This is a genomic window from Pseudomonas sp. GL-B-19, assembly GCF_019956415.1.
Taxonomy (GTDB): Bacteria; Pseudomonadota; Gammaproteobacteria; order Pseudomonadales; family Pseudomonadaceae; genus Aquipseudomonas.
The window spans coordinates 57,672-173,014 of the sequence record NZ_JAHBDK010000064.1 but is presented as its reverse complement, the minus strand read 5'-3'; the positions used below and the strand labels follow the sequence as shown (position 1 = coordinate 173,014).

The window sequence follows — 115,343 nt, the reverse complement described above, 5'->3', positions numbered from 1 at the left end:
CTCCAGTCAAGTCAAAGCACCGCTGCATATCCTGATGCTGTTCGCTGGCTGCTACTTGCTGGTGCGCTATCGCAGCGAAATCATTCACCCCCTGCTGTTCGCCGCGGCATTGATCGGACTGGTCGGCACCGTCCATAACCTGTTCGTTTTCGCCCGCATGTACGAGCCGGGTATGCGTTTGATCGGTGGCGGTGCGTTCGACAACCCACTGCTGAGTTCTCACATCTATGGCTTTTATGCTGCCTACTGGCTGAGCATGAGCATGATCTGCAAGCGCCGCCTGATGCTCTGGTTGAGTCTTCCGGCGATGGCAATCATGTTTGCCGCCGTGATCGCCACTGGCTCCAGAACGCCTCTGGCTGCACTGACGATGGCGGGGCTCTGGCTGGGCTTCATTTGCTGGAACCGCCGCTCCGTCATATTGCTGGGCGCATTGGTTGCCAGCGGCGCCGCGCTTTATGTGCTGTTTGCGCGAATGATCATCGAACGCGGCGATTCTTATCGCTTCGAAATTTGGCAACTGGCTATCAATCAAATAGCCGATCACCCATGGATCGGTCATGGTTATAGCGCCAACCTGGCCATCGACCCCGGCGTCGGCGTCAGCTTTCAGGAGCCCCACAGCTTTGTCCTGGGCGTGCTCTTTTACGTCGGTGTTGTGGGATTGCTGCCATGGTTGTTTTTCCAGGCCTGGAGTTTGCTCAGCAGTTGGCGAAATCGCGTGCAACCACTGTTCATCATCGCCTCGACCTGGCTGATATTCGGCATCGGCGCAGGCTTGACCGAGGGCGGCGGCATCATCTCCCGGCCGAAGGAGCACTGGTTTCTGCTCTGGATTCCGCTGGCGCTGATCGCCGCGCTTTGCATTAATCAACGCGCCAGACGCTTGTTGGCGATGCCCATCAAGACACTGACGCCAACGGCCCAGCAACAATTGACCGCCAATGCGCAGGTGATCGAAGAAGATGGCCTGGGCCCCAAAGTCTTGCGCCTGCTCGATGGCAGCTTCCTCAAGCTGTTCCGCTGCCGTCGCTGGTACACTTCAGGCAGTTTCAACCCCTACTCCGAACGCTTTGCCGTCAACAGCGAGCAGCTGCGCAACATGGGGTTTGCGACCCCGCCGATTCTTGACCTTTATCGCCTGGCAGACGGCAGCAGCGCCGTGCACTATTCACCGCTGCCCGGCAATACGCTGCGCCAGGTCTTGCAAGGCATAACCGCACCCGCGGTGCGTGAGGCGCTGGTGGAGCGATTCGGCAAGTTCATGGCTCAACTGCATGAACAGGGCGTCTATTTCCGTTCGCTGCACCTGGGCAACGTTCTGGTGCTTGAAGATGGAGAGTTCGGCTTGATCGATGTGGCCGACCTGCGCATTTACCCTTCTTCGTTGAGCCTGGCCCTGCGTCAGCGCAACCTGCGCCATATGCAGCGTTACACCGTAGACAAGCGCTGGCTGTTCCAGGAACACTTTGAAGCACTGCTTCAGGGCTATGCCATGACGGCATCCAAGTCCGCTGTTGATAACCTGCACAGACTAGTGCTGACCGGGAGCTCCCCGGTCAAGGCTCATTGATGACTGAAACCAATCCTCTCATTGCGCTAGCAGCTTATCTGCTGGCCATTGTGACCGGCGCCCTGCTGTTACGCGCCGTACCGAAAATCGCCCGTCAAATCGAACATTCCAGTGAAAGCCGTTATGCCAGCATTGATGGGCTACGCGGTTATCTGGCGTTCGGCGTGTTCGTACACCATGCGATCATTACCTTGATCTTCCTGCGCACGGGTGTGTTTGATTTTCCGCCGAGCAATTTCTACTCACAACTTGGCCAAGGCAGTGTCGCGCTGTTTTTCATGATCACCGCTTTCCTGTTTTGGAATCGATTACTCACCCAGGGACGTCAACACGACTGGCTGGCTTTTGCAGTATCGCGGCTGTTTCGCCTGTACCCGTTGTACTTGCCGCTGATGCTGATCGTGTTTGTCACGGTGTTCTACCTGCAGAACTGGGAACTCAAGGACTCAGGGATCCAGTTCTTCGGCCAGATCCTGGCCTGGCTGACCTTCGACCGGCCGGACGTCAACCAGTACTACCAAACCGGCGTGCTGATCTCCAACGTCACCTGGACTTTGGGTTACGAGGTATTTTTCTATCTGGCATTGCCCCTCGCCGCCTTGGTGTTTATCTACCGAGGCAGCTGGAAGCAAACGGTGTTGTGCCTGATCGGCATTTACGCACTGTATGAACTGGTCGGCCTGGAGCACTCGCTGAAAAAACATTTTCTCGCGAGCTTTCTCGGCGGCATCGGCGCTGCGTATTGGGTTCGCCAACCGAAACTGGTGGCCTGGGGTCAGACTCGAATGGCGGGGATTATCGCGCTGCTGGCATTGGCAATTGCCTTCACGGCATTCAACCGTGCTTTCAGCCCGAAGCCACTGCTGCTCATGTCGTTGTTTTTCGTGATTGTGGCGTCCGGAAACACCCTGTTCGGTGCGCTGAAACCACGCAGCATCCGTTGGCTCGGCGAAATCAGCTACAGCACCTATTTACTGCACGGCTTTGTGCTGTGGGTGTTCATCCAGCGCCTGCCGCTGGTGCTTGATCTGGATGCGCGTGACATCTGGACCTTTCTGCCGCTGCTGGCCCTGTGCAGCTGCCTGCTGATCATCATCAGCAGCCTGACGTTCCTGTACATTGAGAAACCGGGCATAACGGCCGGCAAGAAGGCCTTGCTGTGGCTGCGCCAAGGCAATCAAGCCAACAGGATTCTGACGGAGAAGATCGCTGGCTGAAGCTGACGCACACCTTGTAGCTGCTGGCGAAGCCTGCGGCTATAAGGCGCATGGAGGCTGGGTCAGTCTTTTTCCAGCGGCGAGAAGTACAGCCGCCCCAGACCGCGCCAGGTCTTCTTGTTCCAGGCCTTGAACGGGATCTGCGCCAGCAGTTCGCGGGCCAGCTTGCGGTCACGGTTGGCGGTCTTGAGGAACATTGAGCTGAGGAACTTGTAGCGAACCTCGTCGTACAGTGGATGGTCGCTGAACAGCGCGTAGGTACGCAGGATGCTGTCGATCATGAAGCGGTGGTTCTTGTAAGAGTTGGTGGCGTGTTTGCGATAGCGCGCCATCAGCACATTCAGGCCATCGATAAAGTAACCGGCATGGGTCACCTTCAGTTCGATCAGCAAATCTTCCAGGCGAATGTTCGGATCGAACCCACCCACCTTATCCAGCGCCTCCCGACGGATCATCAGGGTCGGGGCGGGTGGATAGGGTTTGCGCTCCAGAAACATGTCATCGAAATCCAGACGACGAAACGGCACATCACGACGCTGACGCTTCTCCGGGTACAGATTACCGTCGGCGTCGATCAGCTCGATATTGCCGGCGCAGATACCAACCTCGGGCTTGCCATCCATGTGCTCCACCTGAGTGGCGATGCGCTCTGGCAGCATGATGTCGTCAGAACCGAACGGCACGATCAGACTGCCCTTTGAACGGGCGATGGCACCGTTGAGGGTATTGGTCAGCCCCTGGTTCTGTTGAACCCGGAAATCGAAACCGTGTTGTGCCTGCAAAGCGTTGATCCGTTCAACGCTGTTGTCGCTGGAACCGTCGTCGACCACCAACAATTCGATGTTCTTATACGTCTGGTTGAGGACGCTGAGAATGCTTTCCTCGATGTAGCGAGCGTGGTTATACGACGCAATGATGACCGTGACGAGAGGTTGCGCGGCGCTCATGGTTGTTCCTTGCGGGCCTGTTCCAGGCCGGAGTCAATCAGGCTCAGGTATTCCTGACGGAACACCTCGATGTCGTGTTGTTCCTGCAGATAACGGAAGGCCTGCTCGCCCTTGGCCTTGAGCTCGACATCCGACAGCCCGAGGTAGTTATCCAGCGCTGCGACCAGGCTCGGCACTTCCTTGGGCGTAATCGCCACCCCCCCCGCCCCTTCAATCAGCGGCAGCATGGCAGGCACGTTGGATGCAATCACCGGCAAATGACCGCTCATGCCTTCGAGCAGCGCCAACCCGAGGCCTTCAGCCAGGGACGGCATGGTCCAGATGTCGAAGGCGCGAATGTACTGCAAGGCGATTTCCTTGAAGCCCAGAAGGTGTGCGCGCCCGGTCAGGCCCAAGCGTTCGATCTCGGCATTCAGGCGCGACTCTTCGCGGCCGGCACCAATGATCGCCAACTGTGTGTTCGGGTACTTGTCCTTGAGCGCGGCAAACGCCTGCAACAGATAGGTGTGACCCTTGACCGGTACAAGACGCCCCAGAGCACCAATCAAGCGCACCGACGGATCGATCCCCAACAATTCGCGGGCACGCTCGCGGCTATGTTGCAAACCTTCGGCCTGCTCAATGTCGATGGCGTTGGTGATCGCGTAAGTATTCTGATCGGTAAAACCGCAGTCGCAGTCCAACAGGTACTGTTTGACCGCCGGCGACACGCCGACAAAACGCCAGTGACGATCGATCAGGCGCTGGGTCTGGCGGCGCCGGTAAAACCGGTCGTACTCACCAAAACCGTGAGAAATGCCGATGCACAGCGGCACTTTCAACCAACGGTTAAGCGTCAGCATCATGTTCACGGGCTTGAAGCGGTTACAGATCACCACGTCGAATTTTTCCGCGCGGCAAAACTTGTACAGCGTCCACATCGCCCGCAAGCGCATGCCTTTGAGGGACTTGTCGGAAAACTCGAAGTACACCGAACGGTCCGCCCGGCTTATAGCCTCACCTGGCCCGGGCTTGCCGCGCAGGAACGCCGCCGTCACTTCGTAGCGATCACCGGGCAGCGCCTTGACGATCTGCTCCGCGAGGTCGGCAAAATCATGGGCTTTGACGTTGTAGTCAGGCTGCAATTGCAGAACCTTTAGCCGCTGGCTCATAACTCTCCCCGCTGCGAAGCGTTGATTGGTGTGTGCTTGAGTATCCACAAGAGCTCGTGACGCCGAACGGCCTTGCGAAAGAATTCGTTTTCACCGTAGGCCGGCGGCTTCCGCCTGGCCAGTAGCCGCTGGATTAATCGGCGCAGGCGTCGCTTGAACGGCATCGACGGTTGCAGGTCATGCATCATGCCCAACGCCATGGCTTTGTCGCGCTGAAGGTCCAGCGACAGCGGCAGGCAGCAAGGCTGCATTGGCGTCGCCGCGTCGAAGGCTGGCGGCAACGCGATACCATGACCGGCATCGCCCATTGGCCAGCGGTCGTTGTCGTGCAAATGGTTGGCGTAGCCGAGCAGTGTGGTCGGCTGCCATTCCAGGCCTTTCAAGGCTTCGAGAACCGCTTGTTGGGCACAGATATGATCGGGATGCGGATCGAGGGTCGGGTGCGGCAGTACGATCACGTCAGGGCGCGCACGCAGCAGTACTGCACGCAGATCGGCCAACAGGTTGTTCCAGGTCGGCGCACCGTCGGCATCGCCCGGCAGGGCAAATGGATTCAACTCGCGAAACAGCCGAGTGTCACTCATGTCCGCTTCTCGCGAACCGACCGGTTGCGTCGGCGCGGCCTGCATCGCTGCCAGTTGCAGACAGAAGTAACCCAACTGCACGCAATGAGCCTGCGGCACACCAGCCCAACGCGGTACGGCAATGCTGTCCCAAGCGCGCAAACGGCCCTTGAGCCGCGACGCCTCGACCTTGTTCAGGCCGATCTGTTGGTAGTGTTCGGCTTCGATTTCACCGGCCGTCAGTGTCACGATCCAGGCTTCATCGGCCTGGCTGTACAAACCATAGGCAGCCAGCTCGGCGTCGTCGGCGTGGGGAGCGATCACCATCACCCGTTGCCGGCGGAAGTCGGGTTGTTCCAGTGCCCACAATACCGGCTCGCCGAACAGGCGGCAGTAGCGTCCACGCAGGCGCAACTCACCACGCGACAGCACTTGCGCCTGACCACTGAGGTTCAGGTAACGCAGGCCATTCGCGCCGCGCTCAAAGGTTTGCCGGTCCGGATTGTCACCACCCGACAACTCCACCAACGGGTCGATAAAGCGCCCCAGCCAGGTGCTTTTCACCCGTAGCGCCAACACCAGCGTGGCGTCGTCGACCAGCATCACGCCTTCGTCCAGGCGCAAGCGCTCGCCGTCCAGATGCACCTTGGGTTGTGGGGTGTAGGGCGGGAAGCTGTATCGGTAATCGTCTTTTGGGGAATAAAACAGGTGGTCAGCGAACCAGGCCTCGTGGGCAATCCAGCCCAGCACCGCACACACCAACGGCAACCACCAGGCCACCAGCACGCCGATGGCAATCAACAGCATCAGCGCGATCAACAGGCTGATACGTTTGTTGCGCCGATGGCGCTTGAGCAGTTGCTGTTTGCGGCTCATGGGTTCACTCACACGGTAAAAACCGGCACAGGATTGCACCAGCGGTCCTTGTATTCCCGGTCGGCACGACCGAAGGAAAACCGCAAAGGCTTGTCCAGGGCGCGAGCGTGTTCCCAGGCACTTTGGGTGTTGAGAAAACTCAGCACGCTACCGGGGCTGAACTCGCGGGTTTCAGGATCGACGCCACCGTTGATGTATTCGACGCTGATCCATTCCGGCGCTTCAACGCGGTAGACCAGTTGAATGGCGATCGGGGCATCGTTGAGGAAGATCACCGAGCCGATCAGCAAGTCGCGCAGCAGTTCGACCACCTCGCCCATGCGCTCGGCACCCGTGGCCGGGAAACCCCAACGGCGCTGGAACAGGTCGCAATAAATCGCCGCTAGCTCAGCACTGGAAAACTCGGAGACCGGACGCACAACGCCACCGGCTTCTTCCAGCAGACGCAATTCACGGCGCTGGTTGTAGCGGAATTTTTTCGACAGTTCTTCGGGCGTGCGCGCCATGGCCAGTTGTTCGGCCTGTAGCTTGATATCGGTGAATCGGCCTTCGCTCAGTGCCGACAAATAACGTCCGCGATGGCGCAGCGCAGCTTGTGCATCGGCGGCAGCCGGCAGAATCACCTCGGCATTGCCGAGGTCGAACAAGCCTTTTTTTCCACGGCGCTTGAGCACGTCTTTGGACAGCGCCAGATCGCGCCCCCAGGTCGGGATGGCGGCTTTCACTTCACCTTTCTGCTCCCAGGCCAGGTAACGCACCGGGATCTCGGCCAACTGCGCCAGGCGCTCAACCACCATGGGATGAGTCGCGACGCTACCGCCAAAACGCTGCCAGGCCTGTGCATAAGTCGAGGCGTCGACCAGCGTCCAGCCACGTTCGCGCCAGCCTTGAAATCGGTTGAGCATCAGCCCCTCGGTGCCAGTTCTGTGACGTGTGGCAAATGCCAGAAAGCATCGCGCACCGCGCGGTCGGAGAAGTGCTCACGCAAACGGTCGAGCATCATCTCGGCACATTGATGACGTTGCTGCTCGTCCATCGCGGCCAGATGTTGCAGCCCTTGAGCCAGACGCTCGGCATCGCCCAACGGGAACAGGATGCCGACCCCTTCAACGACTTCCCTCGCGCCACCACAAGCGGTCGCGAGCAACGGCACGCCAGCGGCCATGGCTTCCAGCAGCACCATACCGAAAGGTTCGTGATCGGAGCTCAAGGCAAACACATTGAAGGCACGGAAGTAGCGACGAGCGTCCGGCACTTGGCCGAGGAACAGCACCCGATCACCAATACCCAGTTCGCGGGCCAGTTCCTTGAGGTCCTGTTCCAGCCGACCACTACCTAGAATCACCAGTTGGCTGTTGGCCGGCAATTGCGGCAATGCCAGGGCAAAACCGTGCAGCAGCGTGGTCTGGTCCTTGTCCGGATGCAGCCGCCCGACATTGCCGACAATCCAGGCATCCGCTGACAGACCCAGGGTTTCCCGGGCTTCGCGAGCCGAGACCTGACTGGTCTGCATGGCCGGCACATCGATACGGTTATAGAGCGTCTGAATCCGCCCGGCCGGCCATTTCGGCAGGCAACTGCGCATGTCGTCACGCACCGCATCGGAGACCCCGAGCAGGCTGAGACGCTTACGGAAAATATGGGCGAACAGTTTGCGGGTGCCGCGTTGGTAATCGCCAAACGCGTGATGCACACCGATGACCGGCAGCGAGGTGCCGAGCAAGGCGATGTAGATCGGCTTGAAACGGTGGGCAATGCAGAAACTGAAGTTACGCGAGGCGGCGATCTTGCGCAGATCGCCGATGGCGCCCAGCTTCAGGCCACGAATGGCCTTGGAGCTGTACTCCATGAACAGCACTTCATCGGAAGCGCAGCCCGCAGCGACGTCGCTGTCGGCGGCCCCGGTCAGAAAGACCGTGGTCACTCGATAGCCAGTCCCCGCGAACAGGCTGGCGTACTGCCGGGCACAGTCCAGAAACGGGCCGTCATAGCCGTGACAGAACTGCAACACATGGCGTTCAGCCGAGCGAGTCATATGCGTCCGCGCCCTCTTTAACCACCAGGATGTCTTCCATGATCAAGTACTGTAGATCGGAACCGAAGAACATGTTCAGGGCATCGGTCGGCGAGCAGATCATCGGCTCGCCACGACGGTTCAGCGAGGTGTTCAGCGACACGCCATTGCCAGTCAGCACTTCCAGCGCTTTCATCATGTCGTAGTAGCGCGGGTTGTACTCACGCTTGAGCACCTGGGCGCGGGACGTACCGTCTTCGTGGACGACTTCCGGCACGCGGGTCTTCCACTCTTCAGCCACTTCAAAGGTGAAGGTCATGAACGGTGCCGGGTGATCGATCTTGATCATCTGCGGAGCAACGGTGTCGAGCATCGACGGGCAGAAAGGCCTCCAGCGCTCGCGGAACTTGATCTGGTGGTTGATACGGTCAGCCACGCCGACGGCGCTAGGGCAACCGATGATCGAACGACCACCCAAGGCACGCGGACCGAACTCCATGCGCCCCTGGAACCAGGCGACCGGATTGCCGTCGACCATGATTTTGGCGATGTTTTCCGGCATGTTGTCGAGCTTGCGCCAGACCGGTTTGCTCGGGTGACGGGCGCAGGCAGCGAGCACGTCTTCGTTGGTGTACGACGGGCCGAGGTAGACATGTTCCATTTTCTCGACCGGCACGCCACGGGCGTGAGACACATACGCAGCCGCGCCGACTGCGGTGCCGGCGTCACCGGATGCAGGCTGTACAAACAGCTCTTTGACGTCATCGCGAGCGATGATTTTCTGGTTGAGTTTGACGTTCAACGCACAGCCACCAGCGTAGGCCAGTTTGCCGGTTTCCTTGAGCACGTCGCCCAGGTAGTGGTCGATCATCTGCAACGAGATCTTTTCGAACAGCGCTTGAATGCTCGCAGCGTAGTGGATGTAAGGTTCGTCGGCGATGTCGCCTTCGCGCTTGGGACCCAGCCACTCGATCAGCTTCGGCGAGAAGTAGTAACCTTTGCCCTTCTCTTTGTAACGACGCAGGCCGATCACGTTGGCGTAGTCGGTGTTGATCACCAGCTCGCCGTTTTCGAACGAAGCCAGGCGCGAGAAATCGTATTTGCTGGCGTCGCCGTACGGCGCCATGCCCATGACCTTGAACTCACCGTCGAGCATATCGAAACCGAGGAACTCGGTGATCGCGCCATACAGGCCGCCGAGGGAGTCCGGATCGAAGAATTCCTTGATCTTGTGGATCTTGCCGTTCTCGCCGTAACCGAAGAAGGTCGTGGCGTACTCACCCTTGCCGTCGATCCCCAGGATCGCGGTTTTCTCTTTGAAACCGGAGCAGTGGTAAGCACTGGAGGCGTGAGCCAGGTGGTGTTCGACCGGTTCGATCTTGATTTTCTTCGGATCGAAGCCCAGTTGTTCAAGGCACCAGACAATCTTGTTGCGATAGCGCTTGTAGCGACGGTTGCCCATCAGGATCGCGTCGAGGGCGCGGTCCGGGGCGTACCAGTAACGCTTGGCGTATTGCCAGCGAGCCTTGCCGAACAGGCTGATCGGGGCGAATGGAATCGCGACCACGTCAACGTCGGATGGCTTGATGCCCGCCTGTTCCAGGCAGAACTTCGCCGATTCGTAGGGCATGCGGTTCTTTGCATGTTTATCGCGCACAAAGCGCTCTTCTTCAGCCGCCGCGACCAGCTTGCCGTCGATGTACAAGGCTGCGGAAGGATCATGGCTAAGGGCGCCGGACAGGCCAAGAATCGTCAATGCCACAGGGGTCTAGCCTCTTTAGTCTGCATGCAGGCGACAAGCGCCTCAAAAATTAATGTGCCCTCACAAGCAGCGAGAGACAGCTAAAGGGCGGGATTATAGCTTAAAAGCAGCGGCAAGCCTCTAGCGGGAAGTGGCAAGCCAGTGCGTTGACAGACCAAGGGCCTCGACATAGACTCCTGCGCAAATGGACTGGGGGATCCCGGTCGGCGTTTTGGCCTCGGTGAGTTTCACCGGGGCTTTTCGCTTTCTGAAAGTGGGAAAATTTTCAAACCCCAGTTTTCGAACCCCTCCCCAACATTATTGCGCCCACCGCTGCAGTAGAATTTCCGCTTGAGCACGTCAAAGGCCCGATTTTCTTGCCCGGCACGCAAAACGCTCATACCAATGGGTCTTGCAACAAGATCCGCTAGCTGTAGCCCCGTAGAATTCACTTGTTTGGCTGCAAAGACGATGTCGAACGGCAACTGAATGCCCAATCGGTTCGCGCCATCGCACATGCGACGAAACTCCAGTTCAAGCTCGTTATCCTCCCGCTTCCCTCTTCGCTCGAAAATCACATGAGTCAACGCACTCTGCTGATTCTTTTCCTGTAGAAACTCATAAAGCGTTTCCAGGCAGAAGCCGAGGGCGACGTGATAAGGATTGTGAACAGGACCTTGTTTTTCGCGAAGGGCAGCTTTGTCGATGACGCAACTGATCAAAACGAAATTGCTTGCCTCAATGATGCCCGTCAACTCATCAAGAAAGGCATGTTTGTGTTGCCTGGACGTGAACAGACTGGAGAACGCTCCCTTTTCTTTTCGAATCTCCAATTCATGCAGACCGATCAGGTCATGCCCCATGTGGTTGAATTTAAACTTCTGAAGGGCAGGAATAACCTTCTCGCAATAATGCCTTTTATGAAAAACACAAAATGCCAACACGAACATTGGATAGTTTGCATCTAATGCTTGCATCCCATGATCGCCGCTCTCATCGACATAAATTATGAAATCGCTGTATTTTCCGGATGGAGGTAAACGCTTTTTCGCATCGACATTAGCGTCGAACTCACTTTCGTTTTCAAAAAGAAAAAACTGTTGAGAATACAAAAGAGCTACCCGCGGCCTGCTCGACCGTAAATACCGAGATTTCCTTCGGTAACCTGACGGTAAAAGGTGTAGGGCAGGCAAACAGTGTCGAGGACACCGGACAAGGTCAGGTCCAGCAGTACAAAGGATGCAAGGTAGCCACCGGGTTCAGGCGGGGCATTCAAGTAGCAAAAATCGTAGGCCAGGCCGCTGTAAATGCGCGGAATGGTCTGACAGTAGGTTTTTTGTTTTCTGAGACTGCGCGCTGCGTCTTCGTCAGATTGCAGCACTGTGGCAGCGGTACCGCAGCCGGTTAGCGCGAGTGAGAAAGTACTGATCGCAATAGCCATTTTTATGGTCAAAATCTGCCCTCCGTGAACGTCAGGCAAACTAGCATCGCGGCTATTCAGGGCACAGTTCATGGGCTCTGTAGATCATGTAGGACGATTCATAAAAACTTGTCCTCTAATCTTGGCTGACCCATCGGACCCCATCGCGAGCAGGCTCGCTCCCACACGGGATCTGCGTCGTACACAAACCCCCTGTGGGAGCGAGCCTGCCCGCGAAAGAACCGAAGGTCCGATTCAGGCAGCGCCGGAGATGTCCTTGGGAAGACGCTGATCAATGACCCGATAAAGCGCACTACTCTCAGGCCAGTTACGCATGAACCGCGCCCGATCCCGCGCATACGCCGGAGCAAAGCTGCTCACCGAGGCATGCTGACTCATCGAATCCAGATCAATCAGCGCCCAGCGATCGCCCTGCCAGAACAGGTTGTGGCCCTTGAAGTCACCATGGCTGATGCGCTCGCCGATCAGTTCGGCAAACAGCTGGTCCAGCGCCAGCAGCTCCGCCTCAGGAGCGTCGCCGCTTTCTACGTAAGGCGAGAAGCGCTCGATGATGTCCTGCCCCGGCAAATACTCGGTCACCAGATACGCCCGACTGCGCAGCCAGAGAAAGCGCTTCTCCAGTAACGCCAACGGCTTGGGCGTGGCGATGCCGAGGAACGCCAGGCGATTGCCTTCGTGCCACGAGTGCCAGGCTCGGCTCGGGCGCCAGAAGCGCTTGAGCCAATGTGCAAAACCCTTGATGTTGTAGCGTTTGATCACCAGCGTCCGACCGTCAACCTCGACCTTTCCTACACTCGCGGCGCCGCCAGTCTTGTACAGATGACCTTGATCGAGCAACGCGTCGGCCTGCTCCAGCACCGGCAGCATTGCCGCTTCTTCCTCGCGACGAATCGCGCGCAAGGCAAACGCGCCGCGCTGGACGCTGAACAGTGTGCATTCGCGGCCGACCTTGATCAGGAAGTCCTTCAAGCGCCAGGCGCGAACCTTGTCAATCTGCTTCTGCAAGGCTTCCATCGGCAGGGCGTGCTCGCCGTTGCTCAACAGGTAATACACCAGCAATTCTTCGATGAACGGTTCCAGCGTCTTGGGCAGTTGCGCAAAAAACACGCCGAGGTTTTCCAGGACTTTGTTTCGTGACAGCGGCTGTCCCGGCGTTTCCGCACAGACGCCGCCGCCATCGATCAGGTACAACCGACCGCGCTGGCGCAACAAGTTGTCCAGATGCAGGTCTTCCTGCCAGAGCCCCTTGCGATGCATTTGGCCGATAGCACCCAACGCTTCGGCCAGCACGGCGCCTTGCATATCCGCCAGCACCGGCAAGTGTTCGACTTGTTTCCAGGTATCCCCCAGGCTCTCGGCGCCTTCGAGGAAATCGAACAACAGCCAGCCGCCCTCGCCTTCCTTCAAGCCATCGGCCAGCAATTGCGGCGTGGTCAGGCCTTGATCGGCGAGCAAGCGCACACCGCTCAGTTCACGCTGAAAATGCCGCGCCGCTTTGCTGCCGACCAACAATTTGGCCAGCACCGGCCGGCCGCGCCAGACACCGGCACCGACGTAACGCTGCCCCGGCAGGACCCGCAACAAACTCAGCAGCTGCAAGTCGGCGGGACCCGCGGCATCGGCCAGCGAAATGTTCATCGGCAGGCTCGGGCTGCGGCCGGCGCCTTTCAGTTCGGACAAGCGCATCAACGCTTCTCCTTGTGACTGCGCCGCGCGGTCAGACGCGAAACCCAACTGTCCACCAGCGAACTGTTCTGCGACTGATCGACATAGACCGCCAACAACTCGCGCAACTGCGCTTCGGTCCACTCCGGCGCACGACGCAGTAACGGCTCCAGGTCCTTGACCCGGTCACGTTGACCAAACAGCAGCGGCCGAGTCTTTTCCAGGTCGATCAACTGCGCCTGATAACCGTCGCCCGCCGCTTGCAGAAAAATATGTTTGGGATAGAAGCAGCCATGAACCTGACGCACGCCGTGCAGCCGTCGCGCCAGAACGCCACAGGCTTTGAGAATGGCCGAGTGTTGCACCTTGCTCAGGCTCGACCAGCGCTGCAACAGCGAATCGAGATCATCCCAACCGTCCAGCGCGCGAGTCAGCAGCACCGCGCGGACTTCACCATTGACTTTGCGCTCACCAAAAAACACCGCTTGCAGCGCCGGAATGCCCAGCTTTTGATAACGGCTGATGTTGCGAAACTCACGGGCAAAGCTCGGCTCGCCGAAGGGCGCGTGAAAGGTACGCGTCAGGTAGTTGCTCTGGCGCTTGAGGTAGAAACCACGACCTTCCAGATCCAGTCGAAACACGCTGCTCCAGCCACCGCCGACGGTGTTGGGCTCATCCACGGCGTCGAGCTGTTTGGCCCAGAGCGCATCGAACGTGCCGAGGCCATGGCGCTCAAGCAGTGCACGGTCTTCAGCGGCCAGAAAATCAGTCATTCGCGTCCCTCGAAAAATCTCACTACGTGCCGGATCCGTTTCTTGTCGGCGGCATTAAGCCGGTCACGCTGACGATATTGCAGATAAAAGCGCAGGCGCTGGGTGGCCGACAGGTGGTATTTGGCTACCTTGTCGAGGCAGGCCAGGTCTTTGGTGATCCGGTATTTAAGCCAGAAACCGTGCCAGAAATCACCATTGGGGCAATCGATCAGGAACAGCCGGGCTTGATCGTCGATCAACAGATTGCGCCACTTCAAATCGTTATGCGTGAAACGATGGTCGTGCATGGTCCGGGTATAAGCGGCCAACTGCCGGCTGACCGAGTCGACCCAGACGCGGTCCGACAATTTTGGATCGTGCCGTTCAGCGAGGGCCGACAGGTCTTCAGTCTTCGGCAGTTCGCGCGTGATCATCGCCCCACGATTGTAGGCCGCGCCGCGCCGCTCCAGCCCCCAGGCCACCACTTCAGCGGTGGGAATGCCCCACTTGGCGAAGCGTTTGAGGTTCTGCCATTCGGCCTTCACCCGGGGTTTTCCCAGATAACGGCGCAGGCCTTTGCCGGCGCCGGTGTAGCGTTTGACGTAGTAATTGACGCCGTTGCGATTGACGCGGATGACCTCGGACAACAGGTCGTGAGTCAGTCGCTCACCTTGCAGCGCAAACACCGCCTCAAGGCTGCCGAAATCTTCTGCCAGATCGCTATAAGCGGGCTCCAGTTTCCAACCCGCCATCAGAGTGCATCCCCATATCGCTGTTTTCGGTCATAAAGTTTATTGGCCTTGCCCTCAAGCCAGGCGAGCAGTGAGGCTTCCTCGGCCAGAATCTGGCGCAGCGGCTGCTGGAAGTAACCCTTGAGGAAACGCAATTTGTCGCGCCGGGTCAGGCCAATGTCCAGGGCCGAAAAGTACAGGGCCGCCAGATCTTTGTTGCGCCAGCGTTGAGTGATCGCCGGGCGGGTCTGGGCACGGTGCAGGTCGATCACCGAGAGTTTGAAATCGTCAGCGGTTACCGGTTTGTCGGTGTGCAGCAGGAAGTGGCAAATGTAGCAGTCGCGATGGTTGACCCCGGCGCGGTGCATCATGCCGGTCATGCGCGCGACTTCGGCAATCAGCGCTCGTTTGAGTTTCGGCTCGGGCGGGTTTTTGACCCAATCAATGCTGAAGTCTTCGAGGCTGACAGTCGGTGCCAGTTCTTCGGTGACGATGAATGAGTGCTGGTCCGCCGGATTGCTGCCCTTCTCGCCGTAAGCGACGGCGGTCATGGTCGGCACACCGACTTCTTTCAGGCGCTGAATGGCTTTCCATTCCTGACCCGCGCCGAGGACCGGCAGCTTGGCCGTCAGCAGGTTTTTGAAGATCTCGCCCCAGCCGATGCCACGGTGAATCTTCACAAAAAAACCATTGCCGTTCACTTCAGTGCGCAAGGTCCGGCGCGCTTCCAGTTCACGGTAAACCTCGCCTTCGAGGCCTTCGACTTCGGTGAACGCATCGCGTCCGGCCCAAAGGCTCTTGAACGGTTCAGCCAGCATCAACTTCATTAAGCGTGCTCCGCCAGAATCACATCGGCCGCGTGCTGCGGCATGCTGTAGAGGTCGGCCGTCTCGGCGAAGGCCAGACCGTTGCGGCTCCAGGCCGCCCGTGCTTGAGCGTCGTTCAACATGCCGGTCAGGTACTGGGTCAGTTGTGCCTGATCGAACGGCTCGTCCAACACCAGACCGGCGTCGGCCTCGGCGATGTAATGGGCATAACCGCACACCGCGCTGACCAACACCGGCAGCCCGGCCACCAAGGCTTCGAGCAACACAGTCCCGGTGTTTTCGTTATACGCCGGGTGGATCAACAGATCGGCACCGAGCAGGAAACGCGGGATATCGCTGCGGCCCTTGAGGAACGTCACGTTGTCGCCGAGCCCCAACGTGGCGCTCTGCATCTGGAATAATTTGGGGTCATCCTGGCCAATTACAAACAGCCGAGTGCGTTTCTTCAGATCAGCGGGCAATGCGGCCAGCGCCTTGAGGCTGCGATCCACGCCCTTGGTCTTGAACCCGGAACCGATTTGCACCAGCAGTAACTCATCGTCTTTCAGGTTGAATTCGTCCCGGAATCCGGCACGAATCTCGGCGGCATTGGCCGGCGCGCGACGGTCCTGGGAGATGCCCGGCGGCAGCAAATGAAAACGTTCCAGCGGCGTGTCGTAATGCTTGATGAACAGCGGCTGCTGCACTTCGGAGATCATCAGCACTTCGGTCTTGGCGTCCTTGGCGAACACCGCGCGCTCGTATTCGGCGAAGTGCCGGTAGCGGCCCCAACGGCGGTACAGAGAGTGACGCAGGTTTTGCGCCTTGTCTTCGAAGCAGCCGTCGGCGGCGTAGTAAACGTCCAGGCCCGGCATCTTGTTGAAACCGATCAGGCGATCCACGGGACGCTTGGCCAGATCCGCTTCCATCCACTCGCTGAGCTTTTCATTGCGCCGATGGTTGAAGAACGCCTTGACCGGCGCCACCAGCACTTCGAAACCCGGCGGAACGTCGCCCTCCCAGATCAGCGTGTAGACGCGAATCTGATGGCCGCGTTGCTGGCATTCCAGAGCGATCCGCATGAAGTCACGCTGCAAGCCCCCGAACGGAAAGTATTTGTACAAAACGAATGCCAATTGCATCAGCGCAGCTCCTCAGCCAGTAACAACGTGCTCAGTCGGGTCGCGACACGCTCGGGATTCAGACGCGTGAAGCACAGGGGCCACTCGCGTTTCAGGTCAAACTGACGGGCATCCTGGTCCGTCGGTTGGTACGTACATTTTTTTTGCAGGCACGGTGCACAGGGGAAGTCGCTGGCGATGTGAATCTGCGCTTTACCGTAAGCGCCGGTCAGGCCCGGATTGGTCGGACCGAACAGCGACAACGTCGGGACGTCGAGCGCCGCGGCCAGATGACCGAGGCCCGTGTCCACCGCCACGCAAGCCTGTGCGCCGGCCAATACCTTGCCGACACCGGCCAGGTTCAGCTTGGGCAGCACTTCGACATGGCGCAAACCAGCGGCGATGCGCTCGGCCCGGGCCTTCTCGATTGGATTGCCCCACGGCAGCTTCACAGCAACGCCCAGATAACCGACGCGCTCGGCCAGCTCACGCCAGTAGGCTTCCGGCCAGTGCTTGGTGTCCCACGTGGTGCCATGCAGGAACAGCACATACGGATTCTTGCGCGGCAGTTCCACCAGTCGCTCGACATTCAGGCCGTAATCGCCCAAGCCTTTTGGCAAGTCGTAGCCCAACGCCAGGGCGAACAATTGACGCACCCGCTCTACCGCGTGTTGTCCACGGCCCACCGCCAGGCGACGGGAGTAGAAGCGCGCAGCCATCGGCTCACGCGCCGAATCCTTGTCCAGCCCCGCGACCGGCGCCTTGACGTAGCGCGTCAGCCAGGCACTTTTCAGCAGGCCCTGGGCGTCGATCACCAGATCATATTTTTCAGCGCGAACACTTTGTTTGAAGCGCTTCCACTCGCCACTCTTGATGGTTTGCCAGATGTTCTTGCGCCAGCGGCGGATCGCCACCGGGATCACCTTGCCCACGGCCGGGTGCCAGGTCGGGATCTCGGCAAAGCCTTCTTCCACCACCCAGTCGAACGTGATGCCGGGAATCGCCCGTGCCGCGTCGGTCAGTGCCGGCAGCGCGTGAATCACATCGCCCAGCGAGGAAGTCTTGATCAGCAGAACCCGCAAACTATTTGACCTCGACCACAGTGCCCTGCAACCGCTGCAAGGCTTCGTTCACTGCTTGCGGCATGAGCTGGCGCAAGCAGTTGTAATGACCGAAACGGCACGTGCGATCGAAGCATGGGCTGCATTCGATGCCCAGGCGCACGATTTCGACGTGTTCGGCCAACGGCGGAGTGAAACCCGGCGACGTCGAGCCGTAGACCGCCACCAACGGGCGGTTCAACGCGGCAGCGACGTGCATCAGGCCGGAGTCGTTGGACACCACCGCGTCGGCGCAGGACATCAGATCAATGGCTTCGGCCAGCGAGGTGCCGCCGCTAAGGTTGACCGCCTCTTCACGCAGACCGGGAATCAGTCGCGCGCGAATGTCTTCGCCCACCGCGTGATCGTTTTTCGAGCCGAACAACCAGACTTGCCAGCCTTCGCGAATCTTCGCTTCGGCGACCTTGGCGTAATGCTCGGACGGCCAGCGCTTGGCCTCACCGAACTCCGCGCCGGGGCACAGCGCCAACACTGGACGGTCGAGGGCCAGGCCGAATTTAGCCAGCGCCGCTTCACGGGTGACCGAGTCGATTTGCAAAGTCGGGCGTGGATAAGGTGTCGGCAGTTCGGCACCGGGCTCGTACGCCAGGGCCATGAACCGCTCGATCATCAGCGGATAACGTTCTTTATCCAGCGTGCGCACGTCATTGAGCAGGCCGTAGCGGAACTCGCCACGCCAGCCAGTGCGTTTCGCAATACCGGCGAAGAACGGCACCAGCGCCGACTTCAGCGAATTGGGCAGCAAAATCGCCTGGTCGTACTGGCCGGCCAGGGATTTGCCGATGCGCCGACGGGTCGCCAGCTCCAAAGCACCGTGGCCGAGCGGAAAGCTCAAGGCCTGCCGGACTTCGGGCATGCGCTCCAGGATCGGCCGGCTCCACTCGGGGGCCAGGACGTCGATTTCGCATTGCGGGTGGCGCTGCTTGAGACACTGAAACAGTGTCTGCGCCATCACCATGTCACCGACCCAACTGGGCCCAACGATCAGAATTTTCATGTGGTTTCCAAAAACGAACCGGGGAGGCATACGCCTCCCCGCCTCGATAATTCTACAAAACACTGCAGATCTACTGTGGGAGCGAGCTTGCTCGCGATGAGGCCGTCACTCCAACATTAATGGCGACTGACACTCCGCTATCGCGAGCAAGCTCGCTCCCACAGGGTTTGTGCGCCATGCCTTAAATCTACAATCAACGCCAATCTACTGTAGGAGTGAGCCTGCTCGCGATGAGGCCGTCACATCCAACATTAATGGCGACTGACACTCCGCTATCGCGAGCAAGCTCGCTCCCACATTGGGTATTGAGTGTTGCAACTATCCTGTTTCAGCTTAGCCCCAGCTCACGCCAGATTCGCATGACCTGTCGCCGTTCATCCGCGAACTGGTCGCCTGGTATCACCCCGGCGTCCTTCTGCAAGGCCTGCCGGTGAGCGGCGGAGCGGTAGGCTTTATAGGCCTCACGCAACAGGCTGGCGTCTTCGGCGGGCATCAGCCCTTCTTGTTCCAGCTCTTCCAGAATGCGGAAATTATCAGACCAGCGCAGCAATGACGGGCACCTTTCGGACCACGCCAGGGCCGCGTATTGCACCATAAATTCAATATCGACGATACCTCCGGCGTCCTGCTTGAGATCGAACGGCGCCGTGGCTTCGAAGGCATTTGCCCCGGTCCCGGCCGCTGTACTCTTGGTGCCAAGGTTATCGCGCATCTTCGCGCGCATCTCACTGACCTCCTGGCGCAGGATCGCCAGGTCTCGCTTCTTGCCCAGTATCGCCGCGCGAACCTGCTCGAATGCCCGGCCGACATCCTCGCTGCCCACCAGCACCCGCGCCCGTACCAGCGCCTGATGCTCCCAGGTCCAGGCCTCTCCCTCCTGATAACGGGCAAATGCACCGAGCGAACTCACCAGCAACCCCGATACGCCCGAAGGTCGCAAGCGCATGTCCACTTCATACAGCTGACCGGAGTTGGTCTGGGCCGTGAGCAAGTGAATGATCCGCTGCCCGAGCCGGGTGAAAAATTGCGCGCCATCGATCGGTTTCGGTCCGTCCGTTTCTGCCAGCGGATCGCCATCGTGGATAAACACCAGATCCAGGTCCGAAACATGCCCGAGTTCCAGCCCGCCAACTTTCCCATAACCGACAATGATGAAGCCGGGATCGCACAACTTACCGTCAGTGCGCAACGGCGTGCCGTACTTGGCCACAGTCTGGCGCCAGGCCAGGGCCAACACTTGTTCAAGAATCGCTTCCGCGAGCCAGGTCAGATAATCGCTGACTTTCATCAGCGGCAGGCTGCCGGCAATTTCCGAGGCGGCGACCCGCAAGCGGTGCGCCAATTTGAAATGACGCAGGGCTTCCATCTGCTGTTCGAGGTCGTCCTCGGGAATCCGCATCAGACGTTCGCGTAATTCGGCGGTCAGTTCCGGCGCCAGGGGCGGCTTGAACAGCCGGCCTTCGTTGAGCAATTCGTCGAGCAGCAGCGGAAAACGGGTGATCTGCTCGGCGATCCACGGGCTCGCGGCGCACAAGGTCAATAAACGTCGCAGCGCGCCGGGGTTTTCGGTCAGCAGCACCAGATACGCGGATCGACGGGCCACGGCTTCAACCAGCGGCAGCACGCGCTCCAACACCAGATCGGGATTGGCATGCTCGACGGCCTGCGCCAGCAAGCGCGGAATAAAGGCATCAAGGCGCTCACGCCCCAAACGCTGCATCGCCCGAAGTTGCGGACTGCCGCGCAAACCGGCCAAGGCTTTCAGGGCCTTGGTAGCCTCCTTGAAACCAGCCTCTTCCAACTGACGGCAAGCCGCTTCTTCGTCTTGAGCTTCTTCCCACAGCGGCAACCATTCCCCGCCCACCACCACTTCGCTTTCGGTGCCTTCTTCTTCGTCTGGATCGGCGATCACCTGAGCGAAGTGCCAGGCCACGCGGCCACGCCAATACATCAGCTGCTCATGGAAAGCGTCCCAGTCGGCAAACCCCAACATAAAGGCGATGCGCGCCTGATCTTCTGCGCCATCGGGCAACATCTGGGTCTGGCGATCGGCAATCGCCTGGATCGCATGTTCGGTGTAACGCAGGAATTCGTAGCCTTCGCGCAACTCGCTAATCACCGCTGGCGGCAAGTAACCCTGACCTTCCAGCGTGTTCAGTACTTTTAATAGAGGGCGTTGTTGCAGGCTCAAGTCGCGACCGCCGTGGATCAGCTGAAAAGCCTGGGCGATGAACTCGACCTCACGAATGCCGCCGGAGCCGAGCTTGATGTTGTCGGCCATGCCTTTGCGCCGCACCTCCTGTTGGATCAACTGTTTCATGGTGCGCAGCGCTTCGATTGCCGAGAAGTCCAGGTAACGCCGGTAAACGAACGGGCGCAGCATGTCCTGCAATTGCGCGCCGGCCACTTGATCGCCCGCCACCACCCGCGACTTGATCATCGCGTAGCGTTCCCAGTCGCGGCCCTGATCCTGGTAATACTGCTCCAGCGCATTGAAGCTCAGGACCAATGCACCGGCCGAACCGTAAGGCCGCAAACGCATGTCGACGCGGAACACGAAGCCATCGACGGTCATCGGGTCCAGCGCCTTGATCAGGCGTTGGCCCAGACGAATGAAGAACTCCTGATTATCCAGCGAGCGCTTCACCCCGACGGTTTCGCCGCCCTCGGGATAGGCGAAGATCAGGTCGATGTCCGACGACAGATTGAGCTCCACGGCGCCCAGTTTGCCCATGCCGAGGACGACCATCTGCTGCGGTTCGCCACTGCGCCGGCCAGTCGGCACACCAAACTGCTGACAATGACGCGAGTACAACCACTGATAGGCCTGATCGATACTCGCATCGGCCATGTCCGAGAGGTCGCGGCAGGTCTGGACCAGGTCGGCCTGACGGGTCAAGTCGCGCCAGATGATCCGCACTTGCTGGCGGGTGCGCTGACGACGCAGGGCGCGGCCGAGTTCGTCTTCCGTTTCCGCTGCATTTACTGCCGCCGCAATCTGCCCGCACAACTCGCCGGGGGAGAAACTGCGGTCCAGTTCACCGGACTGCAGCAGCGCCAGCAACATCAAAGGGTCGCGCACACTTTGCTCAGTCACGAAGTCGCTGGCCGCAGTGACGCGGGCAAATTGTGCCCAGCGTTCAGGCGTCCAGGCCGACAGGCCATGATCGTCATCGAGTGCCGCAACGGCGGTACGGAACGACTGCTCGGCGCGGGTGACAGACGGCAGGAGAATGCCGGGCAGTTCGGCAAGCGTAGGGAGGCTCATGGTCTATCCTTGATCGGCGTGGAGACGACTGCATGTAGTGATTTGTGAAAACCCACTACCTGAAGGAGTGTCGAACAAAAGTTAGAAATAGCTGAAAATTCTTTATTTTTGGCAGCGAACATCAAGCTTTTACCTTTTGCGGTTGGTAAAAGACCAACCTTAACGATTATTCTCACAACGCAGCCGGAGGCCACAAGCCATTCATCTGTAGTTTTACTACTCGTATATACATTCGAAAGGCTGAAATGCCCGAAGATTTGTAGTAAAACTACACGCCGCCGGAACAACCTCTCGGCAATCCAAGAATTTATATCGTCTGCCCACAAGGCCAGTCGCAAACTCAGGCAACCGATTCTGGAAGCCTTTCCGCCCTGGAGCAAGCCATGCAAGACCTCGATCCCGTCGAAACCCAGGAATGGCTGGACGCCCTGGAATCGGTTCTCGACAAAGAAGGCGAAGACCGCGCTCACTATCTGATGACCCGTATGGGCGAATTGGCGACCCGCAGCGGCTCGCAACTGCCTTACGCCATCACCACGCCATACCGCAACACCATTCCCGTTACCCACGAAGCACGCATGCCTGGCGACCTGTTCATGGAACGCCGCATTCGCTCGTTGGTACGCTGGAACGCGATGGCCATGGTGATGCGTACGAACCTGAAGGATTCTGACCTGGGCGGTCACATCTCCAGCTTCGCCTCCAGCGCAACCCTGTATGACATTGGCTTCAACTATTTCTTCCAGGCCCCGACCGACGAACACGGCGGCGACCTGATCTACTTCCAGGGCCACACCTCGCCAGGCGTTTACGCCCGTGCATTCATGGAAGGCCGCATCACCGAAGACCAGATGAACAATTTCCGTCAGGAAGTTGATGGCAACGGTCTGTCGTCCTACCCGCACCCGTGGCTGATGCCTGATTTCTGGCAGTTCCCGACCGTATCCATGGGTCTGGGTCCGATCCAGGCGATCTACCAGGCACGTTTCATGAAGTACCTGGAAGCCCGTGGCTTCATTCCTGAAGGCAAGCAAAAAGTCTGGTGCTTCCTGGGCGACGGCGAGTGCGACGAGCCGGAATCCCTGGGCGCGATCTCGCTGGCTGGCCGCGAGAAGCTCGACAACCTGATCTTCGTCATCAACTGCAACCTGCAGCGCCTCGACGGCCCGGTTCGCGGCAACGGCAAGATCATCCAGGAACTCGAAGGCGTGTTCCGTGGTGCTCAGTGGAACGTGACCAAAGTCATCTGGGGCCGTTTCTGGGACCCACTGCTGGCCAAAGACGTCGACGGTATCCTGCAACGTCGCATGGACGAAGTCATCGACGGCGAGTACCAGAACTACAAAGCCAAAGACGGCGCGTTCGTGCGTGAACACTTCTTCAACTCGCCAGAACTCAAGGCGATGGTTGCCGATCTGTCCGACGACGAGATCTGGAAGCTCAACCGTGGCGGCCACGACCCGTACAAGGTCTACGCGGCGTACCACGAAGCGGTCAACCACAAAGAACAACCGACCGTCATCCTGGCCAAGACCATCAAAGGTTATGGCACCGGTGCCGGCGAAGCGAAAAACACTGCGCACAACACCAAGAAAGTCGATGTCGACAGCCTGAAGTTGTTCCGCGATCGTTTCGACATTCCGGTCAAAGACGACGAGCTGGAAAACCTGCCGTTCTTCAAGCCAGAGCCAAACAGCGCCGAAGCCCGCTACCTGAGCGAGCGTCGCACTGCACTGGGCGGTTTCGTGCCACAGCGCCGCGCGCAGAGCTTCGGCATTCCGACGCCGTCGCTGGATACCCTCAAGGCAATCCTCGATGGTTCGGGCGACCGTGAAATTTCCACCACCATGGCCTTCGTGCGAATCCTCGCGCAACTGGTCAAGGACAAGGAAATCGGCCCGCGCATCGTTCCGATCATCCCGGACGAAGCCCGTACCTTCGGTATGGAAGGCATGTTCCGTCAGTTGGGCATCTACTCGTCCGTCGGCCAGCTCTACGAGCCAGTCGATAAAGACCAGGTGATGTTCTACCGCGAAGACAAGAAAGGTCAGATTCTCGAAGAAGGCATCAACGAAGCAGGCGCCATGAGCTCCTTCATCGCCGCCGGTACTTCGTACTCCAGCCACAACCAGCCAATGCTGCCGTTCTACATCTTCTATTCGATGTTCGGCTTCCAGCGTATCGGCGACCTCGCCTGGGCCGCTGGCGACAGCCGTACCCGTGGCTTCCTGATCGGCGGCACCGCCGGCCGGACCACGCTGAACGGCGAAGGCCTGCAACACGAAGACGGTCACAGCCACATGCTGGCTGCCACCATCCCGAACTGCCGCACCTTTGATCCAACCTACGGCTACGAGCTGGCGGTGATCATCCAGGACGGCATGAAGAAGATGACCGAACAGCAGCAGGACGTTTTCTACTACATCACCGTGATGAACGAGTCTTACCAGCAGCCAGCCATGCCGGCCGGTGTGGAAGAAGGCATCATCAAGGGCATGTACCTGCTCGAAGAAGACACCCGCGAAGCGGCGCACCACGTTCAGCTGATGGGCTCCGGCACCATCCTGCGTGAAGTCCGTGAAGCAGCGAAGATTCTGCGTGAAGAGTTCAACGTCGGCGCTGACGTGTGGAGCGTTACCAGCTTCAACGAACTGCGTCGCGATGGCCTGGCCGTCGAGCGCACCAACCGTCTGCACCCGGGCCAGAAGCCTAAACTGAGCTTCGTCGAAGAGTGCCTGAACGGCCGTAAAGGTCCGGTCATTGCTTCTACCGACTACATGAAGTTGTTCGCTGAGCAAATTCGTCAGTGGGTCCCTTCCAAGGAATTCAAAGTCCTGGGCACCGACGGTTTCGGCCGTAGCGACAGCCGCAAGAAACTGCGTCATTTCTTCGAAGTTGACCGTCATTTCGTGGTGTTGGCAGCCCTGGAAGCACTGGCTGACCGTGGTGACATCGAACCTAAGGTCGTGGCTGAAGCCATCACCAAGTTCGGTATCAACCCGGAAAAACTCAACCCACTGGACTGCTGAGGAGAGATTCTGTGAGCGAACTCATTCGCGTACCTGACATCGGCAGCGGTGAAGGTGAAGTAATTGAACTGTTTGTGAAGGTCGGCGACCGTATCGAAGCCGACCAGAGCATCCTGACGCTGGAGTCGGACAAGGCGAGCATGGAAATTCCTGCGCCTAAAGCCGGCATCGTCAAAAGCCTGAAAGTGAAGCTGGGTGATCGCCTGAAAGAAGGCGACGAACTGCTCGAGCTGGAAGTCGAAGGTGCCGCTGCTGCGGCTCCGGCGGCTGCCGCTGCGCCAGCTGCAAAAGCTGAAGCAAAACCGGCTGCCGCACCTGCTGCTGCCGCGCCAGCCGCTGCGCCTGCTGCCGCTTCGGTTCAGAAAGTGCACGTGCCGGACATCGGTTCGTCGGGCAAGGCCCAGATCATCGAGATCCAGGTCAAGGTTGGTGACACCGTCGAGGCTGATCAATCCTTGATCACCCTGGAATCCGACAAGGCCAGCATGGAAATCCCTTCGCCCGCCGCTGGCGTGGTCAAGGCCATCAGCGTCAAGCTCAACGACGAAGTCGGTACCGGCGACCTGATTCTGGATCTGGAAGTGGCAGGTGCTGCTGCACCGGCTGCCGCCCCGGCCCAGGCTGCTGCTCCGGCACCCGCCGCTGCGCCTGCTCCTGCAGCAGCTCCAGCTGCTCCAGCTGCTCCAGCTGCTCCAGTGGCCGACAGCGTTCAGGACATCCACGTTCCGGACATCGGTTCGGCCGGCAAGGCCAAGATCATCGAAGTCCTGGTCAAGGTCGGCGACACCGTTGTAGCCGACCAGTCGCTGATCACCCTGGAATCCGACAAGGCGAGCATGGAAATCCCGTCGCCTGCCGCTGGCGTGGTGGAAAGCGTTTCCATCAAGCTGGATGACGAAGTCGGTACTGGCGACCTGATCCTCAAGCTGAAAGTCAAAGGCGTTGCACCTGCTGCGGCCCCGGCTCCGGCCGCTGCTGCACCGAGCGCTCCTGCCCCAGCCGCAGCGGCGCCTGCTGCTCCGGCAGCTGCCGCACCTGTTGCTGCACCGGCCAAGCCGGGCGCCAAGGTTCACGCTGGTCCGGCAGTACGCCAACTGGCCCGTGAATTCGGCGTCGAGCTGAACGCCGTCGGCGCCAGTGGCCCGCACGGTCGCATCCTCAAAGAAGACGTGCAGGTTTACGTCAAAGCGATGATGCAGAAAGCCAAGGAAGCACCAGCCGCTGCTGCTGGCGTAACCGGCGGCGCGGGCATCCCGCCAATTCCGGTTGTCGACTTCAGCCGCTTCGGTGAAACCGAAGAAGTGCCGATGACTCGCCTGATGCAAATCGGCGCGTCGAGCCTGCATCGCAGCTGGCTGAACATTCCACACGTGACTCAGTTCGATTCGGCTGATATCACCGAGCTGGAAGCGTTCCGCGTTGCTCAGAAAGCCGTTGCAGAGAAGGCTGGCGTCAAGCTGACCATCCTGCCGCTGCTGCTCAAGTCCTGCGCGCACTTGCTCAAGGAACTGCCGGACTTCAACAGTTCGCTGGCACCAAGCGGCAAAGCGATCATCCGCAAGAAGTACGTAAACATCGGCTTCGCCGTCGACACCCCTGAAGGCCTGCTGGTACCGGTCATCAAGAACGTCGACCAGAAAAGCCTGTTGCAACTGGCAGCCGAAGCTGCTGCGCTGGCCGCCAAGGCCCGCGACAAAAAGCTCACCGCTGACGACATGCAAGGCGCCTGCTTCACCATTTCCAGCCTCGGCCACATTGGCGGCACCGGCTTCACGCCGATCGTCAACGCGCCGGAAGTGGCGATCCTCGGTGTTTCCAAGGCAACCATCCAGCCAGTCTGGGACGGCAAAGCCTTCCAGCCGAAGCTGATGCTGCCGCTTTCGCTGTCCTACGATCACCGTGTGATCAACGGCGCCGCTGCTGCACGTTTCACTCAGCGTCTGAGCAGCCTGCTGGCAGACATCCGCACCATCCTGCTGTAACACCGACCGGCCCTCCCTAAACGGAGGGCCGTTCGCGTTCCACGTTTTCCGAGCGCCACGCTCGTACCTCAACCCCGCCAATTTGGCGGGGCTTTTTTTGCCTTGGATAAAACTTCTTCCTACATTCGCGGCTGACATCGGCCACAACTCAAGTCCACTTCCTCCCGATATTTTTTGCGAGCCAATAACTACGCTTAGTCCGACTGATATTTAATAAAACTGCATCAGTCACTTTTTGCTTAGTTAGCACTTACTTCGAATGGATTCGAACATGTTCAAACCGACTGTCGGCCCGATTATTGGCCACACTACAACTAACCACGCGCGCATCTTTCTACGAGGCGAACTTCAAGACAATTCTTTGGTATTTGCAGGTATTCGTTATCGGCGCTTGGGTGAAGAGCGTTGGTCCCGAGGCGCGTTTGTAAAACTGACGGTCTTGCGCGACATGTCCGATGTGATTGTGCTCAATGAGCTGTCCAGCGACACCGAGTACGAATACCAGGCCGGCTGGTTCAGCCCGATGAGCCCGGTGCATACCGTGGAGACGGTGCAGGAACTGCCGCTGCAATGGCCACGGGAGATTTACCGGTTCCGCACCCGTTCCAGCAAGACCACCACGCCACGGGCGTACATAGTCGGTTCGTGCCGCTACCTGCGCATGACGGCAGGCATACCAGCGTCACCGCAACGGGGTGACCGGATTTTTGCTTCGATCTCCGATCTGGCGCAGCAGGCAGACCCGCCTGTCAGCGCGATGCTGATGACCGGTGACCAAATCTATGTCGATGACCTGAACCTCATCGCTCCCGACCGGGAATACAAGGAAATACTCAGCAAATATCGCGCAGCTTTTTCCCAGCCGAACATCACAAAATTAATGTCTAACCTGTCGACTTACATGATCCTCGACGACCATGAAATAGAAGACAACTGGCCAGCCAATGAAAGCAAGGTCGATGCTTATTTATACAAAAACGCCATCGCGGCCTATGAGCTATATCAAGCCAGCCACAGTCCGGCGCATGAACTTCTAGTCAACGGACAAATCAGCAGAAAACTTGAACAGTATTGGTATCAGTTCGCCGAAGGCGATATTGAATGGTTTGTCACCGATAGCCGCACTCGACGCAACCTGTCGGCCAATGATCGCCGCATCCTCGATGAAGAGCAGGAACAGGCACTGCTCAATTGGCTGATCCACAGCGAGGCAAGGGTCAAATTCGTGGTCACCAGCGTGATGTTCTACCCTGACCGCAAACTCCATGGCGATGACGCCTGGAAAGCCTTCCCGGAACAACGCCTACGGTTGCTGGAAACGATTCGAACGCAGCGCATCAAGAATGTTGTCTTCATTTCCGGCGACGTCCACGGCTCCCTGACCAGCCGCCTGACCCACAGCGAAGACCCGGACTTCGAGGTGCACACCATCGTCTCCTCGCCACTGTGCAACAGCAAACTGCTGCCGTATGCCAAGGCCTCCACGTTCGTCCTGGATCAGGCGTTGGCGCAAACGGCTGCGGGGGACTACCGTCATGAACTGACCAGCCAGGTGGTCAGCGAAGACAATTTTGCCCATCTGGTCGTTGATAGGGAGCAAATTCGGGTCAATTACCACGACCGGGGGGGCACGCCATTACAAGCGATCAACATCCCGCTGTACTAAGGCGAAGAAGGCCAAATGCATTGGTTTTTAGCCGGAGCTGGAGAAAACTTCACGCCTGCCGACATATTCTTATAGCACTTGGCCTTCATGTCTCTTGTCAGTCGGGGCCGCAATGATGCAACCTTGCCGCAGACAACAGATAAGAGGGCGAGAGCCCGGCGCGATCAGCACATTCGAAGCGAGTTCCCCTCAATGAAAAGCCAACCCGATGCCGCCAGCCGTATGGTGGCCGAGGTAGTGACGCAGTTGCCTGTGCCCTCGCGGCTCGGCATGCTGCGTTTCGAACGGCTGAATGAACCTAGCTGGGCGCTACTGTTTCTGGATCCTAATTGCGAACGTCATTTCGGTCTGCCGGCCGTAGACCTGTGTGCGCTGGTCGACTCTCCCTACGCCAGCCTGATGGAGCCCGAAGCGCGCTATCAGCTGCATGACGCGGTCCAGCAGCAACTTACCGACAGTCCGAACTACCAGATCCGCTACACCTTGCACACCGCCTCCGGCGCCTTGAACCTGCTGGAACTGGGCGAAGCCTATAAACAGCACAATCGGCACCTATTGCGCGGCTATCTGCTGGTGGTCGACGACCTACTGGAAAGCAATCAGCTATTGCCCGACCTGGAATCCCAGAACTCGCGCCTGCAAATCGCCCTGGAACTCAATCAGCTTGCCCAGCAGGTACAACTGCAGCATCTGGACCGGGTGCGCGCCCAGCAGGACCTGATCTTGTTGCTGACTCGCCAGCGCTACAGCAGCAACAATTCCCTGCAAGAAGCCGCCGAACTGATCACCCGTAGCGCCTGCGATATCTACGAAATTGACTGTGCCAGCCTGTGGAACCTCGAAGGTTCGATGCTGGTGCCGATTTCGGCCTATCACCGCGCCTGCGAGGAATACCGGCTGCCGGAGCCGATCGACGTCAGCAGCTTCCCTGATTACCTCGAAGCCTTGCACAGCAGCCGCGCCATCGACGCCCACAACGCCATGCGTGACCCGCGCACCCGGCACATGGCCGAGAGCCTGCGCCCACGCGATGTGAACGCGATGCTCGACGCCAGCATCCGCGTCGACGGTCAAGTGGTCGGCGTGCTATGCCTGGAACAGACCGGTGCGACCCGCGCCTGGCAGTCGGACGAAATCGCGTTTGCCGGCGAGCTGGCGGATCAGTTCGCCCAGGTCATCAACAACCACAACCGCCGCACCGCCACCAGCGCCCTGCACTTGTTCCAGCGCGCGGTCGAGCAAAGCGCCAACGCCTTTTTGCTGGTCAATTGCGACGGCGTGGTGGAATACGTCAACCCAAGCTTCACCGCGATCACCCAGTACAGCACCGAAGAAGTCCACGGCCAGCGGCTATCGGAACTGCCAGCACTGGAGAACCTCAGCGAACTGCTGTTCGACGCGCCCTCGGCGCTGGCCAAAAGCAACAGCTGGCAGGGCGAGTTCAAGAGCCGACGCAAAAACCTCGAACCCTACTGGGGGCAGCTGTCGATCTCCAAGGTGTACGGCGATAACCGCGAGTTGACGCATTACATCGGCATTTATGAAGACATCACCCAGACCAAACTCGCCCAGCAGCGCATCGAGCGCCTGGCCTACACCGATAACCTGACCAACCTCGGCAACCGCCCGGCGTTCATCCGCAACCTCGACGAACGCTTCGCCCGAGACACAGACACCCCGATCATCTTGCTGCTGGTGGACATCGACAACTTCAAGCGGATCAACGACAGCCTCGGCCACCAGACCGGCGACAAACTGCTGATCAGCCTGGCCCGACGCCTGCGCAACAGCCTGAGTCCGGGCGGCAGCCTGGCACGCTTCGCCAGTAACGAATTCGCCGTGCTGCTGGACAACACTGACCTGCGTACCGGCCAACAGGTCGCCCACCAGTTGTTGATGACCCTCGACAAGCCGATGTTCGTCGACAACCAACTGATCAGCGTCACCGGCTCCGTGGGCCTGGCCTGCGCGCCGCTGCACGGTCGTGATCCGCAAACCTTGATGCGCAACGCCGGTCTGGCGCTGCACAAGGCCAAGGCCAACGGCAAGCATCAGGTCCAGGTGTTCACAGAAGCGTTGAATGCCGAGGCCAGCTACAAGCTGTTCGTCGAGAACAACCTGCGCCGCGCACTTACCCAGAACGAGCTGGACGTGTTCTATCAGCCCAAGCTCTGCCTGCGTAGCGGCCGCCTGCTGGGGATGGAAGCGCTGCTGCGCTGGAACCATCCCGACAAAGGCATGATCCGTCCGGACCAGTTCATCAGCGTCGCCGAAGAAACCGGCCTGATCATCCCCATCGGCAAGTGGATCGCCCGCCAGGCCTGCCGCATGAGCAAAACACTGAGCGCCGCCGGCCTGGGCGATCTTCAAGTCGCGATCAACCTGTCGCCCAAGCAGTTCTCCGATCCGGATCTGGTGTCGTCCATCGCCAACATCCTTAAGGAAGAAGCGCTGCCGGCCCACTTGCTGGAACTTGAACTCACCGAAGGCCTGCTGCTGGAAGCCACCGAAGACACCCACTTGCAGCTCGACCAGCTCAAGCGTCTGGGCCTGACGCTGGCAATGGATGACTTTGGTACCGGTTACTCGTCACTCAGCTATTTGAAAAAATTCCCGATCGACATCATCAAAATCGACCGAAGTTTCATCCACGAAATCCCCGACAATCAGGACGACATGGAAATCACCTCCGCGGTGATCGCCATGGCCCACAACCTGAAACTCAAGGTCGTGGCTGAAGGCATCGAAACGGCCGAGCAGCTTGCGTTCTTGCGGCGCCACCGCTGTGACGTCGGCCAGGGCTACCTGTTCGACCGGCCGATTCCCGGCGCCGAGCTGATCGAAAAGCTCAAGCGCTATCCGCGTGGCCCGTTCGCCTGACAGCACCCCCAAAATTCCTGTGGAACACACTCCCCCCTGTGGGAGCGAGCCTGCTCGCGATAGCGGTGTATCAGTGACGTGGATTTTAACTGACACACCGCTATCGCGAGCAGGCTCACTCCCACAGGGGTAGTGCGTAACCGGGCGGCATTGGGCAAACTGGCGGTCTGATTTCAACATCCCAACCTGACTGAGAGGACTGATCATGGTCTTGCGCTCGGAAATCCTGGTGAACAAAAACGTGCTTCCAACAAAAGAACAAGCTCTGCCTGGCCGCGAAACACCAATGAAGCTGCCGGAAAAACATTTCGTCCACGACTCCCCGCTGCTGGGCCCGTTCCTCACCAATGTCGACTTCGCAATCTTCGGCCTGGGTTGTTTCTGGGGCGCGGAACGCCGCTTCTGGCAGCGTGAAGGCGTGGTCAGCACGGTCGTGGGTTACGCCGGCGGTTTCACACCGAACCCGACCTATGAAGAAGTCTGCTCAGGCCTGACCGGCCACAGCGAAGTGGTGCTCGTGGTCTACGAGCCGGAAAAAGTCAGCTACGACGAGCTGCTGAAGATGTTCTGGGAACTGCACAACCCGACTCAGGGCATGCGCCAGGGCAACGATATCGGTACTCAGTACCGTTCGGTGATCTACGCCACCAGCCCGGAGCAACTGGACGCCGCGCTCAAGAGCAAAGCAGTGTTTCAGGCCGAACTGACCAAGGCCGGCCAAGGCGAAATCACCACCGAAATCGACCAAGCCCCGACGGTCTACTTCGCCGAGGCCTATCACCAGCAGTACCTGGCCAAGAACCCTGAAGGGTATTGCGGGATTGGCGGCACAGGCGTGACCTGCCCGATCTGATTTTTCGGGCCCCTGATCGTTCCCACGCTCTGCGTGGGAATGCCTCAATGGACGCTCCGCGTCCGCTCTTGAAGGGCGTGACGCGGAGCGTCACAGGCTGCATTCCCACGCGGAGCGTGGGAACGATCACCACTCAACTCTCGGCAATCAACCAATCCATCTGCCACCCACCCTGGGTCTGCCCCAACTTCTTGGACAACCACGGCAGCAACTCACGCAATTCCTCTTCCAGCCCCCACGGCGGATTCGCAATCGCCATCCCGGAGCCGTTCAAACTGTTCGGCGTATCCAGCGGATGCACCAGCAACTCCACGCGCAACAACTTCGGCGCGCCCGAGCCCGCCAGGTCCTGATAAAAGCGCCGCAACATGCGCTGGTCCTTCACCGGGTACCAGATCGCCGCCACGGTTTGACGCATCCGGCCAACCGCCTCTTTCAGCGACGCCGCACAGCGCTGCATCTCATCGAGCTGTTCAAACGGCGGATCAATCAACATCACCGCCCGCTTCTCCTGCACCGGCAACATCGCGCGCGGCACATGCCAGCCTTCGCCCAGATGCACCTTCACCCGGCGGTCGCCGGCCATGTTGTCCTTGAGCAGCAAACCGTCTTCCGGATGCTTCTCGTTAAGCATCACCCGATCCTGCGGCCGCGTCAGACGCCGCGCCAGCTCCGGCGACCCCGGGTAATAGCGCAACTGGCCATCCGGGTTCATGTCGTGCAGCACTTTCATGTAATCGGCGGTCAGCGCCGGCAAGTCCGGCTGATCCCACAGACGCGCAATACCTTCCAGGTACTCACCGGTACGGCTCGCCTGATCACCCTGCAGGTCATACAGACCAATGCCGGCGTGAGTATCGAGATAGGCAAACGGCTGCTCCTTGCGCGACATCAGGGCGATGAGGCGGGTCAAAGTCAGGTGTTTGAACACATCGGCGTGATTGCCGGCATGGAAGGCGTGACGATAATTCATGATTGCTCCTGCGAAGGCCGGGAAGTTTACCTTGTACCGAGGCGAACGTCAGGGGTTCGCGGCTGAGCGGGCGTTCGGTCTAGCAATCGCAATCACGCCCCCCGCGTCGGAGTCGCCTCAGTCTGCGATTTTTCGATCTTGCTCATTTGGCGAGCAACATCAAGTCACACTTTGCCAAAGACCTGCCATCGTGAAGCTTACACATGAGTGCGAAGATCGGACCGACCTGACACCCGTAAAATGGAGATTTACATGGGACGGAAAATGATTGGTATCGGTGCGCCAACCTCAACCGGCAGCTCCGTACTGGAAGGGAATGTCGGTATCAACATCGATTGCGCTGTAAGCACCTCATCCATTGGACACTTGGCAAGTTGCCCAGTCTGCAGCCAAGGAAAAGGCCCCATCGTCGCGGTCGGCCCCAGAACCATTACGTTACCGGCCGGATTGGTTGCCCTGGAAGGTGACTACGTTGCCTGCGGCTGCCCTCCACAATCCAACAAGGTGATTTCCGCTCAGTCATCTGTATATGGCGGAGCAGAACACAACAAAGCAGATTTTTCAGGCATCACTACCCTGCTCAATCGTCCCAAGTCCATCACCGATATTTCCTTGTCCTATGGCGATGAGCAGGTTGCTGTTGAGTCAGTATCCCGGTTTTACACTGACTTGAATATTCATGTGAAAACCTCAGGTTATTTGCCCGGCGAGACGGTTACCGTCAACATTAGCGGGCCCACCGAAAAAGCGTTGACAGGGATAGTCGGGGCCAAAGGCGTAGCCATCATTCCAAACGCATTCGGAAGCGAAATCATTGACATGGAAGGGGAAGCATAATGGCTCAAGTTGTCATCAATGCCGGCGGAGTGTCTTCCAGCATTTCGGTTAAAAGGCCCCGCTTCAGCACTCTATGGAGCGCATATGCAGAAGTAGGTCATAAAGGCTCAGTCGAGGTTTACGGACTTGTCGGAGGCGGAGTCGAAGCGGCAAGAGCGGAAAAGCCTGATGCTTATGCGAATGCCTGCGCATTGAGGCTAAGCAGAGCGTTTAATTACGGCGGATATAAAATCCCCAAAGGCACGATCATACAAAACCAGCCCATCTATCGACTGAGTGGAACGGACCAACTTCCCTACATAATGAAGGTGGTAGATTTCCTCGCTTTTCTTTGACATAACTGGGGCGAGCCCGACCATACGCTGACGCAAACCAATTCAAATTTTATAAATGGAAAAAAGGCGTCATCGTGATGGAAATCACCGGGTGGAGCGACGCGTCAGGCCACGCAACCCTTTGGAACGGGAGCGTGACCGGTGACGGCAGTGACTACCACAAGCAAGACAGCCATACCTATGACAATCCAAGGGTAAAGCTGGATAAAATAAACTTTTGGGAGTTGAAGGGATGACGCACTCGCCTCTAATTGTGCTGGCACTCCTACTCGTTTCAGGGCAAGCCATATCTGCTGAAATCAATATAGATAAGGCGCGAGAAACGCTGAAAAATTATGGATTGGCCAATTGTATTTCCAGCCAATTCAAGAACGAGTCAGAAATCAAATCTGATATTGGACTTGCGATTGGCGCCTACTCGTCGATGAGCAAGGGGCAGCATCTAATTATTCAAAACGAGGACACCCTCGAAGTCACATACGACCCTTACGCAGAAACCGAGAAGTACATGCGTAACGCCTATGCACACACCTCGTCCCTCAGCAAGCATTCTAATAAAAAAATGGTTTTTTATGGTTGCCTCGAAGTTTACAACTCCAGGGAGTTCGACGCATTTATTCAGTCTCAGGATCAATTCCTGCCAAAGTAGATTATCAAAATGAGTAAGGACGATCCTTCCTACAATCAATCAGGAAGGATCACTCTTTATTCAGATACTACGGCAGAGCCCGCAACCGCCGGCCAATCACATCCAGCACATCACACCCATCGCGCAACGGAATGGCACAGAGCAAGGCAAAGTCGCTGAGGATGAAGGGTTCGCACTCGATGGAACCGCGCATCGACATGTTTTCCAGCACCTGTGTCACGGCGCGAATTCTATAGTTGGCCGCCTCATACAACACATCGAGCGGCGCGTGGGTATCGACGAACAGGGTGGGCATGTCGGTGCAGTTGCTGGTGAGGGCCATGAAGCGGTTTTTTGGATGGGGGATTGGTTTTTCGTAGGGTGGATCGGGGTGAAGATTTTTCATTTTCAAGTTCCAGAGGCAGTAAATAGGAACTGCTATCAGCCTTCCTACAGGCTGGGGTGGCAGTTATGCGCGGGGTAGGAATATCGAGGCCTTTGGAAAACTCGACCACGCCGAAGCGTGCCCGCGCACAACCGCCGCAACTGATCTTACGGACGCACGTTAACGGCCGCAAACCTAGCTTCGACGCCAATACATTTCCAACGACTTTGAAGGGCTCCTACACCCCGCCACTGAATTTTCAGTGACCACCAGAGACTATCGTTGGAATTCATTTCAAACCAGTTCATGGAAACCGTTACAACTTGAAGGAAACTTCCGACGACTTCGCCCGGAAATTTCGCATTGCCTCTAGTTCAGCTCCTCCATCAAGTACTCCAACAGCTCGGCTTTCGGCACTGAAGGAAGGTCAGGCCGGGCAAGAAACGTCTCGACCTTGCGGCGCAACACGCCCGCCGAAAACGCCTCCAACAGGTTCGGATGCTCTTCACTCAACCACTGCATCAGATTGTTGATAGAGGTCGAAGTATCTACAGCACCAAGGTGTTGCAGCAGGGAATCAGACACCTCCCACCACGGGAAAACCCTGGAGGTTTTCAGCGCACTACCACCGATTTCGAGCGACTGACCGTTGATCAAACAACGGTGGATCACAGGCATTAACTGCGTGGCATTCACTTCGCCGGACTGAAGAATCGGCAGCACAAAACGCCCGTCCCAGAAACGGAAAAACACCGCATGACCGTTGGGCAAAAGAACCTGGGTAAGGCTGCGCAGATGCTCGACCAGCACTTCTTGAGATGCAGCAGAAACCGCTAACCAACCCCAATCGCGAGACTCGGTGGCAGCGACCCATTCCAGAAACTCACTCTCCGCCGCGATAATTCCGACATAGGGCATCACCGGTTCCCACTCGGCATACGCGGTACCTGCCCAGACAGGACTCGGCGCCTGTGCAGTGGTCGAGCATTGCCAGGCTTTAAACGCCCGAGCAGAACTGGCGTTACTAAAGACCGCGAACACCTGTTCGGTGGGTTTCAGCGGCTGCCGGTCCAGCCAGTCGCGAGGCGTCAAATGATCAAGCTGCACAGACACCATCCTTGCAGCGCTCGCATTCCTCACAAAACGGCGCATCGCTTTTCAGACTCATGATCTGCGCAGCGCTCAACATCGCTGCCGGCGCAGCGGCGAGTTTCAAAGGCGTATTCGGCGACGCCGGTGCGGCAGCCATCGCCGGCATCAATGCCCCGCCCACCTGAATCGGCACGCTGCTGAAAATCCCGCCAGGACCAATGTTGATCCACTGCCCCCCCGCCTGAATCGTCGCGCTGGCACCGCCATCGATGACCACTTGCTGGCCGGCGCTGACGTGGAATTGCTGGCTCGCGCTGAGCACCTGACTGGTCACACGGATGTGCCGATCGCCCACCACCACCAAGTGATCGTCGCGCTTCACTTCAGCCTGACGCTGACCGTGGGTGATGCGCTGCTCATCAGCCTTCAACTCATGGCGAGCGGTGCCGGTAACGACGATGCTGCGCTGGTTATCGACCTGTACCTGTTGATCATTCAACACGTGCAGGGTCCAGTTTCGCTGGGCGCGCAGGTAGATTTCCTCGGCGCCTTTGCGATCCTCGATGCGCAGTTCGTTGTATCCCCCGCCTCCCGGACTGCTCTGGCTGCGGAAAATGCTGCGGGTTTTGTCCGCCGGCAGGTCCAGCGGAACGGGGGTCGCCGCATTAGGCAGACAGCCCATCACCAATGGATTGTCGGCATCGGCGTCGATGAACCCGACCAGCACTTCCATGCCGACGCGCGGGATCAGCACGCTGCCATACCGGTCATGCGCCCAACCCGTGGCAACGCGCAGCCAGCAACTGGAGTGCTCGTTGAGTTGACCATCGCGGTCCCACGCGAGCTGAACCTTGACCCGACCGTACTCGTCGCAATGGATTTCGCTGTCAACCGGGCCGGTGACCACGGCGGGTTGATAGCCGAGCATCCGAGGCTTTTGCGGCCCCAGCGGCGGGCGAAACGAAACGTCCCACGGCGTCGCCAGAAACGTATTGCGATAGCCCTGAAAATCATCCGGGTCATCGCTGGTGGCCGACTCTTCCAGCACCTGCGGTTGGCGGCCGCGATGTTCGACTTCAGTGATCAGCCACAGGTCATTCCACGCCTGACGGGGATGCTCGGCGAGATGGAGGAAATGCCCGCTGACCAGCGCACAGTCATCACCACGACCTTCGGCCTGACGGAAGTCAGCGTTGTGGCGTTCGAGTGTGCGTTGAGCTAACTGTTTGCCGTGTTCGCGATCAGTGAATTGGCCGGGAAAGTGGTAGTCCTCCAGCACCGGGCGCAGCTCGCTGTCGAGACTGTTTTCGAGTTGCAGGCGAGGTTTTTGAAAGTCGTAATCGCGACGGGTGACAGCGGTAGTGCGGGTTTCCAGACGCACGTTGAAGCGTTTGATGGCTGGCGCATCCGCCGCCATTCCGCTACCGGGCAGGTACAGCGTTGACTCGGGCAGACGAGGAAAAACGGTCTGGTCATCGCCGAACACCAGCAAATGCCCGTCGGGGCTGTGCTGGAAGTGGTAGTGAACGCCGATCTCGGCACACAGCCGCTGGATAAACGCCAGATCGCTTTCGGCGTATTGCACGCAGTACTCGCGAGCCGCGTAGTCGCTGCCAAGTTGAAATTCGAACGCATCGCGCTGAATGCCATGATCCTTGAGCACCTGCGCGATGATCGCCGGTACGTTTTTGTGCTGGAAGATCCGCTGATTGATGCGCTGACCGAGGTAAGCCAGTCGCGGTACGAGGCTGATTTGGTAGCCCGTCAGACGTTTCCCGGAGTCGCTTTGGCCGACGCGAAAAATCTGACCGTGAATACCGGCCCCTTGTGCATCGAAACTCAGAAAGGCCTGACGGTGCAGCAGGCTTTCCAGTTCTATGTCCGGCCGATCGCTGACCAGTTCCAGGTCAAAACGGTAGGGTTGGCTAATGGCTTCCGTGCCCGTGAACTCAAGGACCTTGAGCTCATTCTGGACGCCGTCGAGGGTCAACGTGAAACGCGGTTGATTGGCAGGCGCGAACATCCGATGTGTCTCTGCAGAATGAAGGCGGGCGATTCTGCATGAGCGATAAGGGGTGTTGAGGGAGGGACAAGGAAATCAGATTTTCCCTACTTTCTCTGAAGATTTCTCCTTCAGAAAACAGTTGTTTTGGCTACAGACATTCCCTTCAAGACCACCACCCTCCCCTTGTAGGAGTGAGCCTGCTCGCGATAGCGCCGGGTCAGTCGACATCAACGTTGAATGATTAACCGCTATCGCGAGCAGGCTCACTCCTACAGGGGTACGCACAGGGATTCGAAAATTGCACAGGCAAAAAAAACGGCCCGCCTCCAAATGGAAGCGGGCCGTTTTCATGTGCGGCGAAAGGTCAGAGCCGAAGCTCCCCCATCACTTGTTCAGGCGGAAATCGGCTTCGGCCGCAGCAAAACGCTGAAGCATGCCGTGAGTCGGCGCACCCAGTTTGCTGACGATGTAGATGGCCAGGCTGGCGAAGATGAAACCAGGGATGATTTCGTACAGGCCCAGCAGTTCGAAGTGTTTCCAAACGATCACGGTGATCGCGCCAACCAGGATGCCGGCCAGTGCGCCGTTGCGGGTCATGTCTTTCCAGATCACGGAGATCAGCACCACCGGACCGAACGCAGCACCGAAACCGGCCCAGGCGTAGCTGACCAGACCCAGCACGCGGTTTTCCGGGTTAGCAGCCATCGCGATGGCGATCAGGGCAACCACCAGGACCATGGCGCGGCCGACCCAGACCAGTTCGACCTGGGAAGCGGATTTACGCAGGAAGGTTTTGTAGAAGTCTTCGGTCAGGGCGCTCGAGCACACCAGCAATTGGCAGCTCAGGGTGCTCATTACGGCAGCCAGAATGGCCGACAGCAAGATACCGGCAACCCATGGGTTGAAGAGAATTTTCGCCAGTTCAATGAACACGCGCTCGTGGTTCTCGCTCACCGGCATTGCAACAGCTGGGTTGGCCGAGAAGTAAGCGATACCGAAGAAGCCCACCGCCACGGTGCCGCCCAGGCACAGGATCATCCAGGTCATGGAGATGCGACGGGCGTTGGCGATCGACTTGACCGAATCCGCCGCCATGAAACGCGCGAGGATGTGCGGCTGGCCGAAGTAACCCAGGCCCCAGCCCATCAGCGAGATGATGCCGATGAAGGTGGTGTTTTTCAGCATGTCGAAGTTGCTTGGGTCCTGTGCCTCGATAGCCAGGAATGTGGTGTCGACGCCGCCGGTCGCCAGCAGCACGATGATCGGCGTCAGCAACAGGGCGAAGATCATCAGCGTGGCTTGTACGGTATCGGTCCAGCTCACGGCCAGGAAACCGCCGACGAAGGTGTAGGCAATCGTCGCCGCAGCGCCGGCCCACAGCGCTGTCTCGTAGGACATGCCAAAGGTGCTTTCGAACAGACGGGCACCAGCGACAATGCCGGATGCGCAGTAAATGGTGAAGAACACCAGAATCACCACCGCAGAAATGATCCGCAGCAGGCCGCTTTTGTCTTCGAAACGGCTAGAGAAATAATCCGGCAGGGTCAGGGCATCGCCGTTGTGCTCGGTCTGCACACGCAGACGGCCAGCGACGAACAGCCAGTTCAGGTAAGCACCGATGATCAGGCCAATGGCGATCCAGCTTTCGGACAGGCCGGACATGTAGATGGCGCCCGGCAGACCCATCAACAACCAGCCGCTCATGTCGGAGGCGCCAGCGGACAAAGCCGTCACGACACTACCCAGGCTGCGACCGCCCAGAATGTAGTCAGAAAGGTTGTTGGTGGAGCGATAGGCCATGAAGCCGATCAGCACCATTGCTGCGATGTAGATCACAAACGTGATCAGGGTTGGATTGCTTACGCTCATTAAGTGATGCCCTGGCTTTGTTTTTATGTAGCGCCAGCGTGTGAAACCGCCGACAAACGACAATGTTTGTTCAGATGATTTCGAAGCCTGCGCATTTAAGACTGATGTTTCCCCAGGAAAGCCATCAGCCGGCGCACCGGTTTTTCATCCGGTTGCACCTTGGGGCGCGAATCCTATTCAACAACACAAATAAGGTGCAACCCATTTTGTGAGAATAAGTTGCACCCAGTCGGAAATATAATTAAAAACCACGTTTTTGCTCCTTTTCGAAGCAAGCGCGAATGCCGACCGCTCTAAAAAGCACCCACCCGATGCAGCACTGCCGTACCAGAATTTATTTCCTGACGAGCTGCCTGTTATTCCGACAAAAAAAGGGTTGCACCCGGTTGCACCTCAACAGTTGCACGGCTAATCTTGCCGCCAGCTGATGCCACGCAATCGTGGCAAACATGAGGATAAAAAATGGCTACCACCACCCTTGGGGTCAAACTTGACGACCCGACCCGCGAGCGCCTCAAGGCTGCCGCGACCTCGATTGATCGCACGCCGCACTGGCTGATCAAGCAGGCAATTTTCAATTACCTGGAAAAACTCGAGGGTGGTGCAACCCTGTCCGAGCTGAGTGGTTTGATCAGCAAAGACGCTGACGACGCCGGTGAAGTCCATGCCGACCACGCGCACCAGTGCTTCCTGGAGTTCGCCGAAAGCATCCTGCCGCAATCGGTGCTGCGCGCTTCGATCACCGCCGCCTACCGTCGCCCTGAGCCGGAAGTGGTGCCGATGCTGATCGAACAGGCTCGCCTGCCGGTCGCCATGGCCGAAGCCACGAATAAGCTCGCCGCATCGATTGCCGAAAAACTGCGCAATCAGAAAAGCGCCGGTGGCCGTGCCGGGATTGTTCAGGGTCTGCTGCAGGAATTTTCTCTGTCTTCTCAGGAAGGCGTAGCACTGATGTGCCTGGCCGAAGCGCTGCTGCGCATCCCGGACAAAGGCACCCGTGACGCGCTGATCCGCGACAAGATCAGCACCGGCAACTGGCATCCACACTTGGGCAACAGCCCGTCACTGTTCGTCAACGCCGCCACTTGGGGCCTGCTGCTGACCGGCAAACTGGTCGCCACGCATAACGAAGCGGGTTTGACTTCATCCCTGAGCCGCATCATCGGCAAAAGCGGCGAGCCGATGATCCGCAAGGGCGTCGACATGGCCATGCGCCTGATGGGCGAGCAGTTCGTCACCGGCGAAACCATCGCCGAAGCCTTGGCCAATGCGAGCAAGTTCGAAGCCAAAGGTTTCCGCTACTCCTACGACATGCTCGGTGAAGCGGCACTGACCGAGCACGATGCGCAGAAGTACCTGGCCTCGTACGAACAAGCCATTCACTCGATCGGCAAAGCGTCCCACGGTCGTGGGATTTATGAAGGCCCAGGCATCTCCATCAAGTTGTCGGCACTGCACCCGCGTTACAGCCGCGCGCAGTACGAGCGCGTGATGGACGAGCTGTACCCGCGCCTGCTGTCACTGACCTTGCTGGCCAAGCAGTACGACATCGGCCTGAACATCGACGCCGAAGAAGCTGACCGTCTCGAACTGTCGCTGGATCTGCTGGAACGCCTGTGCTTCGAGCCGCAACTGACCGGCTGGAACGGCATCGGCTTCGTGATTCAGGCATATCAAAAGCGTTGCCCGTATGTGATCGACTACGTGATCGACCTGGCTCGCCGCAGCCGTCATCGCTTGATGATCCGCCTGGTGAAAGGCGCGTACTGGGACAGCGAAATCAAGCGCGCCCAGGTCGAAGGCCTGGAAGGCTATCCGGTCTACACCCGCAAGGTGTACACCGACGTTTCCTACATCGCCTGCGCACGCAAGTTGCTGTCGGTGCCGGAAGTTATCTACCCGCAATTTGCCACGCACAACGCCCACACCTTGTCGGCCATTTATCACATCGCCGGTCAGAACTATTACCCCGGCCAGTACGAGTTCCAGTGCCTGCACGGCATGGGTGAACCGTTGTACGAACAGGTTGTAGGTAAAGTTTCCGAAGGCAAGCTGAACCGTCCGTGCCGTGTGTACGCACCGGTCGGTACTCACGAAACGCTGCTGGCGTACCTGGTGCGTCGCCTACTGGAAAACGGCGCGAACACCTCATTCGTCAACCGGATCGCCGACCAATCCATTTCGATCCAGGAGCTGGTGGCCGATCCAGTGGCCAGCATCGAGCAGATGGCGACGCTGGAAGGCGGCTTCGGCCTGCCGCACCCGCGTATCCCGCTGCCGCGTGATCTTTATGGCGCCGAGCGCGCCAACTCCAGCGGCATCGACATGGCCAACGAACATCGTTTGGCTTCCCTGTCCTGCGCCTTGCTGGCCACTGCTCACAACCACTGGAAAGCCGCGCCGATGCTCGGTTGCGCTTCCAGCACTGAAACCCCTGCGCCGGTGCTGAACCCGTCCGATCTGCGTGACGTGGTCGGCCATGTGCAGGAAGCCACCGTCGAAGACGTCGACAACGCGATCCAGTGCGCCCTGAACGCCGCGCCGATCTGGCAGGCCACCCCGCCCGCCGAACGTGCCGCGATTCTGGAACGCGCCGCCGATTTGATGGAAGGCGAGATCCAGCCGCTGATGGGCCTGTTGGCTCGAGAAGCTGGCAAGACCTTCGCCAACGCCATCGCCGAAGTGCGTGAAGCCGTGGACTTCCTGCGTTATTACGCGGTGCAGGCACGCAACGATTTCACCAACGACGCCCACCGCCCACTGGGCCCGGTTGTCTGCATCAGCCCGTGGAACTTCCCGCTGGCCATTTTCAGTGGCCAGGTGGCTGCGGCGTTGGCCGCCGGTAACCCGGTGCTGGCCAAGCCTGCGGAACAAACCCCGCTGGTAGCCGCTCAAGCCGTGCGCTTGCTGCTCGAAGCCGGGATTCCGGAAGGCGTGCTGCAACTGCTGCCGGGCCGTGGCGAAACCGTCGGTGCCGGTCTGGTCGGCGACGATCGCGTCAAAGGCGTGATGTTCACCGGTTCCACCGAAGTTGCCCGCCTGCTGCAACGCAACATCGCTGGCCGCCTGGATGCCCAGGGCCGTCCAATTCCGCTGATCGCCGAAACCGGTGGCCAGAACGCGATGATCGTCGACTCTTCGGCACTGACCGAACAGGTGGTGATCGACGTGGTGTCATCGGCCTTCGACAGCGCCGGCCAACGTTGCTCGGCACTGCGCGTCTTGTGCTTGCAGGAAGATTCCGCTGACCGTGTCATCGAAATGCTCAAAGGCGCCATGGCTGAATGCCGTCTCGGCAACCCTGAGCGCCTGTCCGTGGACATCGGCCCGGTGATCGACGCCGAAGCCAAGGCGGGCATCGAGAAGCACATCCAGGCCATGCGCGACAAAGGTCGCAACGTGTACCAGGTGGCCATCGCCAACAGCGAAGAAGTCAAACGCGGCACCTTCGTGATGCCGACCCTGATCGAACTGGAAAGCTTCGACGAGCTGCAACGGGAGATCTTCGGTCCAGTGCTGCACGTGGTTCGCTACAAGCGCAAAGACATCGATCTATTGATCGGCCAGATCAACGCTTCCGGCTATGGCCTGACGTTGGGCGTGCATACACGCATCGACGAAACCATCGCCAAGGTGATCGACAACGTCAACGCCGGTAACGTCTACGTGAACCGCAACATTGTTGGCGCCGTGGTTGGCGTACAACCGTTCGGTGGCGAAGGTTTGTCGGGTACTGGTCCGAAAGCCGGTGGTCCGCTGTACCTGTACCGCCTGCTGTCGACGCGTCCTACCGATGCAATCGAACAATCCTTCGCTCGCGGTGACGCCATCGTAGCGCCGGACGTTCGTCTGCGCGACGCCATGAGCAAGCCGCTGACCGCCCTGAAAGCCTGGGCCGACAGCAACAAATTTGCCGACCTGAGCACCCTGTGCGTGCAGTTCACGGCGCAATCGCAAAGCGGGATCACCCGTGTTCTGGCCGGTCCAACCGGCGAGCGCAACAGCTACGCCATCCTGCCGCGCGAACACGTGCTGTGCCTGGCGGAAGTCGAAGGTGATCTGCTGACGCAACTGGCAGCGGTGCTGGCTGTCGGCGGTTCGGCGGTGTGGCCGGACGCTGATTTGACCAAGGCGTTGTTCGCACGCTTGCCGAAGGATGTTCAGGCACGCATCAAGCTGGTGTCCGACTGGAACAAGGATGAAGTGGTGTTTGATGCAGTTCTGCATCATGGCCATTCGGACCAGTTGCGTGCGGTGTGCCAGCAAGTGGCCAAGCGTGCTGGCGCCATTGTCGGTGTTCATGGTTTGTCGCAAGGCGAGACCAATATTGCGCTGGAGCGTTTGGTAATTGAACGTGCGCTGAGCGTCAACACTGCTGCAGCGGGTGGTAATGCCAGTCTGATGACTATCGGCTAATTAGCTATGCGGTCACTGTAAAAATGGGCGCCCTCATCGGCGCCCATTTTTTTTGCCATACCCTGTAGGAGCCGGCTTGCTGGCGAAGGCGGCGCGTCAGGCACACCGCAGTGGGGCATTCGCTGGCAAGCCAGCTCCTACAGGTCGGTGTTTTGCCCTTCTATCACGCTCATCAATCATCCTGTTCACCCCGCCCTCCCCGCGCCTAGACTCGGTCCATTCCAAAAAAAGGTAGGCCGCCATGTCCGAGACGTTGCTCAGTTCCCGCAATCTGGCTTTCGAGCTGTATGAAGTCCTCGATGCCGAGGGCCTGACCCAGCGTGAGCGTTTCGCCGAGCACAATCGCGAGACCTTCGATGCCGCCATCGGCACCGCTCGCAATATCGCCGAAAAATTCTTCGCCCCGCACAACCGCAAGGGTGACGAGAACGAGCCGCGCTATGAGAACGGTCAGGCGATTCTGATCCCGGAAGTGAAACCGGCGGTGGATGCGTTCCTCGAAGCCGGTTTCCTCAATGCCGCGCGCAGTTTCGACGCGGGTGGCATGCAGCTTCCTACCTTATTGTCCCAGGCCTGCTTCGCGCATTTTCAATCCGCCAATGCGGCATCCACTTCGTACCCGTTTTTAACGATGGGCGCGGCGAATCTGATCGAAAGTTTCGGCACCGAGGAGCAGAAACAGCGCTTCCTGCAGCCGATGATCGACGGCCGCTTCTTCGGCACCATGGCCCTGACCGAGCCGCATGCCGGTTCGTCGCTGTCGGATATTCGTACCCGCGCCGAGCTTGCGTCTGACGGCACTTATCGCCTCAAGGGCAACAAGATTTTTATCTCCGGCGGCGACCACCCGCTGTCGGAAAACATCGTGCACATGGTGCTGGCCAAGCTGCCGGACGCACCAGCCGGGGTGAAGGGGATTTCGCTGTTCATCGTGCCCAAGTTTCTGGTCAACGATGACGGCAGCCTCGGCAAGCGCAACGATGTGTTGCTGGCCGGGTTGTTCCACAAAATGGGCTGGCGCGGCACCACGTCCACCGCGCTGAATTTCGGCGATAACGGCGAGTGTGTTGGTTATCTGGTGGGCAAGCCGCACCACGGTTTGAGCTACATGTTCCAGATGATGAACGAGGCGCGGATTGGCGTCGGCATGGGCGCGGTGATGCTCGGTTACGCCGGTTATTTGTACTCGCTGGAATATGCCCGCGAGCGGCCACAGGGTCGCGTGCCGGACAGCAAGGACCCGAACACCGCGCCAGTGGCGATCATTCAACACGCCGACGTTAAACGCATGTTGCTGACCCAGAAGGCGTACGTCGAAGGTTCGTTCGATCTCGGCCTCTATGCGGCGCGATTGTTCGATGACACCACCACGCTTGCGACCGAAGCCGAGCGTAAGCAGGCCCATGAACTGCTGGACTTGCTGACGCCCATCGTCAAATCCTGGCCGTCGGAATTTTGCCTGAAGGCCAACGAACTGGCGATCCAGATTCTCGGCGGCCACGGTTACACCCGTGAATACCCGGTGGAACAGTACTATCGCGACAATCGTCTGAACCCGATTCATGAAGGCACGCACGGGATTCAGTCGTTGGACTTGCTAGGGCGCAAGCTGGCGCAGAACGGTGGTGCCGGGCTCAAGCAATTGATCCGACTGATCGCCGACACCGGCGCGCGGGCGCAGGCATATGAATCCTTGACCGCGCTGCGTGAACCGCTGGAAAAACTGGTGGCACGCCTGCAAACAGTGACCATCGGCCTGCTGACTGATCTGGCTCAAGGCAAGGTCAACAGCAGCCTGGCGAACTCCGCGCTGTACCTGAAAGTGTTCGGGCACACGGTGATTGGCTGGCGCTGGCTGGAACAGGCGATTCGTGCCGAGGAAGGCTTGGCCAAAGGCAATGCGGCGGATGTCAGCTTCTATAAAGGCAAGCTGCAGGCGGCGCGGTATTTCCTGACGTGGGAAGTGCCAGGTTGCCACCATGAGCTGGCGATTCTTGAGGCTCGGGATGATGTTTGTCTTGGGATGCAGGATGAGTGGTTCTGATCCCGAACTTGTGCTGCAGCTGAAATCTATTCGCTGGCAAGCCAGCTCCTACAGGGTTTGGTGTGAACGCACCGGCCATGTAGGAGCTGGCTTGCCAGCGAAGGCGTCAGCATAGCCAACGCACTTTTTCAGCCCAGCTTGAACCCACCCATCTGCCGCGCCAAATCATCAGCCAAGCGCTGCAACGTCTGACAGTCTTCACGACAAGCCCTGACCTCCCCCGCCGTCGCCCGGGCCAAATCCGAAATCCCCTGCACATTGCGGTTGATCTCTTCGGTGACCGCCGACTGCTCTTCCGTCGCCGTCGCCACCTGATGGTTCATGTCACTGATGCGTTCCACCTGCCCTGTAATCGCCGTCAACGACGCCCCGGTACGCTGGCTCGATTCGACACCCGTGCCGGTCGCCGCTTGTCCGCTGTGCATTGATGACACCGCATTCTCCGCCCCCTGCTTGAGGCTGCCGATCATCTGTTGAATCTCATCGGTCGACGACTGCGTGCGTCGCGCCAAGGTGCGCACTTCATCCGCCACCACCGCAAAACCACGGCCCATGTCCCCGGCCCGCGCCGCTTCGATGGCCGCGTTGAGCGCCAGCAAATTGGTCTGCTCGGATATCCCGCGAATCACTGCCAGCACTTGATCAATCGATGCCACCTGATTGGCCAGCTCACCCACGGCACCCGCCGCGATGCCGATTTCGTCGGACATGCTTTCGATATGCCGGATCGAGCCGCCCACCACTTCGCGAGCCTGCATCGCCTCATCGCGAGCATTCTGCGACGCGACCGCCGCGTTGCCAGCGTTCTGGGCGATTTCCTGCACGGTCAGGCCCATCTCATGAACAGCGGTGGCCACCATGTCAGTCATTTCCTGCTGACGACCAGAACGTTCCGCGGTGTTGTCCACCACCTTCGCCACTTGGCCAACTGCGGTGCGCAGTCGTTCGCTGGTGGTCAGTACTTCGCCGATCATCTCGCGCTGACTGTCCAGAAACCGATTGAAGCCGCGCGCCAGATCGCCCAGCTCATCGGCGCGACTGGCATCCAACCGATGGGTCAAATCGCCACCACCGCTACCAATGGCTACCAGCGCCGCTGTTACCTGACGGATCGGACGCACCAAACCACGAGCCAGCAATACCACCAGCAACAGGCACACCAGCGCTACCGCCAGGCCGATGCCGCTGCTCATCCACATCGCGCGGCGGGCTTCGGCATAGATCTGCGACTGCGGCACTTCGGCCACCAGCGTCCAGCCCAAGTCCCGAAGCGGCAGGCTCAAGGCGAGGAAGTCTTCGCCGTCTCTTATAAAGCTGCTGTTGGTGGCGGACGCTGTGGAGTTAGAGAGTTGACCCATGACTGCTTGCGCCGCCGCAGAGCCGATCTGCTCGGTCAAGGTACGTTTGCCGCTGAATTGCGCCTCGGGATGCACCTGGATCAAACCGTCGGAACGCACGAGATAGACCTTTCCGCGCTCACCAAAGCTGAAGTTGTGGATCAGCTCCGACAGCTCTTTCATGCTCAGGCCAAGCCCGGCAACGCCCACGACTTTACCAGCCTGCTCAACCTTGAGGTCGATGAACAGCGCCAATTCTCCGGTCGCGGTGTCATTGTCGATATTGAGGGTGCGCGGCTGATTGCTGTCCAGGAATGAGTAGAACCAGGCGTCTTTGGGGTTGGAACGGCTGAGGGTCCGTTCCAGGCCTTTTTCGGTCAAATAGTGATTCGAAGCCGTGCCGATAATCAGCGCGGTAAAGGCTTTGTGTTCAGCGCGAATGCCTTCCAGGTACCGTACGAACGTCGCCGTCCGGACATCGTCTTCACCCCCGGCCAACCAGTCGCGCACCATGCTATTGCTGGCGATGTCCTTGGCGGCGGTGAGGGGTTGAACGAGGATTCGCTCGATGTCGTTGCGCATCGCTTCGATGCTCGACGGCAGGGCTTGTTCGACCAGATAGCTCTGGGCGAGACGGTTAACCACGAGGGTATAAATGCCCACCACGATCAGAATACTGACCAGCAGGGCGGTGCCCATGCTCAGGATTAACTGCCATTGAATACTGCGTCGCCAAAACTGCATGGAACACCCCCAAAGAATAAGAGGCTGAAACACTGCAACAGCCGTGCCGATTGTATACAACACATATCGACAATTTATTCTTTGGTTGTGCGCAAAGCCGATCAGGCCTGATTGATCGTCTTGGAGATCACTTCAACCGTGGCGCTGACTTGCTCTTGGTAACGGTCGAGTTCCTGCTTGTGCTGCTTTTGCATTTCGATCTGCTGCGAGCACAGATTCATCGCGGCCAGTACCAACAGGCGGTCACCGATCAATGTCGGGTACTTTCTTTTGGTGTCGGCCAAAGCAGCCTTCAACATCATCGCGGCGTCCAGCAGGGTTTGCTCTTCCCCGGCCGGCGCCTTGATCGAATAGTCCTCCCCCAGGATCGAGACGACTTTTACCCCTGCGGCGCCTTGATTCATGCGCTGACCGGACCAGCGCTGACGCGCTCAACCAGGGCCTGAATGCGTGCGGCAGTGGCGCCTTGTTTCTCTTCCTGTTCCATCAGGCTCAGTTGCAGGCTTTCGTTTTCATCCTTGGCCTGAGCCAGTTCTGCACTCAGGGTCTGGTTGCTGCCGAGCAGTGCCTGGTTCTGTTGCACCAAGTCATTTACCAGCTGTTCCAATTGGCTAAGGGATGCTTCCAACATTTTGATTTTCCGAGCATTTTCAAAGGGCGCGTACGATAAAGAAAAGTCACCACGCACGCCAGGGTTATTCCGGGCCAAGGCCTTGGCTTTCCTGGCAGGCAACCTTTCTCGCGAGCAGTAAAGACTGTGATTGGCGGATGGGGTTCCTGCACTTCGTCGCTGGGAGCCCTTGTGCGACAAAAACGCGCAGGGACTCAAGACTCACTCAAACGTCAGCGTGACGCGCCGAACGGGTGCGCAGCAGTCGTCAAATTGTGATTCGCGGTATGTCAGGAAGATCCGGCATGCCGGAATCACGACTGCTGCGTCCGAACGCGGCCCGAGCCGAACGCAGGCTGCGCCAGCTGCTACAGGGGCAGGTCGCGTCTACTGCTGCGATACCACCAAAACCTTTTTGACAGCATCACATTTCAACAGGTTAGAATCGCTGGCACGCAGACTGCATGGTCAGTTTGTGCCCGCCTTTCAGTTTTTTGGAGTAACGCCTTTGAATGCAATCACCATCAACAGCCTGTTTCTGATCGGCGCGTTGCTGGTAGGTGCGAGCATTCTGGTGAGCTCACTTTCGTCACGCCTCGGCATCCCGATTCTGGTGATTATCCTGGCCGTGGGCATGGCCGCCGGTGTCGACGGTGCCGGCATTATTTTCGATAACTACCCCACGGCTTATTTGGTCGGCAACCTCGCGTTGGCGGTAATCCTGCTCGACGGTGGTTTGCGTACCCGGGTCGCGAGTTTCCGCGTTGCACTCTGGCCTGCACTGTCGCTGGCCACGGTCGGGGTGTTAATAACGACCGCATTGACTGGCATGGTGGCCGCCTGGCTGTTTAACCTGAGCATCATTCAGGGCTTGTTGATCGGCGCGATTGTCGGCTCTACCGACGCCGCAGCGGTGTTCTCGCTGCTGGGTGGCAAAGGCCTGAACGAACGGGTCACCGCCAGCCTCGAAATCGAATCCGGCAGCAACGACCCGATGGCGGTGTTCCTCACCGTGACCCTGATCGACATGCTCGCCAGCGGGGAAACCGGCCTGCACTGGAGCCTGCTCGTGCACTTCATGCGGGAGTTCGGAATCGGTGCCGTCGTCGGTCTCGCAGGTGGCTGGGTCATGCTGCAACTGGTCAATCGCATCAATCTGGCCAACGGCCTCTACCCGATTCTGGTGATTGCCGGCGGCCTGGTGGTGTTTGCCCTGACCAACGCCCTGCACGGCAGCGGCTTCCTCGCGGTGTATCTGTGTGGCCTGGTCATCGGCAACCACCCGGTGCGCAGTCGGCACGGCATTTTGCACATGCTCGACGGCATGGCCTGGCTGGCGCAGATCGGGATGTTCCTGGTGCTGGGCCTACTGGTCACACCGCATGACCTGCTGCCGATTGCCCTGCCCGCGCTGGGTCTGGCGTTGTGGATGATTCTGTTTGCGCGGCCGTTGTCCGTGGTGGTCGGTTTACTGCCGTTCAAGGCGTTCCATGGCCGCGAAAAAGCGTTCATTTCCTGGGTCGGCTTGCGCGGCGCGGTCCCGATCATTTTGGCGGTGTTCCCGCTGATGGCCGGCCTGCCCAACGCTCAGCTCTATTTCAACCTCGCGTTCTTTATTGTGCTGGTGTCGCTGCTGGTGCAGGGCACGAGCCTGCCGTGGGTGGCCAAACTGCTGAAAGTGACGGTGCCACCTGACCCCGCGCCGATCTCGCGTTCCGCCCTGGAAGTGCATGTCACCAGCGAGTGGGAGATGTTCGTTTATCGCCTCGGCGCCGAGAAATGGTGCATCGGCTCACCCCTTCGCGAACTGAAAATGCCCGAAGGCACGCGCATCGCCGCGCTGTTTCGTCGCCAGCAATTGCTCCATCCGTCGGGTAGTACTGTGCTCGAAGTCGATGATTTGCTGTGTGTTATTGGCCATGAACACAACCTGCCGGCCCTCGGAAAACTCTTCAGCCGGGCACCGCAACGGGGTCTGGATCTGCGCTTCTTCGGCGACTTCGTGCTCGAAGGAGACGCCCAGCTGGGCGCGGTTGCGGCGCTGTACGGGTTGAAAGTCGAAGGCATCGATCCGGACATGTCGCTCGGCCACTTCATCGCCCAGAAAGTCGGGGGTGCGCCCGTTGTCGGTGACCAGGTGGAGTGGAACAACACCATTTGGACCGTCGCGGTCATGGAGGGGAACAAGATCGGCAAAGTGGGCGTCAGATTCCCCGAAGGAAGTCGCCCCGGTCCGGGCTTGTTCCTCTAAACTCCATTCTTCGTCTCGTTTTCGATCGGTCTCTATGTCAACCCTGCGCACCTTTTTCATCATGGCCCTGTTGGGCCTGAGCCTCTCCATCGGCACGCTACAAGCGGCCGAACCGCCGTCCAGCGAAGCCGTGCAGACGAGTCTGGACAAGATCGCCGACCGCAAACTGCCGGAAGCCGATCAGAAAGCTCTGCAAGCCATTCTGCAAAACACGCTAACCCAGCTCAACTACCAGCGTGACTACGAGCGAAAACTGGCCGATGTCAAACAACAACTGGCCGCCGCGCCAAAGCAAGTCATCGAGAATCAGCGTGAACTGGCGCGCCTGAAGGCCAGCAAAGTGCAGCCGGTGACACAACGCTATGCCAACCTGTCGATCCCGCAACTCGAGCAAATGCTCACCGAGCGCTCGACCCAGCAAAGCGATCTGCAAAGGGCCCTGACCGACGCCAACACCCTGGTGATTACCGCCCAGACTCGCCCGGAGCGCGCCCAGGCCGAAATTTCGGCCAGCCAGACGCGCATTCAACAAATCAACAACGTCCTCAAGGCCGGCAAAGATGCCGGCAAAACCTTGAGCGGCGAACAGCGCGATTTGCTCAATGCCGAACTCACCGCCCTGAACGCACTGATTCCGCTGCGTCGCCAGGAATTGGCCGGCAACAATCAGTTGCAGGATCTGGGCAACAGCCAGCACGATTTGCTGTCGGAAAAATCCGATCGCCTGGATCAGGAAATCCAGGAACTGCAAACCCTGATCAATCAGAAACGCCTGGCCCAGTCCCAGGAAACGGTGACCCAGCAGTCCATCGAGGCGCAGAAATCCGGCGGAAGCAGCCTGTTGGCCACGGAAAGCGCAGCCAACCTGAAGCTCTCCGACTACTTGCTCAAAAGCACGGACCGCCTCAACGAAGTCACCCAGCAAAACCTGCAAACCAAGCAGCAACTGGACAACGTCACACAAAGCGATTCGGCGCTGGACGAGCAGATCAACGTGCTCAAGGGCAGCCTGCTGCTCTCCAAGATTCTCTACAAACAGAAACAGTCCCTGCCGCGTTTAAGGCTCGACCGCAACCTGGCGGACCAGATCGCCGACATTCGCCTCTATCAGTTCGAAGTCAGCCAGCAACGCGAATTGCTGAGCAACCCGGCCTCTTACGTTGACAACCTGCTGTCCACCCAACCGCCGGAGCAAGTCACCCCGCAACTGCGCAAGAGCCTGCTGGAACTAGCCACGACCCGCGCCGACCTGCTGGACCGACTGAACCGCGAATTGAGCGCCGTGCTCAACGAATCCATCACCCTGCAACTCAATCAGAAACAATTGCTGAGCACCGCGCAAAGCCTGCGCGCGACTCTCGACGAACAAATGTTCTGGATTCCCAGCAACAAGCCGCTGGACATGGAATGGATACGCGCGGTACCGGAACGCTTGCAGCGCCAGATCACTACCTTGCCGTGGTTCTCCAGCCTGAGTGAATTGAGCGATGGCCTGATTCAACGGCCGCTGTTGTTTCTGCCGCTGGTACTGCTGATCGGCGCCCTGCTATGGCGACGCAAAAGCCTGTATGCCCGACTGAACAAGGTTCACAAGGACATCGGCCACTTCAAGCGCGATAGCCAGTGGCACACGCCGCAGGCCATTCTGGTCAATATTTTACTGGCGATGCCTGTCGCGTTGGGCCTGGCCTTGTGCGGCCTCGCCTTGCAGATCGACGCCCGCGGGCAGAACGCCAACATGGGCGCTGCACTGCTGCAAATGGCGATGGCGTGGCTGGTGTTTTACACCGCTTACCGGATTCTCGCGCCGGGCGGCGTGGCCGAACTGCATTTCCGCTGGGAAAAACCTCAGGTCGAATTCCTTCAGGGCTGGATCCGTCGACTCGGCCTGGTGGTGATGGCGCTGGTGGCGGTGGTGGCTGTCGCCGAGCTGCAACCGGCGACCCTGGCCGATGATGTGCTCGGCATGCCGGTGGTGTTGACCTGCTACGCTTTGATGGCGTGGCTGCTCAGCCGTTTGCTGATGCGCAGCCCGACGCACGAGAACGCTTCGCTATTCCGCAAAATCGTGGGGATCCTGTTTACCGCCCTGCCGATCGCGTTGTTCGTGGCCGTGTGCTTCGGCTATTACTACACCGCGCTCAAGCTCAGTGACCGACTGATCAACACCCTTTACCTGCTGATGTTCTGGCTGGTGATCGAAGCCACTTTTGTCCGCGGGCTCAGCGTTGCAGCCCGCCGCCTGGCGTACCATCGAGCCCTGACCAAACGTCTGGCTGCGAAAGAGGCCGGTGACGGCGAAGCCGTGATCGAAGAACCGACACTGGACATCGAGAAGGTCAACGAACAATCCCTGCGCTTGATCCGTCTGGCGCTGCTCGGCGCTTTCATGGGCGCACTGTACTGGGCCTGGTCCGATCTGATTTCGGTGTTCTCGTACCTGGACAACATCACCCTCTACGAATACACCAGCGGCACGGGCGCAGCCATGAGCATGGTACCGATCAGCATCGGCGACATGCTGGGCGCGCTGATCATCATCGGCATCACCTTCGCCCTCGCCCGCAACTTGCCGGGTCTGTTGGAAGTGTTCGTGTTGTCCAAGCTCAATCTGGCGCAAGGCAGCGCCTACGCCACGACCACGCTGCTGTCTTACGTGATTGCCGGGGTCGGTTTCGTCACAACCTTATCCACGCTCGGCGTGAGCTGGGACAAATTACAATGGCTGGTGGCAGCGCTCTCGGTCGGTCTGGGTTTCGGGATGCAGGAAATTTTTGCAAACTTCATCTCCGGCATCATGATTCTGTTCGAACGTCCGGTGCGGATCGGCGACACCATTACCATCGGCAACCTGTCGGGCACGGTCAGCAAAATCCGCATCCGCGCAACGACCATCACCGACTTCGACCGCAAGGACATCATTGTCCCGAACAAGACGTTCATTACCGGGCAACTGATCAACTGGTCCCTGACCGACACCATCACCCGGGTAACGCTCAAGCTTGGCGTCGACTACGGATCGGACCTGGACCTGGTAAAAGAGCTGCTGCTCAAGGCCGCCCGGGATAACCCGCGCGTGCTCAAGGACCCGGAACCGCACGTGTACTTCCTGAATTTCGGCGAAAGTACCCTCGACCACGAATTGCGCATGCATGTGCGCGACCTTGGCGACCGGAACCCGGTGCTCGATGAGGTCAACCGCTTCATCAACCGCGAGTTCAAGAAGCAGCACATCAATATCTCGTTCCGGCAGATGGAGGTCTACCTCAAGAACCTTCATGGCCAGGAATACAAATTGGTGCCGATCGAGCCGGAAAGCAAAACCATCGTGCCGATGGCCGATGGTAAACCGCTGCAAGAACCGCCAGCCGCCAAGCTCGACTAACGGCCCTATCCCTAGCAGAATGCTCGGACATTCTGCTGGAGATGGCCGTTGAAAGCCCTCGACGAACTGACCTTCGATAATCGTTTTGCCCGCCTGGGCGATACGTTTTCCGCCCATGTGCTGCCTGAGCCCATCGATAACCCGCGCCTGGTGGTGGCCAGCCCTGCGGCCATGAAGCTGCTGGACCTGGACCCGGACGTGGCCGAAACCCCGGAGTTCGCCGAGCTGTTCAGCGGCCACAAGCTCTGGGCCGACGCAGTGCCACGGGCGATGGTCTATTCCGGGCATCAGTTCGGTTCCTACAACCCACAGCTGGGCGACGGTCGCGGCTTGTTGCTGGGCGAGGTCTACAACGAAGCCGGTGAACACTGGGACTTGCACCTCAAGGGTGCCGGCCAAACGCCTTTTTCGCGTATGGGCGATGGCCGCGCGGTCTTGCGCTCCTCGATCCGCGAATTTCTCGCCTCTGAGGCGCTGCACGCGTTGAACATCCCGACCACCCGCGCACTGTGCGTGATCGGCTCCGACACGCCGGTCTGGCGCGAGAAGCAAGAACGCGCGGCAATGCTCCTGCGCCTGGCACCCAGCCATGTGCGCTTCGGGCATTTCGAATATTTCTACTACACCAAACGCCCCGAGAAGCAGAAAGAGCTCGGCGAACATGTGCTGGCCATGCATTTTCCCGAATGCCTGGAACAACCGGAACCGTATCTGGCGATGTTCCGTGAAATCGTTGAGCGCAACGCCGAGCTGATTGCCAAGTGGCAGGCTTATGGCTTCTGCCACGGGGTAATGAACTCCGACAACATGTCGATCCTCGGCATCACCTTCGACTTCGGCCCGTTCGCCTTCCTCGATGACTTCGACGCCCACTTCATCTGCAACCACTCCGACGATCAGGGCCGGTACTCCTTCAGCAACCAGGTACCGATCGGCCAGTGGAACCTCAGCGCCCTCGCCCAGGCCCTGACGCCATTCATCAGCGTCGAAGCCCTGCGCGAAGCCCTCGGGCTGTACTTGCCGCTGTACCAGGCCCATTACCTGGACCTGATGCGCCGTCGCTTCGGTTTCACCACCGCCGAAGACGATGACCAGAAACTGCTGGAACAGCTGCTGCAACTGATGCAGAACAGTGGCGTCGACTACAGCCTGTTCTTCCGCCGACTTGGGGATGAATCACCTGAACAGGCCGTCGCCCGATTGCGCGATGACTTCGTCGACATCAAAGGCTTCGATGCCTGGGGCGAGCTTTACGTCGCCCGGGTGGCTCGCGAGGGCGTGGTTGATCAGGAACAGCGCCGAACACGGATGCACGCGGTCAACCCGTTGTACATCCTGCGTAATTACCTGGCACAAAAGGCTATCGATGCGGCTGAGAGCGGCGACTATTCAGAGGTTCGTCGGCTGCACGCGGTGTTGAGTAATCCGTTTGAGCAACAGCCGGGGATGGAGAGTTATGCCGAGCGGCCGCCGGAGTGGGGCAAGCATTTGGAGATTAGTTGTTCTTCCTGAAACTCGACACTCAGGTTTCCGACTTGATAAACGCACTCCCGGCTCCAGATCAGCTTCATAAATTTTCCACTTATTCAGAGCACGACCATGTCTGACCCACTCCTCATCCCTTGCCCCCACTGCAACGGCCTCAACCGCATTCCCGCTGAACGCCTCAACGACCATCCAAAATGTGGTCGCTGCAAGGCCGAGGTCTTGCTGAGCAAACCGTTCGAATTGAAGCAAGGCGATTACGCCAGCCAGATCAAAGGCGATTTGCCATTGCTGGTGGACGTGTGGGCGGATTGGTGTGGGCCGTGCAAGTCGTTTGCGCCGGTGTTCGAGCAGGCGGCCGGTCAGTTGGCGGGCAAGTGCCGGCTGGCGAAACTGGACAGTGAGGCGAACCCGCAGTTGTCGGCGCAGTTGGGGATTCGCTCGATACCGAGTTTGATTCTGTTCAAAAACGGCCGGGAAGTGGCGCGCCAGAGCGGGGCTTTCCCGTTACCGCAGTTGATGAGCTGGTTGCGTAGCCAGGGGATTTAAAAGCCACCACCATTCAAATGTGGGAGCGAGCCTGCTCGCGAAAGCGGAGTGTCAGTCGATATCAAAGTTGACTGTTACATCGCCTTCGCGAGCAGGCTCGCTCCCACAGGGGTTCGGCGGTATGCGCAAGAATCAGGCACTTTCCAGCAGTTTGTGCAGCTCGACGAATTGCTGGGTCAGCTTGTGCCGTGGGTCGAGGTGGATCAGTGGCGTGTTGGCCTGGTGGGATTCGCGCATGCGCACTGAACTGGCCAGATACACCGGCAATACCGGCAAACCTTCGGCAATCAATTCGTCGAGGATCTGCTGGGGCAGGCTCGCGCGGGCCTGGAACTGATTGACCACGATACCTTCGACCTCCAGGCCTTCGTTGTGGTCTTCCTTGAGTTCTTCGATTTCCGCCAGCAAGCCGTAGAGCGCCTGACGCGAAAAGCTGTCGCAGTCGAAGGGGATCAGCACACGATCCGCGGCAATCAACGCTGATACTGCATAGAAGTTCAGCGCGGGCGGTGTATCCAGGTAGATCCGGTCGTAATCTTCCCCCAGCTCCTCAAGCAACTTACGCAGCTTGTTGATCTTGTGTTTGGCCTCCAGCTTGGGCTGCAAGTCGGCCAACTCGGCGGTGGCGGTGACCACGTGCAGGTTGTCGAAGGGCGTTTCGTAGATGTCGACCTGGTTTTTCTTCGAAAACGGTCCGGAGGACAGGGTTTGCTTGAAGAAATCGGCGATGCCCATCGGAATGTCACTGCCGGTGAGGCCTGTCAGGTATTGAGTGGAGTTGGCCTGGGCATCGAGATCCACCAATAGGGTGCGATAGCCCTCACTGGCGCTGACCGCCGCCAGATTGCAGGCAATACTGGATTTGCCCACGCCACCTTTTTGATTAAACACCACGCGCCGCATGTCAAAACCTCTCCGTGTATCAAAGAATGACCGAGTGTAGTGTTCCAGAGCATCGCTTAGCTACCTCGGCGGAACAGGACTACACAGTCAGCTCCAATCTCCTTATGAAAAAACAGTAATAACTTCCATTGACCCGGGCAAAGGCCGACAGCCATGAGCTTCACACTGTGGATAATGGCTAATCGATACTTTTTTTTGCCGAACCGGACGGTACATTTCATTGCGCAAAATGTAACCAGCATTTGCTACGCACCCGTAGCACCGGGATAATGCGCGCCACTCGGCGCTACGCGTCACGTAAGGTCTGTCGCTGTCTGTGCGACTCACCGCGTCAAAGAAGCCCCGCTGGGGCGGGATGTATGTCTGTGATCAACTTCAACATCGCCCAATGGCGCGCGTGGGCTCCCGGGCTCGAAAGCGTGGACGATTGGCAGGCATGGAGCCGGCAGCCGGTCGTGCTTGCGAGCAGCGATGCCGCCCCCGATGTGTCGTTCCTGCCCGCCATGCAGCGCCGACGACTCAGCCGTTTGGCGCGAATGGCATTTAGTGTTGGCTGGCCCTTGGCCGATGGCCGCCTTGACCTACCGTTGGTCTTTATTTCCCGCCATGGCGAAACCCCGCGCACGTTCGAAATCCTCAGCGATCTCGCAGCCGACCAACCGTTGTCGCCGACTCACTTCAGCCTGTCCGTGCACAACGCCGTCATTGGCCTTTGGTCGATCATGCGTGGCGAAACCAGCGAAATGACGGCCCTCGCCGCAGCCGGCGACGGGCTTGAACACGGCATGCTAGAGGCCGCGGCGATGCTCGACGAAGGCGCACCTGCCGTCCTGCTGATTGTCACCGAAGAACAGCCGCCCAGCGCCTACGAGACCTGGATCGACGATGTGCCGTTTCCCTATGCCGTCGCTCTGTTGCTGACCCCCGGTACCGACTGGCAGCTGTCCCTGAACAGTACGACGCAAAGGTTGTCCAACGCCCACTGGCCCCATGCCCTGAATCTGTTGCGTACCCTGCTCGGCCAGCAAACCACCTGCCAACATGCCTGGAAGAATCGTGTATGGACCTGGCATCGCACCCGGTAACCGAAAAAAACCGCGACGCCTATTACTGGCGTCTGCTGGCCACTGCAGCAAGCTTCACCCTCTTCGGGTTGGGTGGCCTGTGCCTGCGGCTGGTGGTTTTCCCGTTGCTCAATTGGCTGCCCGGTGATGCCCAGACCCACCGTCTGCGCGCGCGACAAACCGTCAGCCGCTGCTTCTGGCTTTTTGTCCGGTTCATGGCCCGCACGGGCGTTCTGACCTACGACATCCAGGGCGCGGAAAAGCTTGGTCGCCCCGGGCAAATGATTCTCGCCAATCACCCGTCGCTGATCGATGTCGTGTTTCTGATTGGCCTGGTACGACACGCCAACTGCGTCGTCAAACAAAGCCTCTGGGAAAACCCCTTTACTCGCGCCCCGCTACGCCGCACCGAATACATCAGCAACGACGGCAGCATGGACATGCTCGACGCGGCTGCCGACGCGTTGAAAAGCGGTCAGACCTTGATCATCTTTCCTGAAGGCACGCGCACCCAGCCTGGCGAGGCGCCGGCCTTTCATCGGGGGGGCGCGGCAATCGCCCTGCGAGGTGCGAAAATCCTGACCCCGGTGATCATCAAGGTCAGCCCGACGACATTGACCAAGGCCGAGCCCTGGTATCGGATCCCGAAACGCCGCGTGCACTTCAGCTTCCGCGTCGGGGCCGATATAGACCCACAGACTTTCGCCGCGAGTGGCCCACCCCCACAGGCTTCTCGCAAGCTCAACGATTATTTGCATACTTACTTTATTAAGGAGCTCGCCGAAGATGAGCGATCTGCACACGAATAGCCTGGTGCTGGAAATCAAAGAACTGATCATCGATGCCCTCGGCCTCGAAGACATCAGTGCCGACGACATCGACAACAATCAAGCGCTGTTCGGCGAAGGCCTGGGTCTGGACTCGGTGGATGCTCTGGAACTCGGTCTGGCGATTCAGAAAAAATACGGCATCAAAATCGATGCCGACGCCAAAGACACCCGCAATCACTTCACTAACGTGGCGAGCCTTGCGGCGTTCGTCACTGCAAAACAGGCAGCTTGAGACCGGACCATGCAAACTCGTGACGACATTTTCAACACCCTGCGTGATGCTTTGGTCGAACTCTTCGAGCTGGACCCGGCACGTGTGAGCCTCGAATCGAACCTGTATCAGGATCTGGAAATCGACAGTATCGATGCCGTCGACCTGATCGATCACATCAAGCGCCAGACCGGCAAGAAAATCGCCGCCGAAGAATTCAAATCGGTGCGTACTGTCAGCGACGTGGTCGAGGCGGTCTATCGCCTGGTTCAACCCGCCGCATGAGCCGACTGATCGGCCTTGGCCTGCTGCTCGCGGGCCTGTTGTACCCCTTCGCGGTGTATTTCGGCATGGAACATTTTGCTCCATGGCAATTCGGCCTGCTGTTGGGCAGCCTGTGGCTGGCTCGGGCGTTGTTCGGCACTCGCCGTCCCGGCAGCCTGTGGATGGCGACCATCGCGATAGTTTTTTGCCTGTTGCTGGCGCTGTTCGACAGTCCGCTGTTGCTACGCTGGTACCCGGTGCTGATCAGCGCGTTCATGCTCGGGCTATTTGGCCTGAGCCTCAAATTCGGCCCGCCGATGGTCGAACGCCTGGCGCGCCTGCGTGAACCGCACCTGCCAGCCAGGGCCATTATTTACACGCGCCAGGTGACGATTGTCTGGTGTGTGTTTTTCATCTTTAACGGCTTGCTCGCCGCCGCCCTGACCCTTTGGGCGCCGCTGAGCTGGTGGATGTTGTACACCGGCCTGATTTCCTACGGATTGATGGGCCTGCTGTTTGCCATTGAATGGCTGATACGACAACGGGTACGAGGCCACTCATGAATTGGATAAAGCTTGAGCAGTTGTTGCTCAAGGCTCAGCCGGAGCGTGCCGTAACGGCCGAACCGGCGTTGAATCATGCACAACTGTGCGATCAGGCCCTGCGCTTGGCGGCCGGCCTGCAAGCCCAAGGTGTGCAGCGCATCGCCGTGCACCTTGAAGACGCCGCCGACCTGGCGATTGCCCTGCTCGGTGCCTGGCGTGCCGGCGTCAGCGTGCTGCTGCCTGCCGATCTGCAACCGCAGACTCGCCAGCGCTGGTCCGCTGAAGCCGATCTGTGGCTGACCGATCTGGCCGATGACGCGCACCTGAGCGATTACCGCCATCCGCCTCTCGCGGGTGCCGCACTGGATTTAGACACCTGCCAGCTGAGCCTTTGCACCTCCGGCTCCAGTGGCGAACCCAAGCGTATCGACAAAACCCTGCGCCAACTGGCCAATGAAGTTCAGGCGCTGGAACAGCTCTGGGGCGCGGACCTGGGCAAGGCGTGCATCATCGGCAGCGTCGCCACCCAACACATCTATGGCCTGTTGTTTCGGGTGCTGTGGCCCTTGTGCGCCGGGCGCCAGTTCGCACGCAAGCAACTGGCGTTCCCCGAGGACTTGCAGCGCGCCAGTCGTGAACACCCGGCCTTCGCCTGGGTCGCCAGCCCGGCGCTGCTCAAACGCATGGGTGACAACCTCGACTGGCCGGCCTTGAGCGCCGTACGACGGGTGTTTTCCTCCGGCGGTGCGTTACCTGCCGAGGCTGCGCAGAGCCTGCACCAACGCCTGCATCAATGGCCGACAGAAATTTTCGGCAGCTCGGAAACCGGCGGCATCGCCTGGCGTCAGGGTAGCGATCTCTGGCAGCCGTTTGCTGGCGTCGAGTTGAGCCAGGACAGCGACGGCGCGCTGCTGATCAAATCTGCGTACTTGCCAGCCGGCCACCTCGAACACACAGCCGACGCCGCACGAATCACCGCCAACGGCCGCTTCGAACTGCTGGGACGACTGGACCGGATTGTCAAACTGGAAGAGAAACGCATCTCGCTGCCCATGCTGGAAAAAGCGCTGATGGACCATGACTGGGTCGCGGAAGCGCGCCTCGGCGTGGTCCAGGAAAACCGCGCGTCGCTAGGTGCGCTGCTGGTGCTGAGCGAATCGGGTCTGCATTCCTTGCGCAATCAGGGTCGACGCACGCTAACGCAAGCACTGCGTCAGCACTTGAGCCAGCATTGCGAAGCCCTCGCCCTGCCACGGCGCTGGCGATTGTTGCGGCAATTGCCACTTAACGCTCAGGGCAAACTGCCTCAGGCCGATGTCGAGGCCTTGCTGCTGGCGCCTCGCGTCAAAGCGCCCGAAGTGCTCGAACAGGTCGAAGTCGAGGGCGAGTGGAGCCTGCAACTGGCAGTCCCGCCGGACCTCGCTTATTTCAGCGGCCACTTCCCGCAAACGCCGGTACTGCCCGGCGTGGTGCAGGTGGAGTGGGCGTTGAATCTCGGCCAGCAATTGATGGACCTGCCGGCCAAATTCGCCGGCATGGAAGTGCTGAAGTTCCAGCAACTGGTGCGCCCGGGCGACGAAATCCAGCTGCACCTGCGCTTTGACCCGGAACGCAGCAAATTGTATTTCGCTTATCGCAATGAGACTACTACCTGCTCCAGTGGGCGGATTCTGTTGGAGGCTGCGGGTAATGCATAGCTTTGGTGAGTGCTGCGCACTCAATCGCGAGCAGGCTCGCTCCCACAGGGGGTTCAAAAATCCAATGTGGGAGCGAGCCTGCTCGCGAAGGGATCAACTCGGTAGATCGGGTATTACCCACTATGCATAACCCCTGCGCCATCATCCCGGTCTACAACCACGAAACTGCCATCACCACGGTGGTCGACGCGCTGATCGCCAGTGGCCTGCCGTGCATTCTGGTGGACGATGCCAGCGATCCAGCCTGCGCCAGAGTCCTCGATCAACTCGCCCAGCGCGAAAGAGTCAACTTGGTCCGCCTTGCCACCAACCAGGGCAAGGGCGGCGCCGTGATGACCGGCCTGCGCGAAGCTTCACGCCTGGGTTTCAGCCACGCGTTGCAAGTGGACGCCGACGGTCAGCATGACCTGCAAGACGTACCGCTGTTCATTGAACAATCACGCATCCACCCGGACGCGATTATCTGTGGTTACCCGCAATATGACGCCAGCGTGCCCAAAGGTCGTTTGTACGCCCGCTACCTGACGCACGTGATGGTGTGGATCAACACGCTGTCCTTGCAGATTCGCGACTCCATGTGCGGCTTTCGCGTCTATCCATTGCCACCCACCCTGGCGCTGGTCGACTCGGCGAAAATCGGCAAGCGCATGGACTTCGACTCGGACATCCTCGTGCGCCTGGCCTGGCGCAATCAGACGATGCAGTGGTTGCCGACCCGGGTTCATTACCCGCTGGACGGCGTCTCGCACTTTCGCCTGTTTCACGACAATGTGCTGATTTCCAGCATGCACACGCGGCTGTTTTTCGGCATGTTGCTGCGGGCTCCGGTGATCCTCTGGCGACGGTGGCGAGCATGAGCAGTGACGTAGACAAGAAGCACTGGGCTGACCGCCAGGAGCGAGGCAGTTTCTGGCTGATGAAGCTCACCGCGTTCGGCGCCAAAGTCCTGGGGCGGCGGCTATTGAGTCCGATTTTGTACGGCATCGTCCTGTACTTTTTCCTGTTCGGGCGCAGCGCTCGCCACAGCGCCTGGCAATACCAGCAACATCTCGCCGACTGGAGCGCTCGCCCTGAGTTGCGCCCTACCCATTGGCGCGTGTTCGGCCAGTTCATGGCGTTCGCCGACTCCATGCTCGACAAGCTCGACGTGTGGAACGGCAAGCTGAGCATCGACCAGATTGAAATCATCGACCCGGCACTGCTGCGCAATCAACTGCGTGGCAGCCGCGGACAGATGCTGGTGGGCGCACATTTGGGCAATCTCGAGGTCTGCCGCGCACTGGCGGAAATCGGTGAAAAAGTCACGATGAACGTGCTGGTCCACACCAAACACGCCGAGCAGTTCAACCGTTTGCTCGGCGAGGCCGGCGCGACCAACCTGCGGCTGATCCAGGTCAGCGAGCTGGACCCGGTGATCATGCTTCAATTGCATGAGCGTCTGGAACGCGGCGAATGGCTGGCGATTGCCGGCGACCGCGTGCCGCTGCACGGCGGACGCAGCGTGACCGTGGATTTTCTCGGCCATCGCGCTGCGTTCCCTCAGGGGCCGTGGTTGCTGGCCGGTTTGTTGAAATGCCCGATCAATCTGTTGATGTGCCTGAAGAAACCGTCGGGTGATTATCGCGTGAGCCTCGAACCGTTTGCCGAGGCCGTGGTGTGGAAACGCAGCGACCGTGAACAGGTCATTCATCAGTGGGCGTCCCGCTACGCCGAGCGACTGGGTCACTATTGCCTCGAAGTGCCCCAACAATGGTTCAACTTTTACCCTTTCTGGAAGACCGATGACGACGCCAACGCATGAGCCGGTAACCTTCGGCGAACTCCCTTTGCGCATCGAAGACGTACTGGCCCTGGCCAACCGTCAGGTGCCGACGCAGTTGCAGGGCGATCCCGCGTACCGCGAGCGTATCGCCAAGGGCGCGCGATTCCTCGACTCCCTGCTGGACAAGGAAGGCGTGATCTATGGCGTGACCACCGGTTATGGCGATTCTTGCGTGGTCGCGGTGCCGCTGCATCACGTCGAGGCGCTGCCCCGACATCTGTATACCTTTCACGGTTGCGGGTTGGGCAAACTGCTCGATGAGCAGGCCACTCGCGCGGTGCTCGCGGCGCGCTTGCAGTCGCTGTGTCATGGCGTGTCCGGGGTGCGCGTGGAGCTGCTGGAACGCCTGCAAGCCTTTCTCGAACATGACATCCTGCCGCTGATCCCGGAAGAAGGCTCGGTCGGTGCCAGCGGAGATCTGACGCCGCTGTCCTACGTTGCGGCGACCCTGTCCGGCGAGCGCGAAGTGATGTTCCGTGGCGAGCGCCGACACGCGGCCGACGTCCACCGTGAACTCGGATGGCAGCCGTTGGTGCTACGCCCGAAAGAAGCGCTGGCCTTGATGAACGGCACCGCCGTGATGACCGGCCTTGCCTGCCTGGCCTTCGCCCGCGCTGATTATCTGCTGCAACTGGCCACGCGCATCACCGCGCTGAACGTGGTGGCTTTGCAGGGCAATCCTGAACACTTCGACGAGCGCCTGTTCGCCGCCAAACCGCACCCGGGGCAGATGCAAGTCGCCGCGTGGCTGCGCAAGGATCTGGCGATCGACGCGCCGACCGCGCCACTGCACCGCCTGCAGGACCGCTACTCCCTGCGCTGCGCGCCCCACGTCCTCGGTGTATTGGCCGACAGCCTGAATTGGCTGCGCTCGTTCATCGAAATTGAACTCAACAGCGCCAACGACAATCCGATCATCGACGCCGAAGCTGAACGCGTGCTGCACGGCGGGCATTTCTATGGCGGCCACATCGCGTTCGCCATGGACAGCCTGAAGAACCTGGTAGCCAACGTCGCCGACCTGCTAGACCGTCAACTCGCATTGCTGGTGGACGAGCGTTACAACCATGGCTTGCCGAGCAATTTGTCCGGCGCCAGCGCTGACCGGGCAATGCTCAACCACGGCTTTAAAGCCGTGCAAATCGGCACCAGCGCCTGGACCGCCGAAGCACTGAAAAACACTATGCCGGCCAGCGTGTTCTCGCGTTCCACCGAGTGCCACAACCAGGACAAAGTGAGCATGGGCACCATCGCCGCTCGCGATGCGATTCGCGTGCTGGAGCTGACCGAGCAGGTCGCCGCCGCGACCCTGCTCGCCGCCAACCAAGGCGTGTGGCTGCGCGGTAAGGCCGAAGACGCTCGCCCATTGCCGCCGGCCCTGGCCGACATGCACGAACAGCTGGCCAAGGACTTCCCGCCGGTCATCGAAGATCGTGCCCTGGAAGGCGAATTGCGCCTGTGCCTGAAACGAATAGCCGAGCAACACTGGAGGCTGCATGCGTAGCAAGGGAGTGCTTCATACCGATACGGAAATCCTCGTGCCGTTCTTTGACGTCGACACCATGCACGTGGTCTGGCACGGCCATTACGTCAAATATCTGGAAGTTGCCCGTTGCGCACTGCTGGACAAGATCGGCCACAACTACACGGCGATGGCCGAGTCGGGTTACGCCTGGCCGGTGATCGACTTGCAACTGCGGTACGTGCGCGGCGCGATGTTCGGCCAAAAATTGAACGTGCGCGCCAATCTGGTGGAGTGGGAGAACCGGTTGAAGATCAACTACCTGATCAGTGACATGGAAACCGGCGAACGCCTGACACGTGCCAGCTCGGTGCAGGTCGCCGTCGACATGGCCAGCCGCGAAATGCAGTTGGCGTCACCAAAGGTCTTTACTGACGCCGTCGAAAGGACGCTCGCATGAACCTGCTCACAACCCTCTGTAGCAGCTGGCGCAGCCTGCGTTCGACTGAGCAGCAGTCGCCCCGCGTTTCCCCAGACGTACCGCATGTTCAGGTTTTACGACGGCTCCGCCTCCGGACGCAGCCTTGCGGGCTCGGCAGCTGCTACATGTTGGTGGTGGCGTTGGGTTTTTCTTCGTTGGCGCAGGCGTTTGATTTGCAGCAGTTGAGTGATCAGCTGGCCAAACCCGATGTGATCCACGGCAACTTCATCCAGGAAAAACACCTGCGCGCCCTGCCCCAGCCGCTGACCAGCAAGGGTACGTTCGTCCTCGCGAAAAATCATGGCCTGCTGTGGTTGCTAAGAACCCCGTTGCAACAGGATTACCGAATCACCACCAAAGGCATCGCCCGACGTGACGTCAGTGGTTGGCAGATGCTGCCGAGCAAGAGTGCAGGCGCCGAGCAGAACCGCTTGTTCCTGGCCGTTCTGCAAGGCGACAGTAGCGGCTTGCAGCGTGACTTCGAGCTTTCAATGAGCGGCGATGCGCAGAACTGGAAGTTGACGTTGCTTCCGCGTTCGCTGTTGCTCAAGCAGGTGTTCAATCAGATCAACATTACCGGTGGCGAATTGGTGAGCACCATCGAGCTGCTGGAAACCCAAGGCGACAGCACGCTTTTGCGTATGCAGGACAGCACCAGCGCCCAACCGTTGAGCACTGCGGAGCAACATGACTTTGCCGAGTGAACGCAGGCTGCCATGGCTGTTCCTGATCCTGCTGCTGGCGGTGCTTGCGCTCGCCGGTTGGCAATGGCGTGACGGCGCACCGCTGTCGGCCAACCTGATGGAACTGGTGCCGGGCACGGCGCCGGACGCGCTGGAACTGCGTGCAGAACAACGCATGCAAGAACCGCTGAACCGCGAATTGCTGATGCTGGTCGGCCATAAAGATCGTGAGCAAGCCATCGCCATGGCGCAGAAACTCGGCGAACAATGGCAGGCCAGCGGTTTGTTCGAAAAGGTCCAGTGGACTCTGCAAGCCGACTTGCCCGCGCTGCGCACGCAACTGCTGCAAGGCCGACTGGCCATGCTGTCCAAGGCGGATCGCCAGCAACTGATTGAACATCCCGACGCCTTCATCCAGCAGCGGGTACAGGCACTGTTCGACCCGTTCACCGGGTTCAGCCTGGTGCCGAGCCAGGATGACTGGCTGGGCCTGACCGGGCGCATCCAGAACAGCCAGCCACAACGCGGCACCGTACAACTGGACATCGGCAGCGGCGCCTTGATCGCCGATGCCGACGGCAAGAACTGGGTGTTGCTGCGGGCAAAAACCACCGGCAATGCCTTTGACATGAGCCTGCCGTTGCAAGTGGCCGACCTGCTTGAACGCAGCCGAGAACAAGCGGCTCCGTTCGACGTGCAACTGCTGGCTGCCAGCGGCTTGCTCTACGCCGCCAGTGGTCAGCAACAAGCCAGCCGCGAGATGACATGGGTCGGTGGCGGCGCCACGCTGGGCATTCTGGCTCTGCTATTGCTGGCCTTCCGGCGCTGGCGGGTATTGCTCGCGTTTGTTCCGGTATTGGTGGGCATGCTGTTTGGCGCCGTGGCCTGCGTGGCGCTGTTTGGCCATATGCATGTGATGACGCTCGTGCTCGGTTCCAGCCTGATCGGCGTGGCCGTCGACTATCCGCTGCATTACTTGTCGAAAAGCTGGAGCCTGAAACCCTGGCACAGCTGGCCAGCATTGCGGCTGACGCTGCCGGGCCTGACGTTGAGCCTGATCACCAGTTGCATCGGCTACCTCGCGCTGGCGTGGACACCGTTCCCGGCCCTGACCCAAATCGCCGCGTTCTCCGCCGCCGGTTTGCTCGGCGCCTATCTGTCCGCTGTCTGCCTGCTGCCGGCACTGCTCAAAGGCGTGGATATACGTCCGGCGCAATGGCCACTGCGCGTCTGTGAATCGTTGCTGAGTCTGCGTGAGGCACTGCTCAGTCATTTCAACACGCCGGTACTGCTGGCACTGCTGATTGCCTTCTGCGTGGGAGGCCTGCTGCAACTCGAAAGCAAAAACGATATTCGCCAGTGGATCGGCGCACCACAGCAATTGACGGACGAAGCCCGGACCATTGCGCGCATCACCGGTTTTCAACCGACCAGCCAGTTTTTCCTGGTGCGTGGTGCGAATCAGCAGGAGTTGCTGGAGCGTCAGACCGCGTTGAGCGAGCGCCTGGATCAGTTGGTCGGCCTGGAAAAACTCCAGGGTTACCTGTCGCTGAATCAGCTGGTCAGCCAGCCAAGCGATCAGCAGCAAGTGCGTGACGCGTTGAGCAAACTGCCGCAGTTCTGGCAGCCGCTGCTCGACGTCGGCGTACCGGCAGAAGCGCTGCACGCAGAGTTGACGAAATTGCAGGCCTTGCCCGCCGAAGACATCGACGCAGCACTGCTCGGTCCGCTGGCTGAGCCCTATCGCCCACTGTGGCTGGGGCCGACCGATGACGGTGGCGTGGCGGCGATGGTCAGCCTGCAAGGCCTGAACGACCCAAGCCTGTTACGCGTTCAAGCGTTGGACTTGCCAGGCGTCGAACTGGTCGACCGTCTCGGTGAATTGAACAGCGTTTTCGCCGCGACACAGATCAGCGCAGCAGAGCTCAAACTCGCCTCCTGCGCGTTAATCGTACTGGTGTTGATGCTGCCATTCGGTCTCGGTGGCGCCCTGCGCATCGTCGCCCTGCCATTGCTCGCCGCCCTGTGCAGCCTGGCCAGTCTCGGCTGGCTGGGGCAACCGTTGACACTGTTCAGCCTGTTTGGCTTGCTGCTGGTGACGGCGATCAGCGTCGATTACGCGATCCTCATGCGCGAACAGGTCGGCGGCGCGGCAGTGAGCCTGCTGGGCACCTTGCTGGCGGCGCTGACCACGTGGCTGTCGTTCGGTTTGCTTGCGGTGTCCAGCACGCCGGCCGTGAGCAATTTTGGCCTGTCGGTGAGTCTGGGCCTGGCCTTCAGTTTCATCCTGGCGCCGTGGGCGGGACGACATGCCCACAACGTTCCGGTTGCGGAGCCGGCAGCATGATGACCGCCCTGTTTTGGCTGATGGCCCTCGCGTTGTTCGCCGTGGCCACCCGTGTCGGTCGTCATTTCGGTCTGATCCCCATCGTCAGCCAGTTGCTGCTGGCAACTTTCGGCCTGCCGCTGCTGATGTACTTCTGGATCGAACCCGGTTGGCAGCTCAGCGGCGCTGAACTGATCTCGCCGACATGGCTGAAAAATCTCTACAGCCTGAGCTTTGCCTTGCTGCTAGGGCACATTCTCAGTGACGTGATCGACCTGCGGCTGGATCGCCAGAGCCTGAAAATCGCCCTGCCGAGTTTTTGCATTCCGTTCGCGGGCGGGCTGGCGACGGCGGTCTGGTTGCTGCCAGCACAGCCGTGGATCAGTTCATTGGCAGTGGGTCTGGTATTCGCCATCACCGCAATCCCGGTGTTGTATTTGTACCTGCGGCACATCAACTACCCACCAGACGCCACCCGGCGTCTGGTGCAGACCGCGATCCTCATCGACCTGGCGTGCTGGACGCTGTTCGGACTCGCTCAGGGCAGCCTGCACGTGAGCAGCCTGCTGCTGCCATTGGCCGGTGCTTGTCTGCCGGTGCTGCTGCGTTTGCTCGGTTTGCGTCAGGCGTTGCTGCACAGCGGCTGCTTCTTCGCTCTGCTGGTGGTCGCCGAGCACTTCAAGCTCAATGCACTGATTTTCGGCATCGGTTATCTGCTGTGCATGGCCGCGTTGAAAGTGCCGCTGGTGTGGCCAATACCTGCGCTCTGGATGAGCCGTTTACAAACCTGGATCGCCATTCCGCTGATCCTCACGTTCGGCATCGTGCAGATCAACGTACACGCCGCCATCACCAGCCTGAGCTGGCTACAACTGGCTGCCCTGCTGCTGTTTCCGATTGCCAGCAAACTGCTGGGCAACTGGCTGGGTCTCGGTTGGGCCGGTGCCTCCTTTGAAGGCGCCAGCCGTTGGCGGGAAAGCCTGCTGCTGAATATTCGTGGTTTGAGTGAGATCGTTTTTCTGAATCTGTTGCTGCAACTACAGCTCATCAGCCCCGCGCTGTACTTTGCGCTGATGGTGATGGGCCTGATCGCGACATTACTGCCGGCACTGGCCGGCATGCACACTCCCCCTTTGAACATCGCCGCCCCGGCAAGGAGCCCTCGTGCCAACAGTTGAAATGCAACGTCGACAAGTCGTCGTCATCGGCGCGGGGCCTTCGGGTGCCATCGCTGCCGCGCTGCTCAAACGCAACGGTCACGATGTGCTGCTGATCGAACGCCAGCACTTCCCACGGTTTTCCATCGGCGAAAGTCTGTTGTCGCATTGCCTGGATTTCGTTGAAGAAGCCGGCATGCTCGATGCTGTGAATGCTGCCGGATTCCAGTTAAAAAACGGCGCCGCATTCGCCTGGGGCGATCAGTACAGCGCCTTTGATTTCGGCGACACGTTCAGCCATGGCAAGCCGACCACGTTTCAGGTGCAGCGCGCCGATTTCGACAAGCTGCTGGCCGATCAGGCCGCGCGACAAGGCGTGGAAGTTCGTTACGGCGAAGCCATCGTCAGCGTTGATTTCGACTTGCCGAAACCGCAACTCGACGTGCTGCGCGAAGACGGCAGCCAATACCGTATCGAAGCCGATTTCGTGTTGGATGCCAGCGGCTATGGTCGTGTGCTGCCGCGCCTGCTGGACCTTGAAGCACCGTCGAACTTTCCGGTGCGCCAAGCCGTGTTTACCCACATCGAAGACCACATCGACAGCCCGGCCTTCGAGCGGGAAAAAATCCTCATCACCACCCATCCCATCCATCGCGACATCTGGTTCTGGACCATCCCGTTCAGCAACGGCCGTTGCTCGGTGGGGGTGGTCGCGGCCGCCGAACATTTCGAAGGCCGCATGGAGAATCTGGACGAATGCCTGCGCGGGTTCATCGCTGAAACCCCAAGCCTGGCTGGCGTACTGAAAAACGCTGTGTGGGACACACCCGCACGGACCATCGGCGGCTACTCGGCCAACGTGAAAACGCTCCACGGCCCCGGCTTTGCGTTGCTCGGCAACGCTGCGGAATTCCTCGACCCGGTGTTCTCTTCCGGCGTGACCATCGCCATGCGTTCGGCGAGCATGGCCGCTGGCGTGTTGCATCGCCAACTGCAAGGGGAAAGCGTCGACTGGCAGACCGAGTTCGCCGAACCGCTCAAGCGTGGCGTCGATACCTTCCGCTGCTACGTCGAAGGCTGGTACGCCGGGACCTTCCAGGATGTGATCTATCATCCGGGCAGCTCACCGGACATCCGCCGTATGATCAGCGCGATTCTCGCCGGTTATGCCTGGGACGAGCGCAATCCGTTCGTCAGTGAACCCAAACGTCGGCTGCGGGTGCTGTCAGAACTCTGCGCAAAAGATGTCACATGAATGACAGAACCGCCTGTTTGCGGCGCAACACCCTTGAAGGTAATGCCTGATGACCCGTTTTCTGCTCCTTGGGTGCCTGCTGTTGCTGAGCGCTTGCGCCAGCCGGGCACCGCTGCCCGAGCACCTGCCAAACCTGACGTTGCCACTGCAAATGCACATCCAGCGCCTGGTGGCTGACCAACGTCAGGACTGGGTATTGGTGATTCAGCATGAAGACACGGGCCTTCGCTGGTCGATGATGGACTTGCTGGGCATTCCACAGGCGCGTCAGGTACTGATCGATGGCAAGTGGCAAGCCGACGGTCTGTTGCCGCCCAACCCGGAAGCCCGGGAGCTGTTCGCCGCATTGCTGTTTGCGCTGACCCCCAAAGATCAACTGGCGGGCAACTATCCCACCGCCTGGCAGCACGGCCGGCAACGTTCCCTGCCCAAGCGCTGGGATGTCAGTTATTCACAACCCATGAGCTTTGAATTGAACCTGCCCAAGGGGCCCCGGTATCAAGTCACGCCGTTGAGTGGGGAAACGCCATGACGGCTTATCTGAGCGCCCTCGGTGTGATCTGCGCGTTGGGGCGTGGCAAACGCGAAGTCGCCGCCAATCTGTTTGCTGGCGATTGCTCAGGCCTGCGCACCGAGACCGGCTGGGTGCCGGAGCGCGCCTTGCCGGTCGCGGCGGTGAGCGGCGAACTGCCAGCGATCCCGGTTGAGCTGAAAAAGCAAAACACCCGCAACAACCAGTTGTTGCTGGAAGCCGCGCTGCAAATTCGCGAAGAGATTGACCAGGCGATCAAGACTTATGGCCGCGATCGTATCGGCGTGATTCTGGGCACCAGCACCTCGGGCATCGATGAGGCCAGCCGTGGGTTGGCCCATTACATCCGCGAGCATGAATTCCCTGCCGAGTACGACTATCAGCAACAAGAGCTCGGCGCGCCGGCCAACTTCCTGGCTGACTGGCTGCAATTGAGTGGCCCGGCCTATGTGATTTCCACCGCCTGCACCTCCAGCGCACGGGCGCTGATGAGTGCCCAACGGCTACTGGATCTGGGCCTGTGCGACGCGGTGTTGTGCGGCGGCGTCGACAGTTTGTGCAAACTGACCCTTAACGGTTTCTCGGCCCTGGAAGCAGTGTCCGGGCAGCGCTGCAATCCGTTTTCGGTGAACCGCAACGGCATCAACATCGGCGAGGCGGCCGTGTTGTTTCTAATGAGCAAAACCGCCGGAAATGGCCGGGCCATCGCCCTGCTCGGCAGCGGCGCCAGTTCCGATGCGCACCATATCTCTGCGCCGGAACCGACCGGCCGGGGTGCCCTGCAAGCCATGAACAAAGCCCTGAACCGGGCCAACCTGCAACCGCAACAGATCCATTACCTGAACCTGCACGGCACCGCGACCCAACATAACGACGCGATGGAAAGCCTCGCCGTGACGGCACTGTTCCCGCAAGGCGTGCCCTGCTCGTCGACCAAGCCGATGACCGGTCACACCCTCGGCGCTGCCGGCGCCCTGGAAGCCGCGTTCTGCTGGCTGAGCCTGAGCCCGGACAACCGCGACCACGCGCTGCCACCCCACATTTGGGACGCCCAGCCCGACCCGCTGCTGCCCGCCTTGCATTGGGTGACCCCGGCCGATCGCCTGACGTCCATTGCACCTCGCTATTTGATGAGCAATTCCTTTGCCTTCGGTGGCAACAACGTCAGCCTGATTATCGGAGACGCACCATGATTGACTGGCCGCTCGCCGAGTTGCTGCCGCACGCTGGCGACATGATCCTTATCGAGCAGATCCTGGCATTCGATGAAGAGCAGATTCACACCCGCCTAACCGTCAGACCCGGCGGCCTGTTCAACAATTGCGATGGCAGCCTGCCAGCCTGGGTCGGCATTGAAATAATGGCCCAGAGCGTCGCCGCCTTTGCCGGTTGCCGTGCGCGCCAGCGCGGTGATGCGGTGGAGTTGGGCTTTCTGCTCGGCAGCCGTAAATTCGAATGCAACGTCGAGCAGTTCCCGGCCGGCACCGAACTGACCATCCACGGCGTTCGCTCGCTGGAAGACGACAATGGCATGGGCGTGTTCGAATGCCATATCAACGCCCCCGGCATCCACGCCAGCGCCCGCCTGAACGTATATCGTCCGCCTCAGGCCGCTCAATATCTTCATGAACCCGAAGGAGTCCAGTCATGACTGAATCCGTACTGGTCACCGGTTCCAGCCGTGGCATCGGCCGCGCCATTGCCTTGCGTCTGGCCCAGGCCGGGCATGACATCGTGCTGCATTGCCGCAGCGGTCTGGCGGACGCCATCGCCGTGAAAGGTGAAATCGAAGCCCTGGGCCGCAACGCCCGCGTCCTGCAGTTCGACGTGTCAGACCGCGCCAGCTGCAAAGCCATTCTCGAAGCCGACGTAGAAGCCCACGGCGCCTATTACGGCGTGGTGCTCAACGCCGGCCTGACGCGTGACGGTGCTTTTCCGGCGCTGAGCGAGGATGATTGGGATGTGGTGATGCGCACCAACCTCGACGGTTTCTACAACGTGCTACACCCGGTGATGATGCCGATGATCCGTCGTCGCGCTGCCGGGCGAATAGTCTGCATCACCTCGGTTTCCGGCTTGATCGGCAACCGCGGCCAGGTTAACTACAGCGCCTCCAAGGCCGGTCTGATCGGCGCGGCCAAGGCGCTGGCGATCGAATTGGGCAAGCGCAAAATCACCGTCAACTGTGTCGCGCCCGGCCTGATCGACACCGCCATGCTCGATGAAAACGTGCCCGTGGAAGAACTGATGAGAATGATCCCCGCACAACGCATGGGCACCCCTGAAGAGGTGGCCGGCGCGGTGAATTTCCTGATGTCGGCGGAAGCGTCGTACATCACCCGGCAGGTTCTGGCCGTCAATGGAGGCCTGTGCTGATGAAGCGCGTTGTCGTCACCGGCATGGCCGGCATTACCTCGTTGGGCAACGACTGGGAAACCATCGCTGGCAACTTCGCCGCCAATCGCAGCGGCATTCGCCGGATGGACGAGTGGGATCGTTTCACCGAACTCAACACGCGCCTGGCCGCCCCCATCGATGATTTCAAGGTCCCGAGCCACTGGACCCGCAAGCAACTGCGCAGCATGGGCCGCGTGTCGCGGCTTGCTGTAGGCGCTGCCGAGCAAGCGCTGGCCGATGCCGGACTGCTTGGCGACGAGTCGATCAAGGACGGACGCATGGGGGTCGCTTGCGGCTCATCCACCGGCAGCACCGACGAGATCAAGGCGTTCGGCAACATGCTGCTCAACTCGGTGGCCGAAGGCCTGAACGCCAACTCCTACGTGCGGATGATGCCGCACACCACGGCCGCGAACATCAGCATCTTCTTCGGCCTCACCGGTCGGTTGATCCCGACGTCCAGCGCCTGCACCAGCGGCAGTCAGGGTATCGGTTACGCCTACGAGTCGATCAAATTCGGCCGCCTGCCATTGATGCTGGCGGGCGGCGCCGAAGAGCTGTGCCCGACCGAAGCCATGGTCTTCGACGCGCTCTACGCCACCAGCCTGAAAAACGACGCCCCGCACACCAGCCCACGCCCTTATGACAAGGGTCGCGACGGCCTGGTGATCGGTGAAGGCGGCGGCATGCTGGTGCTTGAAGAGCTGGAACACGCCCTGGCTCGCGGTGCGCGCATCCACGCCGAACTCGTCGGCTTCGGCAGCAACGCCGACGGCCAGCACACCACCCGTCCGGAGCAGCTCACCATGCGCCGAGCCATGGAACTGGCCCTGGAAGACGCCGGCCTTCAGCCTTCAGACATCGGCTACGTGAACGGCCACGGCACCGCGACAGAACAGGGCGACATTGCCGAAACCCTGGCGACCAGCGCGCTGTTCGGCGAACACATGCCAATCAGCTCGCAGAAAAGCTTCCTCGGCCACACGCTGGGCGCCTGCGGTGCACTGGAGTCCTGGTTCAGCATTGAAATGATGAACCGCGATTTGTATGCACACACGCTGAACCTGGATGAGGTCGATCCGCATTGTGGAAAGCTGGATTACTTGCGTGGCGAGTTTCGGCAGATGAGCAATGAATACGTGATGAACAACAACTTTGCCTTCGGTGGTGTGAATACTTCGCTGATTTTTCGGCGTTGGTCGTAAGCAACGAACAGACACAAACGGAAAGTGGAGTACTCCATTTCGGAAACGTCCCACAACCAGAATTGAGGCTTTGCGCTAGGTTCAATGCCCCGTGATACATCGGGGCATCCCAAGGAAGCACGAACCATGACTAAAAAGGCCGTTATCGTTTTCAGCGGTGGGCAGGACTCCACCACCTGCTTGATCCATGCATTACCGCTTTACGATGAAATCCATTGCATTACGTTCGACTATGGCCAGCGCCACCGCGCGGAAATCGAGGTCGCGCAGCAGCTGTCGAAAGAGCTTGGCGTGACCGTGCACAAGGTGCTGGACACGACGTTGTTGAATGAACTGGCAATCAGTAGTTTGACGCGTGACAACATTCCAGTACCTAGCGTGGATAGTTCTGCAGATAGTCTGCCTAGTACTTTCGTGCCCGGTAGAAATATTCTGTTTTTAACCTTGGCCTCTATTCATGCCTATCAAGTTCGGGCCGAGGCTGTCATCACAGGTGTTTGCGAGACAGATTTCTCTGGCTACCCGGATTGCCGTGACGAATTTGTCAGGGCACTGCATAAAGCCATTGAGCTGGGCATGGACTACAAACTGCGCATTGAAACGCCGCTCATGTGGTTGAACAAGGCAGAAACATGGGCTCTTGCCGAGCAGCATGGAAAGCTTGAGTTGATTCAGCACCAGACACTGACTTGCTACAACGGAATAATTGGGACTGGATGCGCGAATTGCGATGCGTGCAATCTTCGAGCGAAAGGGCTGCATGAGTTTTTGGAGAACAAGGCCAAGGTTATGAAAAGCCTGGAAAACAAACAAAAAATCAAATAGTAAAAATCCAGGGGAAGCCGTGCCACTTCCCCTTTTGTACGTCTTAAGCGCTAACCACGTACCGTTTAAATAGGGATCTTGCTCCATAGGCAGGCAAAATATTAAAAACAGCGAAACACATTTTTATGGCGATTTGGACATAAACGATATTAAGTATTTCGGCATTAGTCATTGATCCGTAAAACGCAATAAAACAAAAAATGAAACTGTCTATTATCACTGCAAAAAACGTACTTAAAAAGACCCGTAAAAATAAAAATCTAGAGTTTGTAAGCTGTTTTATTTTATTCAACAAGTAAGAATTTACATATTCAGAAAAAATGAAGGAAATGGAAGACGCCACCAATACAGCCGATACATGAGTCATGACCTCGCTATATGGCGCATCAAGCTTCCAGCCTGATAAGCCTGGAAGAAAGCTAGTGGCGCTTAGCAAAACAGTGATAAGAGCATTACTCGCAAAAGCAAACAATATGGCTTTCCTTGCAAGCCTCAACCCATAAAACTCGTTCAAGATATCAACTATTAAAAATGTTAGCGGATAAAGAAAAACCCCTGGAGTGACAACAATATCAAGCCACTCTATGTATACAAGCTTTGTCGCAGCAATATTCGTGAAGATATATAGTGCAAAAAGCAATAGATTAAGAGCCACATAAGTCATCCATGACTTCTCTTGCCGGTCATCTATTTCGTAAGCTGTCAGTGCTTCACCACCAGAATAGAACTTCCTGTATATGGATTTTATTTCTGCCCTACTTAAATCATCCACAACATCACTTTTCAACAAGTCGTCCAACTTAATTTTAGTGACCTTCCCCGTTGAAACGATCATGATAACGGCAAGACCTTTACTATTTTCAAACCCTAGTAATTTGTACCTGCTGTTTTCCGAAAGACTATCCATTGAACCTTTCCTCCACTATCTCTCCTATTACAAGAACATCATCAGAACAACAGGAAGACTCTCTGGTTATAAATAGATTTTTTGTTGCTTTGTCATATACAAGTTTTTCTTTATCGCTATTCGACAGACCTTTCTTCACTATCAACAAATCCCCAGACTCATTCACGCCGCTGATTTCGCTTTCCAGAAGCACACCAATTAAATTGCAGGCTGTACCGAAAAAATAGGTCAAAGGGTGGGTTACAACCAACTCACCGATCCTCTTATCAAGACTTTGCACAAGAAAACTTTCTTTAATTACAGGAACCGCCGCAGGATTCATATTACCCAGCAAAGAAACACTGCTCTCTATAACTTCCCTCTCTTCAAAATCTACAGTTTCTATTTCTTTATAGGACACACCAAAAAAATCAGAAATTTTACGAATGGTAGACTGCTGAACATTGACAACCTTACCTTCCAGAATGTTGTAGATAGTAGTCCTGGTCAACCCAACTGAATTACACAACGATATCTGTGTTTCTCCTCGGCTTTTTATAAGGTACTTAATATTTCTCTTTAAATTTTCTGTTTTTTCTTTTTTATGCATTAAATGCCTGCCAATCACCTGTAATAAATTTGATCGCTCAAACCGAGCATTGCGATTTGCTTTTGTGAATATCACTCGGCTCGCCTGCCTGGCGTACAAATAGACACACCCAGCCTGATTATACATTCAATAAATGACGTTTAATTCGACGTTTATTTCTGCATACCATGCAGTAGACGAATCCCACAAAATAAAATGAACTTACTTACAGAGGTTTCTAAAGAATCATTTAATTACACAAATGTTCATTTATTTGAACAATAAGCAGGACGTTTTTAGTTATAAATCTATCCGTATCGTCAGCCCATACATCGCTGCCGATCAATCATGAATAGCCGGAAAGGATGCCGCTTTTCTTTAAAAAAATAAGGGAGTTCCACAATGAAAAAAATCAATCCCGATCGCCCGCAATCGTCAGACCCGAAAGACGCCGACACCGCCGATCTATCCAAACTCTCCGAAACCACCGAGCGCACCGTCAGCGCGCGCCTGCGTAATCCAAACCGCCCCGACCCTGTCAGCCATGTGTTCAGCATCAACCCGAACGTCGATACGGAGTCCTTGCTCTGTCACGCCACTGAAACCCTCGCCTCGCTGAATGTGATGACCACCGACCTCGCCTGTGAACTCGAAGGCTCGCGCCGCAACGAGGCATTGGCCATTCAGCAGCTGACCGTGCTGGCCGAATTGATGGTCAACCGGGCCCTGGACATTCTTGACCCTCCCAGCGGGTTGTCTGCGGCGCCGTCCAGCAGTCACCAATAAGTAAACGCGCTTTCTTACGCAATGGAGGTTTTTTGTCATGGATAGATACATGCCTATCACCGGCATCGATTGCACCATCGCATCGTTGTTGATCGACACCGAAGCACCGCTGGACGTGCTGCACGAAACGGCGGCCTACCGCATCCGCACTGCGACCCAGCTGCTTGAAAGTTTCGCGTTTGGCGAGGGCGTTCACAGTGAGCTGGCGCGGGTGTTGGTGACGTCATTGCGCGATGGTTGTGACTTGCTGGATGTCGTCGGACGACGATTGCAGGGGCAGGTTTCGGAGCAGCAAAGCAAATCAAGACAAGCGCCTGATGCGTCGTAACGACGTCGGTGGTGTTGGAACCAGCGCTTCCAACATGTGTGAAGACGGCCCCCGCGCTTAGCGCAGAGGCCGTTCACACGCTACAAAACATTAAATTCAGGTACTGGCATGTAACTTCAACCCCAAAGCTTTCACGACTTTAAGGATCGTGCCGAACTCTGGATTCCCTTCCCCTGACAGTGCACGGTAAAGGCTTTCCCGAGAGAGTCCTGCATCCCGTGCAACCTGGCTCATGCCGCGAGCCCGCGCAATGGTCCCAAGTGCTTTAGCAATAAATGCTGGATCAGCTCCCGCTTCTTCCATACAAGCGTCAAGGTAATTAGCCATGTCCTCTTCGGTCTTGAGGTACTCGGCAGAGTCCCAGCGAGTGAATTGTTCGGTCATGGGTTTTGCTCCTGCCAGGATCTTGCAATTAGCCTGGCCTGTTTGATGTCACGTGTTTAGCTGCTTTTGTCACCTGCGAATCATGCGGCGAGTGTAGCTCTTGAGCTACACCTAATCACCCCAAAATTCTAATCAGTCGATACTCAATCACGCCTTCAATGGCTCAACCTTACGCGTCAACAACTCAACAAACGCCTTGGCCATCGGCGATTTCTGATCCTTGCGCTGCACCAGCCACACCGCCGACACCGCCGCGGGGTCCAGCAACGGTCGATACACCACGCCGTCGATGCGCATCCGCTGATACGACGCCGGCAGCACCGACACCCCCAAGCCCGCCGCTACCAACCCGATGATCGTCATCGCCTCGCCAGCCTCTTGCGCGAAGTGCGGGCTGAAACCGGCATCGCGGGCCAGGCTGAGCAATTGGGCATAGAGACCACTGCCATAGCTGCGTGGGAAAAATACGAAGGGTTCGAGGGCCAGCGCCGACAGGAACAATCCGTCTTCGCTGCCGTTGACCAAGGGGTCCTTGGAGCTGAGCACCGCCACCAGTGGCTCGCGCATCAGCTCCACGACACTGAGGGAATCTGGCAACCCGAGTGGTCGCATGATGCCGACCTCGATTGACTCGTCGACCAACGCATCGGCAACTTGGGTACTGCTCATCTCTCGCAGGTTCAGATGCACGGCCGGGAAGCGCTGGCGGAACGAGAAAATCGCTTGGGGAATGGTCGAGTTGAACGGTGCCGATGAAGTAAAGCCGATTTTCAACTCGCCCAACTCTCCAAGCTGCGCACGCCGCGCCACGTCGGCAGCTTTGTCGACTTGCGCCAGCGCCAATCGGGCCTCTTGCAGAAACAACCGACCGGCTTCGCTGAGCTCGACCCGACGATTGGTTCGCTCGAACAAGCGTGCGCCAACCTCGGCCTCCAGTGCCTGTATCTGCTGGCTCAGCGGCGGTTGTGAGATGCCCAGCACTTGAGCGGCGCGGCCGAAGTGCAGTTCTTCAGCGACAGCGATGAAGTAGCGCAGATGACGCAATTCCATAAAGACCCCATTAGGTCGTAAAAGCTCTCAAACAGGTCGAACAATATATTGGATTGAATCATTAGGCAGCTATATGCTTTTTTCATTGCCTGCCCGGCTGCGTCCCTCCGAGGTCCAACGTGAAAACTGCTGTCGCTCCACTCGCCCATGAAGTTCCGCCCGTCGCGGCGGACGATGTCGTCGCCGAGCTGAAGGAGATTTACATCGAAAAAGGCACACCGATGTTCATGCGCACGGTGCTGGCGCTGTTCTCCGGCGGCTTCGCAACCTTCGCGTTGCTCTACTGCGTGCAACCGATGATGCCGCTGCTGTCTCACGAGTACTCGATCAACGCGGCGCAGAGCAGCCTGATCCTGTCGGTCGCGACCGGCATGCTCGCCATTGGCCTGTTGATCACCGGACCGATCTCCGACCGTGTCGGACGCAAACCTGTCATGGTCGCCGCGTTGTTCGCCGCCGCGCTGTGCACCATGGCCAGCGCGATGATGCCGAGCTGGCAAGGCGTGCTGGTGATGCGCGCACTGATAGGGTTGTCGTTGAGCGGCCTGGCGGCGGTAGCCATGACTTACCTGAGCGAAGAGATCCACCCGCAGCACATCGGCCTGGCCATGGGCTTATACATCGGCGGCAACGCGATTGGCGGGATGTCCGGACGCTTGATCACCGGCGTGCTGATCGATTTCGTCAGCTGGCACACGGCGATGCTGGTGATTGGTGGTCTGGCGCTGATTGCGGCGGCGGTGTTCTGGAAAATCCTTCCCGAGTCGCGCAACTTCCGCGCCCGCTCGCTGCACCCGCGCAGTTTGATTGATGGCTTCACCATGCACTTTCGCGATGCCGGTTTGCCGCTGCTGTTCCTTGAAGCCTTTGTACTGATGGGCGCGTTCGTCACGCTGTTCAACTACATCGGCTACCGACTGCTGGCCGAGCCGTATCACATGGAGCAAGCCTTCGTCGGACTGCTGTCGGTGGTGTATCTGTCGGGGATCTACAGCTCGGCGAAAATCGGTTCGCTGGCTGACAAGCTAGGGCGCCGGAAGGTGCTTTGGTCGACCATCGTGCTGATGCTCGCCGGCCTTGCCCTGACCATGTTCACGCCGCTGCCGGTGGTGATCATCGGCATGCTGATCTTTACTTTTGGCTTCTTTGCCGCGCACTCCGTGGCGAGCAGCTGGATCGGGCGTCGGGCGATCAAGGCCAAGGGGCAGGCGTCATCGTTGTATCTGTTCAGCTATTACGCCGGGTCGAGTATTGCGGGGACGGCGGGTGGGGTGTTTTGGCACCTGGGCGGATGGAACGGGATCGGATTGTTTGTCGGCGGATTGCTGGTGATTGCGTTGCTGGTGGCGTTGAAGCTGGCGAAGTTGCCGCCACTACAAGGTGTCAAGGCCTGACACAAAACCAGTGTAGGAGTGAGCCTGCTCGCGATAGCGGAGTATCAGCCAATACATTCGGCGACTGATTCACCGCTATCGCGAGCAGGCTCACTCCTACATTAAAAACAAAAACGCCCGGCATAAGCCGGGCGTTTTTTACTGGGCGACGATTACTCGTGATACTGCGCCGACAGTTCATGCACCGCGCTCAGGAACGCACCCGCATGTTCCGGATCAACATCCGGCGTAATGCCATGACCCAGGTTGAACACGTGGCCGCTGCCCTTGCCGTAGCTGGCGAGGATGCGGCCGACTTCGGTGCGAATGGCTTCCGGCTTGGCGTACAGCACCGTCGGGTCCATGTTGCCTTGCAGGGCGACTTTGCTGCCGACGCGATCACGGGCGCTGCCGATGTCGCAGGTCCAGTCCAGGCCCAGTGCATCAGCGCCGGCGTCGGCGATGCTTTCCAGCCACAGGCCGCCGTTTTTGGTGAACAGGATGACCGGCACTTTGCGGCCTTCGTGTTCGCGGATCAGGCCGCTGACGATTTTGCGCATGTAAGCCAGGGAGAATTCCTGGTACGCCGCCGCCGAGAGGCTGCCGCCCCAGCTGTCGAAGATCTGCACCGCTTGCGCACCGGCCATGATCTGGCCATTGAGGTAGCTGGTGACCGTCTGCGCGAGCTTGTCCAGCAGCAGGTGCAAGGCTTGCGGGTTGTCGTAGAGCATGGTTTTGGTCTTGCGGTAGTCTTTCGACGAGCCGCCTTCGACCATGTAGGTGGCCAGGGTCCATGGGCTACCGGCAAAGCCGATCAGCGGTACGCGACCGTTCAGTTCGCGGCGGATGGTGCTGACCGCGTCCATGACGTAGCCGAGGTCTTTATGTGGATCAGGAATCGGCAGGGCTTCGATGTCGGCCATCGTGCTGATGACTTTTTTGAAGCGCGGACCTTCACCGGTTTCGAAGTACAGGCCTTGGCCCATGGCATCCGGGATGGTCAGGATGTCGGAGAACAGGATCGCCGCGTCCAGTTGTGGATAACGGTCGAGCGGTTGCATGGTGACTTCGCAAGCGAACGCCGGGTTCATGCACAGGCTCATGAAGTCGCCGGCCTTGGCACGGCTGGCGCGGTATTCAGGCAGGTAGCGACCGGCCTGACGCATCATCCACACAGGGGTGACGTCTACGGGTTGCTTGAGCAGGGCGCGAAGGAAACGGTCGTTCTTCAGGGCAGTCATGTCGGCATCCGGAAAAAAAGTGCGGGTATTTTCTCAGAGCGCGACGCAAAAGGCACGGATAGAGCCAAGCCTTTTGTCTATCGGGTCAATTTGTCGCGGGTGACAGGCCACTCAACCTTCTGTAGGAGCCGGCTTGCTGGCGATTCAGACGACGCGGTCTATCAGGAAAACCGCGTTATCGTTCATCGCCAGCAAGTCGGCTCCTACAGGGTCACGCGCTGATCAGACGCCCAGGTAATCCAGGATCCCTTCAGCCGCATTGCGGCCTTCGAAGATCGCCGTCACCACCAGGTCAGAACCGCGAACCATGTCGCCACCGGCGAAGATTTTCGGGTTGCTGGTCTGGTGCTTGTATTTACCTTGCTCCGGGGCCACGACGCGGCCCTGGCTGTCGGTCTGGATGTCGAACTGCTCGAACCATGGCGCCGGGCTTGGGCGGAAACCGAACGCGATAACCACGGCGTCGGCCGGGATGATCTCTTCGGAGCCCGGGATCGGCTCAGGGCTGCGACGGCCACGGGCGTCCGGTGCGCCGAGACGGGTCTCGACCACTTTCACGCCTTCGACGCGGTCTTCACCGACGATAGCGATTGGCTGGCGGTTGTAGAGGAATTTCACCCCTTCTTCCTTGGCATTCTTCACTTCTTTGCGCGAGCCCGGCATGTTCGCTTCGTCACGACGGTACGCACAGGTCACCGACTTGGCGCCCTGACGGATAGAAGTGCGGTTGCAGTCCATAGCCGTGTCGCCACCGCCCAGCACCACGACCTTCTTGCCTTTCATGTCGACGAAATCTTCCGGCGACTTTTCAAAGCCCAGGTTGCGGTTGACGTTGGCGATCAGGAAGTCGAGCGCGTCATGCACGCCCGGCAGGTCCTCACCGGCAAAGCCGCCCTTCATGTAGGTGTAGGTGCCCATGCCCATGAACACCGCATCGTATTCTTCGAGCAGTTGCTCGACGGTCACGTCCTTGCCCACTTCGGTGTTCAGGCGGAACTCGATGCCCATGCCGGTGAAGACTTCGCGACGATTGCTCAGCACAGTCTTTTCCAGCTTGAACTCGGGGATGCCGAAGGTCAGCAAACCACCGATTTCCGGGTTCTTGTCGAACACCACCGGGGTTACGCCGCCACGTACCAGCACGTCGGCACAGCCCAGACCGGCCGGGCCGGCGCCGATGATCGCGACACGTTTGCCGGTCGGCTTGACCTTGGACATGTCCGGGCGCCAGCCCATGGCGAACGCGGTGTCGGTGATGTACTTCTCGACCGAACCGATGGTCACCGCGCCGAAGCCATCGTTGAGGGTGCAAGCACCCTCGCACAGACGGTCCTGCGGGCACACCCGGCCGCAGACTTCCGGCAGGGTGTTGGTCTGGTGCGACAGCTCGGCGGCCTGGAGGATGTTGCCCTCGGCCACCAGTTTCAGCCAGTTGGGAATGAAGTTGTGCACCGGGCACTTCCATTCGCAATACGGGTTACCGCAACCCAGGCAGCGGTGGGCCTGATCGGCCGAATGCTGGGGTTTGAAGGGTTCGTAGATTTCCACGAACTCTTTCTTGCGTTGACGCAACAGTTTCTTCTTCGGATCTTTGCGCCCGACATCGATGAACTGGAAGTCGTTATTCAGACGTTCAGCCATTGTTAAAACCTCATCAAACTCTTCAGGCGCATATCACTGCGGGTTGGCACGGGTGCTGGAAAGCAACGATTTCAGGTTGGCAGCCTTGGGCTTGACCAGCCAGAAACGACGCAGGTAGTCGTCGAGGTTTTCAGCGAGGTTACGACCCCATTCGCTGTCGGTTTCCTCGACGTATTCGTTCAGCACGCGTTGCAGGTGGCTGCGATAGGCTTCCATCGCTTCACCGCTGATCCGCTGGATTTCCACCAGTTCGTGGTTGACCCGGTCAACGAAGGAGTTGTCCTGGTCGAGCACGTAGGCGAAACCGCCGGTCATGCCTGAGCCGAAGTTGTAACCGGTCTTGCCCAGGACGCAGACGAAACCACCGGTCATGTACTCGCAGCAGTGATCGCCAGTGCCTTCCACAACCGTGTGAGCACCGGAGTTACGCACGGCAAAACGCTCGCCCGCGGTACCGGCGGCGAACAGCTTGCCGCCCGTGGCGCCGTACAGGCAGGTGTTGCCGATGATGGCACTGTCCTGAGTCTTGTAGACACTGCCCTTCGGCGGAACGATGACCAGCTTGCCGCCGGTCATGCCTTTGCCAACGTAGTCGTTGGCGTCGCCTTCCAGGTACATGTTCAGGCCGCCGGCGTTCCACACACCGAAGCTCTGACCGGCCGTCCCTTTGAAGCGGAAGGTGATCGGTGCGTTCGCCATGCCTTGATTGCCGTGCTTGCGAGCGATTTCACCGGAGATCCGTGCGCCAATGGAACGGTCGCAGTTGCAGATGTCCAGGGCGAAGTCAGCGCCGCTCATGTCGTTGATGGCCGAAGTGGCCAAGTCGACCATTTTCTCGGCCAGCAGGCCTTTGTCGAACGGCGGGTTGCGGTCCACCTGGCAGAACTGAGGCTTGTCTGCCGGGATGTGATCGCTGCCGAGCAACGGGGTCAGGTCCAGGTGTTGCTGCTTGGCGGTCTGGCCTTCGAGGACTTCCAGCAGATCGGTACGACCGATCAGCTCTTCGAGGGAGCGCACGCCCAGCTTGGCCAGCCACTCACGGGTTTCTTCAGCGACGTAGGTGAAGAAATTCACAACCATGTCGACGGTGCCGATGTAGTGATCCTTGCGCAGCTTCTCGTTCTGAGTCGCAACGCCGGTGGCGCAGTTGTTCAGGTGGCAGATACGCAGGTATTTGCAGCCCAGAGCGATCATTGGCGCGGTGCCGAAGCCGAAGCTTTCAGCGCCGAGAATGGCCGCCTTGATCACGTCGAGGCCGGTTTTCAGGCCGCCGTCGGTCTGCACCCGGACTTTGCCGCGCAGGTCGTTGCCACGCAGGGTCTGGTGGGTTTCAGCCAGGCCGAGTTCCCAGGGAGCGCCGGCGTATTTGATCGAGGTCAGCGGCGATGCGCCGGTGCCGCCGTCGTAGCCGGAGATAGTGATCAAGTCCGCATAGGCCTTGGCCACACCGGCGGCGATGGTGCCGACGCCCGCTTCTGCAACCAGCTTCACCGAAACCAGCGCCTTCGGGTTGACTTGTTTCAGGTCGAAAATCAGCTGCGACAAGTCTTCAATCGAGTAGATGTCGTGGTGCGGAGGTGGCGAAATCAGGGTCACGCCCGGCACTGCGTAACGCAGCTTGGCGATCAGACCGTTGACCTTGCCGCCTGGCAGCTGACCACCTTCGCCTGGCTTGGCGCCCTGAGCGACTTTGATCTGCAGTACTTCTGCGTTGACCAGGTATTCCGGAGTTACACCAAAGCGGCCAGTCGCAACCTGCTTGATTTTCGAGCTCTTGATGGTGCCGTAGCGCGCCGGGTCTTCGCCGCCTTCGCCGGAGTTGGAACGCGCGCCGAGGCGGTTCATGGCTTCGGCCAGGGCTTCGTGAGCTTCCGGCGACAGGGCGCCCAGCGAGATACCCGCGGAGTCAAAGCGCTTGAGCACCGATTCCAGCGGTTCGATTTCGCTGATGTCCAGTGGCGTATCCAGGGTTTTGACCTTGAACATGTCGCGGATCATCGACACCGGACGGTTGTCCACCAGCGACGTGTATTCCTTGAACTTGCTGTAGTCGCCCTGCTGCACCGCAGCTTGCAGGGTGCTGACCACGTCCGGGTTGTAGGCGTGATATTCGCCACCGTGGACGAACTTCAGCAGGCCGCCTTGCTGGATCGGCTTGCGCGGGCTCCAGGCTTCGGCAGCCAGCGCTTTCTGCTCGGCTTCGATGTCGACGAAACGCGCGCCCTTGATGCGGCTTGGCACACCACGGAAGCTCAGCTCGCAGACTTCTTCGGACAGACCGATGGCTTCGAACAACTGCGCGCCGCGATACGACGTGATGGTCGAAATACCCATCTTCGACAGGATCTTCAGCAAGCCTTTGGTGATGCCTTTACGGTAGTTCTTGAACACCTCATAGAGGTCGCCCAGCACTTCACCGGTACGGATCAGGTCGCCCAGCACTTCGTAGGCCAGGAACGGATACACCGCCGAGGCGCCGAAACCGATCAACACGGCGAAGTGATGCGGGTCCCGCGCAGTCGCGGTTTCCACGAGAATGTTGGAGTCGCAACGCAGGCCTTTTTCGGTCAAGCGGTGGTGCACCGCGCCGGTGGCGAGCGAAGCGTGGATCGGCAACTTGCCCGGGGCAATGTGACGGTCACTCAGCACAACCTGGGTACGACCGGCGCGCACGGCTTCTTCAGCCTGATCGGCAACGTTGCGGATCGCCGCCTCGAGGCCGACGCTTTCGTCGTAGTTCAGATCAATGATCGCGCGCTCGAAACCCGGACGATCGAGGTTCATCAGCGAACGCCACTTGGCCGGGGAGATGACCGGCGAGCTGAGGATCACGCGCGAGGCGTGTTCTGGCGATTCCTGGAAGATGTTGCGCTCGGCACCGAGGCAGATCTCCAGCGACATGACGATGGCTTCACGCAGCGGGTCGATCGGCGGGTTGGTGACCTGCGCGAACTGCTGGCGGAAATAGTCGTACGGCGTGCGCACGCGCTGGGACAGCACGGCCATCGGCGTATCGTCGCCCATCGAGCCCACGGCTTCGTAGCCCTGCTCGCCGAGCGGACGCAGCACCTGATCACGCTCTTCGAAAGTGACCTGGTACATCTTCATGTATTGCTTGAGCTGATCGACGTCGTAAAACGCCGAACCGTGGTCGTTGTCTTCCATGGTCGCCTGAATGCGCAGGGCATTCTTGCGCAGCCATTGCTTGTATGGATGACGAGACTTCAGGCGGTTGTCGATCGCATCGGTGTCGAGGATCTGACCGGTTTCGGTGTCCACGGCGAAGATCTGGCCCGGGCCAACGCGCCCCTTGGCGATCACGTCTTCAGGCTGGTAGTTCCAGACACCGATTTCCGAGGCCAGGGTGATGAAACCGTTTTTGGTGGTCACCCAACGCGCCGGACGCAGACCGTTACGGTCGAGCAGGCACACCGCGTAACGACCGTCGGTCATGACCACGCCAGCCGGGCCGTCCCACGGCTCCATGTGCATCGAGTTGTACTCGTAGAACGCACGCAGATCCGGGTCCATGGTTTCGACGTTCTGCCACGCAGGCGGAATGATCATCCGCACGCCACGGAACAGGTCGATGCCACCGGTCACCATCAGTTCGAGCATGTTGTCCATGCTGGAGGAGTCGGAACCGACGCGGTTGACCAGCGGACCGAGTTCTTCCAGGTCCATCAAATCGTTGGTGAACTTGGTGCGACGGGCCACGGCCCAGTTGCGGTTACCGGTGATGGTGTTGATCTCGCCGTTGTGCGCCAGGAAGCGGAACGGTTGAGCCAGCGGCCATTTCGGCAGGGTGTTGGTGGAGAAGCGCTGGTGGAACACGCAAATTGAAGTTTGCAGGCGCTCATCGCTGAGGTCTGGATAGAAGGCGGTCAAGTCCGCCGGCATCATCAGGCCTTTATAAATGATGGTCTTGTGCGAAAAGCTGCAGACGTAGTGGTCGACATCAGCGGCGTTGGCCACGGACGAGCGACGACGGGACGTGAACAGCTTGACGGCCATGTCCTGATCGCTCAGGCCTTCACCACCGATGAACACTTGTTCGATCTGCGGCAGGCGCTCGAGGGCCAGACGGCCGAGGACGCTGGTGTCAATCGGCACTTTGCGCCAGCCGACGAGGGTCAGGCCGGCAGCCAGGATCTCGCGGTTCATGTTCTCGCGAGCGGCTTCGGCTTTCACCGGGTCCTGGTTGAAGAAGACCATGCCCACGGCATATTGCTTGGGCAGTTCGACGCCGAAGGTTTCCTGGGCGATGGCTCGCAGGAACACATCCGGCTTTTGAATCAGCAAGCCACAACCGTCACCGGTCTTGCCGTCGGCGTTGATCCCACCGCGGTGGGTCATGCAGGTCAGGGCCTCAATGGCCGTTTGCAAAAGGGTATGACTGGGCTCGCCCTGCATATGGGCTATCAGGCCGAAACCGCAGTTATCCTTGAATTCATCTGGTTGGTACAGACCTGCTTTCATAGACACTTTCTCACCAGGCTGCCTCTTACCGAGGCAAATTTCTTTTCAATTCAACCACTTGCATTCCACGCCGAACGTACGCCGGCTTAGCGGGGGCAAAAGGGTGGTCATTGTACACAGCGACACAGAGGCTCACAAATTTGACGACGAAATGTCGCAAATTCATGTCGCATTTGTGAAAGGTTTAAAGCGATCTGCTGTGCTAGTCAAAACTTTTTTTAATTTTGACCGCAACGACTCAAAGACTACTGTAACGCAGACACCACAAGGCACGCAGTCTGTAGAGACGGCGCGCACTTGCAGAAATTTTGAGGTGCTTGGAGAGGCGGCCTGGGTAAGGCCGCCGAATCTTCAGCGAGTTGTTGCCAGTTCCTGTTGGACGCTGGCGACAGTGCGAGGCCAAGGTTTACCAGCCTGAACCTTCGCTGGCAAGGCCTTGATGGCAGAAACGGCTGCATCACGATTGGCGAAGTTGCCATAGGTGATGACATACAACGGCTTGCCGTTGAGGACTTTCTTGAAATAACGGTACTCGCCGCCCTGCTCTTTCACGAAGTTTTGCGCAGACGCTTCGGAGCTGGTGCCGAGAATCTGCACCACGTAATTGCTCGTAGGTTGTCCGGCGTACCAGGTGCCGCCAGCGGCCTTGGCTGCGGGGGCTGGCTTCTCGGCAGGCTTGGCGGCAGCCACGGCGGCAACCTTGGCTGGCGCTGGAACCGGCTTCGCGGCAGGTGCAGTCGGAGCTGGCTTGGCGGTTGCGACCTGCGTCGGCGCGGGAACAGGTTTGGTGGCCGGTGTCGGCGCTGGACCCGGCTGAATGCCCGCTGGCGGCGCGACGGTGGTCACGGTAGGCGGTGTAGCGCTGGAACCCTCGATCGGCACGCCATCGTCGCCTTCGGTGATGCCACCGGCGGCTTCAGCCAACGGACCGCGCATGACCGGTTGCGAGTTGCCGACCAGCGGCAATGGCATTGGCTGCGAGTTACCGGCGAATTCGACGGAAGGTGCACCGCCATTAGGCTGTGGCGAACCTTGACCGAGCGGCAGCTGTGCCTGTTCGTTGGCAGGTGCGCCGGTGGTCGGTGCTTTGCTGCGACCCGGAATCAACCAGGCGGCGGCTACCGCGACCACGACAACGGCGGAAATCGCCAATACGTGTTTCTTCGGCATGTTGAACCCCATTTTTGGACGCTTCACCGCTGAGCGGCTGGCAATCATGGCTTCGATCATTGCATCGCGGGCAACCTGGTTGATGTTGCCAGGCCAACCGTCGGAGCTTTCGTGAATATCAGAGATCTGATCTGCGGTGAAAAGTTCGATACCCCGACCAGCGCCTTCGAGCCGCTGGTCCAGATATTCGCGGGTTTCTTCTTCGGTGTAAGGCTGCAGTTCGATCACGTGGAAACGCTCTTCCTCAAGGCTTAGCGCCTCAAGCTGAGCGATCAGCGACGACTCGCCAAACAGGAACACATGTGGGCGACCTTCCGGTGCGCCGGCGGCCAGGGCCATCAGGGCTTCGAGCGCGGATTCGTCGAGCTGCTCGGCGTCATCCACCAGCAAATAGACTTCCTGGCCGGTCAACGCCAGTTGCACCACTTGCGCCAGGATGGCGCCGATCTCGGCCTGTTCGACGTTCAGCGCTTGAGCCACCTGGCGCAAGATGCCAGCCGAATCGCCAGCGCCGCGAGCGGACACCACCACGCTCTGCACCGACTGCTTGTTGGTGCTGGCCACCAGAGCCTGACGCAACAGGGTCTTGCCACTGCCCTGCGGGCCTGTGACCACCAGCAGCAACTGGCTATAGCGCGCCAGGTGATGCAGCTGCCCCAGCACCGGTTTGCGCTGGGCCGGGAAAAATTTGAAGCCAGGTACCCGTGGAGCAAAAGGGTCATGACTTAACTGGTAATGGCCGAGGAAAGCCTCGTCGGCATGCAAACTAGTCATCGGGATCTTATTAACCTTTAAGCTGAGCCAGGGCGCGGTAATCCGCTCCCAGCGTGGCCTGTAAAACCTCTTTCGGATAATCGTCGGTCACCACCGCTTCGCCCATGTGGCGCAGCAGCACCAGGCGCAAACGACCGTCGATCACTTTCTTGTCAATTGCCATGTGTTCAAGGAAATCGGCTTCGGTCATCTCTTCAGGCGGGATGACCGGCAGTCCGGCACGCTGGAACAGGCGAATACCGCGATCACGCTCTTGTTCACTGATCCAGCCCAGTCGGGCCGACATTTCCAAAGCCATCACGGTGCCAGCAGCGACGGCCTCACCATGAAGCCAGACACCATAGCCCATGTGGGTTTCAATGGCGTGGCCGAACGTATGACCGAGGTTCAATGTGGCACGAACGCCGGTCTCTTTTTCGTCGGCACCGACCACCGCAGCCTTGGCGGCGCAAGAGCGCTCAATGGCGTAGGTCAGGGCGACCTGGTCCAGGGCTCGCAGGCGATCGACGTTTTCTTCGAGCCAGGTCAGGAACGGCTCGTCGCAGATCAGCCCGTACTTGATGACCTCCGCAAGCCCGGCGGACAGTTCGCGGGCCGGCAAGGTATTGAGGGTCGCGGTATCGATGAGCACCACGTTCGGCTGATAGAACGCACCGACCATGTTCTTGCCCAGCGGATGGTTGATGCCGGTCTTGCCGCCCACCGAAGAGTCGACTTGCGACAGCAACGTGGTCGGCACTTGAATGAAATCAACGCCGCGCTGGTAGCAGGCGGCAGCAAACCCGGCCATGTCACCAATCACACCGCCACCAAGGGCGATCACGGTGGTACGGCGGTCGTGCCGTGCGGTCAGCAGGCCGTCGAAAATCAGTTGCAGGGTTTCCCAGGTCTTGAAGGCTTCGCCATCGGGCAGCACCACGGAAATCACCGAGAACTGCGCCAGGCTGCGGGTCAGACGCTCGAGGTAGAGCGGTGCAACGGTCTCGTTGGAGATGATCGCTACTTGCCGTCCGCGAATATGCGGGGCCAGCAGCTCAGGCTGATCCAACAAACCTTTGCCAATGTGAATCGGGTAGCTGCGCTCGCCTAGATCGACCTTGAGTGTCTGCATGTGTCCCCGCAATGAAGATGAAATCAGGCGTCCTGCCTTGAGTTATCGAATGTCCACGGTGCCTGCTGGTGTAATGCTGTTCGGTAGCCATCCGCCACAACCGAGCGGTCATGACAGGATGCCGAGGATAGCGCATTTCGCGCTGCGCATTAACGGGGCGGTAGCTGTTGCAAGCGTTCGAGAATGTCGAGCACTACCATTCGCGGCGGCCGCTCATCGGTTTCAACCACCAGGTCGGCGATTTCCCGATAAAGCGGATCGCGGATCGCCAGCAGATCCCGAAGGGTCTTGGCCGGATCGGCGGTACGCAACAGGGGTCGATTGCGGTCACGGGCAGTACGACCCACTTGCTGCTCGACAGAAGCATGCAAGTAGACCACCCGACCACCGGCATGCAACGCCCGACGATTGGCTTCGCGCATCACCGCGCCACCACCAGTCGCCAGCACCACGCCATCGCAGCCGCACAGCTCGGCAATCATCGCCTCCTCGCGGTCACGAAAGCCCGGTTCGCCTTCTTTATCGAAAATCCACGGGATATTGGCGCCCGTGCGCAATTCAATTTCCTTATCGGAATCTTTGAACGGCAGGCGCAGCTCTTTGGCCAGCAACCGGCCGATGGTGCTTTTACCAGCGCCCATCGGTCCAACAAGAATCAAATTTCGCACAGAATCAATGACTCACAGCAATCGCCTGATTGTTCATGATACGCGGAGTGAGAAACACCAGCAGCTCGGATTTTTTCTCCGAAACCACGTCACGCCGGAAAAGGCGGCCAAGATACGGCACATCGCCGAGAAATGGCACCTTATCTACAACCTTGCTCTGAGTATTTGAGAAAACTCCGCCAATGACGATGGTCTCGCCGTCATTGACCAGGACTTTGGCATTGACCTCGTTTTTCTTGATCGGCGGCACATCCTGCACCTTGTTCAGAAAGTCCGGCTCGTCCTTGGTGACCTTGACCTCCATGATGATCCGGTTATCCGGCGTGATCTGCGGCGTGACTTCCAGCGACAGCGCGGCCTCTTTGAATGACACCGAGGTCGCGCCACTGGAGCTGGCTTCCTGGTAGGGAATCTCCGTGCCCTTGAGGATCTTGGCGGTTTCCTTGTCGGACGTGACCACCTTGGGCTGCGAGACGATTTCACCGTTGCCGGTTTTCTCCATCGCCGTCAGCTCAAGGTCCAGCAACACGTTGTCGGTGATATAGGCAATGCCGATTCCCGACGTACTGCCCGCCGCCCCCAGGTCGACAAACGGCGAGTTGGTGTCGCCACTGCCCGGTGTACCAATAGTCGTCGATCCATTGTTGACCCCGGACGTATTCCAGTTGCCCTTGTTCTGCACTGAACCACCCCAGCGCACGCCGAGGCTTTTGTCGTAGTCGACGTTGGCTTCGACGATTCGCGCTTCGATCATCACCTGACGCACCGGAATGTCCAGTTGCGTGACAATGCGGCGAAGTTCATCGAGGTTGTCCTGGGTCTGGTAGGCAATGATGTTGTTGGTCCGTTCATCCACGGTGATCGACCCACGCTCGTCGGCTTTAGCCTCGGCGCTGGTCACCGACTGAAACAGCTTGGCGATGTCGGCAGCCTTGGCGTAGTTGACCTGCAATAGCTCTCGTCGCAACGGCGCGAGCTCGGCGATCTGCTTCTGCGATTCCAGCTCCTGACGTTCCCGGGCAGCGATTTCATCGGCCGGCGCCACCAACAGAACGTTGCCGATCTTGCGCTTGTCCAGCCCTTTGGTTTTCAGAACCAGATCGAGCGCCTGATCCCACGGCACGTTTTGCAGCCGCAAAGTGATGCCGCCCTGCACCGTGTCGCTAGCCACCAGATTGAGGTTGGTGAAATCGGCAATCAGTTGCAGCACCGAACGTACATCGATGTCCTGAAAGTTCAGCGAGAGTTTTTCGCCGGTGTAGGCGAAGCGCTCTGCGTTGCGCTTTTGCAGATCGTCGGGGGTCATCGGCCGGATGCTGACGGTCAGCTTGTTGTCGGTCTGGTAGGTCGAATAGTCGAAAGTGCCGCCGGGCTCGATACTGATCGTGGCCCTGTCGCCCGTGGCGCTGGCGTTGACGAATTGCACCGGGGTGGCGAAATCCTTGACGTCCAGTCGCACGCGCAACTTTTCGGGCAATTGGGTCCTGGCGAATCCGAGAATGATCTTGCCTTCGTGTTCCTGGATGTCCGGGGCAATGGACGGATCCGATAAATCGATGACCACATTGCCTTCACCCTGGGTGCCGCGCTGGAAGTCGACGCCGCGAATGGCCTTACTCACAACAGGGTAGGTTTTTGCAGGCGCCGGGGTTCTCAGCTCGGCACGAGGCTCGCTCGCCGCCGGTTTCAATGCCTTGCCATTGACCCCCTGCCCGATCACCACCAACAAATTGTTGCCTTCGACTTTTGCGCTATACGGAGTCAACTGCGTCAGGTTAATAATGAGCCGCGTGCGGTCCTTGGCTTCCACCACCGTTGCGCTGCGGGCATTACCGCCGCCCAGGTCACGATTTTTACTCGCCAACTGACTGACCACGCCGGGCAGGTCCAGCGCAATCCGCGCCGGCTGTTCGGTCGTGTAACCGTGGGGCGCAGGGGGCGGCCCATCGAAAGACAACTTCAACTCGATGCGATCACCCGGCAGCGCGGCAACATCCAGCGCTTTGAGGTTGGTCGCCAGCACCATCGGAGACATCAACGCTATCCATAGCGAAATACCGAGGGTTGAGAAAGTCCTGTTCATTATTCGAGTTCCACTATGAGTGCTCTTTCAAAGGAAGGGTCCGTGGTCGCTCCAGCCAGGCACCCTCGCCATCGGGAACGATTTCGACTACATCGACTTGTGAACCGCTGATGGCGACGATCCGTCCATCGTTACGCCCCAGGTAATCGCCGACTTTCAGCCGATGCACCCCGCCCGCTCCGCGTAACAGCGCAAAGGAGCCGGTGGCATTGGAGATCGTGCCGACCATTTCAAACTGCTCGATGTTGAATCCTTCGAGGTATTGCTTGATCCGATTGTGGTCAGGGTTGACGTTGTGTGAACCGCGTTTCTGGCCGGCCAGGTCCACTCTGACCTGTCGGGAAAACGGGCTTCGCAGGTTGGCGGCGCTGTAGGTGAACGTTGGGTAAGACCGAAACGTCGGCGTTGGTTCAATTTTGCCCGGGGCCCGCAGACGCATTTCGTTCGTATAGGCATCCAGGTCGCCGACATCGTTGCCACTGCCACACGCGGTCAGACTGGCGAACAACAACACCATCGATAAATAACGGACCGGGCTCATTACTGCACCCCGGTGTCGTTGTAGCGGTAGGTCTTGGCGAGGATGCTCATGCGCAACTTCGGACCTCCTTCAGGATTGGCCGGCGCAAGCTTGAAATCATGCAGCGTCACGATCCGGGGCAGCCCGGCCACGCCGCTGACGAAGGTCGCCAGGTCGTGGTAGGCGCCGGTTACCGTGATCTGGATCGGCAGTTCGATGTAGAACGGCTGGGCGACTTCCGGCAGCAGTTTGATCTCTTCGAACTCCAGCCCGCTGCCAAGGCCCGTGCGGGTAATGTCCTCCAGCAGACCGGGGACCTCGGTGTCGCTGGGCAACTGCCGTAGCAGCACGCCAAAGGAGACCTCCATTTCCTTCATTTGCCGGGTGTACAGCTCCAGATTCGCCGCCATGCGGGCTTTGGTCGCGAACTGCTCCTTGAGGGTCGACTCTTCCTCGCGCTTGAGATGGAGCTGGTCTTCCAGGTCACCGAGGTGAAAGGCGTACCCGAGCGCCAACACCAGCACCATCAGCAGAACACCTGCCATCACCTTGATCGCCGGCGGCCAGGAACCCATGTTGCTGGTGTCCAGATCGTTGATATCGACATTGCGCAGCCCTTCTAACCATCGGGACGGGCTCATTGATCGTCCCCCACGGCAGTGGGCTGCGTCAGACGAACGGTCAGTTGAAAAACATTGGCCTGATCCAGCTGACCGGCGGTCGTCGCTTTGACCTCTGTAAGACTCGGGGCATCGAACCAGTCGGACGCATCCAGATTGCGCATCAAATCCGACACACGATTGTTGGACTCCGCAGCGCCAGTGATGGACAGGGTTTTGCCGACCATTTTCACTTCGGTGAAATACACACCATCCGGCAACGCGCGCGCCAATTGATCGAAGATCCGGCCACTGATCGGCCGGTTGCCTTGCAGGTCCTGAATAATGCGCATGCGTTCGACCAACTGCTGGCGACGGGCTTTCAGATCACTGATCTGTGCTATCCGCTCGTCGACCACTGCAATCTGTCTAGCGATGTAATCGTTACGGGCAACCTGCCGATCAACGGCACCGCTAATGAGTTGGTCCGCAACCAGCACCGCCCCCACGGAGCACAGCAGCACGCCGACCAACGTCACCAGAAAACGCTTGCGGCGTTCTTCTCGCCGCTCCTCGCGCCAGGGTAAAAGATTGATCCGCGCCATCAGTCGAAACTCCTGAGAGCGAGCCCGCACGCAATCATCAGAGCCGGCGCATCACTGGCCAGCGCATCGGCGTTGACCTTGCTGCTCAAGGCCATGTTGGAGAACGGGTTAGCCACCTGAGTCGGCGTGCCCAAGTGCTGCTCGATCAATCGATCAAGCCCCGACACCGACGCTGTGCCACCGGCCAACAGAATGTGATCGACCTTGTTGTACTGGCCAGAGGCAAAGAAGAACTGCAACGAGCGTGAAACCTGTTGCACCAGCGCCTCGCAAAACGGTTGCAAGACTTCGCTGACGTAGTCATCCGGCAAACCGCCCTGCTTCTTCGCCAACCTCGCCTGTTCGACCGTCAGGCCATAACGGCGCTGAATGTCCTCGGTCAGTTGCCGACCACCGAACAATTGTTCGCGGGTATAGATGATCTTCCCGTTGTGCAGCACGCTGAGGGTGGTCATGGTCGCGCCGATATCCACCACCGCGACCGTCAGCCTCTCCTGAGAGGCGTTCAGCTGTGTTGATAGCAACCCGAAAGAACGTTCCAGTGCATAGGCCTCGACATCAACCACACGCGCGGTCAGGCCGGCCAGCCCCAAGGCCGCTTCACGGACCTCGACGTTTTCCTTCCGACAGGCGGCCAGCAGTACCGTCACCCGCTCGGGGTTACGCGCGGACACGCCCTGGACTTCGAAGTCGATGGCGACTTCATCCAACGGATAGGGGATGTACTGATCGGCCTCGATCTTTAGCTGGTTTTCCAACTCGTCGTCGGAAAGACCGCCGTCCATCTCGATGGTCTTGGTGATCACCGCCGAGCCGGCCACTGCCACCGCCACGTTCTTGAGGCTGGTTCTGGCCTTGAGCAGCACACGAGCGAGCGCATGCCCGACACCTTCGAGTTCGGCGATGTTTTTTTCGACCACGGCATTAGCGGGCAACGGCTCTACAGCGTATGCCTCGACCCGATAGCGGCCGCCCTGGCGGCTCAGTTCCAGAAGCTTTACCGACGTCGAGCTGATGTCGATCCCCAACAGCATGTTGGCTTTTTTATTGAAGAGTCCTAGCACTACCAATTCCCTATGACTTTCCGTGTCTTACGGACTCTGTAATATCCATTGCGTTCATTCACTTCGTCTTGACAGAAGCGCCCATGACGTTCCCTGCGGAAAAATGCTTATAATGCCCAGCGTTTTTTTCCGGTTTTTACTTCAAGCGCGGGCCGTTCCCTGTTTATCTGAACCCTGATGCCTCATTCATTCTTTGCCCTGGATGTCCAAAAGCCTTGATTCGTCTGCTGAAATTTTTCGGTTGGTCCATCGTCGCCGTTTTCTGTGGACTGCTCCTTGGTCTGAGCGGCGCCTTTCTCTACCTTAGTCCCGGATTACCCTCCGTGGAGGCGCTGAGAAGCATCCAGTTGCAGATTCCTTTGCGGGTCTACAGCAGCGATGACAAGTTGATCGCAGAGTTTGGCGAAATGCGCCGTACTCCGATCCGTTTCGCCGACATTCCCCCCAATTTCATTAATGCGTTACTAAGTGCTGAAGACGACAATTTCGCCAACCACTATGGCGTCGATCCCAGCAGCCTGATGCGTGCCGCCACCCAATTGGTCAAAAGCGGACACATTCAGTCCGGTGGCAGCACCATCACCATGCAGGTGGCGAAGAACTTCTTCCTGACCAGCGAACGCAGCTTCTCGCGCAAAACCACCGAAATCCTCCTGGCCTTGCAGATCGAACGGCAGCTGACCAAGGACGAGATCCTTGAGCTGTACGTCAACAAGATCTACCTGGGCAACCGCGCCTACGGTATCGAGGCGGCAGCGCAGGTCTATTACGGCAAATCGATTCGTGATGTCAGCCTCGCCCAGATGGCGATGATCGCCGGCTTGCCCAAAGCCCCTTCGCGCTTCAATCCGCTGGCCAACCCGGCCCGCAGCAAAGAGCGCCGCGACTGGATTCTGGGGCGCATGTACAAGCTGGGAAAAATCACCGAAGCCGACTACACCACGGCGATCAACGAACCGCTGAACGCCAGCTATCACGTACCGACACCGGAAGTGAATGCACCGTACATCGCCGAAATGGCCCGGGCTGAAATGGTCGGCCGCTACGGCAGCGACGCCTACACCGAAGGTTTTCGCGTAACCACGACCGTGCCGAGCAATCTGCAGGAAATGGCCAACACCGCAGTTCACGATGGTTTGATCACGTATGACCAGCGCCATGGCTATCGCGGCCCCGAGTCGCGCCTGCCGGGCAAGACCCGTGAGGCCTGGGCAACCGAGCTGACCAAGCAACGCACCATCAACGGCCTTGAACCCGCCATTGTCACTCAGGTCGACAAAAACGGCCTGCAAGTGATGACCCGCACCGGTGAAGGACACGTCAGCTGGGACAGCATGAAGTGGGCACGGCCGTTCCTGAACACCAACAGCATGGGGCCCAATCCGAAGCAGCCGTCGGATGTGGCTCAGGTCGGTGACTTGATTCGCGTGCAGCGTCAGCCAGACAACTCGCTGAAATTCAGCCAAATCCCGCAGGCACAAGGCGCACTGGTTTCACTGGATCCGCAGAACGGCGCCATTCGTGCGCTGGTCGGCGGTTTCGCCTTCGAACAGAGCAACTACAACCGCGCCATGCAGGCCAAGCGCCAGCCAGGCTCGAGCTTCAAGCCGTTCGTCTACAGCGCCGCACTGGATAGCGGCTACACCGCCTCCAGCCTGGTGAACGACGCGCCGATCGTGTTTGTCGACGAATACCTGGACAAGGTCTGGCGTCCGAAGAACGACACCAACACCTTCCTCGGCCCGATTCGTCTGCGTGAGGCGTTGTACAAGTCGCGTAACCTGGTGTCGATCCGCTTGCTGCAAGCGATGGGCGTCGGCAAGACCATCGACTACATCACCCGCTTCGGCTTCAACAAGCAGGACCTGCCGCCCAACCTGTCGCTGGCGCTGGGCACCGCGACCCTGACACCGATGGAAATTGCCACCGGCTGGAGCGCCTTCGCCAACGGCGGCTACAAGATCACCCCGTACATCATCGACAAGATCGAAAGCCGTAACGGCGACACGCTGTTCGTCGCCAACCCGCCGAGCGTTCCTCAGGGCGACGTAGCGACCAGCGGCATTGCTGTGCCGGCCGCACAGTCATTTACAGTCAACGCGACCCCGGCCGAGGCACCCGCCGCGCCGGGTATTGCACCGCCAACGCCAGCCGTTGCCGAGCGCATCATCGATGGCCGCACGACCTACATCCTCAACAGCATGCTGGAGGATGTGATCAAGCTCGGCACCGGCCGTCGCGCTCTGGCTCTGGGACGTAGCGACATCGCGGGCAAGACCGGTACGACCAACGAATCCAAGGATGCGTGGTTCTCCGGCTATAACGCCGATTATGTGACCACCGTCTGGACCGGTTTCGACCAGCCGGAAAGCCTGGGTCGCAAGGAGTTCGGCGGTACCGTCGCGCTGCCGATCTGGATGAACTACATGGCTGCGGCCCTTAAAGACAAGCCGCCGCATACGCAACCAGAGCCCGAAGGCATCCTGAGCCTGCGGGTCGACCCGGTCAGTGGTCGTGCCGCCAGCCCAGGCACGCCAGGCGCGTACTTCGAACTGTTCAAGGCCGAAGACACGCCACCATCGGCGGATGAACTGGGTAACGGCAGTGCGCCGGGCAGCCCGCTGCCAGCGGATGAAGCGGCGCCGATCGATTTGTTCTGATCGCGTAGCGCAACGCAAAAGCCCCGCCTTCGGAAGAAGAGCGGGGCTTTTTTGTGCCTGCAATCTCTACAATGTCTGTGATGGCCTCTTCGCGAGCAGGCTCGCTCCCACAGTGGATTGGGGTGTACTCCAGATTCATGTACTCATCGGACAAATGTGGGAGCGAGCCTGCTCGCGAAGAGGCCATCACAGTCACCCACAAACTTGCGGACATAAAAAAGCCCCGACTCAATAAGAGCCGGGGCTTTTGGGTTGAAGCGCTACAACGGCTTAGCCGTTGAACACGTCATCCACGCTTTTCAGCGGGTAGTTCTTCGGATACGGCAGGGTCGCTACGCCGGTCTCGATAGCAGCCTTGGCCACGGCATCGGAGATCAGGGTGATCAGACGGGCATCCATTGGTTTCGGAATGATGTACTCACGGCCGAATTCCAGTTTGATGCCGCCGTAGGCGTCGCACACTTCCTGAGGCACTGGCAGTTTGGCCAGTTCACGCAGGGCGTTGGCCGCAGCCACTTTCATTTCTTCGTTGATGCGCTTGGCGCGAACGTCCAGGGCACCACGGAAGATGAACGGGAAGCCCAGTACGTTGTTCACCTGGTTCGGGTAGTCCGAACGGCCGGTGGCCATGATTACGTCGTCACGGGTGGCGTGAGCCAGTTCCGGGGAAATTTCCGGATCCGGGTTGGAGCACGCGAACACGATCGGGTTGGCCGCCATGGACTTCAGGCCTTCAGCGCTCAGCAGGTTCGGGCCGGACAGGCCAACGAACACGTCAGCACCGGTCAGCGCGTCAGCCAGGGTGCGTTTGTCGGTCGCGTGAGCGAAGACAGCCTTGTACTGGTTCAGGTCGTCACGGCCGGAGTGGATCACGCCGGTACGGTCAACCATGAAGATGTTTTCGATGTTGGCGCCCATGCTCACCAGCAATTTCATGCAGGAGATGGCGGCCGCACCGGCGCCCAGGCAGACGATCTTGGCGTCAGCGAGGGTTTTTCCAGCGATTTCCAGGGCGTTGATCATGCCGGCCGCGGTAACAATTGCGGTGCCGTGCTGGTCATCGTGGAATACCGGAATGTCGCACTGTTCGATCAGAGCGCGTTCGATCTCAAAGCACTCAGGTGCCTTGATGTCTTCCAGGTTGATGCCACCGAAGGTGATCGAGATGCGCTTGACGGTGTCGATGAAGGCTTGCGGGCTTTCGGAGTCGACTTCGATGTCGAAAACGTCGATGCCGGCGAAGCGCTTGAACAGCACGCCTTTACCTTCCATCACAGGCTTGGAAGCCAATGGGCCGAGGTTACCCAGGCCGAGAATCGCGGTGCCATCGGAAATGACTGCCACCAGGTTGCCCTTGCCGGTGTATTTGTAGGCCAGTTCAGGATCGCGGGCGATTTCGCGTACTGGTTCGGCTACGCCGGGGCTGTAAGCCAGCGACAGGTCGCGGGCGGTAGCGGTGGCCTTGGTGAGCTCGACACTCAGCTTCCCTGGACGAGGATGGGCGTGATATTCGAGAGCGGCAGTTTTCAGATCAGACATTTTGGCATTCCGCTTTTACTGTGGGACAGACTGGTCAGCGAGGATACGCGCCTCGCAAAATCCCCACAAGACTGACCAGTCACCCCTGTCAAGCGCCCGGCCTTACGACTTTGGGCCAAGAGCCACGGAACACAAGGGATTGACTGTTCACAATCGACAACAAAAATGTCTACAATTCTTTCTTACTGCGCCGTCTGCAACATCGACGGATCGGTCAGAGGAAGAAGCCAGCGTGCCTGCCCGGATATCAATTCGCCGTGACGCGAACGATCCAGCACCCAGCCACGCGCCTCAATCTGCTTGCCCTTGAGCTTTTCCAGCGCAGAGACATCGAATTGTCCGAGCACATTGGGTGCAACGCGCAATACAACCGAGTCCTGCAACTCGATCCAAACCCCACCGCGATTGCGCTGAACATTGCTCACACGACCGCTGAGCACGGCGAAACCAGAAACGCTGATCTGCTCCGTTTTCAGTACAGGGGATTGCCGCCATACGCCAAGGCCGGCCTCCCGGGCGCTGCGTTCGGCGGCTTGCTGGCAACTGACCAAATCAACATTGGGTGCCACCGCTACTTGAAAACCCAAGCCTTCGGCAAGCATCTGCGCTTCGAGGTTGGCACCGTCAGCGCCATAGACATGGGCCAGCGTGCGACCGTAGCGATCCTTGTTTTCTTTACCCGGCAGCAAATCGACGCGCCCATTGCTGGCCGCCACCAGCGCTTCAAGACGTTTGCGCGCGATCACGGCAAACGGCTCGTCGGAACGGCCCTGCTTGGCCAGTTCCGGCGTATTCAAGCCAATCATGCGCACACTGCGGCCATCGCTCAGGCGCAAGGTGTCGCCATCCACCACCCGCTGCACCGTAACCGATGTCAGCCCGCTTGGCGTCGGGCAGAAGGCCTGGGCGCCGGTCAGCCAAATCGCAGACACAAAAAAGGCGCCCGCAAGGGACGCCTTTTTCAACAGCAAGGAAAAGCCCATCGGGCCCTTCAACCTTACTCTGCAGCAGCTGGAGCTTTCTTGCCGAAAGCGCCGAAACGGTCTGCGAAGCGCTGTACACGACCGCCAGTATCCAGAGTCTTCTGCTTACCGGTGTAGAACGGGTGGCACTCGTTGCATACGTCGATCGCCAGAGGCTTGGCCAGGTTCGAACGAGTTTCGAACTTGTTGCCACAGCTGCAGGTAACTGCGGTGATTTCGTATGTTGGATGGATATCGGCTTTCATGATGATTCCTCAGGCTAGCGTGCCGCCACTCAACACTATTGTTGAATACCGCACGTAATTAGGCCGCGGATTCTACCAGACATCGCCAATCACGCAAGCTGTCCCTCAAACCAGTCGTCTGCTAGGCTCCCGACCCAATACGCGATCCCCTGTAGGAGTGAGCCTGCTCGCGATAGCGATCTGTCATTCAACGTTTATGTCGTCTGAAACACCGCTATCGCGAGCAGGCTCACTTCTACAAGGTTATGTGCCTGATCCTTTTTACCGCCTGCTGATCGAGATCCCCCCGCGTGCCCGACGCCATTTTGCGCCTCGCCCTGCCTTCGCCCCTGCGCCGCCTGTTCGATTACCGTGCCCCGGCCGGGATCCTGCGCGCCCAGTTGCATCCCGGCATGCGCCTGCGGGTGCCGTTCGGACGACGGGAAATGATCGGGATTCTGGTGGAGGTCACCGATACCAGCGAAGTGCCGGTGGAAAAGCTCAAACCTGCGCTGGCCCTGCTCGACGCCACGCCACCGCTGCCACCGGCGCTGTTCAAGCTGTGCCTGTGGACCTCCCAGTATTACCAACACAGCCTCGGCGATACCTTGAGTTGGGCGCTACCGGTGTTGCTGCGTCAGGGCGAACTGGCTGAAGCGCGCCAGGAACGCTTCTGGTCTGCCGCGCCGGGCGCCAGCCTGGATGATCCGCGCATTGCCCGCGCACCGCGCCAGCGCGAAGCATTGGCGACGCTGGCCCAACATCCCCACGGCGTTGCTCATCAATTGCTGAGCAAGCTGATGTTGAGCAAAGACAGCCTGGATTTGTTGCTGGCCAAAGACCTGGTGCAGGTAGAAATCCGCAAACACGCCCCCGGCGCGCGTCACGAGCACTGGCTGGCGCAACCGGAATTACCGCTGAACCCGGAGCAGCGCGCGGCGTATGAAGCCATCCGCGCCGGGTTCGACAGTTATCACGCGTTTTTGCTGGCCGGCGTCACCGGCAGCGGCAAGACCGAAGTCTATTTACAGCTGATCCGCGAAACTCTTGAGGCTGGCAAACAAGCGCTGGTGCTGATCCCGGAGATAAACCTCGGCCCGCAAACCCTGGCGCGCTTCGAACAGCGCTTCAATGCGCGCATCGCCTTGATCCACTCGGCGGTCAATGATCGCGAACGCCTCGAAGCCTGGCTCGCCGCTCGGGACGGTGACGCCGACATTATTATCGGCACCCGCTCGGCGCTGTTCACGCCGATGAAAAACCCCGGCCTGATCATCATCGACGAAGAGCACGACGGCTCCTATAAACAGCAGGAAGGTTTGCGCTATCACGCCCGAGACCTTGCATTGGTCCGTGCCCGACAGGAAAACATCCCGATTGTCCTCGGGTCCGCCACGCCCTCATTGGAAAGCCTGCACAACGCCTACACCGGCCGTTATGGCCTCCTACGGCTGAACGAGCGGGCGGGTGGCGCAAAGCAACCGCGCTTCCTGCGCCTGGATGTAAAAAGTCGCCCGCTGGACAGCGGTATTTCCGGGCCGATGCAGCAAGCCATCGGCCAAACACTGGCCGCCGGCCAGCAAGTCTTGGTTTTCCTCAACCGTCGCGGCTTTGCGCCGACACTGCTGTGTCACGACTGCGGCTGGATGTCTGAATGTCAGCGCTGCGATGCGCGGATGACTGTGCACCAGCGCTCCGGCGAGCTGCGTTGCCACCATTGCGGCTACGTCGAACGCGTACCCCGGCGCTGCCCGAAATGCAGCAAAGTCGATTTGCGGCCCGTGGGCGCCGGCACCGAGCGCGCCGAGGAACGGCTGGCGATTTTATTCCCGGACGTCCCGGTGCTGAGGGTCGATCGTGACAGCACGTCGCGCAAGGACGCGATGAATCAGCTGTTCGCCACCATTCAAAAGGGCCAACCGTGCATATTGGTGGGCACGCAAATGCTTGCCAAAGGGCATCACTTCCCACGGGTGACGCTGGTGTCGATTCTCGACGCCGACGGCGGGCTGTTCTCCGGCGACTTCCGCGCCAGCGAGCGCATGGCGCAATTGATTGTTCAGGTCGCCGGTCGCGCCGGGCGAGCGGAAGAGCCGGGCAAAGTGATCATCCAGACGCACCTGGCGGACCATCCGCTGCTGGTGCAACTGACCGAGCAAGGGTATTTCGCTTTTGCCGAGCAAGCGTTGAGCGAACGCCGCTCCGCTGGATTACCGCCGTTTGCCCATTTGGCGCTGCTGCGCGCGGAAGCGCACAAACCGGGGCAAGCCGAAGGGTTTCTTGATGAAGCGTGCAGCGAGGCCGAGCGTTTATTGGCCGAGCAAGGCCTGACCGGAATCGAGCTGCTGGGGCCGGTGCCCGCGCCGATGGAGCGCCGCGCCGGACGTTATCGAGCACAGTTGTTGTTGCAGGCTACGGCACGGGCGCCACTGCATCGGTTGTTGAGCAGTTGGTTGCTGGTGTTGGAACAGATGCCGAGCGGACGGGCGGTGCGTTGGTCTCTTGATGTCGATCCGGTGGATTTGTATTGATTTTGAGATCGCTTTCGCGAGCAGGCTCGCTCCCACAGGGGTTCTGTGGCGCTCACGCGATCAATGTGGGAGCGAGCCTGCTCGCGAAGGCGGTCGATTTGTCACCACATATCCATAACCAGCCCGCTATAGTTGGCAAGCCCGTCTTCGCCACGGATAATGCCCAGTTTTTCCACCAGCGCATCGAAGCGCGTACCGCGCTTGCGGTCGAAAGAGACCACCATGAAAGACACCATTCGCCAGCTGATCCAACAAGCCATCACCCAACTCGTCAACGAAGGTGTGTTGCCTGAAGGCCTGTCGCCGGCGATCCAGGTGGAAAACTCCCGCGACAAGAAGAACGGCGACTTCGCCAGCAACATCGCCATGATGTTGGCCAAACCGGCCGGCATGAAGCCGCGTGACCTGGCGGAAAAAATTATCGCTGCGCTGCCGGCTGATGAAAACGTCAGCAAAACCGAAATCGCTGGTCCGGGCTTCCTGAACTTCTTCCAGAACACCCAGGCCCTGGCCACTCGCCTTGACGCCGCACTCGCCGACGAACAAATCGGCGTGCGCAAGGCCGGCCCGGTGCAGCGCACCGTGGTCGACCTGTCGGCGCCGAACCTCGCCAAAGAGATGCACGTCGGCCATTTGCGCTCGACCATCATCGGTGACGGTGTTGCGCGAGTACTGGAATTCCTCGGCGACGAAGTGATCCGTCAGAACCACGTGGGCGACTGGGGCACCCAGTTCGGCATGCTGATGGCGTACCTGCAGGAAAACCCGATCACCAGCGACGAGCTGTCGGACCTGGAAAACTTCTACCGTGCGGCCAAGCAGCGCTTCGACGAATCCGAAGAGTTTGCTGATCGCGCCCGTGGCCTGGTGGTCAAGCTGCAAGCCGGTGACGCGGATTGCCTGGCGCTGTGGACCAAGTTCAAAGACATTTCCCTGTCCCACTGCCAGAAAATCTACGAACTGCTGAACGTCAAACTGACCATGGCCGACGTGATGGGCGAAAGCGCCTACAACGACGACCTGATCAACGTGGTCAACGACCTCAAGGCCGCCGGCATGCTGGTCGAGAGCAATGGCGCCCAGTGCGTGTTCCTCGACGAATTCAAGAACGCCGACGGCGACCCGCTGCCGGTGATCATCGTCAAGGCTGACGGCGGCTACCTCTACGCCACCACCGACCTGGCGGCCGTGCGTTATCGCAGCGGCAAGCTCAAGGCTGATCGCGCGCTGTACTTCGTCGACCAGCGTCAGGCCCTGCACTTCCAGCAAGTGTTCGCCGTGGCGCGCAAGGCCGGTTTCGTGACCCATCCGATGGAAATGGAACACATGGGCTTCGGCACCATGAACGGTAAAGATGGCCGTCCATTCAAGACCCGCGATGGCGGCACCGTGAAGCTGATCGACCTGCTGACCGAAGCACAGGAACGCGCCTACACCCTGGTGAAGGACAAGAACCCGGAGCTTGCCGATGACGAGCTGCGCAACATCGCCAAGGTGGTGGGCATTGGCGCGGTGAAATACGCCGACCTGTCCAAGCACCGCACCAGCGACTACAGCTTCAACTTCGACCTGATGCTGAACTTCGAAGGCAACACCGCACCGTACCTGCTGTACGCCTACACCCGCGTCGCCGGCGTGTTCCGCAAACTGGGCAAGGACTTCACAGAAGTCGAAGGCCAGATCGTGCTGGAAGCCGCCCACGAACACGAACTGGCTGCCAAACTGGCGCAGTTTGGCGAAATACTGAACAACGTGTCCGACAAAGGCACGCCGCATATCCTCTGCACTTACCTGTACGATGTGGCCGGCCTGTTCTCCAGCTTCTACGAGAACTGCCCGATCCTCAGCGCTGACACTCCGGCGCAAATGCAGAGCCGTCTGCGCCTCGCCGCACTGACCGGCCGCACTCTCAAGCAAGGCCTGGAACTCTTGGGTCTGGAAACTCTGGAGCGTATGTAAGTTGGCTGCCAAGAAAAAACCTGCACCCAAGCGTGGCGCCAGCCGTTACCAAGCCCCTGCAAAACAGCCGATTCCGGGCTGGCTGTGGATGGCCATCGGCCTGACGGTCGGCGCGTTCATCGTCTTCCTGATGAAACTGGAACCCGGCAAAGGCAGCGACACGGTCAAGCGCGAGAAGGTGGAGCAGCAACAGAAAGCCACCAAGATCGCCGAGGCCAACAAGACCCCGCCGAGCCCGACGCAACCGGTGAAGCCGAAGTACGACTTCTATACCCTGCTGCCGGAATCGGAAGTGATCGTGCCGCCGGATGCCGTGCCGGAGAAAACCCTGCCGACGCCGCAAGTGCCGGCGATTCCGACCACGCCGGTGACGCCTGCGGAAGCGGCGAAGATCGATACAGCGCGGGCTCAGGCTGCACTGGCCGGGATTACACCGCCGCCAGCGCCACCGGTGTCAAAAGCAGCGCCAGTGACCAAGTTCTTCCTGCAGGCTGGTTCGTTCCGCAAACAAACTGACGCAGACAAGGTTCGGGCGCAGATCATTCTGCTGGGTCAGTCGGTGGCGGTTGAGTCCGGCACGGTAAAGGATGAGACCTGGTATCGCGTTTTGGTCGGGCCGTTCAGCAACCGCGAACAACTGACCACGGCTCAGAAACAACTGGCCGGCGCAGGGTTTAGCAACCTGTTGTTACAACAACGCCAGAGCCGCTGATCCCGTCAGTGATACCGCATCATCGTTCATCGCTGGCAAGCCAGCTCCTACAGAATATTCGTCAATCCCTGTAGGAGCCGGCTTGCCGGCGAAGGCGCCCTTCCCGACAAAACATCCATCACCCGCTGCCAACCGCTCGTCCCTCGCCTCACCCCACAGTTGAAATACGCTCCACCACCCCCATATGAGTTGGCATAAGGCATTTTCGCCCCGCTGCGTGGAGACTCTCCCTTGACCACCATCGTTTCAGTTCGCCGCCACGGCAAAGTCGTCATGGGCGGCGACGGCCAGGTTTCTCTCGGCAATACCGTGATGAAAGGCAACGCGAAGAAAGTTCGCCGCCTGTACCACGGCCAGGTTATCGCCGGTTTTGCCGGGGCCACGGCTGACGCCTTCACCCTCTTCGAACGTTTCGAAGGCCAGCTTGAGAAACACCAAGGTCACCTGGTTCGCGCCGCCGTCGAACTCGCCAAAGAATGGCGCACCGACCGCTCCCTCAGCCGTCTCGAAGCCATGCTCGCAGTCGCCAACAAAGACGCCTCCCTGATCATTACCGGCAATGGCGATGTGGTTGAGCCTGAAGAAGGCCTGATCGCCATGGGTTCCGGCGGCGGTTATGCCCAGGCCGCTGCCAGCGCACTGCTGAAGAAGACCGATCTGTCGGCCCGGGAAATCGTCGAAACCGCTCTCGGCATCGCCGCCGACATCTGCGTATTCACCAATCACACCCAGACCATTGAGGAGCAGGACTGCGCCGAGTAAGCCCGTGTTGGCCATTGCGCCACGGCTCATTCTTGCTTGAGGTCCGCTAAATACTATGTCCATGACTCCCCGTGAAATCGTCCACGAACTCAACCGCCATATCATCGGCCAGGACGATGCCAAGCGCGCCGTCGCCATCGCGTTGCGTAACCGCTGGCGCCGGATGCAGCTGCCTGAAGAGCTGCGCGTTGAAGTAACCCCAAAGAACATCCTGATGATCGGCCCGACCGGTGTCGGTAAAACCGAGATCGCCCGTCGCCTGGCCAAACTCGCCAACGCGCCGTTCATCAAAGTCGAAGCGACCAAGTTCACCGAAGTCGGCTATGTGGGCCGCGACGTTGAATCGATCATTCGTGACCTGGCTGACGCTGCGATCAAATTGCTGCGCGAACAGGAAATCACCAAGGTGCGCCACCGCGCCGAAGATGCCGCTGAAGAGCGCATCCTTGACGCCCTGCTGCCACCGGCACGCATGGGTTTCAGCAACGAAGACGCTGCACCGTCGGCTGATTCCAACACCCGCCAGCTGTTCCGCAAGCGCCTGCGCGAAGGTCAGCTGGACGACAAGGAGATCGAAATCGAAGTCGCCGAAATGGCCGGCGTCGACATCTCTGCGCCACCGGGCATGGAAGAAATGACCAACCAGTTGCAGAGCCTCTTCGCCAACATGGGCAAGGGCAAGAAGAAAAGCCGCAAGCTCAAGGTCAAGGAAGCGCTGAAACTGGTGCGTGACGAAGAAGCCGGTCGCCTGGTCAACGAAGAAGAGTTGAAAGCCAAGGCACTGGAAGCGGTCGAGCAGCACGGCATCGTGTTCATCGACGAAATCGACAAGGTGGCCAAGCGCGGTAATTCCGGTGGCGTCGATGTGTCCCGTGAAGGCGTACAGCGTGACTTGCTGCCGCTGATCGAAGGCTGCACCGTCAACACCAAGCTGGGCATGGTCAAGACCGACCACATCCTGTTCATTGCTTCCGGTGCGTTCCACCTGAGCAAGCCGAGCGACCTGGTGCCTGAGCTGCAAGGCCGCTTGCCGATTCGTGTCGAACTCAAGGCGCTGACACCGGAAGATTTCGAGCGCATTCTCAGCGAGCCGCATGCATCGCTCACCGAGCAATACTGTGCCCTGCTGAAAACCGAAGGCCTGGGCATCGAGTTCCAGCCGAGCGGCATCAAGCGCATTGCCGAGATCGCCTGGCAGGTCAACGAGAAGACCGAGAACATCGGTGCCCGTCGCCTGCACACCTTGCTTGAGCGCTTGCTTGAAGAGGTGTCGTTCAGCGCCGGTGATCTGGCCAGCGCCCATGACGGCAAGGTGATCATGATCGACGCCGACTACGTCAACAGCCATTTGGGCGAATTGGCGCAGAACGAAGACCTGTCCCGTTATATCCTGTAAGCCATACTTACAGTGGTCGAGAACCTGTGGGAGCGAGCCTGCTCGCGATAGCGGTGTGACATTCAAAGGATATGTTGAATGTTATGACCTCATCGCGAGCAGGCTCGCTCCCACAAGGCTCTACACAGGCGGACATCCAACATGACCCAACTCCCCACCGACATCAAACTGCACAAAGCCTCGAAAACCCTGTCGCTGAAATACGCGTCCGGCGAGGAATATCACCTGCCCGCCGAGTTCCTGCGCGTGCACTCTCCCTCCGCCGAGGTCCAGGGCCACGGCAAACCCATCCTGCAATTTGGCAAGATCAACGTCGGCCTGTCCAAGGTAGAACCGGCCGGTCAGTACGCACTGAAATTGACCTTCGACGACGGCCACGACAGCGGCCTGTTCACCTGGGAATACCTTTACGAACTTGCGCGACGTTATGACGCACTCTGGGAAGACTATCTTGCCGAGCTCAAAGCCGCCGGAAAAACCCGCGATCCGAACGAATCCATCGTCAAGCTGATGCTCTAAATCGGCCCTTTTGCTCTTTAGAAGGCATTTTCTAATTTCATCTGTTTGAATGCTCGGCTCAAAGGCCAATGATTGGCCTGCTTGCGAAAAAAATTAAACTCGGGTAACCAATGGAACTGGCAAGTTCCCTGCAATGCTCTCTGAACTAAAAAGCAGCGATGCAGAATTATCGGTCACCCAAGTAGCAGTACCTGGCAAAGACTGTTTGACGAAAAAAGTCAGCCCCAGGTACTCGTCTCAGGGCAATGGAGCGTCGTAGATGAGTAATAAGAATAACGATGACTTGAAATCACAAGCCTCGGAAAACACCTTGGGGCTGAATCCAGTCGTTGGGCTGCGCGGAAAGGATCTTTTGGCTTCTGCTCGCATGGTGCTCAGACAGGCCATCAAACAACCGATTCACAGTGCCAAGCATGTCGCCCATTTCGGCCTTGAACTGAAGAACGTGGTATTCGGCAAATCCGAGCTTCAACCGACACCCGAAGACCGCCGCTTCAACGATCCGGCCTGGACTCAGAACCCGCTCTATCGACGTTATTTGCAAACGTACCTGGCGTGGCGCAAGGAGCTCCACGACTGGATCGGCGACAGTAATCTGTCGCCCAAAGATGTCGCTCGCGGACACTTCGTGATCAACCTCATGACCGAAGCCATGGCCCCGACCAACTCGGCGGCCAACCCGGCGGCGGTCAAACGCTTCTTCGAAACCGGCGGCAAAAGCCTGCTCGACGGCCTCTCGCATCTGGCCAAGGACATGGTGCACAACGGCGGCATGCCGAGCCAGGTCAACATGGGCGCATTCGAAGTTGGCAAGAGCCTGGGCGTAACCGAAGGCGCCGTGGTGTTCCGCAACGATGTACTGGAGCTGATCCAGTACAAGCCGACCACCGAGCAAGTGCACGAGCGCCCACTGCTGGTGGTGCCGCCACAAATCAACAAGTTCTACGTATTCGACCTGAGCCCCGAGAAGAGCCTGGCGCGCTACTGCCTGCGCAGTAATCTGCAGACCTTTATCGTCAGCTGGCGCAACCCGACCAAGGAGCAGCGCGAGTGGGGCCTGTCGACCTACATCGAAGCGCTCAAGGAAGCGGTCGATGTGGTCAGCGCCATCACGGGCAGCAAAGACATCAACATGCTCGGCGCCTGCTCCGGCGGCATCACCTGCACCGCGCTGCTGGGCCATTACGCGGCAATCGGCGAGAAAAAGGTCAACTCCCTGACGCTGCTGGTCAGCGTGCTGGATACCACCCTGGACAGCGACGTCGCCCTGTTCGTCGACGAGCAAACCCTGGAATCCGCCAAGCGCCAGTCCTATCAGGCCGGTGTGCTGGAAGGCCGCGACATGGCGAAAGTCTTTGCCTGGATGCGCCCCAACGACTTGATCTGGAACTACTGGGTCAACAACTACCTGCTGGGCAACGAACCGCCGGTGTTCGACATTCTGTTCTGGAACAACGACACCACACGGTTACCGGCCGCGTTCCACGGCGACCTGATCGAGATGTTCAAAAGTAATCCACTGATCCGCCCCAATGCACTGGAAGTGTGCGGTACGCCGATTGACCTGAAACAAGTCACCGCAGACATCTATTGCCTGGCCGGCACCACCGACCACATCACCCCATGGAAGTCCTGCTACAAGTCAGCGCAACTGTTTGGTGGCAAGGTCGAATTCGTGTTGTCGAGCAGCGGGCATATCCAGAGCATTCTGAACCCGCCGGGCAATCCGAAATCACGCTACATGACCAGCAGCGAGATGCCGGTCAAGGCCGAAGAGTGGCAAGAGAACTCCACCAAGCACACCGATTCCTGGTGGCTGCACTGGCAGGCATGGCAAGCCGAGCGTGGGGGCAAGTTGAAAAAGGCGCCAGCCAGCCTGGGCAACAAAACCTACACCGCCGGCGAAGCAGCGCCAGGCACTTATGTCCATGAGCGGTAACTGACACACCTCGCGCCCTGTAGGAGCCGAGCTTGCTCGCGATAGCGGTGGGGCAGGCGCAGTAATATTGACTGTGCCACCGTCTTCGCGAGCAAGCTCAGCTCCTACAGGGGATCGGGGGGTGAAATTGAGATAGCGACCCACAAGGCCTGAAGCATGCCGCAACCGTTCATTTTTCGTACCATCGACCTGGATGGCCAGACCCTCCGCACGGCGGTACGCCCCGGCAAGCCTCACTTGACGCCCTTGCTGATTTTCAACGGCATCGGCGCCAACCTGGAGCTGGTGTTTCCGTTCGTCGCGGCGCTGGACCCGGACCTGGAAGTGATTGCTTTCGACGTACCCGGAGTCGGCGGCTCGTCGACACCGAGTCGACCTTATCGCTTTCCGGGCTTGGCGAAACTCACGGCGCGGATGCTCGACTACCTCGACTACGGACAAGTCAATGTGATTGGCGTGTCCTGGGGCGGCGCCCTTGCGCAGCAGTTTGCATATGACTATCCCGAGCGTTGCAAGAAACTCGTGTTGGCGGCCACGGCAGCCGGCGCGGTGATGGTGCCGGGCAAACCGAAAGTGCTATGGATGATGGCCAGCCCACGACGCTACATCCAGCCGTCTCACGTGATCCGCATTGCACCGATGATCTATGGCGGCGCGTTCCGTCGTGATCCGACCCTGGCGGCCAGCCACGCGGCGAAAGTCCGTTCGGCGGGCAAGCTCGGTTATTACTGGCAACTGTTTGCCGGCTTTGGCTGGACCAGCATTCACTGGCTGCACAAGATCAATCAGCCAACCCTGGTGCTGGCCGGCGACGACGATCCGCTGATCCCGCTGATCAACATGCGTTTACTGGCCTGGCGAATTCCCAATGCCCAGTTGCACATCATCGATGACGGGCATCTGTTCCTGATTACTCGCGCCGAAGCGGTAGCACCGATCATCATGAAATTCCTCGAAGAAGAACGTCAGCGTGCCGTGATGCATCCGCATCCACATCCGTCGCCGTCACGCGGTTAAAGGACGAAGGCTTTTGCCTGGTGGCCGGCAGGACGCCGCGCCGCGCAACAACCCACAACAGCGTCTATGGTGAACGGTTCAGTGTGTTTGTTTTTGGCTTGAAACGAAGGAGTGTTGAGACATGCGCGACAAACCAGCGAGAGACCATTTACCCACTCCCGCCGCGTTCATCAACGCACAGAGTGCAATTACCGGCCTGCGTGGCCGGGATCTGTTTTCGACCCTGCGCAGTGTGGCGGCCCACGGCTTGCGCAATCCGGTGCACAGCGCCCGACACGCCTTGAAACTGGGCGGTCAGTTGGGCCGCGTGTTGTTGGGTGAAACCTTGCACCCGACCAACCCGCAAGACAGTCGTTTCAACGACCCGGCGTGGAGCCTCAACCCTTTTTATCGCCGCAGCCTGCAGGCTTACCTGAGCTGGCAGAAACAGGTCAAAAGCTGGATCGACGAGAGTGCGATGTCCCCCGATGATCGCGCCCGCGCGCACTTTGCGTTTGCCTTGCTCAACGATGCGGTATCGCCGTCCAACACCTTGCTCAATCCGCTGGCGATCAAGGAGATCTTCAACTCCGGCGGCAACAGCCTGGTGCGTGGCATCAGCCATCTGGTCGACGACCTCTTGCACAACGACGGCCTACCCCGGCAAGTCACCAAGCAAGCGTTCGAAGTGGGTAAAACCGTTGCCACCACTAGCGGTTCCGTGGTGTTTCGCAACGAACTGCTGGAGCTGATCCAGTACAAGTCGATGAGCGA

At 59.1% G+C, this 115,343-nt stretch carries 95 protein-coding genes and 1 pseudogene (2 of these 96 cut by a window edge); 50 read left to right on the top strand and 46 right to left on the bottom strand.

The genetic code is table 11. The annotated features are described in order from the left end of the window. Nucleotides 1–1,573, top strand: partial view of a bifunctional O-antigen ligase/aminoglycoside phosphotransferase family protein gene (locus KGB06_RS23760; protein ID WP_223520090.1) — the 3' portion only. The gene continues 290 nt to the left of window position 1, outside the view; the window shows 1,573 of its 1,863 coding nt (coding positions 291–1,863); the start codon falls outside the window, past its left edge; its stop codon occupies nucleotides 1,571–1,573. Then, the gene (locus tag KGB06_RS23755) at nucleotides 1,573–2,790 is read left to right on the top strand and encodes an acyltransferase family protein (protein WP_223520088.1); all 1,218 of its coding nucleotides are present in this window, start codon (nucleotides 1,573–1,575) and stop codon (nucleotides 2,788–2,790) included. The genes KGB06_RS23760 and KGB06_RS23755 overlap by 1 nt, the downstream gene beginning before the upstream one ends. 62 nt (nucleotides 2,791–2,852) lie before the next feature. On the opposite strand, the gene KGB06_RS23750 is transcribed toward KGB06_RS23755, so the two are convergent. The 17 genes from KGB06_RS23750 to KGB06_RS23670 all read right to left on the bottom strand — a co-directional run bounded on the left by KGB06_RS23750 (nucleotide 2,853) and on the right by KGB06_RS23670 (nucleotide 22,373). After that, nucleotides 2,853–3,737: a glycosyltransferase gene (locus tag KGB06_RS23750; RefSeq protein WP_223520087.1), complete on the bottom strand. Its 885-nt coding sequence runs from the start codon at nucleotides 3,735–3,737 to the stop codon at nucleotides 2,853–2,855. Beyond that, complete coding sequence (locus KGB06_RS23745; protein WP_223520085.1) at nucleotides 3,734–4,888, bottom strand: glycosyltransferase family 4 protein; 1,155 nt, start codon at nucleotides 4,886–4,888, stop codon at nucleotides 3,734–3,736. The genes KGB06_RS23750 and KGB06_RS23745 overlap by 4 nt, the downstream gene beginning before the upstream one ends. After that, entirely contained in the window at nucleotides 4,885–6,327 is a 1,443-nt protein-coding gene (locus KGB06_RS23740; protein ID WP_223520083.1) for a PIG-L deacetylase family protein, read from the bottom strand. Before KGB06_RS23740 ends, KGB06_RS23745 begins: the two co-directional genes overlap by 4 nt. An 8-nt stretch (nucleotides 6,328–6,335) precedes the next feature. Continuing rightward, nucleotides 6,336–7,232, bottom strand: coding sequence for an antimicrobial resistance protein Mig-14 (locus KGB06_RS23735; protein ID WP_223520081.1), 897 nt, complete (start codon nucleotides 7,230–7,232; stop codon nucleotides 6,336–6,338). Next, on the bottom strand, nucleotides 7,232–8,362 hold the full coding sequence (locus KGB06_RS23730) for a glycosyltransferase (protein WP_223520079.1): 1,131 nt from the start codon (nucleotides 8,360–8,362) through the stop codon (nucleotides 7,232–7,234). Before KGB06_RS23730 ends, KGB06_RS23735 begins: the two co-directional genes overlap by 1 nt. Then, nucleotides 8,346–10,103, bottom strand: a complete 1,758-nt coding sequence (locus KGB06_RS23725) for a carbamoyltransferase (RefSeq protein ID WP_223520077.1) — start codon at nucleotides 10,101–10,103, stop codon at nucleotides 8,346–8,348. The genes KGB06_RS23730 and KGB06_RS23725 overlap by 17 nt, the downstream gene beginning before the upstream one ends. 227 nt (nucleotides 10,104–10,330) lie before the next feature. Then, on the bottom strand, nucleotides 10,331–11,194 hold the full coding sequence (locus tag KGB06_RS23720) for a DUF3800 domain-containing protein (protein ID WP_223520075.1): 864 nt from the start codon (nucleotides 11,192–11,194) through the stop codon (nucleotides 10,331–10,333). 5 nt (nucleotides 11,195–11,199) lie between these two features. Continuing rightward, a complete protein-coding gene (locus KGB06_RS23715) occupies nucleotides 11,200–11,535 on the bottom strand; it encodes a YceK/YidQ family lipoprotein (protein ID WP_223520073.1) in 336 nt (111 codons plus the stop codon). A 222-nt stretch (nucleotides 11,536–11,757) separates the two neighbouring features. Beyond that, the gene (locus KGB06_RS23710) at nucleotides 11,758–13,209 is read right to left on the bottom strand and encodes a lipopolysaccharide kinase InaA family protein (RefSeq protein WP_223520071.1); all 1,452 of its coding nucleotides are present in this window, start codon (nucleotides 13,207–13,209) and stop codon (nucleotides 11,758–11,760) included. Beyond that, the gene (locus KGB06_RS23705) at nucleotides 13,209–13,961 is read right to left on the bottom strand and encodes a lipopolysaccharide kinase InaA family protein (RefSeq protein WP_223520069.1); all 753 of its coding nucleotides are present in this window, start codon (nucleotides 13,959–13,961) and stop codon (nucleotides 13,209–13,211) included. Before KGB06_RS23705 ends, KGB06_RS23710 begins: the two co-directional genes overlap by 1 nt. Further along, the gene (locus KGB06_RS23700) at nucleotides 13,958–14,692 is read right to left on the bottom strand and encodes a lipopolysaccharide kinase InaA family protein (protein ID WP_223520067.1); all 735 of its coding nucleotides are present in this window, start codon (nucleotides 14,690–14,692) and stop codon (nucleotides 13,958–13,960) included. The genes KGB06_RS23705 and KGB06_RS23700 overlap by 4 nt, the downstream gene beginning before the upstream one ends. Next, nucleotides 14,692–15,498, bottom strand: a complete 807-nt coding sequence (rfaP, locus tag KGB06_RS23695; protein ID WP_223520065.1) for a lipopolysaccharide core heptose(I) kinase RfaP — start codon at nucleotides 15,496–15,498, stop codon at nucleotides 14,692–14,694. The genes KGB06_RS23700 and rfaP overlap by 1 nt, the downstream gene beginning before the upstream one ends. Next, nucleotides 15,498–16,619 (bottom strand): glycosyltransferase family 4 protein, encoded by a 1,122-nt coding sequence (locus KGB06_RS23690; protein WP_223520064.1) that lies wholly within the window; start codon nucleotides 16,617–16,619, stop codon nucleotides 15,498–15,500. Before KGB06_RS23690 ends, rfaP begins: the two co-directional genes overlap by 1 nt. After that, nucleotides 16,619–17,680 carry a lipopolysaccharide heptosyltransferase I gene (gene waaC / locus KGB06_RS23685; RefSeq protein ID WP_223520062.1) on the bottom strand — a complete coding sequence of 354 codons (1,062 nt, stop codon included), beginning with the start codon at nucleotides 17,678–17,680 and terminating at the stop codon, nucleotides 16,619–16,621. Before waaC ends, KGB06_RS23690 begins: the two co-directional genes overlap by 1 nt. 1 nt (nucleotide 17,681) lies before the next feature. Further along, entirely contained in the window at nucleotides 17,682–18,716 is a 1,035-nt protein-coding gene (gene waaF / locus KGB06_RS23680; protein ID WP_223520060.1) for a lipopolysaccharide heptosyltransferase II, read from the bottom strand. Nucleotides 18,717–19,044: 328 nt separating this feature from the next. Beyond that, entirely contained in the window at nucleotides 19,045–21,984 is a 2,940-nt protein-coding gene (glnE, locus tag KGB06_RS23675; RefSeq protein WP_223520058.1) for a bifunctional [glutamate--ammonia ligase]-adenylyl-L-tyrosine phosphorylase/[glutamate--ammonia-ligase] adenylyltransferase, read from the bottom strand. Then, complete coding sequence (locus KGB06_RS23670; protein WP_223520057.1) at nucleotides 21,981–22,373, bottom strand: hypothetical protein; 393 nt, start codon at nucleotides 22,371–22,373, stop codon at nucleotides 21,981–21,983. The genes glnE and KGB06_RS23670 overlap by 4 nt, the downstream gene beginning before the upstream one ends. On the opposite strand from KGB06_RS23670, the gene aceE reads away from it, so the two are divergent. The 5 genes from aceE (at nucleotide 22,368) to msrA (ending at nucleotide 32,394) form a co-directional block, all read left to right on the top strand. Then, nucleotides 22,368–25,013, top strand: a complete 2,646-nt coding sequence (aceE, locus tag KGB06_RS23665; RefSeq protein ID WP_223520055.1) for a pyruvate dehydrogenase (acetyl-transferring), homodimeric type — start codon at nucleotides 22,368–22,370, stop codon at nucleotides 25,011–25,013. The two genes, KGB06_RS23670 and aceE, sit on opposite strands and share 6 nt — an antisense overlap. 11 nt (nucleotides 25,014–25,024) lie before the next feature. Continuing rightward, the gene (aceF, locus tag KGB06_RS23660; RefSeq protein ID WP_223520053.1) at nucleotides 25,025–26,995 is read left to right on the top strand and encodes a dihydrolipoyllysine-residue acetyltransferase; all 1,971 of its coding nucleotides are present in this window, start codon (nucleotides 25,025–25,027) and stop codon (nucleotides 26,993–26,995) included. A gap of 271 nt (nucleotides 26,996–27,266) precedes the next feature. Next, the gene (locus KGB06_RS23655) at nucleotides 27,267–28,661 is read left to right on the top strand and encodes an alkaline phosphatase D family protein (RefSeq protein WP_223520051.1); all 1,395 of its coding nucleotides are present in this window, start codon (nucleotides 27,267–27,269) and stop codon (nucleotides 28,659–28,661) included. 192 nt (nucleotides 28,662–28,853) lie between these two features. After that, nucleotides 28,854–31,541: a putative bifunctional diguanylate cyclase/phosphodiesterase gene (locus KGB06_RS23650; protein ID WP_223520049.1), complete on the top strand. Its 2,688-nt coding sequence runs from the start codon at nucleotides 28,854–28,856 to the stop codon at nucleotides 31,539–31,541. A 205-nt stretch (nucleotides 31,542–31,746) separates the two neighbouring features. Beyond that, nucleotides 31,747–32,394, top strand: coding sequence for a peptide-methionine (S)-S-oxide reductase MsrA (gene msrA, locus KGB06_RS23645; RefSeq protein ID WP_223520047.1), 648 nt, complete (start codon nucleotides 31,747–31,749; stop codon nucleotides 32,392–32,394). Between the two features lie 133 nt (nucleotides 32,395–32,527). Here the strand turns inward: msrA and KGB06_RS23640 are convergent, their stop codons facing one another. Then, nucleotides 32,528–33,367: a 23S rRNA (adenine(2030)-N(6))-methyltransferase RlmJ gene (locus KGB06_RS23640; protein WP_223520045.1), complete on the bottom strand. Its 840-nt coding sequence runs from the start codon at nucleotides 33,365–33,367 to the stop codon at nucleotides 32,528–32,530. A gap of 252 nt (nucleotides 33,368–33,619) precedes the next feature. On the opposite strand from KGB06_RS23640, the gene KGB06_RS23635 reads away from it, so the two are divergent. The 4 genes from KGB06_RS23635 to KGB06_RS23620 all read left to right on the top strand — a co-directional run bounded on the left by KGB06_RS23635 (nucleotide 33,620) and on the right by KGB06_RS23620 (nucleotide 35,188). Next, nucleotides 33,620–34,204, top strand: coding sequence for a PAAR domain-containing protein (locus KGB06_RS23635; RefSeq protein WP_223520043.1), 585 nt, complete (start codon nucleotides 33,620–33,622; stop codon nucleotides 34,202–34,204). Then, nucleotides 34,204–34,539, top strand: coding sequence for a type VI secretion system amidase effector protein Tae4 (locus KGB06_RS23630; RefSeq protein WP_223520041.1), 336 nt, complete (start codon nucleotides 34,204–34,206; stop codon nucleotides 34,537–34,539). The genes KGB06_RS23635 and KGB06_RS23630 overlap by 1 nt, the downstream gene beginning before the upstream one ends. Nucleotides 34,540–34,616: 77 nt before the next feature. After that, complete coding sequence (locus KGB06_RS23625) at nucleotides 34,617–34,775, top strand: type VI secretion system amidase effector protein Tae4 (RefSeq protein WP_263288392.1); 159 nt, start codon at nucleotides 34,617–34,619, stop codon at nucleotides 34,773–34,775. Further along, nucleotides 34,772–35,188, top strand: a complete 417-nt coding sequence (locus KGB06_RS23620) for a type VI secretion system amidase immunity protein Tai4 (protein WP_223520039.1) — start codon at nucleotides 34,772–34,774, stop codon at nucleotides 35,186–35,188. Before KGB06_RS23625 ends, KGB06_RS23620 begins: the two co-directional genes overlap by 4 nt. 67 nt (nucleotides 35,189–35,255) lie before the next feature. On the opposite strand, the gene KGB06_RS23615 is transcribed toward KGB06_RS23620, so the two are convergent. From KGB06_RS23615 to putP, 4 genes are all read right to left on the bottom strand, one after another. Continuing rightward, nucleotides 35,256–35,573, bottom strand: coding sequence for a hypothetical protein (locus KGB06_RS23615; protein ID WP_223520037.1), 318 nt, complete (start codon nucleotides 35,571–35,573; stop codon nucleotides 35,256–35,258). 348 nt (nucleotides 35,574–35,921) lie between these two features. Then, nucleotides 35,922–36,668, bottom strand: a complete 747-nt coding sequence (locus tag KGB06_RS23610) for a DUF4123 domain-containing protein (protein WP_263288382.1) — start codon at nucleotides 36,666–36,668, stop codon at nucleotides 35,922–35,924. Beyond that, nucleotides 36,649–38,667, bottom strand: coding sequence for a type VI secretion system tip protein VgrG (locus KGB06_RS23605; protein ID WP_223520033.1), 2,019 nt, complete (start codon nucleotides 38,665–38,667; stop codon nucleotides 36,649–36,651). The genes KGB06_RS23610 and KGB06_RS23605 overlap by 20 nt, the downstream gene beginning before the upstream one ends. Nucleotides 38,668–39,033: 366 nt before the next feature. After that, on the bottom strand, nucleotides 39,034–40,518 hold the full coding sequence (gene putP, locus KGB06_RS23600) for a sodium/proline symporter PutP (protein ID WP_223520031.1): 1,485 nt from the start codon (nucleotides 40,516–40,518) through the stop codon (nucleotides 39,034–39,036). Between the two features lie 462 nt (nucleotides 40,519–40,980). On the opposite strand from putP, the gene putA reads away from it, so the two are divergent. Further along, nucleotides 40,981–44,934 (top strand): trifunctional transcriptional regulator/proline dehydrogenase/L-glutamate gamma-semialdehyde dehydrogenase, encoded by a 3,954-nt coding sequence (putA, locus tag KGB06_RS23595; RefSeq protein ID WP_223520029.1) that lies wholly within the window; start codon nucleotides 40,981–40,983, stop codon nucleotides 44,932–44,934. A gap of 241 nt (nucleotides 44,935–45,175) precedes the next feature. Further along, complete coding sequence (locus KGB06_RS23590; protein WP_223520027.1) at nucleotides 45,176–46,978, top strand: acyl-CoA dehydrogenase; 1,803 nt, start codon at nucleotides 45,176–45,178, stop codon at nucleotides 46,976–46,978. 128 nt (nucleotides 46,979–47,106) lie between these two features. On the opposite strand, the gene KGB06_RS30195 is transcribed toward KGB06_RS23590, so the two are convergent. The 4 genes and pseudogenes from KGB06_RS30195 to KGB06_RS23575 all read right to left on the bottom strand — a co-directional run bounded on the left by KGB06_RS30195 (nucleotide 47,107) and on the right by KGB06_RS23575 (nucleotide 49,690). Then, nucleotides 47,107–47,838, bottom strand: coding sequence for a methyl-accepting chemotaxis protein (locus tag KGB06_RS30195; protein WP_411741871.1), 732 nt, complete (start codon nucleotides 47,836–47,838; stop codon nucleotides 47,107–47,109). Between the two features lie 132 nt (nucleotides 47,839–47,970). Continuing rightward, nucleotides 47,971–49,014: pseudogene (locus KGB06_RS30190) on the bottom strand (cache domain-containing protein); the annotation flags it as partial. A 146-nt stretch (nucleotides 49,015–49,160) separates the two neighbouring features. Further along, the gene (locus KGB06_RS23580) at nucleotides 49,161–49,463 is read right to left on the bottom strand and encodes a cell division protein ZapA (RefSeq protein ID WP_150778964.1); all 303 of its coding nucleotides are present in this window, start codon (nucleotides 49,461–49,463) and stop codon (nucleotides 49,161–49,163) included. Further along, nucleotides 49,460–49,690: a hypothetical protein gene (locus KGB06_RS23575; RefSeq protein ID WP_007947124.1), complete on the bottom strand. Its 231-nt coding sequence runs from the start codon at nucleotides 49,688–49,690 to the stop codon at nucleotides 49,460–49,462. Before KGB06_RS23575 ends, KGB06_RS23580 begins: the two co-directional genes overlap by 4 nt. A 487-nt stretch (nucleotides 49,691–50,177) precedes the next feature. On the opposite strand from KGB06_RS23575, the gene KGB06_RS23570 reads away from it, so the two are divergent. The 4 genes from KGB06_RS23570 to trxC all read left to right on the top strand — a co-directional run bounded on the left by KGB06_RS23570 (nucleotide 50,178) and on the right by trxC (nucleotide 57,339). Continuing rightward, entirely contained in the window at nucleotides 50,178–51,920 is a 1,743-nt protein-coding gene (locus KGB06_RS23570) for a potassium/proton antiporter (RefSeq protein WP_223520023.1), read from the top strand. A gap of 34 nt (nucleotides 51,921–51,954) precedes the next feature. Continuing rightward, on the top strand, nucleotides 51,955–55,305 hold the full coding sequence (mscK, locus tag KGB06_RS23565; RefSeq protein ID WP_223520021.1) for a mechanosensitive channel MscK: 3,351 nt from the start codon (nucleotides 51,955–51,957) through the stop codon (nucleotides 55,303–55,305). 48 nt (nucleotides 55,306–55,353) lie between these two features. Then, complete coding sequence (selO, locus tag KGB06_RS23560) at nucleotides 55,354–56,817, top strand: protein adenylyltransferase SelO (protein WP_223520019.1); 1,464 nt, start codon at nucleotides 55,354–55,356, stop codon at nucleotides 56,815–56,817. Nucleotides 56,818–56,904: 87 nt separating this feature from the next. Beyond that, the gene (gene trxC / locus KGB06_RS23555; protein ID WP_223520017.1) at nucleotides 56,905–57,339 is read left to right on the top strand and encodes a thioredoxin TrxC; all 435 of its coding nucleotides are present in this window, start codon (nucleotides 56,905–56,907) and stop codon (nucleotides 57,337–57,339) included. Nucleotides 57,340–57,471: 132 nt separating this feature from the next. Here trxC and KGB06_RS23550 read toward each other — a convergent pair whose 3' ends face one another. Further along, entirely contained in the window at nucleotides 57,472–58,242 is a 771-nt protein-coding gene (locus tag KGB06_RS23550; protein ID WP_223520015.1) for a ParA family protein, read from the bottom strand. Between the two features lie 359 nt (nucleotides 58,243–58,601). On the opposite strand from KGB06_RS23550, the gene KGB06_RS23545 reads away from it, so the two are divergent. From KGB06_RS23545 to queC, 20 genes are all read left to right on the top strand, one after another. Beyond that, the gene (locus KGB06_RS23545; protein ID WP_223520013.1) at nucleotides 58,602–59,327 is read left to right on the top strand and encodes a beta-ketoacyl synthase chain length factor; all 726 of its coding nucleotides are present in this window, start codon (nucleotides 58,602–58,604) and stop codon (nucleotides 59,325–59,327) included. Next, nucleotides 59,303–60,115 (top strand): lysophospholipid acyltransferase family protein, encoded by an 813-nt coding sequence (locus KGB06_RS23540; RefSeq protein ID WP_223520012.1) that lies wholly within the window; start codon nucleotides 59,303–59,305, stop codon nucleotides 60,113–60,115. The genes KGB06_RS23545 and KGB06_RS23540 overlap by 25 nt, the downstream gene beginning before the upstream one ends. Beyond that, nucleotides 60,093–60,368, top strand: a complete 276-nt coding sequence (locus tag KGB06_RS23535) for a phosphopantetheine-binding protein (protein WP_223520010.1) — start codon at nucleotides 60,093–60,095, stop codon at nucleotides 60,366–60,368. Before KGB06_RS23540 ends, KGB06_RS23535 begins: the two co-directional genes overlap by 23 nt. Nucleotides 60,369–60,377: 9 nt before the next feature. Beyond that, nucleotides 60,378–60,632, top strand: coding sequence for an acyl carrier protein (locus KGB06_RS23530; protein WP_007947135.1), 255 nt, complete (start codon nucleotides 60,378–60,380; stop codon nucleotides 60,630–60,632). Continuing rightward, on the top strand, nucleotides 60,629–61,174 hold the full coding sequence (locus KGB06_RS23525; protein ID WP_223520008.1) for a hypothetical protein: 546 nt from the start codon (nucleotides 60,629–60,631) through the stop codon (nucleotides 61,172–61,174). The genes KGB06_RS23530 and KGB06_RS23525 overlap by 4 nt, the downstream gene beginning before the upstream one ends. After that, nucleotides 61,171–62,853 (top strand): acyl-CoA synthetase family protein, encoded by a 1,683-nt coding sequence (locus KGB06_RS23520; protein ID WP_223520006.1) that lies wholly within the window; start codon nucleotides 61,171–61,173, stop codon nucleotides 62,851–62,853. The genes KGB06_RS23525 and KGB06_RS23520 overlap by 4 nt, the downstream gene beginning before the upstream one ends. 122 nt (nucleotides 62,854–62,975) lie before the next feature. Then, nucleotides 62,976–63,710, top strand: coding sequence for a glycosyltransferase family 2 protein (locus tag KGB06_RS23515; RefSeq protein ID WP_223520004.1), 735 nt, complete (start codon nucleotides 62,976–62,978; stop codon nucleotides 63,708–63,710). Then, nucleotides 63,707–64,654, top strand: coding sequence for a glycosyl transferase (locus tag KGB06_RS23510; protein WP_223520002.1), 948 nt, complete (start codon nucleotides 63,707–63,709; stop codon nucleotides 64,652–64,654). Before KGB06_RS23515 ends, KGB06_RS23510 begins: the two co-directional genes overlap by 4 nt. Continuing rightward, entirely contained in the window at nucleotides 64,635–66,179 is a 1,545-nt protein-coding gene (hutH, locus tag KGB06_RS23505; RefSeq protein ID WP_223520000.1) for a histidine ammonia-lyase, read from the top strand. Before KGB06_RS23510 ends, hutH begins: the two co-directional genes overlap by 20 nt. Further along, nucleotides 66,172–66,597, top strand: coding sequence for an acyl-CoA thioesterase (locus KGB06_RS23500; protein WP_223519998.1), 426 nt, complete (start codon nucleotides 66,172–66,174; stop codon nucleotides 66,595–66,597). Before hutH ends, KGB06_RS23500 begins: the two co-directional genes overlap by 8 nt. Nucleotides 66,598–66,743: 146 nt before the next feature. Then, nucleotides 66,744–67,322, top strand: a complete 579-nt coding sequence (locus tag KGB06_RS23495) for an outer membrane lipoprotein carrier protein LolA (RefSeq protein WP_223520194.1) — start codon at nucleotides 66,744–66,746, stop codon at nucleotides 67,320–67,322. After that, nucleotides 67,306–69,648, top strand: a complete 2,343-nt coding sequence (locus tag KGB06_RS23490) for an MMPL family transporter (RefSeq protein ID WP_223519996.1) — start codon at nucleotides 67,306–67,308, stop codon at nucleotides 69,646–69,648. Before KGB06_RS23495 ends, KGB06_RS23490 begins: the two co-directional genes overlap by 17 nt. Next, complete coding sequence (locus tag KGB06_RS23485; protein ID WP_223519995.1) at nucleotides 69,645–70,805, top strand: sodium:proton antiporter; 1,161 nt, start codon at nucleotides 69,645–69,647, stop codon at nucleotides 70,803–70,805. Before KGB06_RS23490 ends, KGB06_RS23485 begins: the two co-directional genes overlap by 4 nt. Then, on the top strand, nucleotides 70,792–72,039 hold the full coding sequence (locus KGB06_RS23480) for an NAD(P)/FAD-dependent oxidoreductase (protein WP_223519993.1): 1,248 nt from the start codon (nucleotides 70,792–70,794) through the stop codon (nucleotides 72,037–72,039). Before KGB06_RS23485 ends, KGB06_RS23480 begins: the two co-directional genes overlap by 14 nt. 49 nt (nucleotides 72,040–72,088) lie before the next feature. Continuing rightward, a complete protein-coding gene (locus KGB06_RS23475; protein WP_223519991.1) occupies nucleotides 72,089–72,571 on the top strand; it encodes a hypothetical protein in 483 nt (160 codons plus the stop codon). Then, nucleotides 72,568–73,764 carry a beta-ketoacyl-[acyl-carrier-protein] synthase family protein gene (locus KGB06_RS23470; protein ID WP_223519989.1) on the top strand — a complete coding sequence of 399 codons (1,197 nt, stop codon included), beginning with the start codon at nucleotides 72,568–72,570 and terminating at the stop codon, nucleotides 73,762–73,764. The genes KGB06_RS23475 and KGB06_RS23470 overlap by 4 nt, the downstream gene beginning before the upstream one ends. Further along, the gene (locus KGB06_RS23465) at nucleotides 73,761–74,222 is read left to right on the top strand and encodes a hotdog family protein (protein WP_223519987.1); all 462 of its coding nucleotides are present in this window, start codon (nucleotides 73,761–73,763) and stop codon (nucleotides 74,220–74,222) included. Before KGB06_RS23470 ends, KGB06_RS23465 begins: the two co-directional genes overlap by 4 nt. Further along, nucleotides 74,219–74,947 carry a 3-oxoacyl-ACP reductase FabG gene (fabG, locus tag KGB06_RS23460; RefSeq protein ID WP_223519985.1) on the top strand — a complete coding sequence of 243 codons (729 nt, stop codon included), beginning with the start codon at nucleotides 74,219–74,221 and terminating at the stop codon, nucleotides 74,945–74,947. The genes KGB06_RS23465 and fabG overlap by 4 nt, the downstream gene beginning before the upstream one ends. Beyond that, nucleotides 74,947–76,173, top strand: coding sequence for a beta-ketoacyl-ACP synthase (locus tag KGB06_RS23455; protein ID WP_223519983.1), 1,227 nt, complete (start codon nucleotides 74,947–74,949; stop codon nucleotides 76,171–76,173). The genes fabG and KGB06_RS23455 overlap by 1 nt, the downstream gene beginning before the upstream one ends. A gap of 126 nt (nucleotides 76,174–76,299) precedes the next feature. After that, the gene (queC, locus tag KGB06_RS23450; RefSeq protein WP_223519981.1) at nucleotides 76,300–76,998 is read left to right on the top strand and encodes a 7-cyano-7-deazaguanine synthase QueC; all 699 of its coding nucleotides are present in this window, start codon (nucleotides 76,300–76,302) and stop codon (nucleotides 76,996–76,998) included. A 43-nt stretch (nucleotides 76,999–77,041) separates the two neighbouring features. Here queC and KGB06_RS23445 read toward each other — a convergent pair whose 3' ends face one another. Together KGB06_RS23445 and KGB06_RS23440 are read right to left on the bottom strand one after the other, a co-directional pair. Then, nucleotides 77,042–77,905: a queuosine precursor transporter gene (locus KGB06_RS23445; protein ID WP_223519979.1), complete on the bottom strand. Its 864-nt coding sequence runs from the start codon at nucleotides 77,903–77,905 to the stop codon at nucleotides 77,042–77,044. Continuing rightward, a complete protein-coding gene (locus tag KGB06_RS23440; protein ID WP_223520192.1) occupies nucleotides 77,898–78,494 on the bottom strand; it encodes a helix-turn-helix transcriptional regulator in 597 nt (198 codons plus the stop codon). Before KGB06_RS23440 ends, KGB06_RS23445 begins: the two co-directional genes overlap by 8 nt. A gap of 381 nt (nucleotides 78,495–78,875) precedes the next feature. Here KGB06_RS23440 and KGB06_RS23435 point away from each other — a divergent pair, with 381 nt between their 5' ends. Both KGB06_RS23435 and KGB06_RS23430 read left to right on the top strand, forming a co-directional pair. Continuing rightward, nucleotides 78,876–79,259, top strand: coding sequence for a DUF6124 family protein (locus KGB06_RS23435; RefSeq protein WP_223519977.1), 384 nt, complete (start codon nucleotides 78,876–78,878; stop codon nucleotides 79,257–79,259). 37 nt (nucleotides 79,260–79,296) lie between these two features. Further along, nucleotides 79,297–79,587 (top strand): hypothetical protein, encoded by a 291-nt coding sequence (locus KGB06_RS23430; protein WP_223519975.1) that lies wholly within the window; start codon nucleotides 79,297–79,299, stop codon nucleotides 79,585–79,587. 96 nt (nucleotides 79,588–79,683) lie between these two features. Here the strand turns inward: KGB06_RS23430 and KGB06_RS23425 are convergent, their stop codons facing one another. Both KGB06_RS23425 and KGB06_RS23420 read right to left on the bottom strand, forming a co-directional pair. Continuing rightward, a complete protein-coding gene (locus KGB06_RS23425) occupies nucleotides 79,684–79,971 on the bottom strand; it encodes an addiction module antidote protein (protein ID WP_223519973.1) in 288 nt (95 codons plus the stop codon). A 147-nt stretch (nucleotides 79,972–80,118) separates the two neighbouring features. Then, entirely contained in the window at nucleotides 80,119–81,021 is a 903-nt protein-coding gene (locus KGB06_RS23420) for a LysR family transcriptional regulator (protein ID WP_223519971.1), read from the bottom strand. Between the two features lie 119 nt (nucleotides 81,022–81,140). On the opposite strand from KGB06_RS23420, the gene KGB06_RS23415 reads away from it, so the two are divergent. Next, complete coding sequence (locus KGB06_RS23415; RefSeq protein ID WP_223519969.1) at nucleotides 81,141–82,415, top strand: MFS transporter; 1,275 nt, start codon at nucleotides 81,141–81,143, stop codon at nucleotides 82,413–82,415. 152 nt (nucleotides 82,416–82,567) lie between these two features. Here KGB06_RS23415 and hemE read toward each other — a convergent pair whose 3' ends face one another. The 11 genes from hemE to KGB06_RS23360 all read right to left on the bottom strand — a co-directional run bounded on the left by hemE (nucleotide 82,568) and on the right by KGB06_RS23360 (nucleotide 98,349). Beyond that, nucleotides 82,568–83,635: a uroporphyrinogen decarboxylase gene (gene hemE / locus KGB06_RS23410; RefSeq protein WP_223519967.1), complete on the bottom strand. Its 1,068-nt coding sequence runs from the start codon at nucleotides 83,633–83,635 to the stop codon at nucleotides 82,568–82,570. A gap of 222 nt (nucleotides 83,636–83,857) precedes the next feature. Continuing rightward, the gene (locus tag KGB06_RS23405; RefSeq protein ID WP_223519965.1) at nucleotides 83,858–85,276 is read right to left on the bottom strand and encodes an FAD-dependent oxidoreductase; all 1,419 of its coding nucleotides are present in this window, start codon (nucleotides 85,274–85,276) and stop codon (nucleotides 83,858–83,860) included. 33 nt (nucleotides 85,277–85,309) lie between these two features. Continuing rightward, nucleotides 85,310–89,755 carry a glutamate synthase large subunit gene (gene gltB / locus KGB06_RS23400; protein WP_223519963.1) on the bottom strand — a complete coding sequence of 1,482 codons (4,446 nt, stop codon included), beginning with the start codon at nucleotides 89,753–89,755 and terminating at the stop codon, nucleotides 85,310–85,312. 351 nt (nucleotides 89,756–90,106) lie between these two features. Further along, the gene (locus KGB06_RS23395; protein WP_223519961.1) at nucleotides 90,107–91,699 is read right to left on the bottom strand and encodes an AAA family ATPase; all 1,593 of its coding nucleotides are present in this window, start codon (nucleotides 91,697–91,699) and stop codon (nucleotides 90,107–90,109) included. 10 nt (nucleotides 91,700–91,709) lie between these two features. Continuing rightward, nucleotides 91,710–92,810: a 3-dehydroquinate synthase gene (gene aroB / locus KGB06_RS23390; RefSeq protein WP_223519960.1), complete on the bottom strand. Its 1,101-nt coding sequence runs from the start codon at nucleotides 92,808–92,810 to the stop codon at nucleotides 91,710–91,712. 149 nt (nucleotides 92,811–92,959) lie between these two features. Further along, entirely contained in the window at nucleotides 92,960–93,478 is a 519-nt protein-coding gene (aroK, locus tag KGB06_RS23385; RefSeq protein WP_223519958.1) for a shikimate kinase AroK, read from the bottom strand. A gap of 4 nt (nucleotides 93,479–93,482) precedes the next feature. Then, nucleotides 93,483–95,561 carry a type IV pilus secretin PilQ gene (gene pilQ / locus KGB06_RS23380; protein WP_223519956.1) on the bottom strand — a complete coding sequence of 693 codons (2,079 nt, stop codon included), beginning with the start codon at nucleotides 95,559–95,561 and terminating at the stop codon, nucleotides 93,483–93,485. 13 nt (nucleotides 95,562–95,574) lie between these two features. Next, entirely contained in the window at nucleotides 95,575–96,102 is a 528-nt protein-coding gene (locus KGB06_RS23375) for a pilus assembly protein PilP (protein ID WP_223519954.1), read from the bottom strand. Then, nucleotides 96,102–96,722, bottom strand: a complete 621-nt coding sequence (gene pilO, locus KGB06_RS23370; protein ID WP_223519952.1) for a type 4a pilus biogenesis protein PilO — start codon at nucleotides 96,720–96,722, stop codon at nucleotides 96,102–96,104. The genes KGB06_RS23375 and pilO overlap by 1 nt, the downstream gene beginning before the upstream one ends. Then, nucleotides 96,719–97,285, bottom strand: coding sequence for a PilN domain-containing protein (locus tag KGB06_RS23365; RefSeq protein ID WP_223519950.1), 567 nt, complete (start codon nucleotides 97,283–97,285; stop codon nucleotides 96,719–96,721). Before KGB06_RS23365 ends, pilO begins: the two co-directional genes overlap by 4 nt. Further along, nucleotides 97,285–98,349, bottom strand: coding sequence for a pilus assembly protein PilM (locus tag KGB06_RS23360; RefSeq protein ID WP_223519948.1), 1,065 nt, complete (start codon nucleotides 98,347–98,349; stop codon nucleotides 97,285–97,287). The genes KGB06_RS23365 and KGB06_RS23360 overlap by 1 nt, the downstream gene beginning before the upstream one ends. A 218-nt stretch (nucleotides 98,350–98,567) precedes the next feature. Here KGB06_RS23360 and KGB06_RS23355 point away from each other — a divergent pair, with 218 nt between their 5' ends. Further along, the gene (locus KGB06_RS23355) at nucleotides 98,568–101,009 is read left to right on the top strand and encodes a penicillin-binding protein 1A (RefSeq protein WP_411741870.1); all 2,442 of its coding nucleotides are present in this window, start codon (nucleotides 98,568–98,570) and stop codon (nucleotides 101,007–101,009) included. A 270-nt stretch (nucleotides 101,010–101,279) separates the two neighbouring features. On the opposite strand, the gene KGB06_RS23350 is transcribed toward KGB06_RS23355, so the two are convergent. The 3 genes from KGB06_RS23350 to rpmE all read right to left on the bottom strand — a co-directional run bounded on the left by KGB06_RS23350 (nucleotide 101,280) and on the right by rpmE (nucleotide 103,776). Beyond that, the gene (locus KGB06_RS23350; protein WP_046031175.1) at nucleotides 101,280–102,548 is read right to left on the bottom strand and encodes a malic enzyme-like NAD(P)-binding protein; all 1,269 of its coding nucleotides are present in this window, start codon (nucleotides 102,546–102,548) and stop codon (nucleotides 101,280–101,282) included. 182 nt (nucleotides 102,549–102,730) lie between these two features. Further along, the gene (locus tag KGB06_RS23345; protein WP_223519944.1) at nucleotides 102,731–103,531 is read right to left on the bottom strand and encodes a thermonuclease family protein; all 801 of its coding nucleotides are present in this window, start codon (nucleotides 103,529–103,531) and stop codon (nucleotides 102,731–102,733) included. A 14-nt stretch (nucleotides 103,532–103,545) separates the two neighbouring features. Continuing rightward, the gene (rpmE, locus tag KGB06_RS23340) at nucleotides 103,546–103,776 is read right to left on the bottom strand and encodes a 50S ribosomal protein L31 (protein WP_007899231.1); all 231 of its coding nucleotides are present in this window, start codon (nucleotides 103,774–103,776) and stop codon (nucleotides 103,546–103,548) included. A gap of 290 nt (nucleotides 103,777–104,066) precedes the next feature. Between rpmE and KGB06_RS23335 the strand changes: the two genes are divergently transcribed. Beyond that, complete coding sequence (locus tag KGB06_RS23335) at nucleotides 104,067–106,286, top strand: primosomal protein N' (protein ID WP_223519942.1); 2,220 nt, start codon at nucleotides 104,067–104,069, stop codon at nucleotides 106,284–106,286. Nucleotides 106,287–106,387: 101 nt separating this feature from the next. Here KGB06_RS23335 and KGB06_RS29920 read toward each other — a convergent pair whose 3' ends face one another. After that, nucleotides 106,388–106,510, bottom strand: coding sequence for a hypothetical protein (locus tag KGB06_RS29920; RefSeq protein ID WP_263288380.1), 123 nt, complete (start codon nucleotides 106,508–106,510; stop codon nucleotides 106,388–106,390). On the opposite strand from KGB06_RS29920, the gene argS reads away from it, so the two are divergent. The 8 genes from argS to phaC (KGB06_RS23295) all read left to right on the top strand — a co-directional run. Further along, entirely contained in the window at nucleotides 106,509–108,245 is a 1,737-nt protein-coding gene (argS, locus tag KGB06_RS23330) for an arginine--tRNA ligase (protein ID WP_223519940.1), read from the top strand. The two genes, KGB06_RS29920 and argS, sit on opposite strands and share 2 nt — an antisense overlap. Nucleotide 108,246: 1 nt before the next feature. Further along, a complete protein-coding gene (locus tag KGB06_RS23325) occupies nucleotides 108,247–108,957 on the top strand; it encodes an SPOR domain-containing protein (RefSeq protein WP_223519938.1) in 711 nt (236 codons plus the stop codon). Between the two features lie 231 nt (nucleotides 108,958–109,188). Beyond that, nucleotides 109,189–109,719: an ATP-dependent protease subunit HslV gene (gene hslV / locus KGB06_RS23320; protein WP_046031180.1), complete on the top strand. Its 531-nt coding sequence runs from the start codon at nucleotides 109,189–109,191 to the stop codon at nucleotides 109,717–109,719. Between the two features lie 55 nt (nucleotides 109,720–109,774). Then, nucleotides 109,775–111,115, top strand: coding sequence for an ATP-dependent protease ATPase subunit HslU (hslU, locus tag KGB06_RS23315; protein ID WP_223519936.1), 1,341 nt, complete (start codon nucleotides 109,775–109,777; stop codon nucleotides 111,113–111,115). A 141-nt stretch (nucleotides 111,116–111,256) separates the two neighbouring features. Beyond that, nucleotides 111,257–111,634, top strand: coding sequence for a gamma-butyrobetaine hydroxylase-like domain-containing protein (locus tag KGB06_RS23310; RefSeq protein WP_223519934.1), 378 nt, complete (start codon nucleotides 111,257–111,259; stop codon nucleotides 111,632–111,634). A 259-nt stretch (nucleotides 111,635–111,893) separates the two neighbouring features. Beyond that, a complete protein-coding gene (gene phaC / locus KGB06_RS23305; RefSeq protein ID WP_223519932.1) occupies nucleotides 111,894–113,573 on the top strand; it encodes a class II poly(R)-hydroxyalkanoic acid synthase in 1,680 nt (559 codons plus the stop codon). A gap of 156 nt (nucleotides 113,574–113,729) precedes the next feature. Continuing rightward, the gene (gene phaZ / locus KGB06_RS23300; RefSeq protein ID WP_223519930.1) at nucleotides 113,730–114,590 is read left to right on the top strand and encodes a poly(3-hydroxyalkanoate) depolymerase; all 861 of its coding nucleotides are present in this window, start codon (nucleotides 113,730–113,732) and stop codon (nucleotides 114,588–114,590) included. Between the two features lie 121 nt (nucleotides 114,591–114,711). Continuing rightward, nucleotides 114,712–115,343: the start of a class II poly(R)-hydroxyalkanoic acid synthase gene (phaC, locus tag KGB06_RS23295; protein ID WP_223519928.1), read on the top strand. It continues 1,051 nt past the right edge of the window; only the first 632 of its 1,683 coding nucleotides appear in the window; the start codon lies at nucleotides 114,712–114,714; its stop codon lies off the right edge, out of view.

Excerpts from the sequence above, each read along its gene's own strand:
- rfaP (WP_223520065.1), bottom strand. The coding sequence starts at position 15,498 with ATGAAGTTGATGCTGGCTGAACCGTTCAAGAGCCTTTGGGCCGGACGC.
- mscK (WP_223520021.1), top strand. The coding sequence starts at position 51,955 with ATGTCAACCCTGCGCACCTTTTTCATCATGGCCCTGTTGGGCCTGAGC.
- KGB06_RS23405 (WP_223519965.1), bottom strand. The coding sequence starts at position 85,276 with ATGGCTGAACGTCTGAATAACGACTTCCAGTTCATCGATGTCGGGCGC.
- KGB06_RS23755 (WP_223520088.1), top strand. The coding sequence starts at position 1,573 with ATGACTGAAACCAATCCTCTCATTGCGCTAGCAGCTTATCTGCTGGCC.
- hemE (WP_223519967.1), bottom strand. The coding sequence starts at position 83,635 with ATGACTGCCCTGAAGAACGACCGTTTCCTTCGCGCCCTGCTCAAGCAA.
- KGB06_RS23535 (WP_223520010.1), top strand. The coding sequence starts at position 60,093 with ATGAGCGATCTGCACACGAATAGCCTGGTGCTGGAAATCAAAGAACTG.
- KGB06_RS23420 (WP_223519971.1), bottom strand. The coding sequence starts at position 81,021 with ATGGAATTGCGTCATCTGCGCTACTTCATCGCTGTCGCTGAAGAACTG.
- KGB06_RS23365 (WP_223519950.1), bottom strand. The coding sequence starts at position 97,285 with ATGGCGCGGATCAATCTTTTACCCTGGCGCGAGGAGCGGCGAGAAGAA.
- rpmE (WP_007899231.1), bottom strand. The coding sequence starts at position 103,776 with ATGAAAGCCGATATCCATCCAACATACGAAATCACCGCAGTTACCTGC.
- KGB06_RS23750 (WP_223520087.1), bottom strand. The coding sequence starts at position 3,737 with ATGAGCGCCGCGCAACCTCTCGTCACGGTCATCATTGCGTCGTATAAC.
- fabG (WP_223519985.1), top strand. The coding sequence starts at position 74,219 with ATGACTGAATCCGTACTGGTCACCGGTTCCAGCCGTGGCATCGGCCGC.
- KGB06_RS23525 (WP_223520008.1), top strand. The coding sequence starts at position 60,629 with ATGAGCCGACTGATCGGCCTTGGCCTGCTGCTCGCGGGCCTGTTGTAC.
- KGB06_RS23430 (WP_223519975.1), top strand. The coding sequence starts at position 79,297 with ATGGATAGATACATGCCTATCACCGGCATCGATTGCACCATCGCATCG.
- KGB06_RS23710 (WP_223520071.1), bottom strand. The coding sequence starts at position 13,209 with ATGCGCTTGTCCGAACTGAAAGGCGCCGGCCGCAGCCCGAGCCTGCCG.
- trxC (WP_223520017.1), top strand. The coding sequence starts at position 56,905 with ATGTCTGACCCACTCCTCATCCCTTGCCCCCACTGCAACGGCCTCAAC.
- KGB06_RS23530 (WP_007947135.1), top strand. The coding sequence starts at position 60,378 with ATGCAAACTCGTGACGACATTTTCAACACCCTGCGTGATGCTTTGGTC.
- msrA (WP_223520047.1), top strand. The coding sequence starts at position 31,747 with ATGGTCTTGCGCTCGGAAATCCTGGTGAACAAAAACGTGCTTCCAACA.
- argS (WP_223519940.1), top strand. The coding sequence starts at position 106,509 with ATGAAAGACACCATTCGCCAGCTGATCCAACAAGCCATCACCCAACTC.
- gltB (WP_223519963.1), bottom strand. The coding sequence starts at position 89,755 with ATGAAAGCAGGTCTGTACCAACCAGATGAATTCAAGGATAACTGCGGT.
- KGB06_RS23515 (WP_223520004.1), top strand. The coding sequence starts at position 62,976 with ATGCATAACCCCTGCGCCATCATCCCGGTCTACAACCACGAAACTGCC.
- KGB06_RS23610 (WP_263288382.1), bottom strand. The coding sequence starts at position 36,668 with ATGGTGTCTGTGCAGCTTGATCATTTGACGCCTCGCGACTGGCTGGAC.
- KGB06_RS23700 (WP_223520067.1), bottom strand. The coding sequence starts at position 14,692 with ATGGCGGGTTGGAAACTGGAGCCCGCTTATAGCGATCTGGCAGAAGAT.
- KGB06_RS23435 (WP_223519977.1), top strand. The coding sequence starts at position 78,876 with ATGAAAAAAATCAATCCCGATCGCCCGCAATCGTCAGACCCGAAAGAC.
- aroB (WP_223519960.1), bottom strand. The coding sequence starts at position 92,810 with ATGCAGACACTCAAGGTCGATCTAGGCGAGCGCAGCTACCCGATTCAC.
- pilQ (WP_223519956.1), bottom strand. The coding sequence starts at position 95,561 with ATGAACAGGACTTTCTCAACCCTCGGTATTTCGCTATGGATAGCGTTG.
- phaZ (WP_223519930.1), top strand. The coding sequence starts at position 113,730 with ATGCCGCAACCGTTCATTTTTCGTACCATCGACCTGGATGGCCAGACC.
- KGB06_RS23740 (WP_223520083.1), bottom strand. The coding sequence starts at position 6,327 with ATGAGCCGCAAACAGCAACTGCTCAAGCGCCATCGGCGCAACAAACGT.
- KGB06_RS23470 (WP_223519989.1), top strand. The coding sequence starts at position 72,568 with ATGACGGCTTATCTGAGCGCCCTCGGTGTGATCTGCGCGTTGGGGCGT.
- KGB06_RS23630 (WP_223520041.1), top strand. The coding sequence starts at position 34,204 with ATGGCTCAAGTTGTCATCAATGCCGGCGGAGTGTCTTCCAGCATTTCG.
- KGB06_RS23310 (WP_223519934.1), top strand. The coding sequence starts at position 111,257 with ATGACCCAACTCCCCACCGACATCAAACTGCACAAAGCCTCGAAAACC.
- KGB06_RS23730 (WP_223520079.1), bottom strand. The coding sequence starts at position 8,362 with ATGACTCGCTCGGCTGAACGCCATGTGTTGCAGTTCTGTCACGGCTAT.
- KGB06_RS23500 (WP_223519998.1), top strand. The coding sequence starts at position 66,172 with ATGCGTAGCAAGGGAGTGCTTCATACCGATACGGAAATCCTCGTGCCG.
- putP (WP_223520031.1), bottom strand. The coding sequence starts at position 40,518 with ATGAGCGTAAGCAATCCAACCCTGATCACGTTTGTGATCTACATCGCA.
- KGB06_RS23375 (WP_223519954.1), bottom strand. The coding sequence starts at position 96,102 with ATGAGCCCGGTCCGTTATTTATCGATGGTGTTGTTGTTCGCCAGTCTG.
- KGB06_RS23735 (WP_223520081.1), bottom strand. The coding sequence starts at position 7,232 with ATGCTCAACCGATTTCAAGGCTGGCGCGAACGTGGCTGGACGCTGGTC.
- KGB06_RS23490 (WP_223519996.1), top strand. The coding sequence starts at position 67,306 with ATGACTTTGCCGAGTGAACGCAGGCTGCCATGGCTGTTCCTGATCCTG.
- KGB06_RS23540 (WP_223520012.1), top strand. The coding sequence starts at position 59,303 with ATGGACCTGGCATCGCACCCGGTAACCGAAAAAAACCGCGACGCCTAT.
- KGB06_RS23655 (WP_223520051.1), top strand. The coding sequence starts at position 27,267 with ATGTTCAAACCGACTGTCGGCCCGATTATTGGCCACACTACAACTAAC.
- KGB06_RS23620 (WP_223520039.1), top strand. The coding sequence starts at position 34,772 with ATGACGCACTCGCCTCTAATTGTGCTGGCACTCCTACTCGTTTCAGGG.
- KGB06_RS23485 (WP_223519995.1), top strand. The coding sequence starts at position 69,645 with ATGATGACCGCCCTGTTTTGGCTGATGGCCCTCGCGTTGTTCGCCGTG.
- KGB06_RS23545 (WP_223520013.1), top strand. The coding sequence starts at position 58,602 with ATGTCTGTGATCAACTTCAACATCGCCCAATGGCGCGCGTGGGCTCCC.
- pilO (WP_223519952.1), bottom strand. The coding sequence starts at position 96,722 with ATGAGCCCGTCCCGATGGTTAGAAGGGCTGCGCAATGTCGATATCAAC.
- KGB06_RS23425 (WP_223519973.1), bottom strand. The coding sequence starts at position 79,971 with ATGACCGAACAATTCACTCGCTGGGACTCTGCCGAGTACCTCAAGACC.
- KGB06_RS23590 (WP_223520027.1), top strand. The coding sequence starts at position 45,176 with ATGTCCGAGACGTTGCTCAGTTCCCGCAATCTGGCTTTCGAGCTGTAT.
- KGB06_RS23440 (WP_223520192.1), bottom strand. The coding sequence starts at position 78,494 with ATGCATAAAAAAGAAAAAACAGAAAATTTAAAGAGAAATATTAAGTAC.
- KGB06_RS23550 (WP_223520015.1), bottom strand. The coding sequence starts at position 58,242 with ATGCGGCGCGTGGTGTTTAATCAAAAAGGTGGCGTGGGCAAATCCAGT.
- queC (WP_223519981.1), top strand. The coding sequence starts at position 76,300 with ATGACTAAAAAGGCCGTTATCGTTTTCAGCGGTGGGCAGGACTCCACC.
- KGB06_RS23350 (WP_046031175.1), bottom strand. The coding sequence starts at position 102,548 with ATGTCTGATCTGAAAACTGCCGCTCTCGAATATCACGCCCATCCTCGT.
- KGB06_RS23475 (WP_223519991.1), top strand. The coding sequence starts at position 72,089 with ATGACCCGTTTTCTGCTCCTTGGGTGCCTGCTGTTGCTGAGCGCTTGC.
- KGB06_RS23745 (WP_223520085.1), bottom strand. The coding sequence starts at position 4,888 with ATGAGCCAGCGGCTAAAGGTTCTGCAATTGCAGCCTGACTACAACGTC.
- KGB06_RS23625 (WP_263288392.1), top strand. The coding sequence starts at position 34,617 with ATGGAAATCACCGGGTGGAGCGACGCGTCAGGCCACGCAACCCTTTGG.
- aceE (WP_223520055.1), top strand. The coding sequence starts at position 22,368 with ATGCAAGACCTCGATCCCGTCGAAACCCAGGAATGGCTGGACGCCCTG.
- KGB06_RS23520 (WP_223520006.1), top strand. The coding sequence starts at position 61,171 with ATGAATTGGATAAAGCTTGAGCAGTTGTTGCTCAAGGCTCAGCCGGAG.
- hslU (WP_223519936.1), top strand. The coding sequence starts at position 109,775 with ATGTCCATGACTCCCCGTGAAATCGTCCACGAACTCAACCGCCATATC.
- putA (WP_223520029.1), top strand. The coding sequence starts at position 40,981 with ATGGCTACCACCACCCTTGGGGTCAAACTTGACGACCCGACCCGCGAG.
- KGB06_RS23615 (WP_223520037.1), bottom strand. The coding sequence starts at position 35,573 with ATGAAAAATCTTCACCCCGATCCACCCTACGAAAAACCAATCCCCCAT.
- KGB06_RS23580 (WP_150778964.1), bottom strand. The coding sequence starts at position 49,463 with ATGAATCAAGGCGCCGCAGGGGTAAAAGTCGTCTCGATCCTGGGGGAG.
- phaC (WP_223519932.1), top strand. The coding sequence starts at position 111,894 with ATGAGTAATAAGAATAACGATGACTTGAAATCACAAGCCTCGGAAAAC.
- waaF (WP_223520060.1), bottom strand. The coding sequence starts at position 18,716 with ATGAAAATTCTGATCGTTGGGCCCAGTTGGGTCGGTGACATGGTGATG.
- glnE (WP_223520058.1), bottom strand. The coding sequence starts at position 21,984 with ATGAGCCTCCCTACGCTTGCCGAACTGCCCGGCATTCTCCTGCCGTCT.
- KGB06_RS29920 (WP_263288380.1), bottom strand. The coding sequence starts at position 106,510 with ATGGTGGTCTCTTTCGACCGCAAGCGCGGTACGCGCTTCGATGCGCTG.
- KGB06_RS23345 (WP_223519944.1), bottom strand. The coding sequence starts at position 103,531 with ATGGGCTTTTCCTTGCTGTTGAAAAAGGCGTCCCTTGCGGGCGCCTTT.
- KGB06_RS23640 (WP_223520045.1), bottom strand. The coding sequence starts at position 33,367 with ATGAATTATCGTCACGCCTTCCATGCCGGCAATCACGCCGATGTGTTC.
- KGB06_RS23395 (WP_223519961.1), bottom strand. The coding sequence starts at position 91,699 with ATGACTAGTTTGCATGCCGACGAGGCTTTCCTCGGCCATTACCAGTTA.
- KGB06_RS23495 (WP_223520194.1), top strand. The coding sequence starts at position 66,744 with ATGTTGGTGGTGGCGTTGGGTTTTTCTTCGTTGGCGCAGGCGTTTGAT.
- KGB06_RS23605 (WP_223520033.1), bottom strand. The coding sequence starts at position 38,667 with ATGTTCGCGCCTGCCAATCAACCGCGTTTCACGTTGACCCTCGACGGC.
- KGB06_RS23510 (WP_223520002.1), top strand. The coding sequence starts at position 63,707 with ATGAGCAGTGACGTAGACAAGAAGCACTGGGCTGACCGCCAGGAGCGA.
- hutH (WP_223520000.1), top strand. The coding sequence starts at position 64,635 with ATGACGACGCCAACGCATGAGCCGGTAACCTTCGGCGAACTCCCTTTG.
- KGB06_RS23650 (WP_223520049.1), top strand. The coding sequence starts at position 28,854 with ATGAAAAGCCAACCCGATGCCGCCAGCCGTATGGTGGCCGAGGTAGTG.
- KGB06_RS23575 (WP_007947124.1), bottom strand. The coding sequence starts at position 49,690 with ATGTTGGAAGCATCCCTTAGCCAATTGGAACAGCTGGTAAATGACTTG.
- KGB06_RS23705 (WP_223520069.1), bottom strand. The coding sequence starts at position 13,961 with ATGACTGATTTTCTGGCCGCTGAAGACCGTGCACTGCTTGAGCGCCAT.
- KGB06_RS30195 (WP_411741871.1), bottom strand. The coding sequence starts at position 47,838 with ATGGTGGCCACCGCTGTTCATGAGATGGGCCTGACCGTGCAGGAAATC.
- KGB06_RS23635 (WP_223520043.1), top strand. The coding sequence starts at position 33,620 with ATGGGACGGAAAATGATTGGTATCGGTGCGCCAACCTCAACCGGCAGC.
- KGB06_RS23465 (WP_223519987.1), top strand. The coding sequence starts at position 73,761 with ATGATTGACTGGCCGCTCGCCGAGTTGCTGCCGCACGCTGGCGACATG.
- KGB06_RS23445 (WP_223519979.1), bottom strand. The coding sequence starts at position 77,905 with ATGGATAGTCTTTCGGAAAACAGCAGGTACAAATTACTAGGGTTTGAA.
- KGB06_RS23455 (WP_223519983.1), top strand. The coding sequence starts at position 74,947 with ATGAAGCGCGTTGTCGTCACCGGCATGGCCGGCATTACCTCGTTGGGC.
- KGB06_RS23690 (WP_223520064.1), bottom strand. The coding sequence starts at position 16,619 with ATGCAATTGGCATTCGTTTTGTACAAATACTTTCCGTTCGGGGGCTTG.